Below are 115,343 nucleotides of genomic sequence, written 5' to 3'. Positions count from 1 at the left end.
CGCATGGGGCCCATATAACTGCCGCGATATGAGCGCCGGGCCCGCCCGGCGGCCTTTCCACACGGCGCTCCCGGCCCCTTTCCTGCGCGCTCGCGACCGTCCGGTGTCCCCGAAAACAGGTCGCGATTAACTAAATGGTACCTGCGGGAAAACCGGTTCCATGGGAAAATCCCGATTCCCTTTTTCGCCGTCCTCTGTCCGTTTCGTTCATTCGTTCCGACCCCATGTCAACCGATTCCGCCACACCGCCGCGCAGCGGGTTCGCGGTCACGCTGCAAATCGTGTCCGTCGTCTGCTTCACGTTCATCTGCTACCTGACTATCGGCCTACCGCTCGCGGTGCTGCCGGGCTTCGTCCATGACGACCTCGGCTTTTCCGCGATCGTCGCGGGTGGCGCGATCAGCGTCCAGTATTTCGCGACGCTCGCGTCGCGGCCGCTTGCCGGGCGTCTGGCCGATACGCTCGGCCCGAAGCAGACGGTGTTGCGCGGGCTGGTCGGTTGCGGCGTGTCGGGCGTGCTGCTGCTCGTCGCGCTGCTGCTCGCGCACTGGCCGGTCGCGAGCCTCGTGCTACTGGTCGCGAGCCGGCTCGTACTCGGCGTCGGCGAGAGCCTGTGCGGCACCGGCGCGATCCTGTGGGGCATCGGCCGGGTCGGCGTCACGCACAACGCGAAGGTGATCTCGTGGAACGGCATCGCGACCTACGGCGCGCTCGCGCTCGGCGCGCCGGTCGGCGTCGCAATCGCGAATACGCTGAATCCGGCGCTGATCGGCGTGATCGTGATCACGCTGGCCGCAATCGGCTTCTACCTGGCGCGCCTGATCGCTTCGGTGCCGCTCGTGCACGGCGAACGGATGTCGTATGCGAGCGTGTTTACGCGGGTGCTGCCGCACGGCCTGGGCCTCGCGCTCGGCTCGGCCGGCTTCGGCTCGATCGCGACCTTCGTCACGCTGTACTACGCGGCGCGCCACTGGCCGAACGCCGCCCTGTCGCTGACCGTGTTCGGCACGTTGTTCATCGGCGCGCGCCTGCTGTTCGCGAACACGATCAAGACATATGGCGGCTTCCGCGTCGCGATCGTGTCGTTCGCATTCGAATGTTCGGGCCTGTTGCTGCTGTGGCTCGCGCCGGTGCCGCACATCGCGCTCGTCGGCGCCGCGCTGACCGGCTTCGGCTTCGCGCTGATCTTCCCGGCGCTCGGCGTCGAGGCCGTCGCGCTCGTGCCGCCCGCGAGCCGCGGCGCCGCGCTGTCCGCGTACTCGGTGTTCCTCGATCTGTCGCTCGGCATCACGGGCCCGCTCGCCGGCTATGTCGCGGGCGCGTTCGGCTATCCGCAAGTGTTCCTGTTCGCGGCGGTGGCGGCGGCGGCCGGCGTCGCGCTGTCGATGGTGCTGTACCAGCGGCAGGCGCGGGTCGAGGGAAGCGGCGCGGCGGCATAAGGACAGAGTAATGATCGGCGAACGCTGTGCGGAACGCGTTCGCGAACCATCGCCCGCGAGTCAATGACGCCCGCTCTTTGCGGGCGTCATCGGCCTCACTGGATCGCCCGGCTTCGGGGCGTTACACGAGGGTCGTCACAAAGCTTTTGACATCCACCCCGGCACAGGGGAACCAGTTCGATATCAATCTGATACAAGTCTAGCGTTCCGTCGCTCTTTCGCACCATCTCATCGGTGAATGTCTTCTTTTCGACGACGATGTTTTCACTCTTGATTCCCAGTTGTTTTAGATATGCGCCAATCCCCATGGCGCGCTCGTCTTTAAGCCGTTCACCGCTCCGTTCTTTCGTATAAGCGCCGGATATTATGACGGCTTGAATTTCGACGCCTGGCCAATTTTTTGCTTCGATTACTGCGTCGGCGATTCTTAGCCTGTCGGCATTGGAAATGGCAATGCCGTTTAGCGGCAACGGGATTCGGACCGACTCGCCTATGGTGCATGCGTGTGCAGGCGTGATGCCAAGATACGCGAATAATGCGAGCATTGCTGATACGCTCCGGATGGTATCTTTGATGTGGGTCTTCATTTCATGACCGTCCTGTCGAAGGTAGCAATGTATCCCGTAATGCTATCCGCGTTTCGGATCGCGCTATCAGGATTGCTCATTGCAAAAATTCTCAATCCGGATTCCGTATCGGAATACGCAATGTCATCTGAATCGAAAGTGTCGATATAGTGCGTGCATTCGTGAATGAGTGTCTTGACCTTCGCCGCCGTCCACAAATCGCCGTTTGAAATCGTACAGAACTTCGAATAGATGGCAATAATTCGTTTTTCGGAGTCTGGCTTGCATACTCCAGCCGCGTTGCTGCCACTGTCGGGTATCACACCGCAGGTGAGTTGCTTGTTCATGGCGTCATCCCATCGAACAATTTTCTCCGGAACAAGCTCTAGCATCGCGTTGAGCAGCTTCGGAAGCCCGATCGCCAGGGTTGTTCGGATGTCATCGTCGGCACGGCCGAAGTAGAGGCGGGCACGCGCCTGTTCCGCTACATTCCACGTAGTCACACCCGCGATACGCTGTTGTATCAACGAAATCGCCGCATCGCGGGCCTTCATGACTAATTCCCTGAACGCCTTGTTGGTCATGTTCGCGCATATGGGTGTCGTGTTGATGGACACATAGACCATCGACCCCGGATTGGTATTGGTGACGGCCCCCGAATGGACGAGGATCCATTCTTCGTTTTCCTGAACTTCAAAGTCGTATCTATTTCCCGAAAAGCCGCTCATTGCGTCAAGGCCCCTTTGTATAGATTTTCAGAGATGCTGCGGCGTCGGTGGCAATTCGATCTGTTTGCCCGGCCGCGTCCGTGATGCCTGCGAAGATCTGCCCGGTGTCGGTGATGATTCGATAGCGAACGTTGGCGAGCGGGCGGTGTGCATCATCGAGCAAGGTAAATTGCTCGTCATGTACGGCATCCGATAAGGCAAACGGCAGATGGGCTGCACCAGGTTTGCGCCCATCCAGCGTCGAAATTTCGCCCGCAGTAAAAGTCATCCGCATGCCGCGCTCAGCGTAGAAGATCGGCGGTGGGTTGCATCCGCAGACATTGATATCCCCGCTCAATGCCCACTGTTTGCCGTTCGGGCCGGTGCCTGGCCAACGCGGCCCTTGCGGTGCGATGTATCCTTCGCGCTTGCAGGCCGAGCAGTAGGTCTTCATATCGAGTGTGGCGATATGAACCGTCGGCGGCGGATTGGAACAGGTCACGCGGTCGAGGCCTTCAACAATGACCGCTTCCCCGGCGCGGTCGCCTTTGGCAAGAAAGTAGCGGATCATGAGCGCTACCTCAGCGGGGCATGGCCGAGCGGGTGACGATGCCAAAAACAGCGGACGACGCCACGCCTTGTCGCTCGGGACTATCGGTGATCGTGTCGCCGTTATCGAGTTCGCTGCCAACGAAGGCGAGCGGCGCGAAGTCGGCCCGGTCGGCCAAACCCAGACCGGTCGTCACGCGCGCGGTTGAGCCGTCGGGATAGCGGATCAGGTCGCCCACCGTGGCAGCTTTGCCCAAGTGCTGCGCTACTTCCCATGTGCCGGACGGCTCGCGTAATGCACCGCCGCGCGCTGTTGTCGCGCCACGTACCGCCAGTCTATAGGCAGGCGGTGCGGGTGGCGGCACATAGGTGGGATCGAACAGGCCCGCAACGCTTTGCCCCTCCCGCAGGTGAATGCCCCACGAAGTGCGCAGCGTTTCGGTAATGCGGTCGCCGTTGCTCAACCGGCTGCCCACTAACGCGAATGGCTTGCCTCCGCTATGGTTGTCTCCCGCGCCGTCGATAATCGCGGCCTCGCTACCGTCGTCGTAGGTCACTACATCGCCGACGCAGGCGACTTCCAATCCGGCCAATGTCAGGCCGCTGGTTGCGGTGGTGACACGTCCACCGCGTTCCGTGAGTGCGCCAACGGTGGCGAAAAGATGGGTCGGTCCTTTGGGTTCGTTTTTCATCCGGCTTCCCTGTCTCAGTAAATGGAATGGCTGCCTAGAGACGCTATTCCAGATAAGAAACGTCGATCAATCGGACGAATATGATTCGGCACCCATGACAGATGTGAATTGTTCTGTTTTACCGTTTGAATCGACCTAGCGCGGGAATACGCCGGTGGATCGGTGCGATAGCCTAATTTCTTCGGGGTTGCTTTCCATCCGGCAGCCAACTTGTTCATCCCGCCCGGGTGCGCTTGCCGGTGATTCGGTCTCAAGTCGAAAACCAGTCATTCGCACATGAGGGAACACCTCCCCATCGGAGGGTCGTCCTCCGGATAGAACGTCGGATAACCGCGCTCTTGCGCGTCGCGATACCCGGCACGCCGATCACGCCGCCCGCAAAAACAACCGCCGCGTCAGGTCGAACGCGACCAGGTTGCCGGCCACCACCAGCAGCAGCCCGACCACCGCGAGCGGCGACCACTGGTAGCCCTCAAATACCGTCGACACGGCCAGCGCGACGATCGGGAACAGCACCGTGCAGTACGCGGCGCGCTCCGGCCCGATCCGGCCGACGAGGGTCAGATAAGCGGTAAAGCCGATCACCGAACCGGGCACGGCCAGGTAGACGAGCGCGCCGAGATAACGCGGGCTCGTGTCGAGCGTGAACGGCATCCCGGCCACCATGCTGCCGACGGTCAGGATCGCCGCGCCGATCAGCATCGCCCAGCCGTTGGTCGCGAGCGGGTGCAGCCCCATCGACTGCATCCGGCTCGACAGCAGGTTGCCGATCGAGAAACACATCGTGCCCGCGAACGCGATGGCGAGCCCCATCCAGGTCGCGTGGTCGTCGAGATGGCCGGCCATCTGCTGCCAGAACAGGCACGCGATGCCCGCCAGCCCGAGCAGCGCACCGGCGATCGCCGATGGCCGCAGCGGACGGCCCATGAACAGCCGGCCGTTGATCGAGTTCAGCAGCGGCGCGGTCGAGAAGATCACCGCGACGAGGCCGCTCGGCACGACCTGCTCCGCATAGTAGAAGCACAGGAAATTCAGGCAGAACAGTGCAAAGCCCTGCGCGAGGAGAAAGCGCCACGCTTCGCGCGGCGGGCGCACCGGCCGGCGCATCACGCGCAACAACGCGAACAGCACGGCGGCCGCGAGCCAGAAGCGCCAGGCGATCGACACGGGCGGCGGCACGGCGCCGAGCTGCCATTTGATCGCGATCCAGGTGGTGCCCCAGATCAGCACGGTGACGAAATAAAGCGACAGGTTCATGGCGACAACGATCCAGAAAGCAGGTGAAACGGATCCCGACTATGCCGCCGCCCGGCGCGCGCCGATTGTCCGGAATTGCGGTCTTTTTCGGGCCGCCGCACGCGGCGCCGCGCGCCCGCTTATACTCGGGCCATCATGAGCCTCTCCCTTTCCGCGCCCCCCGTCGACCACCCCACCGCCCTGGCTGGCGGCGATCTGCCGTTCGGCCTGCAGTCGGTCTGCCGCACGCTCGCGGACGCGAACGCGACGCTCGAGCGCTTCGCGTGGCTCGGCGATCACCTGGCGATCGCCGAATGGACGCGGATCACCGACGAAAGCGAGACGGTCTACGAGCAGCCGGGCCACCACACGCTGTCGTGCTACCTCGACGGCGGTTACCGGACCGAACGCCAGCGCGTGCCGCGCTACGGCGCGCCGAGCCTGCTGTGCGCGCTGCCGGGCGACCATGAATCGCGCTGGTGGGTGCGCGGCGAGATGCACTTCATCCACCTGTATTTCCTGCCCGAGCACTTCACGCAGCGCGCGATCCGCGAACTCGACCGCGAGCCTCGCGAGCTGAAGCTCGCCGACCGCACTTATTTCGAGGATGCGCGCGTCGCCGCGCTGCTGCGCTCGCTCGCGCTGGACGGCTGGGACGATGCCGACGAACGGCTGCGCGTGAACGAGACCGCGCACGAGGTGCTGAGCCTGCTGCTGCGCGGGCAGAGCACGACCCGCACCGACACGTCGTTCCGCGGCGGGCTCGCACCGGCCGTGCGCCGCCGCGTGCGCGACTACATCGACACGTACCTGACGCAACCGCTGACGCTCGGCGAACTCGCCGATGTCGCCGCACTGTCCGAGTACCACTTCTCGCGGATGTTCCGGCTGTCGTTCGGCCGCGCGCCGCACGCGTGGGTGGCCGAACAACGGCTCGCGCGGGCACGCGAGCTGCTGCGCACGACGGCGCTGCCGCTCGCGCAGATCGCGGCCGACTGCGGCTATGCGAACGCCGGCCACTTCAGCCATCGCTTTCGCGACGCACACGGCACGACGCCGAATACGTACCGGCGCGCGATGCAGGGCCGCTGAGCGCGGGCCCCTTTTTCCCGTTTCCCCGCCTACGCGCCGCGCCGCGACAGTTCCTGTTCGAGCGCCGCGACACCGGCCGGCAGGTCGACCGGCACCTTCAGGTCGACCATCGTGCGGCCGAACGCATGCAGCGTGCGGAACAGGTTGTGTTCGCGGCACTGCTCGCCCATCTGCCCGATCCGTACGATCGGCAAGCCGAACGAGCCCGAGATCTCGACCTGGTACTGCTTCGAGATATGGCCGCAGACCATTCCGGGCGTGAGCCCTTCCGGCGTCTCGATCCCGACCACTGAATTGAGCCGGCAGTCCTTCGGCGCGTAGAGCTTGAGCCCCATCGACTCGACGCCCGCCTGCAGCGCGAGCGAGCAGCGCAGGTGGCGCGCGAAGCGGCTTTCGAGCGTCTCCGCGCAGACGAGCCGCAGCGCCTCGTGCAGCGCGAGCACGCCGGACACGGGCGCCGTGTAGTGATAGCCGGCGTTGTGCCAGAAGTTCTCCGCGAGCGCCATGTCGAGACACCAGTGCGCGTTCGGCTCGGGGCGAGTCTTCATCCGCTCCCATGCGGCGTCGGAGAACGCGATCAGCGACACGCCCGGGATCGACGACAACCCCTTCTGGCCGCCGGTGATCACCGCGTCGATGCCCCACGCGTCCATCTCGAGCGGCATCGTCGACAGCGTGCACACCGCGTCGACCACGACCAGCGCGCCGGCCGCCTTCGCGAGCGCCGCGATGTCGCGCAGGTCGCGGTTCCATACGGTATTCGACGTCTCGCCCTGCACGATCGTGACGATCTCGGGCCGCTCGCGCGCGATTGCGTCCGCGATCTCGTCGAGGCTGGCGACCGCGCGGTCGGCCACTTCGAGCGTCGCGACGTCGGCGCCGACGCGCGTGGCCATCTCGGCCATCCGCGCGCTGAAGAAGCCGTTGCGGATCGACAGCACGCGCGTGCCGCGCCACGCGAGGTTCGAGATCGCCATTTCCATCGCGGCCGAACCGGGGCCCGCGACGCCGAGCACCCACTTCGTGCGGGTCTGGAACACGTAGCGCGCCATTTCCTTCACCTGCTCGATGATCTTCGCCATCGTCGCGCCGAGGTGGTTGATCACGACCGTGTTCGCCTTCGCGACGGCGGCCGGAATCGGGACCGGGCCGGCCCCCATCATCAGCAGCGGTTCTTCGGGCAGGATCGCGTCGAGCGGCACGACGACGGGACAGGGAATCGGCGAGTAATCGATGGACATGGCTGGTAAAAGGTGAGGAAAGGAAGTGCACGGACGCCCGCCGCGCTGCGGGGCGAACTGATCGATCATTCCGCGTTCCGCCGCCTCGCGCAAGAGGCACGCGCGGCCGGACAGCGCGATGGTGGCCCGGTCGCCGAACCGGGCCAGCCGGCCGTGCGCGGGTCGCATGCCAGTCATCCGGATTGAAAAAGGATTGCCGGCAACGGTGTGAAACGGTTCCACGCGTGCATCAAGCGCACGATTTTCTTCGCCAATAACACCGTGCCCCGTCGATTTCTCCGCTTCAGTGCGACTTCCGTATCGATTGAAATAGACCCGATCCGTGATGAAAATCATCGCGCGGAATCCGATACGCAAAACCCTCGCACCATCGAAAACATCCACTAGTGCAGCATGAATTGGGGCGCGCCTCCCATCAACACCTGAACAAACTCACAAAAATATCTCTCAACTCGTTGAATTAAATAGACAATATTCACACCCAACATGCGTGCCCAATATCGCACCACCTTTGAACGGCAGGCATACCAGACAGCACGACGTTTAACGCGTTACTCCCGATTTCGATTTTCCGCAACCCGCCGCTTTTCTCAGGTTGACGGATATCGCGCGGTATTGAACAATCGTCTGCGGAATCGAAGAAAACGATTTTTCGATACGATGGAAAACCGAGGGCCGCGCGAGGCGCTTTCGAGGTCGCGCAGCGCAAAACCACAACCATAATCAATCAACCGGGCCAAAAATACGCAAGCCATGAACCAGATTCAGACCATGCGTGTATTCGTCTGCGTCGCCGAGCAACAGAGCTTCCGGCGCGCGGCGCACCATCTCGGCGTGTCCAATGCACTCGTCACGCGTTCGATCGCGATGCTCGAGGGCCACCTGAACACCCGGCTGATCCACCGCACAACGCGGAACCTGTCGCTCACCGAGGCCGGCGTACGCTACCTCGACGGCTGCCGGGCGCTGCTCGAGGAATTCGATCACCTCGAGTCGTCCGTCGCGCATGCCGTGCGCGAACCGGCCGGCACGCTGCGCGTCGTCGCGTCGGGCCTGCTGTCGCCGCTTGCGCTGACGCCGCTCGTCAGCAGCTTCCGGCGCCGCTACCCCGAGTTGCGCGTGCAGCTGACCGTCGCAGAGGGGCCGCTCGACGTGCTCGATTCCGGGTACGACGTCGGCATCGTCACGGGCAACCGGCTCGACGGCAACCCGACGCTGATCGGCCACGCCCTCTCACCGAATCCGTTCGTTGCGGTCGCGGCGCCGGCCTATCTCGAGCGACGCGGCGAGCCGCGGCTGCCCGACGACCTGCCGGGCCACGACTGGGTCACGCTCGCGCCGCACCAGCATGCGCCCGCGTGGCAACTGTTCGGCCACGACGGCGTCGCGCATTCCGTCACGGTGCGTCCGGCCTGCACGGTCAACCAGCTCGCGCTCGTCCACGCGGCCGCCGTGGCCGGCGCGGGCATCGCGGTGCTGCCCGAGCCGTGCGTCGCCAGCGCGCTCGCCAGCGGCGCGCTCGTGCGGCTCATGGCCGGCTACCGGATCGACGATCCCGACACGCAGTTGTCGCTCGTCTACCCGAACCGCCAGTACGTGCCGGCCCGCACGCGCAGCTTCGTCGAGCACGCGCTCGATCACTTCAGCGCGCAGCCGGCCCGCGAACACACCGATTACGGCTTCCTGCGGCCGTCGCGCGGGCCCGACCGCTCCGACATCCTCACAGGGCTGCAGTAAACTGCGCGCGTCAGCCTTCGGAGGTGCAGCGTGCGCGTGATCCTGTTCAGCAGCCGGCAGTACGACGACGATTCGTTTGCTGCCGCCAACCGGCAGTTCGGCTATCGGCTGCACTTCCAGCCGTCGCACCTCGACGCGGAAACCGCGATCCTTGCGCATGGCTACGACGTCGTCTGCCCGTTCGTCAACGACACCGTCGACGCTGCCGTCCTCGAACGGCTGGCGGACGGCGGCACGCGCCTGATCGCGCTGCGCTCGGCGGGCTTCAACCATGTCGACCTGGCGGCCGCCGAGCGGCTCGGCATCACGGTCGTGCGCGTGCCTGCCTATTCACCGCACGCGGTTGCCGAGCACGCGGTCGCGCTGATCCTCGCCCTCAACCGCCGCCTGCCGCGCGCCGTCGCGCGCACCCGCGAGGGCGACTTCTCGCTGAACGGCCTGCTCGGCTTCGACCTGCACGGCAAGACCGTCGGCGTGATCGGCACCGGCATCATCGGCAGCGTGTTCGCGAAGATCATGATGGGCTTCGGGATGCATGTGCTCGCGCATTCGGTGCCGCCGTACAACGACGAGCTGATCGCGTTCGGCGCGCGCTATGTCGCGCTCGACGAATTGCTGCACCACGCCGACATCGTCAGCCTGCACTGCCCGTTGCTGCCGTCGACGCACCATCTGATCAACGAACGGACGCTCGCGCGGATGAAGCACGGCGCGATGCTGATCAACACCGGGCGCGGCGGCCTCGTCGACGCGCAGGCACTGGTCGACGCACTCAAGAGCGGCCAGCTCGGCCATCTCGGGCTCGACGTGTACGAAGAGGAAAGCGGGCTCTTCTTCGAGGATCACTCCGACCTGCCGCTGCAGGACGACGTGCTCGCGCGGCTGCTGACGTTCCCGAACGTGATTGTCACGTCCCACCAGGCATTCTTCACGCGCGAGGCGCTCGCCGAGATCGCGCACACCACGCTGTTGAACATCGAGGCATGGCATGCCGGCACGCCGCAGAACGTCGTGACCGCGAATCGCTGAGAAATCGACGAATCCGGCTCATTTCATGGCGGCAAGCGATACCGCAATCGTTTGCTTTTGATCGCCGCTGAAAACACGACCTTTTGCGTCAACAATTTCGTGTTTTGTTTCAAATGATGTAACGCGGCGCGTGCGCCGTCTGCTATCGTTGCGCCGACGTTATCCCGCCTCCTCCCGTCCATGCGTTTCGACGACTCCGACATCGCCGCCGTCTACCGCGCCATTTTCGAACGGCGCGACATGCGCCATTTCACGCCGGCACCCGTCGATCCCGCCGTGCTCGCGCGCCTGCTGCGCGCGGCGCATCACGCACCGAGCGTCGGCTTCATGCAGCCGTGGCGCTTCATCCGCATCACCGATCCGGCGCTGCGCACCGCGATCCACGCACTGGTCGAGGCCGAGCGCTGCGCAACCGCCGACGCACTCGGCGAGCGCCAGGACGAATTCATGCGGCTCAAGGTCGAAGGCGTACGCGAATGCGGCGAGCTGCTGGTCGTCGCGCTCGCCGACGGTCGCGAGCGCCACGTGTTCGGCCGTCGCACGCTGCCGGAGATGGATCTCGCGTCCGCGGCTTGCGCGATCCAGAACATGTGGCTCGCGGCCCGCGCCGAAGGGCTCGGGATGGGCTGGGTATCGCTGTTCGACGTCGATGCGCTGCGCACGCTGCTGCGCATGCCCGACGGCGCGAAGCCGATCGCCGTGCTGTGCGTCGGGCACGTCGACGCGTTCTATGCGAAGCCGATGCTCGAGCAGGAGCGTTGGGCCGCGCGGATGCCGATCGAAGCGTGCCTGTTCGAGAACGGCTGGGACGATCCGGCCGCGATCGCTGCCGCAGGGTCGCCTTCGTCGCCCGCCGACGTAGCGGACGCGGCAACGGAAACTGGGGCCGGCTCCGCAAGCGCTTCGACCACGAGCGTCGGCGGATTCCCCGAACGCCTCGCCTGACGAGTCCGCCGCGGCCATCGTTCCGTCCCCGCAATTTCACCGCCGCCAACCCCGCCGAATCCCACACTGTGAGCGCCACGCGGGCAATCCCGTCGCACGCCGGCAACAACCGTTTTGGCCCCAAGCATAGGGGTTTTCACTGAAGTAGAATCGCGGCTGTCGTTCGCCTTACCGTCCGCCCGCCCCGCGCATCCTGCGCCCGCCCGAGCGGCGGCTTTTCCCGAGCCCACCGCGATGCCCTTACCTCTTTTCGCCCTCGCCGTAGCCGCATTTGGAATCGGTACCACCGAGTTCGTGATCATGGGGCTGCTGCCCAATGTCGCGCGCGATCTCGGCGTGTCGATCCCGGCCGCCGGCATGCTCGTGTCGGGCTATGCGCTCGGCGTGACGATCGGTGCGCCGATCCTCGCGATCGTCACCGCGAAGATGCCACGCAAGCGCGCGCTGATGGGCCTGATCGGGCTGTTCATCGCGGGCAACCTGTTCTGCGCGATCGCCCCGGGCTATGCGGTGCTGATGGCCGCGCGCGTCGTCACGGCGTTCTGCCACGGCGCGTTCTTCGGGATCGGCTCGGTGGTCGCGAGCAACCTCGTCGCGCCGAACCGTCGCGCGCAGGCGATCGCGCTGATGTTCACCGGCCTGACGCTCGCGAACGTGCTCGGCGTGCCGCTCGGCACCGCGCTCGGCCAGGCATACGGCTGGCGCGCGACGTTCTGGGCCGTCACCGGCATCGGCATCGCCGCGGCCGCCGCGCTGGCTGTCTGCCTGCCGAAGAACCTTGCGATGCCCGACACCAGCATCACGCGCGAATTCAGCGTGCTGAAGCATCCACAGGTGCTGATGGTGCTCGGCATCAGCGTGCTCGCGTCGGCCAGCCTCTTCAGCGTGTTCACGTACATCACGCCGATCCTCGAGGATGTGACGGGCTTCTCGCCGCGCCAGGTCACCTACGTGCTGCTGTTGTTCGGCCTCGGGCTGACGGTGGGCGGCACGCTCGGCGGCAAGCTCGCCGACTGGCGCCGGATGCCGTCGCTGATCGCGACGCTCGCGCTGATCGGCGTGGTCCTCGCGCTGTTCGCGGGCACGATGCACCTGCCGTTCGCGGCGCTCGCGACGATCTTCCTGTGGGGCATCCTCGCGTTCGCGATCGTGCCGCCGCTGCAGATCCTGATCGTCGACCGCGCCAGCGACGCGCCGAACCTCGCGTCGACGCTGAACCAGGGTGCGTTCAACCTCGGCAACGCGACCGGCGCATGGCTCGGCGGGATGGCGATCGGCTCCGGCGTGTCGCTCGTGAACCTGCCGTGGGTCGGCGTCGCGATGGCCGTCGCGGCGCTCGCGCTCACGCTGTGGTCGGCGTCGCTCGAACGTCGGCCGGTGGCCGTGCCGACCGAGTACGTGTGACGCAACCCTGCTGAAATCGTTGCGGGCACAACTCCACTCAAAGCTGATGGCCTTCATGGACCTTTCAAGATCCGCGGTGTAGCATCCCCGCCGATGAAAGCCATTCTTAATCGCGATTTCCTCGCACTCATCCTGAGCGTCGCGGTCGTCGGTCTCGGCACCGGCGCCACGCTGCCGCTCACCGCGCTCGCGCTGACCGAAGCCGGACACGGCACCAACGTCGTCGGCATGTTGACGGCCGCGCAGGCGCTCGGCGGCCTCGCGATCGTCCCGTTCGTCACCGCGCTTGCACGGCACATCGGCTCGCGCCGCGCGATCGTCGTGTCGGTCGTGTTGCTCGCGGCGGCCACCGCGCTGATGCAGTTCACGTCGAACCTGATCCTGTGGGGCGCGCTGCGCGTGCTGTGCGGCGCCGCGCTGATGCTGCTGTTCACGATCGGCGAGGCGTGGGTCAACCAGCTCGCCGACGATTCGACGCGCGGCCGCGTCGTCGCGATCTACGCGACCAATTTCACGCTGTTCCAGATGGCGGGCCCCGTGCTCGTAAGCCAGATCGCCGGTGCGACGAGCATCCGCTTCGCGCTGTGCGGCGCGCTGTTCCTGCTCGCGCTGCCGACGCTCGCGACGATCCGGCGCGCGCCGCTCGCCGGCGACGACGCGCATCACGAAGCGCACGGCCGCTGGCTCGACATCCTGCCGCGCATGCCAGCGTTGATCATCGGCACCGGCTTCTTCGCGCTGTTCGATACGCTCGCGCTGTCGCTGCTGCCGCTCTACGCGATGGATCACGGCGTCGCGAGCGCCACCGCCGTGCTGCTCGCGTCGATCATGCTGTTCGGCGATACCGCGATGCAGTTCCCGATCGGCTGGCTCGCGGACAAGCTCGGCCGCGAACGCGTGCACCTCGGCGCAGGCTGGATCGTGCTCGCCGGCCTGCCGCTGCTGCCGTTCGTGATCGCCAATCCGTGGCTGTGCTGGCCGTTGCTGTTCGTGCTCGGCGCGGCGGCCGGCAGCATCTACACGCTGTCGCTCGTCGCGTGCGGCGAACGCTTCCGCGGTGCGGCGCTCGTCACCGCGAGCTCGCTGGTGTCGGCGTCGTGGAGCGCCGCGAGCTTCGGCGGCCCGTTGGTCGCCGGCGCGCTGATGGAACAACTGGGCAGCCACGCGCTGGTCGGCGTGCTGGTCGTCTGCGTCGCGGCGTTCGTCGCGGCCGCGCTGTGGGAGCGCCGCGTCGCGCTGCAGCGCGCGGTCTGATGCAGATTGGCGTTGGCGTTGGCGTTGGCGTTGGCGTTGGCGCGCAGCATCATGCACCGATACGCGTCAGCCCGCTCGCGTCCCTCCCGCGGTAAACGAAAACGGCCCGCGCAATGCGGGCCGCCCTGTCCTTCCGGACTACGCGCGATCCACACGTGACCTACGCATAACGTTTCGCGCTGCGATCCGTCACGCGCTGCGCGCCGGCAAAATCTTCCCCGCACACGTGCCGAAGCCGACCCGATAACCGTCGCCCTGGCACCAGCCGGCGAGCGTCAGCTCGTCGCCGTCCTCGATGAACGTGCGGCTGCCGCCACCGTTCAGCGCGACCGGCTCCTTGCCGTTCCACGTCAGTTCGAGCAGGCTGCCGAACGAATCCTTCGTCGGCCCGCTGATCGTGCCCGAACCCATCAGGTCACCCACGCGCGTGTTGCAGCCCGCGACCGTGTGATGCGCGAGCTGCTGCGCCATCGTCCAGTACATGTGCTTGAAGTTCGTGCGACAGATCGACGTGGCTTCGGCCGCCCCTTCCGCGCGCAGCGTCACTTCCAGCGCGATGTCGAACCCATGCTTGCCCGCGTGCCGCAGATACGCGAGCGGCTGCGGCGACTGCTCCGGCTGCGCGACACGGAATGGTTCGAGCGCGTCGAGCGTGACGATCCATGGCGAGATCGTCGTCGCGAAGCCCTTCGAATTGAACGGCCCGAGCGGCACGTATTCCCACTGCTGGATGTCGCGCGCGCTCCAGTCGTTCAGCAGCACCATCCCGAAGATATGCGCTTCCGCGTCCTCGCACGCGATCGGCTCGCCGAGCGCATTGCCCTTCCCGACGATGAAACCCGTCTCCAGTTCGATGTCGAGCTTGCGGCACGCACCGAATACCGGGCGCTCCTGGTCGGGCAACTTCAGTTGCCCGTTCGGGCGCCGCACCGGCGTGCCGCTCACGACCACCGACGACGCTCGGCCGTTGTAGCCGATCGGCATCTCCGACCAGTTCGGCAGCAGCGCATTCTTCGGATCACGGAACATCGAACCGACGTTGGTCGCGTGCTCCTTCGACGAATAGAAATCGGTATAGCCGGGAATGTCGACCGGCAGATGCAGCGTCGCGTCGCGCTGCGCGACGAGCACCTGTGCGCGCAGCGCCGTATCGTCGCGCAACCGCGCGTTGTCGCGCGAAAACAGATCGGACAGCTGCACGCGCACGCTACGCCATGCGTCACGGCCGAGCGCGATGAATGCATTGAGCGTCGGTGCCGCGAACACATCGGCACCGGCCGGCAGCGTCACGAGGCCCGCGCGCGCGAGCGCAGCGAGATCGACGATCTGGTCGCCGAGCGCCACGCCTGCACGGCGCGACGCTTGCTTCGCATCGCTGAAGATCCCGAACGGCAGGTTCTGGATCGGGAAATCGCAGGCGGCGTCGTTCGCCGTCTCGACCCAGCTCTTGCGGGCCGGGTCGAGCGTCGCGCGCCAGTCTTGGGTATCGCTCATCGTTGCTCCGGGTTGAAGTGTTTCTTGATGCCTTGCCAGCATTCGAAGTAGTCGGCCTGCAGCTGCGCGGTGTCGAGCGCGTAGCGCGTCGGCCGGATCAGCGTGCGGGTTTCGAACATGAACGCCATCGTCGCGTCGACCTTGTGCGGCTTCGTCGTGTCGCTCGCCGATGCCTTCTCGAACGTGTCCGCGTCGGGCCCGTGGCCCGACATGCAGTTGTGCAGGCTCGCGCCGCCCGGCACGAAGCCTTCGGCCTTCGCGTCATAAGCGCCGTGTACGAGCCCCATGAATTCGCTCGCGACGTTGCGGTGGAACCAGGGCGGGCGGAACGTATCCTCGGCCGCGAGCCAGCGCGGCGGGAAGATCACGAAGTCGATCGTGTCGACGCCCGGCGTGTCGCTCTGCGACTGCAGCACCAGGAAGATCGACGGATCGGGATGGTCGTAGCTGATCGAGCCGATCGTGTTGAACAGGCGCAGGTCGTACTTGTAGGGCGCGTAGTTGCCGTGCCACGCGACGACGTCGAGCGGCGAATGGCCGATGTCCGCGCGCCACAGCCGGCCGTTCAGCTTCGCGATCAGCTCGAACGCGCCCTCGCGGTCTTCATACGCGGCTTGCGGCGTCAGGAAGTCGCGCGGGTTCGCGAGACCGTTCGAGCCGATCGGGCCGAGATCCGGCAGGCGCAGTTGCGCGCCGAAGTTCTCGCAGATGTAGCCGCGCGCATCGCCGTCCGGCAGCGTGACGGCAAAACGCACGCCGCGCGGGATCACCGCGATCTCGAACGGCTCGACGTCGACGCGGCCGAATTCGGTCGCGATGAACAGGCGCCCCTGCTGCGGCACGATCAGCAGTTCGCCGTCCGCGCTGTAGAAGAAGCGGTCCTGCATCGAGCGGTTCGCCGCGTACAGGTGGATCGCGCAGCCGTTCATCGCGGCGGCCGAACCGTTGCCGGCCATCGTCACGAGGCCGTCGACGAAATCGGTCGGCTCGGCCGGCATCGGCAGCGGATCCCAGCGCAGCTGGTTCGGCGGTGTCGGCGGCACGTCGGCCGAATCGCCGAACTCCGACACGAGCCGCTGCGGCCCCGCGTACGGCTCGAACGGCCGGTGCACGGCCGCCGGGCGGATGCGGTACAGCCACGAGCGGCGGTTGTGGCCGCGCGGCGCGGTGAACGCCGTGCCCGACAGCTGCTCCGCGTACAACCCGTACGGCGCGCGCTGCGGCGAGTTGCGGCCGTGCGGCAACGCGCCGGGCAATGCCTCGGTCGCGAATTCGTTCGCGAAACCGCTCTGGTAGCCGGCGGTTGCCGGTTTCGACAGGTCAAGCGTCATCGTTTCCTTTCTCCCTCAATTCATCGCGGCGTTCGGCGCCTGCGCACCGCTTCGCCGCGTCACACCGGCAAGCCCCAGGACGAACAGCGCCGAGCACAGCACGGGCACCGCGGCCGCATGGAACAGCGCACCGTTCGACCAGTTGAGCGCAATCAGTTGTCCGCCGACGAGCGGCCCGAGCACCGAGCCGATCCGGCCGATGCCGAGGCTCCAGCCGATGCCCGTCGAGCGCAGCGACGTCGGGTAATACTGGCCCGCGAGCGCGTTCACGGCCGGCTGCCCGCCGACCACGCAGAACCCGCCCGCGAACACCACCACCAGCAGCCACGGCAGCGCATGCGCGACCGAGCCGATCAGTCCCACCGACACGGCCGCGCACGCGAAGCAGGCGAACAGCACGCGCACGAAGCCGTAGCGTTCGATGAACCAGCCGAGCGACAGCGTGCCGATCACGCCGCCCGTCTGCAGCACCGTACCGACGATCACCGCCGTGCCCGGCGAATAGCCCGCATCGCGCATCACGGTCGGCAGCCAGTTCGACAGGAAGTACAGATCGATCAGGTTCATGAAGCTGATCGCCCACAGCAGCAGCGTGACCGGCAGGCGGCCGTGGCTGAACAGTTCGGCGACCGGCGCACCGGTCGCGGCGCGCTCGCGCACGACGAGCCGCGTGTTCGCATCGATGCCGGCCTGCGGCGCGAAATGCGCGAGCCACTCGCGTGCCTGCGCGACGCGCCCTTTCAGCACCAGGAACTGCAGCGACTCCGGCAGCCGCGCGACCATCGCGATCGTCAGCACGAGCGGCACCGCGCCGCCGACGAAGAATACCGACCGCCAGCCGAGCGCCGGAATCAACGCGGCGCTGATGAAGCCGCCGATCGCCGCGCCGAGCGTGAAGCCGCACGACACGATCATCATCCGCTTCACGCGATGCGGGGCCGGGCTGAACTCGCCGACCAGCGCCATCGCGTTCGGCATGATGCAGCCGAGGCCGAGGCCCGTGACGAAGCGCAGCGCCATCAGCACCGGGATCGAACCTGCGAATGGCGTCGCGAGCATCGTCACCGCGAAGAACAGCGTCGAGCCGATCAGCACCGGGCGCCGCCCGATCCGGTCGGCCAGCACCGACAGCCCGAGCGCGCCGAGCAGCATCCCGAACAGGCTCGCGCTGAACACGGGCCCCAGCGCCTGCTTCGGCACGCCCCATTCGGCGATCACGCTCGGTGCGACGTAGCCCATCGCCTGCGCATCGAAACCGTCGATCACTAGGCACAGCCCGCACAACACGAGCAGCATCCAGTGGAAGCCCGGGCGATGGGTGTCGTCGATCACGCGCTCGACTTCGAGCACGCGCGCGTCGGCCGGCGCCGCGCTCATCGCGCCACCTCGGCGGCCGGATGCGCGGGCGGCGTCACGCCCTGGCGCGCGAGCGCCATTGCTTCGCGCAGCACGTCGGCGTCGCCGATCTGGTTCGCGAGCAGCAGGATCAGCTTCGCGTTGACGAGCTGGCTGTCGGCGTCGGACAGGTCGCGATGCATGTCGATCAGCGCTTCGTAGAACGCGTCCGGATCGGCCAGGCGCGGGCGGGTGTCGAGTGGGGGCATGACGGAGTCTCCGGTGTCTTTATCGTTTTCAGCGTGCGCAGGTCGCGCGCGCCAGTGCGTCGGCCAGCGCCTGACGGTCGAGCGTGCGCGACCGCGCGCACACGTGCTGGTCGGGACGCAGCAGGTAGAACGTGCCGGGCGTCGCGTCGTAGCGTTGCGCGGCGAGGCCGTCGGCGTCCTCCACGACGACGACACCCGCGACCGGCTGCGCGTGCCCGGCCGGCACGACGAGCACGGGCCGCACCGGCAGCGCGAGGCCGTCGAGCGCCTGCGCGAGCGCAGGCGCATCGCCCGGCAACCCGAACAGCACACCGGTGAAGCCGCCGCCCAGATGCTGCAGCAGCCAGCCCGCCGCGCCCTGCGTACGCACCGGCGCATCGGCCGCCGCCGCGCCCGGCCGCATTGCGCCCGTGAAGGCGTCGCCGTTGCGGTCCGGCGTGTTCAGCGGCGAATCGGCGAGCACCGCCGGCACCGACAGGCGGCCGCTGTTCACGAGCTTGCGCGCGAATTCGCAGTCGCGTGCAAGCTTCAGCGTCGCATCGCGGAACACGCGCGACACTGGGCTCTTCGGCGTGATGAAGTCGGTCGAGCGCGTCGAGTTACGGATGTTCTCGTCGGCCGCGAATTCACGCTCGCTCGCATACGTATCGAGCAGGCTGTCGGCCGAGCGGCCATCGAGCACGAGCTTCAGCTTCCACGCGAGGTTGTCGGCATCCTGCACGCCGCTGTTCGCGCCGCGCGCGCCGAACGGCGACACGCCGTGCGCGGAATCGCCCGCGAACAGCACGCGGCCGTGCCGGAACGATTCCATCCGCTGGCAGCGGAACGTATAGACGCTCACCCATTCGAGCTCGAACTCGACGTCCGGCCCGAGCAGCGCGCGCACGCGCGGGATCACGCGCTCCGGCTGCTTCTCGGCGACGGGGTCGGCATCCCAGCCGAGCTGGAAGTCGATGCGCCACACGTTGTCGGGCTGTCGATGCAGCAGCACCGACTGATTCGGGTGAAACGGCGGGTCGAACCAGAACCAGCGCTCGGTCGGAAACTCCGCCTTCATCTTCACGTCGGCGATCAGGAAACGGTCCTTGAACGTGCGGCCGTGGCTTTCGAGGCCCATCATCGTGCGCATCGGGCTGCGCGAGCCGTCGGCCGCGATCACGTACTGCGCGCGCAGCGTCGCGACGCCTTCCGGCGTTTCGATCGTCAGCACCGCGTGTTCGGCCGACTGGTCGATGCCCGTGACCTTGTGCTTCCAGCGGATGTCGATGTTCGGCAGCTCGAACGCACGGTCGGCCAGGTAGCCTTCGACGTAGTACTGCTGCAGGTTGATGAACGCGGGGCGCGCATGCCCTTCCTCGGGCAGCAGGTCGAATGCGTAAAGCTGCTCGTCCTGCAGGAACACCTTGCCGACGTGCCAGCTCACGCCCTTGTCGACGAAGCGCTCGCCGCAGCCGAGCCGGTCGAAGATCTCGAGCGTGCGCTTCGCGAAGCAGATCGCGCGCGAGCCGGTCGACAGCGTGTCGTCGTCGTCGAGCAGCACGACGCTCACGCCCTGCTGCGCGAGGTCGATCGCGGCCGCAAGGCCCACCGGGCCCGCGCCGACGACGATCACCGGGTGCACGGTCGTGTCCTGCGCACGCGGGCGGTATTCGAACTTCAGCGTCTGGTAATCGATGCTCATGGTCGCCATCCGCTCCTCAACCCTGCCGGGCGCGGGCCGGCACGCCCGTCATCCCGCCCGTCGCCTGCCGGCGCGCCGCGCCGCTCTCCCGCGTGCCATTCCTGTCAACCGCCACGTCTCGCTCCTTGCTTCCTGTTGATTCGTGAACGGCGCCGTTTCGCGGCGCCCGCCTGCCGCATTTCTTGATCGGCGACAAATCCTCGATTTACGAATAGTAAAACCAATTACGAATAGTGAAATCAACGTAAACCCTAGGCGAAGCGTCGAGGACGGGATAACCATATGAGCGAAACGCCAAGCCGAGCTTGGCCGGCACTGCTAATATCAAGCTACGAGGCGGCCCGTTCGGCCGCCGTTTTTCCTTCTTACGCCGATGATTCCGCCCACCATTCCCGAGCTGGTCGCCCGTGCCGGGCAACTGCCGTATCTGCGGGATCACCTCGCGCTCGCCGATGGCGGCACCGCAAGCGCGAACCTGCCGGAGCGCACGCTCGGCAGCGCCTACGAACCGATCTACGACGTGACGATGCCCGGTGCACCGCAATCGACGTCGTTCGCCGACGCGATCGAGCGCTACGGCGACGAGCTCGGCTTCCAGGCCGTGACGGTCGTCACGGGTGCGCCGCACGATCCGGTCGACTCGGCCGTCGACGACCAGACGCTCGTCGCGATCGACCGCCTGTCGCGCGCGCTGCATGCCATCAATTTCTTTGGCGCACAGCGCCACGGGCTGCTGTTCCTGCGCGTGCACGAACGGCTGCTGAAAAGCGTGAAGTACGACCACGGCAAGCATTTCTCGTCGGTGCTGCAGCGCTTCGGGCTGCCGAACGAGCGGATCGTGATCGAGCTGCCGGCGGTCGCGGTCGCGCACAAGACCTTCCTCGGCTACCTGACGCGCAGCTATCAGCATCACGGCTTCAAGGTCGCGGACAAGCTGCCGGACCCGGGCCGCATCCTCGCGGTCGAATCGGAGATGGCGCGCCCGGACTACATCAAGATGGATGCGGGCATCGCGTTGCGCGACGGGATGGTCAAGGCGCTCGTCGCGTATGCGCAGCGCGTGCGGATTCCGCTGATCTTCGACGGCGTCGTCGACGAAACGCAGTGCGAGCTGCTGCGCCAGTACGACGTGCGGTTCATGCAGGGGCCCGTGTTCGCGAAGGTCGTGACGGCCTGAGCCACGGTGGATGAGGGGTTCGCCCACGCGGGGCGTCGCGTGCCGACAGTTGAATGCAGGTGATGTAACGGGGGAGTCGGGCCGTCTGGCTTGCCCCGTCGTCCGAGATCCGGCGGGCGGTTGCCGGCCTCGTGGAAAGACCGGCTTCGCGGGAACGCGCGCTTCGTTTCCGGCAAAACCGATGTCGGCGCTGACCTACCGCTTACGCCCTTCCACCGTCATCGTACTTGGGCAGATCGTCGTCGATCTCGATGCCCGGAAAGCGATCCCCATACCAGACATGCCAGGCCGGACGCAGCCGCGACGGCTCGTCGAGCGTCGCGTAATTGATCTCGACCGTCCTGGGTGCATCACTGAGCCGGTATTCGAGCTGCGCGCCGCAACGGCCGCAGAAGCGCCGCTCGCCCCACGCGCTCGACGCATACACCGTCGGCTCGCCTTGCAGGTATTCGAACGCGTCGATCGGCACCGATGCCGACGCGACGACCGCCGCGCCGGTCGTGCGCTGACAGAGCCGGCAGTGGCAAAAACCGGCGTCGGCCGGGACATGGGTGATCCGGTACCGGATCGCGCCACACGCGCATCCGCCTTCCATCGATTCTGCGTGAGACATGGCAAGCCTCTTCGTCGGTGAGCTGGCGAACGATCATGCGCGCGGTTCGTTCGTGGCACAACCGGCGGCGGTGTCGTGCTCGTACGCTGCCGACCGTACCAGCGCCCCTCCCTGTGGCTTGCGCCCCTCGCTCAGGCCGTCTGCCCAAGTCGCTGCGCGAGCGCCTTCAGCTTCGGCCCGACCTGCGTACGGAACACGTCCTCGTCCATCGACGATGCGGGGCCGCTGCAGCTCAGGATCAGCCAGCGCCCTTCGCGCGGCTCGCGAAACGGCACGGCCGCCGCGTTGACGTCCATGTGCCACGCCCGGAACGAATAGCAGCAGCCCCCCGCCGAGAACTCGGCCACCGCCTGCTGCGCGGCAGCGACGAGCGCATCGGCGTCGGCCGCGCCGCCGGCCGCACGATGCAGCTCCACATAAAGCGCGCGGCGCACGTCTTCCGGCTGCACGGCCAGGTACGCGCGCCCCATCGAGCTCGTCAGCATCGACAGCCGCGAACCGGGCGCAAGCCCGAGCGTCAGTGCGGTCTCGCTGCGGATCGTCTCCAGATAGATCATGTCGAGCCCATCGCGGCAGCCGAGCGACACGGCCGCGCCGATGTCGCGCGCGAGCGCCTGCATGTGCGGCCGTGCGAGGTCGATCGTGCCCGAGCCCGACAGCAGCGCGTAGCCGAGCGACAGCACGCCGGCGTCGAGCGCATACTTTCCGAGCGTCTCGTCGTAACGCAGGTAGCCGAGTACGGTCAGCGTGTAGGCGAGCCGGTTCACCGTCGCCTTCGGCAGCCCGGTGCGCTCCGCGAAGTCGCGGTTGCCGAGCATCGTCTCCCCGGGCCGGAATGCACGCAGCAAGTCGAGCCCGCGCGCAAGCGCGACGACGAACTTGCGTTCGTCGATCGTGGTTTCGTCGATGGTTGAAAGTGTCATCTGGTGCTACACTGGGGTCGATTTGCAAAACATTGTTCCGCACAGCGGAACTTCCGTCAAGCAAACTCTCAGGCAATAAACCCGGCTGAATCAGGGACCGACCGTAAAGCGTGGGACCCGGGGAAGCGCTGGAGTGCTAACTCGGGTCGACCGCGAAGCATGGGACCCGAGTAAGCGCTAAAGCGCTAACTCGGGTCGACAGGAGATGAGACGATGAGTGCTGCAACTTTTCATTGGGACGATCCGCTGCTGCTCGACCAGCAACTGACCGAAGAAGAGCGGATGGTGCGTGATGCCGCGCAAGCGTACGCGCAGGACAAGCTCGCACCGCGCGTCACCGAAGCGTTCCGCCACGAACGCACCGACGCCGAAATCTTCCGCGAAATGGGCGAAGTCGGCCTGCTCGGCCCGACGATTCCCGAGGAATACGGCGGCCCCGGCCTCAACTACGTGAGCTACGGCCTGATCGCCCGCGAAGTCGAGCGCGTCGATTCAGGCTACCGGTCGATGATGTCCGTGCAGTCGTCGCTCGTGATGGTCCCGATCCACGAATTCGGCTCCGACGCGCAGAAGCAGAAATACCTGCCGAAACTCGCCACCGGCGAATGGATCGGCTGCTTCGGGCTGACCGAGCCGAACCACGGGTCCGATCCGGGCAGCATGGTCACCCGCGCGAAGAAAGTGCCCGGCGGCTACTCGCTGTCCGGCGCGAAGATGTGGATCACGAACTCGCCGATCGCCGACGTGTTCGTCGTGTGGGCGAAGCTCGAAGAGAACGGCAAGGACGCGATCCGCGGCTTCATCCTCGAGAAAGGCTGGAAAGGCCTGTCGGCGCCCGCGATCCACGGCAAGGTCGGGCTGCGCGCGTCGATCACCGGCGAGATCGTCCTCGACGAGGTGTTCGTGCCGGAAGAGAACCTGATGCCGAACGTGAGCGGCCTGCGCGGCCCGTTCACGTGCCTGAACTCGGCGCGCTACGGGATCGCATGGGGCGCGCTCGGCGCCGCCGAGTCCTGCTGGCACACCGCCCGCCAGTACGTGCTCGACCGCCAGCAGTTCGGCCGGCCGCTCGCCGCGAACCAGCTGATCCAGAAGAAGCTCGCCGACATGCAGACCGAAATCACCCTCGGCCTGCAAGGCGTGCTGCGCCTCGGCCGGATGAAGGACGAAGGCACGGCGGCCGTCGAGATCACGTCGATCATGAAGCGCAACTCGTGCGGCAAGGCGCTCGACATCGCACGGCTCGCGCGCGACATGCTCGGCGGCAACGGTATCTCCGACGAATTCGGCGTCGCGCGCCACCTCGTGAACCTCGAAGTGGTCAACACCTACGAAGGCACGCACGACATCCACGCACTGATCCTCGGCCGCGCGCAGACGGGCATCCAGGCATTCTTCTGATCGTCCGGATGCGGCGCGCGGCAACCGCGCCGCGCCGCGCTCGCGCAAAAGACACGGCCCGCCCGGCAATCATGCCGGGCGGGCCGTTTTTCATCGGATCCGCGCACCGGGCCGCCGGCCCGGTATCGCGTTCCTCTGCAGCCGATGCTTACTTGTTCGGCTGGGGCGTGAGGCGCAGATACGGACGCACCGCGTTGAAGCCCTTCGGGAAGCGCTTCTTCAGCTCTTCCGGATCCTGCAGCGACGGAACGATCACGACGTCGTCGCCATCCTTCCAGTTGCCGGGCGTCGCGACCTTGTAGTTGTCGGTCAGCTGCAGCGAGTCGATCACGCGCAGCACTTCGTCGAAGTTGCGCCCCGTGCTGGCCGGGTACGTGATGGTGAGCCGCACCTTCTTGTTCGGGTCGATCACGAACAGCGAACGCACCGTCAGCGTTTCGTTCGCGTTCGGGTGGATCATGTCGTACAGCTGCGAAACCTTGCGGTCCGCATCGGCGATGATCGGGAAGCCGACGACCGTCGACTGCGTGTCGTTGATGTCGTTGATCCAGCCCTTGTGCGACTCGACACCGTCGACCGACAGCGCGATCACTTTTACATTGCGTTTCTCGAATTCGCCCTTCAGCTTCGAGGTCAGCCCGAGTTCGGTCGTGCACACCGGCGTGTAGTCGGCCGGATGGGAGAACAGGACGCCCCAGCTGTTGCCGAGCCATTCGTGAAACTTGATCGGGCCCAGGCTCGATTCCTGCTCGAAATCCGGTGCGATGTCGCCAAGACGCAGACTCATGATGTTCCCTCCTCGAACGATGCTGGTTGAAACCGCGCCCGGATCGGCGCGGGAAAGTCTGTCAGCTTACGGGAAGCAATGGGGCGTGCGAACGATTATTCCGTTTGATATTCATACTTTTTTGTCATTTTTGCCTGATGCCGGTGCCGGACAGGCGGCCGCTGGGAAACTTTTCACCCCGTTTGCCGCTCTGTTCATGATTACAAGTCGTTTACCATGCGGTCTTGCACTGCCGTTGTGTGTGTTCCCGGCTCGCCAGCAGGCAGGCGTTTCGCTACGATGTGAACCTGCAGCATGACAGCACGAAGGGAGTTGCAATGTCGGAAATCAACAAGGAGAAACTGATGTCGGATATCAAAACCGTTCTCTCGGACGCCGAAGACCTGCTCAAGCAAGCTGCGAGCAGCACGGGCGACCGTGCGGCCGAGCTGCGCGAGAAAGCCATGTCGCGCCTCAAGCAGGCCAAGGAAAAGGCAGCCGACGTCCAGGTCGTGGTGGTCGAGAAAGGCAAGAAGGCCGCACGCGCGACCGACGATTACGTGCACGAGCATCCGTGGACGTCGATCGGCGTCGCCGCCGGCGTGGGCGTGCTGATCGGCCTGCTGATCAACCGCAAGTAACGCGCTCTGCGCCGTTTCGTCCCGTTGGCCGCGTCACGCGGCCTGCGGGCGTCGAAGCCAGCCGGCGGTTTCCGCCGGCCGGCTTTGTCCTAGCTGCACACTGCACGCGCACGCACCTTACCCATGACGACAGACACCCCCTCGCCGCCGTCCGGCCAAGGACCGCTGCGCCGCCTCGTCGGCTCCGCGATCGGCCTTCTGCAAACGCGCCTCGAACTGGTGGGCATCGAGCTTGCCGAGGAGAAGGAGCGCCTGATGGGCGTGCTGTTCCTCGGGCTCGCCGCGATGATGCTTGCGACGATGGCACTCATCAGCCTGACCGTGCTCATCGCGATCGCGTTCTGGGATACCTACCGCTGGCAGTCGCTCGCGGCGATCACCGCGCTGTATGCCGTAGGCGGGATCGCCTGCGCACTGAAGGCCCGCTCGGGCCTGCGCGATGCGCCGACCGTATTCGAGGCGACGCTCGCCGAACTCGAGAAAGACCGCGAACTGTTCCGCGGCAAGCCGTGAACGCAGTCGCGCTCACCCCTCCCACCTACTTCGCCGACGCGCCATGAGCCAGAACATCACGGGCAATTCACCCCGCTCCCATTCGTCGCGATCGAACTGGAGCGCGTCGCAGCATCGCGCGCTCCGCAAGGAACTGCTGATCCTGCGATCCGAAGTCGAGCGGCTCGAACTCGCGGAAGCCGCCGGCGAAATGCGCCATGCGGTCACGCGCTTCAGCTGGCTCAAGGTGTTCATCCCCGGCATGTCCAGCAACAAGTTCAGCCAGTCCGCCAAGAACCTGAACGCGAGCCTCGGCCAGCTCGTCAACCAGTATCCGATGCTGAGCTCGCTCGCGTCGCTCGTGCTCGCCAAACCCGTTCGCTCGCTGCTGCGCGCGAGCGCGGGCCCCGCGCTGAAGTGGGGTACCCTCGGTTTCGCTGCATGGGAGGTCTACCGGATCTGGAAGCAGTCCCGCGACGAGCGTGGTCTCGACACGCACGACGACTGACCATCGTCGCCCTCCTGCGCGCACGGCCAAGCGCCGTGGCGCGCCTTTCCTCCGCGTTCAACGCACACCCCAGCACGCGGCGACCTGTCCGTCGGCGCCATCACTGCGTACATTGCCTTTCGTCCCGTCCGAACGCAGCGTGAATGCACCGCACGCATCGTCGTGCATCGGGCCCGCGTCGAGTGGGATGGCCTTGAGGTCATAACTCACCGGCGAATCGTCGCGGTCCAACCCCTGAGCGCCAGTCGATAGACCGCGCGCCCGTCTGGCGGCGCCTGTGTGAGTGCCATCGGCAATGCCGCAGGTGGCACACCGTCCAGTGTTTCGAGATATTGGGCCGCCCGGTACAACGCGGCGACCGCCGACGCGCGATGAACGCGCACGACATGTTCGCGATACGACGGGATCCCCCATCCGGCCAGCACCGCGACGATCGCAAGCACGATCATCAGTTCGATCAGCGTGAATCCCGCCGAGCGGTACACGAACGTGCGGCCGTTCATCGATGCACCGTCGCGACGCGACGCCAGTGCAGGGTGATGATGTGTCCATCACGGATCGCGACCTGATGCTGCAGCCAGACTGCGCTCGATGCATGCGTACCGACGCCACGCGCGGTGACGACGTAAGCGCGACCGCCGACCGGCCCCGCCCCGCGCCACGCTTCGATCAGGCATCGTGGCAGTTGAACGGCCATCGGCCATCCGGCGAACGGCGCGAACGCTTCGGCGACCGCCAGCGTCGGCATGCGCCGCCACGCGTCGGGCTCCGCGCGCGAGTCGCCTTCGCTCACGTACGCCGCCGCGCCCCGGCGCAATCGCGCAGTGCACGCTGCCAGCGCGGCATCGGCTGCGTGGAATGCAACCAGCCGATCGGATAATGCGCGCGTGCGGCGCGATTCCGTCAGTGCGGCTTCGAACCACGTGCCGGTCAGCGCCGCCACCGCTGCGCCAACCGCGATCACGGCAGGCAATGCGAGGCCCGCGTCGCGACGCCAATCGCGGCTGGCTGACCGCAAGCGCATGTGCGGCGCTTGCTGGCTCGCTGTTTGGACTTTCGCACCTGCAGCCTGCCGCGGACCGTCACGGCGTGTTTCGATTCGCTCATGCAGGTGGCGTGCCGCGACGCACCGCGACCTCTCCCGTGCATACTGCCCCGCTCCGTTCATCGCGGCACCTCGAGTTCGTCCGTGCCACCACGCGACATATCGTCGAAGGTGCGTGCGGCATTGCGCAACGCGACGATGCGATCGAGCGTCAAACGCGCGCGGCCGTCTTGCGCGACGACGGTGCGGCCGTCGCAGTCGACGTGCCGCACCGGCTCGCCCGCCGGTTCGCCGCGCGCCCGCACGCAGACATGCACGGCCACGACATCGCGCCAGTCGTCGCCGCGCAATGCACCAGCCTCGACGAACTGCGTGCCGCCGCGGCGAAGATAACGCACCTGCAACTGATCGATTCCCGACACGACCGGCTGCGGCGTGCCCGGACGGCCGCTTCCTTCGCAATACAGTTCGGGCTCGCCCGTCGACGGACTGGTGTGCACATCGAAGCGGTTCTCCACCAGCGCACGTTCGCCGGACACGCCGACACCCTGCCCGAGGCAATCCGATACCTGGCCGCTGACGGTGAGCCACGTCGACACGGCATCGCCGACGTAGCGGATCAGCAACGCGTCCGACGCACCGCGTACCGACTCGCACCTTAACTGCGCGCCCCCTCCCCGCACGCGCGCCATCGAACAGCCGAACACCGGTGGCAACGAGGCCACGCCCTCCCCATCCATATCGAGCGGCCGAAATCCGGCCATCTGGATCTGCTGGCCGATCAGCATCAGTGCGGTGCCGGCCGCATCGCGCATCCGGAACCCGTCATCCGCTCGCCGCAGTGCGACACGCTGCGCGTGGTACAGCGCACCGGCCGCCGCAAGCACGAGCAGACCGACGGTCATCGCAATCAACACTTCAAGCAACGTATGCGCACGCATGCGGCGATCAGCGTTCATCGGCGTCAGTCTCCCGATACGGAATCCGGACGCACGACGGCGGCTGCGCCGAGCTTCCCGCCGCTTCGCATCGCGGCCCGGTGGCCGCATGGCCGCCGCGCCAGCCGACCACCGTGTAGCGGACGCCATCCGGCCCGTCACCACGCGCCATCGTGCCGCCGGGCAGCGACACCGCGGCCCGCGCCGCAAGGCCATCGTCGGCCTCCGCAGCGACGTGCAAACGCTCGATACGCGCATCGGCCAGCCACAGCGCGCGTTCACGCCAGATCGTCGCGCGCCGTGCACGCGCCATCGCAAGCTGGCTGCCCGCTACCGCCAGCATCACGGTCGCGAGCAGCGCGATGGCCAGCATCGCTTCGATCAGCAACGTGCCGCGCAAGGCGTTGCGCATGACGCTCACGCCGCGTCGCAGCGGCCGGCGACCATTCGCGCCCGGCCGACTGCCGCGATTCGCACGCAACGCGACGCATGCGCGTCGTCCGCCCCCGGCACGTCGCGTCGCGGACGCAATTCGAAGCGCCGGATACCACCGATTGCCTGACCGACCGGTGGTGCGAATGCGAGATCGTGTGCGGCGCCCGCGACGGCCACCGCGGCATCGTGCGGATAGCGCCGCAGCACGCGTGACTGCCCGTCGACCTGCCCGCTGACGATCCAGTCACACGACCATTCAACCGGATCGCACCGTTCCCCCGCACGCAGACAGGTGCTACCGCTACCGGCCCGACACAGCGTGACGCGCACACCGAGACGCGTCGCCTCGGTACGCGCAAACGACAGCGCACCGAGCAACGCGCGCGAGCGTGCATCCACGCGTTCGCGCATGCGCCACTGGTCGAACGCGGGCGCAGCATAAAGCGCGAGCCCGGCCGCCAGCGAGATGGCGACCATCAGTTCGACGAGCGTGAATCCGCCCGCGCGTCGCACTACATTTTTCAGGGGTTGAGCGTGCAGTCCCATCGCAGTCGTCCTTCGCCAAGGTGATGCGACGACTGTAGCGACACGTGCGAACACGCACCATTTGCCGAATGGCCGACTGGCGGCATGCGATCGCGACCGACACAATCGGCGCGAACTGATCCAACGGAGAAGACGATGAACGGACGCAGCGCGTCAGCGCTTACGCGGAGTCTTGGCGGGAGAGGCGCGACGGAACTCTTCGATCACGTCGGCAAATTCGGAAACGTCCTCGAACTGGCGATACACCGAGGCGAAGCGGACATAAGCGATCGTATCGAGGCCGCGCAACTCGTTCATCACGAGCTCGCCGAGTTTCTCGCTACGCACTTCGCGCTCGCCTGTCGCGAGCAATTGATATTCGATGCGGGCGACCGCCGCGTCGATCGCGTCGGCAGCAACCGGCCGCTTGCGCAGCGCGAGTTGCATGCTGGCGACGATCTTGCGACGGTCGAATTCCGTGCGGCTGCCGTCCTTCTTCACGACGAACGGCAGCGACAGCTCGACCCGCTCGTACGTCGTGAAGCGCTTGTCGCAAGCCGAGCAGCGACGGCGCCGCCGGATCGCGGCGCCATCTTCGGACACGCGGGAATCCACGACCTGCGTGTCGTCATGCCGGCAGAACGGGCAGCGCATCGTCGATCAGCGATAGACCGGGAAACGCTTGGTCAGCTCGGCGACCTGCGCGCGCACGCGCTCGATCGTCGCTGCATCTTCCGGATTGTCCAGCACGTCCGCGATCAGGTTGCCCACCTGCTCCGCTTCCGCCGGACCGAAGCCGCGCGTCGTCATCGCCGGCGAGCCCAGGCGCACGCCGCTCGTCACGAACGGCTTTTCCGGGTCGTTCGGGATCGCGTTCTTGTTCACCGTGATGTGCGCCGCGCCCAGTGCCGCTTCCGCTGCCTTGCCCGTGATGTTCTTCGCACGCAGGTCCACCAGCATCACGTGGCTTTCCGTACGGCCCGACACGATCCGCAGGCCACGCTTCACCAGCGTTTCGGCCAGCACGCGTGCGTTCTCGACCACCCTCTCCTGGTACGCCTTGAACTCCGGCGACAGCGCTTCCTTGAACGCCACCGCCTTGCCCGCGATCACGTGCATCAGCGGGCCGCCCTGGATCCCCGGGAAGATCGCCGAGTTGATCGGCTTCTCGTATTCCGCCTTCATCAGGATCACGCCGCCGCGCGGGCCGCGCAGGCTCTTGTGCGTCGTCGTCGTCACGAAGTCCGCGTGCGGCACCGGGTTCGGGTACACGCCCGCTGCGATCAGGCCGGCGTAGTGGGCCATGTCGACCATCAGGTACGCACCGACCGACTTCGCGATCTTCGCCAGGCGTTCGAAATCGATCTTCAGCGAGAACGCCGACGCGCCCGCGACGATCAGCTTCGGCTTGTGTTCCTGCGCGAGCTTCTCGGCCGCTTCGTAGTCGATGTCTTCGTTTTCGTTCAGGCCGTAGCTCACCACGTTGAACCACTTGCCCGACATGTTCACCGGCGAGCCGTGCGTCAGGTGGCCGCCGTGCGCGAGGCTCATGCCCATGATCGTGTCGCCCGGCTTGAGCATCGCGAAGAACACGCCCTGGTTCGCCTGCGAGCCCGAGTTCGGCTGCACGTTCGCGGCTTCCGCGCCGAACAGTTGCTTCACGCGGTCGATCGCCAGCTGCTCGACCACATCGACGTATTCGCAGCCGCCGTAGTAGCGCTTGCCCGGATACCCTTCGGCGTACTTGTTCGTGAGTTGCGAACCCTGTGCGGCCATCACCGCCGGGCTCGTGTAGTTTTCCGACGCGATCAGCTCGATGTGATCTTCTTGGCGGCGGTTTTCCTGTTCGATCGCGGCAAAGATTTCGGGATCGACGTTCGCAATGGTGCTTTGGGCTCTGTCAAACATACGGTTTCCGTTAAGTGTGTACAGGTTGACCGGAGCGGCCGAGTACGGTGCGCTGCTGGCGGGACCAGCTCGACGTGGCGGAGGAATCCGTATGACGCGAGGCAGGACAGCCACCGGCGATGCACGCGACGGCGCACAACGGCTGCCCAGGCGAACGGCAAAAACGGCGCCCCGCGCTTCACGGTGGGATGCTCCACCTTGAACCCGAAGGGTTCTATCGCCAGTCACGCAGGGGTGATGAGCGCGTTAGTGTATTGGATGCGTCATGAATAGGCAACCGCACGGCGGTGCGCCGGAAGCAATTGGGGCCAGACTCTACGCGCCCGTGCGGGAACGCTGTGCCGCCTTGCCGCGGTGCGGCAATCTCAGTAGGCTTGCGGGATACCACTCGCTATTTTGTCATCCACCAGGAGCAGCAATGATCGTGTTCGTCACAGGCGCGTCCGCCGGCTTCGGCGCCGCCATCGCCCGTGCCTTCGTCAAGGGAGGCCACCGCGTCGTCGCGACCGCGCGCCGCAAGGATCGTCTCGATGCGCTCGCCGCCGAACTCGGCGATTCCCTTCTGCCGCTCGAGCTCGACGTACGCGATCGTGCGGCCGTCGAGGCCGTGCCAGCCGCCCTTCCCGCCGAATTCGCGGCGCTCGACGTGCTCGTCAACAACGCCGGCCTCGCGCTCGGCGTCGAGCCGGCCCAAAAGGCCAGTCTCGACGAATGGCACACGATGATCGAAACGAACTGCACGGGCCTCGTCACGGTTACGCACGCGCTGCTGCCCGGCATGATCGACCGCGGCCGCGGCCACATCTTCAATATCGGCTCGGTCGCGGGTTCGTACCCTTATGCGGGCGGCAACGTCTACGGCGCGACCAAGGCTTTCGTCAGACAATTCAGCCTGAACCTGCGCGCCGACCTGCTCGGCACGCCGCTGCGCGTCACCGACATCGAGCCCGGCCTGTGCGGCGGCACCGAATTCTCGAACGTCCGCTATCGCGGCGACGACGCGAAAGCGGCGAACGTCTACAACAATGTCCAGCCGCTGATGCCCGACGACATCGCCGACACGATCTACTGGATCGCGACGCGCCCGGCGCATGTCAACGTCAACACGATCGAGCTGATGCCGGTCGCGCAAGCCCCCGGCGGCCCGACCGTCCACCGCGGCTGAAGCCACGCGGGCCCGGCCCTTCCGGGCCGGCCCGCGGTGTGCTACGACATACTACATTCCGTTACGAATCGGTTACGAATCAGGCCCTTGCCTTCCGGTAGAATGCGCGCCATGACCCAGCCTACCCGCTCCCCGGAAGCGCCCTCCGGCTTCATCTGGCCGGTGCGCGTGTACTACGAGGATACCGACGCAGGCGGCATCGTCTTCTATGCCAACTACCTGAAGTTCTTCGAACGCGCCCGCACCGAGTGGCTGCGCGCATGCGGCATCGACCAGCGCCAGCTCGCCGACGATACCGACGCGATCTTCGTCGTCCGCAGCACGTCGCTCGACTACCGCGCCCCGGCGCGACTCGACGACACGCTGGCGATCACGAGCCGGCCCGGACGCATCGGCCGCGCGTCGGTGGAATTCGCGCAGGAAGCCTGGTGCGGAGACACGCTGCTCGTGGCCGGGCACATCCGTCTCGGCTGCGTCGACCGTACCGGCATCCGGCCCGCGGCCATCCCGCCGGCCGTGCTCGACGCGCTGCAGCGCGGGCCCGTCATCGACGACGGGCAGACTGCACTGTCAACGAAGCTCGCATGAGCGCCGTTTAGACAAAGCCTATGAACTTGCCTTTCTGATTCGATACTAAGCAAGGTTCGGCGCCTGGCATGGCCGGCGCGCCGCGCCGCACGCATACCGGCGCCCCGAAGGGACGTTACTCAAACCTCTATGAACACTTCTCAAGACCTGTCGATCATTTCCCTCGTCCTCAATGCGAGCGTGCTGGCCCAGGCCGTGATGGGGCTGCTGCTGCTGCTGTCGCTGATGTCGTGGACCTTCATCTTCCGCAAGTGGTTTGCGATCCGCCGCGCACGCGCGCAGACCGAACGCTTCGAGAAGGATTTCTGGTCGGGCGGCGACCTGCAGGCGCTGTACCAGAGCGCAGCCAACAACCGCCACACGATCGGCGCGCTCGAGCGGATCTTCGAATCGGGCATGCGCGAGTTCCTGAAGGCGAAGGAAAAGCGCATCAGCGATCCGGGCCTCGTGCTCGACGGTGCGCGCCGCGCGATGCGCGCGTCGTTCCAGCGTGAAATGGACGTGCTCGAAGCGAACCTCGCGTTCCTCGCCTCGGTCGGCTCGGTCAGCCCGTACATCGGTCTGTTCGGCACGGTCTGGGGGATCATGAACTCGTTCCGCGGCCTCGCGAACGTGCAGCAGGCCACGCTCGCCAACGTCGCACCGGGCATCGCCGAGGCGCTCGTCGCCACCGCGATCGGCCTGTTCGCCGCGATTCCGGCGGTGGTCGCGTACAACCGCTACGCGCACGACATCGACCGCCTCGCGATCCGCTTCGAGACCTTCATCGAAGAGTTCTCGAACATCCTGCAGCGTCAGGCCCAGTAAGGAGCGCGCCATGGCAGGAAGTCCCATCCGATCCAGCATGCGCGGCGGCCGCTCGCGCCGCGCAATGGCCGACATCAACGTCGTGCCGTACATCGACGTGATGCTGGTGCTGCTCGTGATCTTCATGGTCACCGCACCGCTCGTCGCCCCGTCGATCATCAACCTGCCGACCGTCGGCAACGCCGCGCCGCAGGAGCAGACGCCGCCCGTCGTCGTCAACATCAAGGCCGATCGCACGATGAGCGTCAAGTACAAGGGTGACTCGGGCGCGACCCAGGAAGACACGATGACGAAGGCCGAGCTCGACAGCTTCATCGTGGCCCGGCAGGCTGACCATCCCGACCAGCCGGTCGTGATCGCGGCCGACAAGACGGTGCAGTACGATGCCGTCATGACCGTGATGTCCGATCTGAAGGCGCGCGGCGTCAAGCGCGTCGGCCTCCTCGTCAAATCGCAATGAACCGGCAGCAATCCACGCGCAGCTCCGCCTACCCGCCTCAGCCTCCCCGCGAGCGCGGCACCTGGCGCGCATTCGCGCTCGCCGCGCTGATGCACGTACTGCTCGCGCTGTTTCTGTATCACGGCGTGCAGTGGCAGAACAGCACGCCGGCCGGCGCCGAAGCCGAGCTGTGGACCGAGGTGCCCGATGTCCCGGCGCCGCGGCCCGTTGTCACACCCGCACCGCCCGTGAAGGTCGCGCCGCCCCCTCCCCCGGTGCGCGACGAACAGGCCGACATCGCGCTGCAGCAGAAGAAGCGGCAGCAGGAAGCGGCCGCGCGTGAAGCATTGCTCGAGCAGCAGCGCCGCGCGCAGCAACTGAAGGCCCAGCGGGAAGAGGAAGCCCGGCGCGCGCAGCTCGCGGCGCAGCAGGCGGCCGCACTCGCCGCGCAGAAGGCCGCGGAACGCGACAAGCAGAAGCAGGCCGACAAGCTCAAGCAACAGCAGCTCGCCGAGCAGCAGAAGCTCGAACAGCAGAAACTCCAGCAACAGAAGCAGGCGCAGCTCGAAGCGCAGCAGGCGGCGAAGGCGAAGGCCGACGCGGCCGCGAAGGCAAAGGCGGAAGCCCAGGCCAAGGCGAAGGCCGAAGCCACGGCGCGCGCGAAGGCCGAAGCGGCAGCGAACGCGAAGCTCGACCGCGAGCGCAGCGCACGCCTGGCACAGATGCAGGGCCTGTCCGGCGCCGGTGAAGGCGGCGGCGAAGGCCTCGCGAAAAGCGGCACGGGCACGGGCTCAGGCGGCAATGCCGCGACGCCCGGCTATGCCGACAAGGTGCGCCGCCGCGTCAAACCGAACATCGTTTGGGGCGGTGAGCGAGCAGGCCTGACCACCGTCGTCAAGATTCGGTGCACGCCGTCCGGTGACGTATTGAGCGCATCGGTTTCCCGCTCCAGCGGGAATTCGGGGTGGGATCAAGCCGTGGTGAGTGCAATCCACGCTTCGGTCCCGTTGCCGCCCGATTCTAACGGTCGTACCCCGTCGGACATTACGATTACCTTCAAGGCGGCGGAGTGAAAAGAAATGCGCTTACACTCCGGGCGTCGCTGTCGGACGGGAACGAATCGGGTATTTTTACTGTCTCTGCCGTTGCGCAGCGATCCAAGCCATACGGGAAGCAAGAAGCATGAGTTTGATGACAAAGCTAGGTTTCAGGGCACTCGTGGCCTCGTGTCTGATTACGGCGGGCAGCGCCGCTAACGCCCAGGTCAACGTGCTGATCACCGGTGTCGGGTCGACCCAGTTCCCCATCGCCACGGCGAATTTCGCGAATGAGGCGAACCTGCCGCAGCAGGTCACGTCGATCGTCCGCGCCGACCTCGCCCGCAGCGGCAAATTCACCAACATCGACGCCGGCAGCACGCCCGTGCCGGAGAGCGCGTCGGTCGATCTCGGCGCATGGAAGGCCAAGGGCGCGAATGCGTTCGTCGCCGGCAGCGTGAACCGCGAGGCGAACGGCCAGTACAAGGTCAACTTCATCCTGTACGACACCGTGAAGCAGCAAAGCCTCGGCGGCCTGTCCCTGACGGCCACCGACACCACGCTGCGCACGGCCGGCCACAAGATCGCCGACTACATCTACCAGAAGCTGCTCGGCGTGCGCGGCGTGTTCGCCACGCGCCTGTCGTACGTGATCAAGACCGGTAACCGCTACCAGTTGCAGATCTCGGATTCGGACGGCCAGAACGCGCGCATCGCGCTGTCGAGCACCGAACCGATCATCTCGCCGTCCTGGTCGCCGAGCGGCACGAAGGTCGCGTATGTCTCGTTCGAGCGCAAGAAGCCGATCGTCTACATCCACGACCTGCCGACCGGCCATCGCTACATCGTCTCCGACCAGAAGGGCAACAACAGCGCACCGGCCTGGTCGCCGGACAGCAACACGCTGGCCGTCGCGCTGTCGCTGACGGGCAACACGCAAATCTATACGGTCAACTCCACGGGCGGCGGCCTGCGCCGCCTCACGCAGAGCAGCTCGATCGACACCGAGCCGTTCTACTCGCCGGACGGCCGCTGGATCTACTTCACGAGCGATCGCGGCGGCGCGCCGCAGATCTACCGGATGCCGGCACAGGGCGAAAGCGCCGGGGCCGCGCAGCGCGTGACTTTCACCGGCAGCTACAACACGAGTCCGCGTATCAGCCCGGACGGCAAGCTGCTCGCTTACATCTCCCGCACCGGCGGGGGCTTCAAGCTGTACGTTCAGGATCTGCAGTCCGGCGCGGCGAACGCCATCACGAATACGAATCGCGACGAATCGCCGAGCTTCGCGGCAAACGGCCAGTACCTTCTGTACGCTACCCAGTCGGGTGGTCGCAATGTTCTGGCAGCAGTGCCCTCGGACGGCAGCGCGCCGCCGCAAATCCTGTCCGTCCAGGGCGGCTCCGTACGTGAGCCGTCGTGGGGGCCCTTCATGCAATGACCACAAGGAGAGTAAACATGATGTCGAATAAAGCTCGTCTGGCCCTGGCCGTGATGATGATCAGCGCGCTCGCAGCGTGCAAGTCGGGCGTGAAGCTCGACGACAAGGCGAATGCCGGCGGTGCGGTCAGCACGCAGCCGAGCGCCGACAACGTCGCGCAAGTGAACGTCGATCCGCTGAACGACCCGAACAGCCCGCTCGCGAAGCGCAGCATCTACTTCGACTTCGACAGCTATTCGGTGAAGGACGAGTATCAGCCGCTGATGCAGCAGCACGCTCAGTACCTGAAGAGCCATCCGCAGCGCCACGTGCTGATCCAGGGCAACACCGACGAACGCGGCACGAGCGAGTACAACCTCGCGCTGGGCCAGAAGCGTGCGGAAGCCGTCCGTCGCGCGATGGCACTGCTCGGCGTGAACGATTCGCAAATGGAAGCCGTGAGCCTCGGCAAGGAAAAGCCGCAGGCAACGGGTCACGACGAAGCATCGTGGGCGCAGAACCGTCGCGCCGACCTCGTCTACCAACAGTAAGTAACGGAAGAATCGCCGTATGACGCACCGTGTATCCCTGCTGCGCGTTGCCGCAGCATTCTGCGTCGCGGGCGCGGCGTGGTCGGCCGCGCCGGCGCACGCCGGCGTGTTCGACGACAACGAAGCGCGCCGCGCCGTGCTCGATCTGCGCAGCAAAACCGACAACCTGGCGAGCCAGTTGTCCGCCGCCCAGCGTACGATCCTCGATCAATCCGGCCGCCTCGACCAGCTGAACCAGCAGGTCGCGACGCTGCGCGGCGAGAACGAGGACCTGACGAACCGGCTGACGACGCTCGAGCGGCAGCAGAAGGAGTACTACCAGGATCTCGACACGCGGCTCAAGAAGTTCGAGCCGCAGCAGGCGACGATCGATGGTGTCGAAGGCACCGTGCAGCCGGGTGAAACGGATGCGCTCAGTGCGGCGCAGCAGCAGTTCCGCAACGGCAACTTCAAGGCGGCCGCGGCTTCGTTCCGCGCGTTCATCGCGAAGTATCCGCAGAGCCCCTACCAGCCGACCGCGCAGTACTGGTACGGCAATGCGCAATACGCGCTGCGCGACTACCGCGGTTCGACTGCAACGTGGCAAGGGATCGTCAGCAAGTTCCCGCAGCATCCGCGCGCAGCCGACGCCCTCGTGGCAATCGGCACGAACCAGCTCGAGCAAGGCCAGAAGGCGGCCGCGAAGAAGACGTTCGAGCAGGTCGTGTCGCAGTACGCCGGATCGAACGCAGCGCAGACCGCTCAGGGCAAGCTCGAGACGATCAAATAATTATCGCGGCGGGTTGTTGACAGCCTGACAACCCATCGCTATAATTTTTTGCTCTTCAGGTCGTTGCCCAAGTTGTTGAAGCAACGAACGAACAGGTTTCAAGAACGTGGGGTGGTAACTCAGTTGGTTAGAGTATCTGACTTTTAATCAGAGAGTCGAGGGTTCGAGTCCCTCCCACCCTACCAACTATCTTTGATAGTGCAAATTAAAGCCTCCCAAGTGGAGGCTTTTTTGCGCCTGTCGCCGAGCGGCCTATGCCGCTCATTTTCACTTCACGGCCAAACGCCCATCGCGATCCCCCGCCTTTATCGCATCCCGCACATGCGCCCCCAAAGCGGGCTGAGCAACTATTGCGACGACTGTTCAGCAATTGCCTCTATCAGTGCCAAAATCACCTCGCGTTTGCGCGCGTCGAGCGCTCGAAATCCAGAGACGATCCGCCGCTCGTCTGGGTTTTCAAGCCGGGCGCTTTCTTCGCCCGTAAGCACGTACCAGACATCGACGCCAGCAAGTGCAATCGCGCTCAAGTAGTCGGAGTTCGGGCGCCTCATGCCCTTTTCGTACTGAAATTGTGCGTGTTTCTGGACCCCTCCCAGCACCGCCAGTTCAGTCTGATTCAACCCCAAACGCAATCGCTCCCTTTTTAGCCGCACTTCAAAGTCATTCATTTGATATTTTTTTCTCCTTGACAATATATCAAACGGCTCTAAACTGAAATCCAGAAGTATCCGATTGCTAGTCCCCCGTAGCGGGACGTTTGCGCGGGCCGACGCTGGCCGGGATTCCTCGATGCGGAGATTGCATGTCCCTCACCTATGAAATGTGCGGCTCGCTGTCTGTACGCGACAATTTTCGGCACTACCATGCGCAGCAATTCACTCGGACCATTGCCGAGCCCGCAGACATCTACTTCGCGACCGATGCCGTCACACGATCCCTCGTAATTCGCATTCGTGGCGCACTGACAGACGACGAAACGAAATCGGTCGACGGCGCATTGGAACAATTCTCCCAGAAATGGGCGCAGACCGGCGCAATCTTCAGGCGAGTGCGCTATGGCGAGGTGTCGTTCGTGCCTGTTGGATTCGCTTTGCACGCTGAACTGCTTAAGAAGCTCATCGATGAGCAGACTCGACTGGAAGCGCTTCTACAGCGTCAGACACGGATTCTCGAAAAGTTTCGGCCTACTGCGAGCTAGCGTACGGGCTCACCAACATTCGAGCGCCAACTGCAACGCTATGGAGTCAAACCAACGGAGGTTCAGCATGAAAGAGGTAGCGCCTTATGTCCTGACCGGAGCTCTGGCCGTGCAGGACGATTTGGAAGACGAGCAACTCGATCGAGTCTCCCGCCATCTAGGGGGTATCGCCACGGTGTATGCGAAGCACGACAAGATTGCCCACACTGTCGCATTGCGCATCTCCGGCACGCTAGTACGTGACGACGTGCGCTATATCGAGCAGCGTGTGGAGCGGTTCGCGGAGGAAAACGCCCGCGTCGCCGCGATTCTCATCAGCGAGTGGAATGGTGTGACGAGCGAGCTCGTTGTCGGTATGAACTGGGACGCACAGTGTCTGCTCAGGCTCGGCGCCGCACAGGAACAGCTCGGGAAGCTCACGGAACAGTACTTTGACTTTCTGCTGCGTATCGAACCCCCAAGCTCCCCTGTCAACGGTAGTCCGCTCGTGCGTGTCGCGATCGAAACACAAAACGATCGATTTTCGACGGATAGGTTCGCCCCCTAACTCAGTCTCCAGGTATCGCCCCCCCTTTCAACGGACTGGTCAAAAAGGCAATCTCTCATTGAACTGTTACATGTAACGCCGTATCCTTCGTTACATGTAACAGGAGGTCACAATGGCAGCTACCACTTCCGAGCGGGTTCGAATTCACCGCGAGAATCTTCGTGCGGCCGGGCTACGTCCAATTCAGATATGGGTACCGGACGTCCGCCAGCCGGGTTTCGCCGATGAATGCGCTCGACAATCGCGCATGGTCCATCAGAGCATCGACGAGAACGATCTGCTCGATTTCATTGAACAGGCTACGGACCTCGGACACTCACAATGAATCGAGGGAGCATTGTCACAGTCGCGCTCCAAGGTGATTTCGGCAAGGCTCGGCCGGCGCTCGTGGTGCAGTCGGACCTGTTTGCCGAACACCCCAGTGTAACGTTGCTGCTAATGTCGAGCTCAATGGTCGATGCGCCCTTGATACGCATTACTGTTGTCCCATCCGAGCAGAACGGCTTGCGCATGCCGTCCCAGATTGCCGTAGACAAAATGTTCACTGTGCGCCGCGAGAAAATCGGTCGGCCCATCGGCCACCTCGAAGACGAACTGATGGTGGCCGTCAATCGTTCGCTACTCGTTTTTCTAGGACTAGCGTAACCGAGCCGAAAAAAACAGCGGGGTGGAGTTCAATACAAGACCCAAGGCCCCGCTCAGACCACTGCATCAGTGAAAGTCGGCGCTTACCGCCCTTGATCGCGACCTTTTTTGTTTGCCAGGGCAACTGCGCACTATGGTCACCGTGTGTACGCCTGTCAACGCCAAACCTACCCAGTTGCCACGCTGGTACTCCCTCCGTAGATTCGAACCAATGCAGCGCTCCATCTGCGTGCCTTGCAAGGTCGGGTAAGCGACGTGCTTGCAATGCGTCGTTACCGTCGTCGCTATCCGCGTACCACACCGCTTTCAACATGCGCCAAACATGAGCAAGCAAGCCCGAGCCAGACTGAGCGTTGAACTCGGCCCGCTAAAGCAGGAGTGGGACGCATATTGTGCACAGCGTGGCCTGACACCCAGCGAGGGTTTGCGGCAGTTCGTTGCGAAGGTCATTGCAAACGCTACAAATCAACCGCAGCCACATCAGCCCCTACTGACCTGCCCTGGAATTTTCGGACCGGCTGAAACTTGAGAGAATGGCTTCCAACGGAGAGAAGGAAGTCATGAAGAAGAGCCGGTTCACGGAAGAGCAGATGGTCACGATCCTGCGCGAGGCGGACAAGATTCCGGTCGCGGAGGTGGCGAAGAAGCACGGAATCAGCGAACAGACGATCTACAACTGGCGGCAGCATTTCGGTGGACTGGAAGCGTCCGACGTAAAACGGCTGAAGCAACTCGAGCAGGAGAATGCACGGCTCAAGAAGATGCTGGCCGAGCGTGATCTCGAACTGGACGTCATGAAGGAGATCAACGCAAAAAAATGGTGAGCGCGCCCGCGCGGCGCAAGCAGGTTGCCTACGCGCAAGCGCGGGGCCTGTCGGTGCGACGTGCGTGCGCGCTGATGTCGGTGGCGAGATCGGCGCTGCACTATGAATCGAAGCTTGCATTGCGGGACGCTCCGGTGCTTGCGGCGATGAGCATCCTGTCGGCGCAGTATCCCCGTTATGGCTACCGCCGCATCCAGATTTTTCTGGAGCGGCAGGGCCATTCGATGAGCTCAGACCGGGCATGGCGGTTGTGGCGACTGGCGGGCTTGCAGGTGCCGCGCAAGCGTCCGCGCCGGCGCGTGTCGGTGCATCGTCCCCGGCCGCAACCGGCAACAGCAGCACGGCACGTCTGGGCCTACGACTTCGTGTTCGATGCGTGCGCCAATGGCCAGCAGTTGAAGTGCCTGACGGTGATCGACGAATACACGCGCGAGTGCCTGGCCATCGACGTTGCAGGATCGATCCGGTCTGGACGAGTCGTTGAGGTGCTGTCGCAACTGGTCAGCCTGCACGGTGCACCGCGTTACCTACGCTCGGACAACGGGCCGGAATTCGTGTCACGGGCGATTCTGAAGTGGGCAGCAGACAACGGCATGGACATGGCGTTGAGCGATCCCGGCAAGCCCTGGCAGAACGGCGCGGACGAGAGCTTCAACGGCAAGTTCCGAGACGAATGCCTGAGCCTGGAATGGTTCAGGACCCGGCCAGAGGCGAAGGTCGTGATCGAGCAGTGGCGGCGTCACTACAATACGATCCGGCCACATTCGAGCCTGGATTACCTGACGCCCAACGAGTTCAAGCAGCGGTATTGTTCAACTGAAGCAATCGAGGCCGTTCTCCAAGATTAAAACGGTCCGAAGAACTCAGGCAGGTCACTACCGCCACGACAAGGCCCATGCAAACAAATTGGGATCGCGTTGACCCACGCCGAGCTCGCACGCGTAAGAAGTGCGGCCTATCTTGACGGCTTCACGGCAAATCGATGGATTGTGGCACTGATCCGCGCATACCTGACGGACGAACCGCAGCTGGGTAACCGAGAATTGACGCTTCTCGCCGAATCAAACCAACAGCTCGCGGTAATTCGGAGGCAGCTGGGCGAGCTTGCAAGACACGTCAACGCCACCGGGTGTATAGACGGGCTCGATGGAGAGCAAATCCGTGCAACGATCGACGCCCATCTACGTACCGTGGCGAAGCTGCTGCGCAGAAACCTCGATCGCTGGAGCCGGTGATATGTCTTTTCCGAGAGTCTACGTCGACGAACTTTTGCTCAACTGGGGAGATCGCCTGTTTCACGATCCCCTGCGGCATGTTCGGCCACCGCGTCTTTCGGAATGGGCGTTCCACCGAGATGCAGTGCATCTGCGCGAGAAGCTGATGATGACACTTCGAGGTGCCCCCGAAGTGATGGTCAAGATCAGCAACAAGGCATCCGGTCCGCAGGGAATGGGCGTAGTTCGTCGTCACTTGCGGTACATTTCGCGCGACGGTTGTGTCGAACTGGAAGACCAGGACGAATGCCGGATTGTCGGAAAGCAAGCATTGGATGCTCTGCTCGAACAATGGCATGTAGGCGGATGGGGCATCCCGCAAGAAAGCAAACGCCGAGAGACGCTCAACGTGTTGCTGTCGATGCCTCCAGGTACCGACCGCCAGGCTGTATGGGACGCAGCAAGGGCATTTGCACACGATGCATTTGGCGACGGACGACCGTATGTCTTCGCGAAACACGATGACGAGGCACATCCCCACGTACATATGAGCGTTCATACGCGCGGTCCCGACGGCCGGCGGCTCAATCCACGCAAACGAGATTTGCATCAATGGCGAGAAGCCTTCGCCCAACAACTCCGCGCACACGGCGTCGACGCGAATGCGACTCCCAGAATGGTGCGCGGCCAAACTCGGCGTCTTCCAAAGCAGGCAGCTATTTGGAGGGTGCCACACGAAATTCCGGTCCACTCGCCCGTAACCGACGAGCTGGCACGCCATACCTTGTGGGAGGCACACATCGAGACTTTGAGCGCTTGGCATCAAATTGCACGCACGTTGGCTAACTCCAATGTCCCAGAAGATCGGGCAATGGCGATAGGCATCGTAGAGTTTGTACGGCAAATGCCCATTTGTTCGTTGGGGCCAACGAACATGCTGCAAGTCCCCGGCTCGCTACCGTGGCCCACCGGGTCGACCGAGCGAGAACGCTCGCCTGCTGTACCGAATCTGCAAACGGACAGAAGTCTCCCGCCATCGTTAGATGTTGAGCACTGGTGACTGACCGCCATACGTGCATAATCCGGATGCCGTATCGTGCGCCCGCCGTATGCCGCCCGTCCCGCTCCTGGAATCCAACGTAATTCCCGGTGATACGCGACCGATACTTGGACGCCCCCCCGAAAATTGGAACTCCGGCTAGCCTCACAACATGCGCTGCCCTATTGCGAACAAGCCGGTGACACGCACGGCATCAGAGAGGGAGGCCACTGGTGAAGCGCGAAGCAGCTATCCATAGCGATCGGTCAGTTTGTTGACACCGACGTCGCCGCCGCAACCAGCTCCTGCACCACGACCGCGTTCGACGCACGCAACCGAACGCCGACTTCGACGAGCAGATCACCGCTCGGCGCGCCGGCGGTCCCCGCTGGACGATTCAGCGCACGTGCCCCCCCCGACCGGTCGCTGCGTGAACCGAGTTGCCCGGCAATCACCGCGACGGATGTGTCGCTGTGGCGGGTGACGTACACACGCTTGCCGTCCGGTATGACTGCGATACCGAATGGCCCGTTACGGACAACGATGACAGCCAGCGCATCGGTCGCCGCGGACACGGTCGGAACGAGCACATTCTGCGCGCACGCGTCAGCCGCCAGCATCGCAATCCGCGGAAAACACGGCCCGATGCAGCACGCGCAACTTGAAATAGACTGTCACTCCTTGGCTCCTGGAAGAGAGGCATACAGCGTCGAACGGAGCGTCAGCGCACGCTCACGTCCCGCAGCACCGCGCCATATCCCGCATACAGATTGCCCTCGGGCAGCAACCGCCGCTCGGCAAGCTGCCGGTGCACGACCGGCAGGTGATGGAACGGCATCCGCGCGAACAGGTGATGTTCGATATGAAAATGAATCGCGTGCGGGCCGAACAGGAACGTCTGCCACGAACGCCGGACGATCGTGCGCGCGTTGCGGCTCTGGTCGGCACCGGCCGGCAGCCCCGCGTGCTCGAAGATCGCGCGCACCTGCCCGGCGAGCGGCAGCAGCGTGACGGACGGCACGATCCACAACGTGACGTACAGCAGCGGATGTCCAGCCCTTGCGAGCGCGCCGAACAGCACACCGTTGCCGGCCAGCATCGACGCGACTTCCCACGCGACATACGCGCGCGACTTCCCGACCTTCGGCAACGCATGCGCAAACTCCCCGCGGGCGAGCTTCACGACACTCGTCACGTAGCCGATCCCGCATGCGTACGCGAGCAGGCGGCCGATCAGCCGACCGCGCGTCACCGGATAGTCGTGCACGCCGAACAGTAGCGCGACGGGATCGTCCGCCTCCATCGGTGCGCGATGGTGCTTCAGATGGCCGGCACGATACGTGCGCAGCGACAGCCACAGCGGGCCGGCCGCGAACAGCTGGCCCAGCGCGTCGTTGACGCGCCGGTTCCGCGCCAGCAAACCGTGTGCGCCTTCGTGCATCATGACCGCGAGCGCAAGCTGGCTGCGCGCGATCACGATCGCGGCCAACGCGTACACGAGCGGATGCGCAAACGCGATCGCCACCGCGAATGCGACGGCAATCATCAGCCAGTCGCCTGCCAACGCCGCACCCACACGCAACGGGCTCACGCGAAACAGCGCGGGATCGGGCACGAACCGCGCAAGCTCGGCATTCGGCCCGGCATGATGAACAGGGACGTCCGTCACGCGAGCCTCCCGCGCAGCGAACGCCGCTCGACCCACAGCGCACTGACCATCGCGAGCGCCACGCCGCCCAGCACATCGACGACCGTATGCTGCTTGAGCGTCAGCGTCGACGCGCAGATCAGCAGGCCGATCGCCACGGTCACGAGCCGTCGCCGGTCCGTCAGCATCCGGCAGGCAACGCACGTCACCGCGACGTGCAGGCTCGGAAAACCATTGGCCGCGAGATCGAGCTGCCACATGCGTGCGAGACGGTGACGCACGAACGTATTGCCGATCTCCGCGACGTCGGGCCGCGGCACAGCTTCGGGAAACAGCAGGAAACACACGACACCGAGCACGAACGCGATCAGCACGGCCTCCTTGAACGCGGCGAACGCAGGCGGCCGCGCATACGCAGCAAGCGCGATCACGAACGGAAAGAAGCCGACATAGACGAACCACGACCATGCGATGAACGGAATCCGCACATCGATCGACGTGGCAAACACGAAGCGCGGCGTGACGCTGCGCTCCAGCAGAAAGAAGATCGCGAGGCCGGCTACCATGCCGAATGTCGCGGCCAGCATCTGCCGGATATCGGGACGGCGATCGTCACGAAACGACAGCGAATTCATCGTGGTGCGGGCGCCTCGCATCGCGTCTCCACATCGGCCACCTTCGCATGCGGCAGCAACGCGAGGAGGCGCGACGTCCATGCGTCGACACGCGCACGTGCATGCTCGCGGCCGGAGATCGTTCCTGCCCGCGTACCGGGGTGGCGCATCAGCTCGGCTGCAGCCTGCCCGACTTCCCGCCGGAACGCGGCCGCGTCGCCGCGCCACGTGACGACGCGATGCACGAGTTGCAGTTGCGCGGCGCGCGCGGCGTTGCTCGCCTGCTCGGGCTGGTCGGACTGCACGAGCAGGATCGGGCGGCGATACACGCGTGCGATCGACAGCGCGGCCATGCCGGGCGCCGACACGATCAGCGGCGCATGGGCGGCGCGCGTCACCCAGTCGGCGTCGACGCCGGTCCAGCCGTCGTGCCCGGCATAGCCCTCGCCCACGCGATGGGTGGCGAGCCCCGCGTCGCGCAGGCCGGCCGACAATGCATCGGCGAGCGCGATATCGCGAAAGTGCGGGTTCAGATAAATGGCGGCTGCAGCCGGTTCCGAAGCCGGCCGCTCGGCGACGATCGGCACCGGCGTCGGCAGACGGTAATACGCGCACGATCGCCGGACGTCATCGGCGGCATCGAACGCAAAGTCGTGTTCGATGCAGCACCGCGCCGAATCGATCTGCCAGTCGACGATCCGTGCAAATGCACGCGCCAGTGCGCGCGGCAGCCGCGCATCGAAATTCGCGGTCAACGCGCGGCGCAGGCTGCCGCCATACACGTGGACGATGCGGCGCCGCCAGCCCGGCATCGCGCCCATGAACAGCAGCGCCGGATGAAACGAGTCGTTGATCACGAGATCGGCATCGCGGACGATCGCACGCAGCCGCACGATGTCTCGCAGCATGCGCGTCGGCCTGAACACGTAGTGCGCGACATTGCGATCGGTTGCGTCGCGCAGCATGTTCTGCCGTTCGTCGAACTGCACCGCGTAGTGACGGGACAGCACGGCCGCGTCGATGTCGAACGCAGCCAGGAACGCCTGCCCCGCATCGGACGTCGTCAGCACGTCGACCTGCGCGCCGGCCGCACGCAACGCATGCACGAGCAGTTGCGCGCGCATCAGGTGGCCGCGTGCGTCGGCCGTCGCGAGATAGACGATGCGCGGCATCATGCACGCGGACGAAGCGACTGGAACCAGCCGGCCGCGACCATCGCCAGCGCACCCGTCACGCCGAAACCGGCCTCGATCGCGCGGATCTCGTTCAGCAACGCGGCGAGATGCGCCGCCTCGGACGGTGCAACCAGACGGCGCAGCGTGTCCGAACAGAGCCGGACATGCCGCATCTCGTCGGCGAGCACGCGCGAGAGCAGCGGGTACAACGGATGGGCATCGCCGATCGTCGCGCAGTGACGCGCGAGCACGCGCATCGCCATCTGTTCCGCGCACAGGCCCGTCGCATAGGCCGGCACGAGCACGCCTTGCGAGAAATGCGGTGCATGGCGCCGCGCAAGCCGGCGCCATCGCATGATCTTGCGCCGGCTCAACCAGTCGGGCTCATGCGGCGCAGCCGACGGCGCGACGCCACGCTCGCGCAGCGCATCGGCGAACGCCGCGGCGTGACGACGCTCGTCCGCGAGGTGCTGCTCGATCCGCGGTGCAAGCCAGTCCGGCGGCTGTCCGGTCCAGTCTTCGTGCAATGCGCACTCGGTCGCTTCCTCGCCGATCAGGTACATGCGCAGCACCCAGCGCTCGCCATGCACGCTGCGATGCAACCGCCGGATCGCCGCCCGCTTGAGGCGATCGACGAGGTACGCGCGCACCCACGCCGCGCCGCGCGGCACCGGCGCCTCGAGACAATCGAAGCGTGCATCGTGCGCTGCCTGCGGCGACGCCGGCAGTTCGCCTGCCGCGCTCATGCCGGCTCGCTTCGTGCAGACGCGGATTTCGTCGCAGCCGCCGCAGCGCCCGGATCGCGACGCCATCCGAGGATCAGGCCGATGAAACTTTCCTGCATGAACGCGTGCGCGGATGCGGCTGCACCCGCAAATGCTTCCTCGCGACCGTTGACGCGCAGATAGCCATTACCGTCACGTGCACCGAATTCGATCCGGTCGTTCTTCCTGAAGCCGCGCGTGAGCATGTCCTTCACCAGCGCACTGCCGTCCAGGCCGAACAGGAACAGCTCGCGCCGGGCGACCCACACCGGAATGTGATTGCTCAGCGCATCGAAGCGAATCGTCCACGTGCCGGAGGCGAGCGCGCGATCGACGTCGGCATCGTGCGGCGCGTTCGATGCAAAGCTCGCGCGCGCGACCGACTTCGTCAGGCCGCCGACGCCGAGCCCAATCGTGATGTCGTCCGCGAACGGTTGCTTCGGATCGGTCGCGCTCACCTTCACGAGATGCCGCGCGAGACGCGATGCAAGCGACGGATGCGCGAACAGCGCCAGCGTTTCGTCCGGCGTGAGCACGTCACGCTCGCCCTCGCCTTCCTTCACACGCACGCGATACGGATCGATCCGAACCTCGGTGAACGTGCCGTGCACGGGCGCATGGACGTACACGTCGCGGTCCCATTTCGCGCCGTCGCGACGCAGCAGAACGTGCACGCTCAACGGCACGCGCCGGCCTTCGCCGTCGACGCCCGTGCCCTGCAGCAGCACGTCGCCAAGCACGTCCTTCGTGCGGCGCGTCGCATCGCTCGAGAAGACGATCGCGTGCGCATCGGTATCGATGCTCGCGTGAACGTCCGGCGCATCGAGCGCGACGCGATTGCAGTCCGCGGCGGCCGCGTTCGTGAACGGGCAGCCGCTTTGCGATGCGAAGTGGTAGATCCCGCGCCCCGCGTGATCGACCGGCGCGGCATGGGCGCCAGCGCTGGCGACAAACAGGGCGAGGCAGGCAACACGGGTGGCGAGCGTGGACATGGTCGTGGTCAGGATGGATGCCGGATGTCGGCGTGTCGTGGCCGCGCGTGATGCGCGGCGCCGGTTCAATGACGGTGATAGGACAGCGCTTCAAGGTCGCGCCGGGCCGATGCGCGCCCGGCGAGACCGAAACCGCGTGCGAGCGCGCCGAGCGTGTCGACGGCGGACGCCGCAATCGTGACGCCGACGGCCGCGAGATAGCGGACGACGCCAAGCCGCGGCAACTGCTGATGATTCAGCGCGCGCAGGCTGTAGCCGAGCCGCATCGCCATCACGCAGAACGGGCCGAGCGGGCCGCTGCGGCCGAGCCACTGCCAGCCGCGCGGCAGGTACGCTTTCACGAGGTACGGTGTCAGGCCGACGCTGTCCTCGCCGCGCATCCAGCGCAGCTTCAGCGATTCGCGTTGCGTGTCCGGCAGCCGATGTTCGGTGTACGCGGCTGGTGCGAACTCGGCGGCCACGCCGGCTGCCTGCATCCGCAGTCCCATCACCTGGCAATGCGCGCGATAGACGCCGTCGAGCGGCTCGTAGCGGAATTGCGCGAACACGTCGCGCCGGAACGCGACGTTGTTCGCGTAGAAATTGCGCGTCGCGCCGTCACGCAGCGGGCTCGGGAAATACATGAAATCGATCGACGTCAGCGCGATGCCGAGCACGTTCGGCGCATAGCTGGTGCGCCCCGCCACGGCTGCGGGCACGTCACCGGCTTCGCGCGCGAACGGTGCGAGCAGGTGCTCGAGCCAGTCGTCGGCCGGCCGGCAATCGGCATCGCCGAACACGACGATGTCGCAACGGGCCGCGTCGACGCGGTCGAACCCGTCGTTCTTCGCGTCGTAGTAGCCGGTGCTCGCGCCGATCTCGACGAAGTCGATCGGGCGGCCGGCCAGCGCGGCGATCTCGTGGCACGCATCGGCCGGCAGCCCGTCGTGCGTGATGATCCATTGCGCGAGCGCTGCGGGCGGCACGGTCTGCTTCGACAGCGCCGAGACGAGGCGCTTCAGGCTGTCGACGGCCTGCACGAGCCCCGCGCCGCCGCGCAGGTTGTTCGTCTCCAGCACGAACGCTGCCCGCGCCGCCACGCCACGCGCAGCCGCGCGGGTATGCCGCGTGGTTTCTGTGAAGTCTGGCATCCGGAATATCTCCATCGTCATGCGCACCGGCATGGATGAAACGAATGGGCGGGGAGCCCGCGGCGCGTCGGCGAATGCGGGTCGCCCGCGACCGTCGTCGCAAAGCGGGCGGCCTGGACGGCGCCCGCTTCGCGTGCCGTCACTCCTGGACGGACGGCGCCGGTTCGGCGTCGGTATAGCGCGGCTTCGCGTTCTGCAGGTCACGCGTGTTCTTCTGCACGGCGACCGAGCCGAACAGCGCGAGCACGAACGACATCGCGTAGAAGCCCTTCTCGCTCAACTGCAGCGTCGCGTTGAAGAGGCCGACGACCAGCAGCGCGATCGACAGCAGCAGCGCGATCCAGCTGAGGCCGTAGTAGATGCCGGTGACGGGAATGCCTTCCGCGCGGTCGCGGACGCTCTTCTGCAGCGAGATGGCCGCATAGAGACCGAACACCAGCACGGTGAAGTAGTAGCCCTTCTCGTTGAGCTGCATGCCGGCGTTCCAGAGACCGATCAGGAATGCCGCGAAACCGGCGAGCAGCGCGGCCCACGACGCGGCCACGAACGCGAACGACGGCTGCTGGATGGTGGTCTGGTTCATTGCTTTGCCCTCTCTTTCTTTTTGTTCGAAATCGTTTTTGTTGAACTGCGTTTCGCGCATGGTAGCAGCTTTGGCGCGTGCCACGACAGCGTCGCTTGCAGTCTTACATGCCGCGCTGCGCCCGCCGCCAGCGCCCGGGCGTCGTGCCGAGCACGGCGCGAAACGCCTTGCCGAAGGCCGCCTCGGACTGGTAGCCGACCGCCTGGCCGATTTCCGCCTGCCCGCGCTGCGTATCCTGCAGCAGCGCGCACGCGTGCATCATCCGGATCTGCGCGACGAATGCGCCGACGCTCATCCCGGCCCGCTCGCGGAAATGCCGTGCGTACGTCGCGCGCGACATCGCGGAAGCGTCGCCGAGCGACTCGACCGTCCACGGTTTTTCCGGCGCCTGCAGCACGGCCTGGATCGACGGGCCGAGCCGTGCGTCGGCCGCCAGCGCCAGCCAGCCGGACGGTACGCGCGCCCCCCGCCCGTATGCACGCAACGCGTACGCGAGCAGCGCCTGGCCCAGCGCATTCACGATCGCGCCGGCGCCCGGCTGCCCGTTCGACGCCTCGGTGCGCAGCACGCTCGTCAGCAGTTGCAGCGGCGCGAACCCCGACGCCTCGCGCAACCCGACATGCAGCACGTGCGGCAGCGTGCGCATCAGCAATTCGCCCGCGCCGCGCGCATAGACGAACCGCCCGCACAACAGGTCCACGCTCGCGCCGCCCGGTTCGGCCGGATCGAGATTCGACTTGACCGGCAACACCGCGCCGCCGCCGGCGCCCTGTTCGCGCAGCGCCGCAGCTGGCCGCGACCGGCCGGCCCCGGCGTCGAGCAGGTCGTGCGCGCCGCCCGCGGGCAGCAGCACGAAATCGCCGTCGGCGAGCTGCAGCGTGCGCCCGTCCGCGGTACGCAGCCGGCAGGTTCCGGCCAGCACCAGGTGAAACGCCGCCTCGCCGGACGGCAGCGGGTCGTGCGGCATCGCGAACGGCCCGTCGAGCAGGCAGCGCACGTCGAGCTCGACATGGCTGCGGCCCAGCGACAGGAGTTGACTCAACGCATCCATGAGACGATCGCGCTAAAAAATGACACTCTAGCGTATCGAAACCCTCAGCGCGAGCGATCAGAATAGCCCTGCATCGCCCGAGATCGCGGCACCCGCCGCCCTCCTCACCCCTACTCGAAAGGACGCATCATGCTGAACTGGAACGAATACCGGAAGGAACTCTCGACGCGCATCGGCGAGATCGCCAAGCTGTCGCCCGATACGCTGGCCGGCTACAAGGCGCTGTCAGGCGCCGGCGCCAAGACGGGCCATCTCGACGCGAAGACGCGCGAACTGATCGCGCTCGCGGTCGCCGTCACGACGCGCTGCGACGGCTGTATCGCCGTGCACACCGCGGAAGCGGCCAAGCATGGCGCGACCAAGGAGGAAGTGGCGGAAGCGCTCGGCGTCGCGATTGCGTTGAACGCGGGTGCGGCGCTCGTCTATTCGGCGCGTGTGATGGACGCGCTCGGCGAGTGAACCTGACGGCCGCGGCGCCGCCGTCAGGGGGGCGCCCGGCCGCATTGGCTGCATGGCCGCGGGGTTGCGTATCGCGTATCCGTGCAGGCAACCGATGTATGAAGATTGGCCAGCCTACCTGCCCGAATGACTGGCCGCGTGCGCCCGGGCACGGATGCGCCGCGAAGTCGGCTACCATGCTGCGAACGATCCATCGTGAAGGAGCGCTCCATGTGCCGCTGGCTCGCCTATACGGGTAATCCGATTCATCTCGAGACCGTCCTGTTCCGCGCGAAGCATTCGCTGATCGACCAGAGCCTGCATTCGGAGCTGGGGGCGACGACCACCAACGGCGACGGCTTCGGCATCGGTTGGTACGGGCGCCCCGACGAACTCCCGTTCCGCTACCGCTCCGTGCATCCCGCATGGAACGACCGCAACCTGCGCGAAGCCGCGCGCGCGATCCGCTCGCGGATGTTCATCGCGCACATCCGTGCGGCCACCGACACCCCCGTGCAGGAAACCAACTGCCACCCGTTCCGCCACGGCCGCTGGCTGTTCGCGCACAACGGGCTGATCCGCGATTTCCACAAGCTGCGCCGCGACCTGACGATGAAGGTCGATCCCGCGCTGTTCCCGACGCTCGAAGGCTCGACCGACTCCGAACTGATGTTCCGCCTCGCGCTGACCTACGGCCTCGAGCAGGCGCCGCTGCCGGCGCTCGAGCGGATGGTCGGCGTGGTCGAGGAGAGCGCCGCGCGGCATCGCGTGGCCGACCCGCTCAACATGACGATCTGCGCGACCGACGGCGAACGGATCATTGCAGTGCGCTATTCGAGCGAACGGCAATCGCGCTCGCTGTTCCACAGCACGTCGTTCAAACACCTGCACGAACTGTATCCGCACAACCCGCGCATCGCCGAAGCCGGCGACGACGCGTTCATGATCGTGTCCGAGCCGCTCGTCGACTTGCGGGGCGCGTGGGAGGAAGTACCGGAGAGCACGGCGATCGTCGCGCAGGGGGCCGATGTGCAGCAGCGGCCGTTCGGGCCGCGGCACAAGTAGCGCATTGACACCGTTGACCGCATCGAGACGGCGGTATCAGACACACGAGCACGAAGCAATTCGTTAAAAAAGGAAGGGATTACAAACTTTCCGTCGCGTTACAATCCGCCCCAGGAGTAAACCGAACCCAAGAATGCAACTGCACGGTCGCCCGCACCTCACATTGGAAATGCCCCAGGATTTCAAGAATTTGTCACCCGCCACGCCGACGAACGGTCATTCCGCCAGTTCTGACGTGAAACAGGATCGAGCCTTCGTGGTGTGGCTGACCGGTATCTCCGGCGCAGGCAAATCGACGCTGGCAACTCTGCTGCAGGAACAACTCAATGCCCGCGGATCGCGCACCTATCTGCTGGATGCTGACCGCCTGCGCGAGGGGTTGAACCGGGATCTCGGATTCAGCGATGCCGATCGCCATGAAAATATCCGACGTACAGCCGAGGTGGCGAAGCTGCTGGTGGATGCCGGATTCGTCGTCATCGCTGCGCTGATCTCACCATTCCAGGAGGCGCGCACCAAAGCGCGGGCGCGCTTTGCGGCCGGTACGTTCATCGAGGTCTTTGTCGATACTTCACTCGAAGTCGCAGAAGCCCGCGACCCGAAGGGACTCTACGCGTTGGCAAGGCAAGGCGCGATTCGCCAATTTACCGGCATCGATTCCGTCTATGAGCCGCCGCAGTCCCCTGATGTTCACGTGAAGACGGCCGAGACGAGCCCCGCGGAATGTGTAGACGCGATCATCCGGAAACTGCCGCTGGGCGGCTGACGCCGTCGCGATCGAGCGTCATCCCGCGCGCGTCGGTGTGCTATTCGCGCGAATGGCAACCACGCTCGCAAAAGATGCCAACGTACACACCGCCGGCCGTTCAGTCCGCGGCACAAGTAGCACGGCGGGCTGTCACTCGCGCCGTCAGGCGCTGCGCGACAACCGCATCCGGATCGAATCGAGTTCGGCGGGCAGCCGACGCGACCGTGCACGCGGCCGCGGCAGTGCGGTGAACCCGAGCCGTTCATATAGCGCGCGGGCCCGCACGTTGCGGGTCAGCACGTCGAGCACGACGTCGCGGCTGCCGTCGGCGGGCAATGCGCCGGTGTCCAGCGCATCGCGAAACAGTGCGCTGAAGATCCCCGTGCCGCGCTGACGCTCATCGGTCGCGCAATGCGCGACGAGGATCTGCGAACGCTTCGGTGCCGGAATTTCCGTTTCGAGGATCAGCCCGCGCAACAACTGGCCGATCGTGCGGCGCACGCCGAAGAAGCGCGCCAGTGCCCACACGACATGCACGTCGTCGAACATCGTCCGCTGTCCGTCATGGATCGCCATCACGGCGAGCACGGTGCCGTCGTCGGCGACTGCGACGCGATGCCGGCGCCACGAGAATCGCCCGTAACGCGACCGAAACGCCTGCTGCAGAAACGCGATGCAACGTGCATCGCTTTCACCGAGAAAGAACCCGAATTCGGCCACGCCGGACGCAAATACGAGCGGCGCGCATGCCGCCGCGTCGCCCGCATTCGCCGCACGAAACCGCACGCGCTCACCAGCGCGCGGCACCGCTTGCGCGAACGCGCCGGCCAGCGTCACGCGCTGCGCCCCGCGAGACGCGACAACACGGCGACCGTCCGGCTGATCTGCTCCGGCTCGTGCGTCGAGCAGATGAAGAAGCGCAGGCGCGCGGCCTTTTCCTCGACGGCCGGATAAAAGATCGGCTGCACGTTGATCCCTTCGTCAAACATCGCATTGGCCCATTGCGCGGCCTTCAGCGAGCTCCCCGTGATCACCGGCACGACCGCGAACCCGGCGCTCGTGCCCGTATTGAGTCCAGCGGCGCGCGCCTCGGTCAGGAACTGCCGCCCGCGCGCCTGCAGTTGCGCGACACGCTCCGGCTCGGCCTGCAGGCGCTCGAGCGCGGCCAGTGACGCTTCGGCGAGCGTCGGCGCGAGCCCGACGCTGTACAGGAAACCCGGCGCCAAATGGCGCAGCATGTCGACCAGCGGCTGGCAGCCGGCAATGAAGCCGCCGCAGCCGGCCAGCGTCTTGCTCATCGTGCCCATCCACATGTCGACCTGGTCGGGCGCGACGCCGCAGTGCTCGCGGATGCCCTTGCCGGTCGCACCGAGCACGCCGAGCGAATGCGCCTCGTCGACCAGCAGGAATGCACCGTGGCGCGTCTTCACGTCGACGAAACGCTGCAGGTCGGGAAAATCGCCGTCCATGCTGTACAGCCCTTCGATCGCGATCAGCACGTGCCGGTATTCGCGGCGTACGCGCGACAGCAGTTCGTCGAGCGCCTGCCAGTCGTTGTGCGCGAAACTCAGCCGCTTCGCACCGCTCAGCTGCGCGCCCTGCACGATGCTGTTGTGCGCGAGCGAATCGTGGACGACCAGATCGCCGGGACCGAACAGCGCACCGATCACGGTCACGTTCGTTGCATGGCCGCTTACGAACGCGACACAGTCGTCGGTCTCGTAGAACGCGGCCAGCGCGCGCTCGAGATCGCGCTGCACCGGACGCTCGCCCGCGACCATCCGGCTCGCGGAGGCCGACGTGCCGTAACGGTCGATCGCGGCTTTCGCGCGCGACGACACGGCCGGATCGCCAGCCAGGCCGAGGTAGTTGTAGTTCGCGAAGTTCAGGTACTCGCGGCCGCCGATCTGCGTCGTCGCACCGGCCACGCCTTCATGCACGCGGAAAAACGGCGAGTCGACGCGCAGCTTCTCGCCCATCTCGCGCATGATCCGGACCTGCTGATACTGCGGCATCGATTCGAAGCGACTGCGCGCCGATGCGGTCTGCGCGGCCAGCGTGCCGGGCACACCCGGTGCCGCGGCCGCATCCGTTGCGCGCTCCAGTTGCCGTTTCAGCGCTTTCGCCGCCAGTTGCTGGCGAAGATGCTCTCCCAGTGCCATTGCTTCCTTCGCTGTATCTCGAAAAGGCGCTATGTTACGCCGCGCATCATGAAAAAGCGTGGTGTCACGCGTCGGGAAACTCGGCCCACTGCCATGCGTCGGGTTGAGCCAGCAACGCATCGACCAGCCGGAAATTCATCTCGTGGCTCGGCCGCAATGCGCTCACGCGCGCCAGCAGCGGCGCGCCGGCCAGCGCGAGATCGCCGACCAGGTCGAGCACGCGATGCCGGACGAACTCCTCCGGCAGCCGCATCCCGCCCAGCACGCGATTGCCGACGATGGACGCCGTGCACGACGGCCGCGCGCCGCGCAGGATCGGCACGCCGCGCAAATAACCGGCGACGATCGCGGGCACGGCCCACTTCACGCGGCCATACGAGCGCGACGGTGCGATTTCGGTCGCGAATGCGGCCGGCGTCAGCGCCCCATCCCAATGCATGTCGCCGAAGCCGCGCAGGTCGTTGCGCACGCTCAGTTCGTAACGCGGCGCCGGTTCGATCCGCATTTCGCGCCGCTGGTCGCCGTCGCCATCCGTGACGACGACGGGCCGCAGCACGCGGATGAAGCGCTTCGGCGCATCGAGCGCGACACGGCCGCACGCGCGGATGGCGTCCACCCACGGCGCGGCGCTGCCATCGAGAATCGGCACTTCTTCCGCATCGATCTCGACGATCGCGTGATCGATCTCGCATGCAAGCAGCGACGCGAGCAGATGCTCGATCGTGCGAACGCCGACGCCGTCGGCATTGCGCAGCATCGTGCACAGCGGCTGCGCGCGGCGCAGCGCGGGATCGACCGGCAGCGTCGCAAGCGTGCGCCCCTGCGCGACGCGACGGAACGCGATGCCCGTCACGCCCTCTTCCGGACGTCCGGGCAGGATCCGCACGCCCACCCGGCGCCCCGTGTGCAGCCCGTGACCGTCGATCGCCAGCGGACGTGCCAGCGTGCCCTGCCGCGTCGCCCACCCGGACGGCGCGCTCATCGCGCGACCTCCAGCGTCGGCGACGCCTGCGTATCGAGCATCGCGCGCGCTTCGCCGTCGATCGCATGCTTCGCCGCGAGCGCCGCGACGGCCTCCTGCGCGGCATCCGTCGCGGAACCGGCATCCGCATCGGTCGACGCGCCGATCGAATCGACGATACGTCCGGCCAACGTCGTCACCGACGCGCCCTCGGCAATCGCCATCACCGACAGCTTGACCTCGAACGCTTCCTCGACCGCGAGGCCGAGTTCCATCCCCATCAGCGAATCCATGCCCATGTCGAGCACCGACTTGTCGAGCGCGATGCGGTCCGGCGTCATGTGCAAAATCCGCGCGATCTGCGCCTGCAGCGTCCGCGCCACCAGCGCGATCGCTTCGTCGCGCGGCAACGCGAGCACCTCTTCGCGCAGCTGCGTGCCGCCGTCGCGCGCATCGCCGCCGCTCGCGTGCGATTGCAGCAGCGAATACCGGCGCGCCTTCGCGGCGGGCATCCCGCGCGCTACCGCGTGCCAGTCGAGCCGGACCACGGCCTCGCCTGCCGCGCCTGCGACCAGCGTGCGTTCGAGCGCGACCATCGCCTCGTCGGACGTGATCGACGCACCGCCGATCCGCGATTGCAGCGCCTCGCGCGTATCCGCGTGGCGCGCGAGGAAGCCGACGTCCTCGAGCGGCCCCCAGGCCATGAACGTGCCCGGCAACCCGGCCGCGCGACGATGTTCGACAAGCGCCTCGAGGAAGGTGTTGGCTGCGACGTAGTTCGACTGCCCCGGATTGCCGAGATAGGTCGTCGCCGACGAATAGACAACGAACAGGTCGAGCGGCAACGCGCGCGTCGCGCGATGCAGGTTCCACGCGCCGGCCACCTTCGGTGCGAGCACCGCGGCCATGCGCGCATCGTCGAGATTGCGCACGAGGCCGTCATCGATCGACATCGCGGAATGCAGCACGCCCTTGAGCGGGCTGCCGCGCCGGACGATCGCATCGATCATCGCGTCGACCGCCGCGGCGTCGGTCACGTCGCACGACACGACATCGACCGTGACGCCGAGCGTCGTGCGCCAGCGCTCGACTTCCTCGCGTGCGGCGGCAGCGAGCTCGCCGGAACGGCTCGCCAGCGTCAGCCGGCGCGCGCCGCGCTCGACCATCCAGCGCGCGCTCGCGAAACCGAGCCCGCCCGTGCCGCCGACCACCAGATACGTGCCATGCGGATCGAGCGCGAGCGAACCCGCGCGCGTGACGCCGCGCGTCGGGGCCGGCGTGCCGGACGGATAGGTCACGAGCACCTTGCCGATCTGGCGCGCCTGCTGCATGTAGCGGAACGCATCTTCCGCCCGTTCGGCCGGAAACGCGCGATACGGCAGCGGATGCAACACGCCCGCCTCGAACAGCGCCATCACTTCGCCGAACAGGCGCGCGGTCAGCTCCGGCAACGCCCCCATCAACTGGTCGGCGTCGATGCCGAAATAGCTGATGTTGTTGCGGAACGGCCGCAGCCCGATATGGCTGTTTTCGTAGAAGTCGCGCTTGCCGAGCTCGAGGAAACGACCGAACGGCCGCAGCGTATCGATGCTGCGCACCATCGCTTCGCCGGCGAGCGAATTCAGCACGATGTCGATGCCCTGCCCGCCCGTCAGCGCGCGAATCTCGTCCGCGAAAGCGAGGCCGCGCGAATCGAGCACGTGGTCCGCGCCGAGCAGGCGCACGAACTCGCGCTTCTCGTCGCTGCCGGCCGTCGCGAATACTTCCGCGCCGAAGTGGCGCGCGAGCTGGATCGCGGCGATCCCGACCCCACCCGCGCCTCCGTGCACGAGCACGCGCTCGCCGCGACGCAGACGCGCGAGTTCGACGAGTGCGTAGTACGCGGTGAAGAACGTGGTCGGCACGGTCGCCGCTTCCTCGAACGACAGCCGTTCGGGTTTCAGTGCGATCGCTTGCGCGCGCGTCCTGACGCGCGTCGCGAACGAAGCCGGCGCGAAGCCGAGCATCGCGTCGCCCGGTGCAAATCCCGTCACGGCGTTGCCCACGCGGACGATGCGACCGGACAGTTCCATCCCGATCGTCGCGCCCGCGAAGCCGGTCTCGACCGCCTCATCGGACAAGAGCCCCATCGCATACATCACGTCGCGGAAATTGAGGCCGGTGGCAACGGGCTCGATTTCCACCTCGTCGTCGCCCAGCGGGCTTTCCGGCAACGCGAACCATTCGAGATTGCGCAACGAGCCCGGCGCATCGAACGCGAGCACGGCCGCACGCGCGATCGCGCCATCGTTGCGGGCCGCGGCCTGCGCGGCCGTCAGCATGCGCGGCACCTGCCGCCCGTGTGCGCCCAGGACGACCTCTTCCTCGACCGCTGCGCCGGTCAGCTCGCGAATCAGCACGTCGGGGATCCGGTCCGCCGCCCGATCGACGTCGATCAGGCGGCACGCGAGTTCGGGATGCTCGTTCGCCAGCACGCGACCGAGACCCCACAGCGTGGCCTGTTCCGGATGCGCATTCGCGGTCCCGGCGAACGGCGCGCCGCCGCGCGTGACGACGGTCAGCCGCGTAGCCGCGTTCGGCTGCGCACCGAGCGCGCGAACGAGTTCCGCCAGAGCGATCACGCCGTTACGCTGCGCGGCCATGAGGCCATCGCCTGTCGCCGATTCGGCGAGCGGCGTTTCCGGCGCGCAGAAGACGACATGCGCCGGCCGTCCGGCCGGCAACGACGCGATCGCATCGGCCGCATGCGTGACGTCGACGATATCGGCCGGATAGCCCGCGCGCGCCAGTGCGTCGGCCAGCCGCCCGCCGAAACTGCCGGCGGCATCCGGTGCGTGCACGACGAGCCATTGCTCGCTGCGTGCAAGCGTATCGAGATCGCTCTGATCCTCGCCGCGTTGCGCGACCACGGCACTCGCGGGGTTGCGCGCGATGACGAACGTCGGCGTGCCGTCCAGATCGAGCGATTGCTCGACGTGCCGCACGACGTCGACGAAGCCCGCGCGTTCGAGCGCCGCGTCGAGATCCGCCGGCGCCAGCGGCGCGGGCGCATCGGCTTCCGTCGACGAAGCCTGCGCGCCGAATACGATGTCGGAGAAACGGCCGCGACGCGACTCGGCCAGCAGCAGCAATCCGCCCGGCGCCAGCCACGACCGCATTGCATTCAGCGCGTCGGCCACATCGTGCCGGCCGCTCAACGCGCGGTTCGCGACGATCAGGTCGTAAGGGCCGGCTTCGTCGGCCGCCAGCGACAACCGCTCGCCCGACTGCAACGCAACCGTGCGCACCGCCGCTTCCGCATCGGCGTCGAACCCGGCCAGTTGGCCGGCAGTCGCGGCGATCGTGTGATCGCAACGTGCGGCCGCGAGATGCATGCCGAGCGTCTGCAGCACGTCGCCGTCCGTCGCGCCCAGCTCGAGCACGCGCAACCGGCGTGCCGGCTGCCATGCGTCCACGGCCTGCTCGACGCTCGCGGCCAGCAACGCATGCACGTGCTGCCACGTCGGCGATGCGGCCAGGAGTTGTTCGACCAGGCTGTGCCCGGTCGGCGACAGCAGGCGGGCGCCGTCCTTCGCGCCATTCAGCACGTCCGGCAACGCCGCGCCGCAATGCGCGAGCAGCGTCAGCTCGGCCACGTGCCCCGGCGATTCGGCCAGCAGCCCGCGCCACAGCTCGTCGAGCGGCGGCAACGCCGCGCACGCCGCGTCGTCGCGCACGAGCAGCGCGCCGTCGCGATGAGCGAGGCCGTCCTCGACCAGCATGTCGGCAAAACGTTCGGCCAGTGCCTCACGCCCGGCCGCCGGCTGCCAGGTGCCGGCGAATGCGCCGAGCGCATCGAACGCGCGAAGCGCGTAGAGGCTCGCCAGCACGTCGAGCAGCGGCAGGATTTCGGTCAGATGCTGCGTCCGGCGGCCGTCGTGCCCGGCCGCATCGAGCCGCGCGGCTGCATGCGCGAGCAACACGTCGGGGGCCGGCAAACCGGCTGCATCGACGTCACCCGGCAGCGGCACTTCTTCCAGGCGGTAGACGAAGCGCGCGGGCAGGTTCTGCCGGCGGCCGACGAGGTCGACGCGCCGGAACCGGCATGCGCCGAGCCGCGCGACGATCGCGCCGCGCGCGTCGAGGAATTCGAAATGCGCGACGATCGAATGCGGGCTGTGCCGGTCGATCCGCACGAGCACCCGCTCGACCGTGTCGCCGCGCAGATAATCGACCCGGCCGATCTGCACCGGCACGTAAGCCGGATGCTCGCCTTCGCGCGCGTGCGCCGCCAGCAGTGCGAACAGCGGATGAAACCCGCTGTCCATCAGCGCCGGATGCAGCAGATAGGCGGACAACGCCCGCGCATCGCCGCATGCGGCCGGCACGGCGACGTCGGCCAGCGCCGCGCCATCGTCCGCGGCGACCCGCACGGTGCGGACCCAGCGGAATGCCGGCCCGTAGCTGAGGCCGATGGCCGCCGTGTTTGCATACAGCGTGTCGCCGTCGGCGGCGGGCAACGCGAGCAGGCGATCGAGCGCGTCGGACGGCACGACGCTCGCCTCGCCGAGCGTGTTGCCGCTTTCCAGCATCCGCCCCGTCACGTTCAGCGTCCATGCCCCGTCGGACATCCGGTCGCGCGTCTCGATCGTGAAGGTCGCGGTACGCGGCTCGATCACGAGCCTGAACAGCTTTGCTTGCTGCGGCTGGAATACCACCGGCGTGCGGATCTCGACGTTTTCGAGCGCCGCATCCGGCGTATCGAAGAAGGTACGTGCCGCGGCGAGCGCCATTTCCACGTAGCCCGCCCCAGGGAACGCCACGCCGCCGTCGACGACGTGATCGGCCAGCATCGGCAGCTTCGCCGGATCGAGCTGGTTTTCCCACGCGAATGCGTGCTCGTGGAGACGATAGCCGAGCAGCGGATGCTCGCGACGACGATTGACGAGGCCGTAGCCTTCGACGGTCGGCGTCAGCCAGAAATGGTCGCGCTGCCACGGATAGGACGGCAATGCAGCACGCGATTCGCCCGGCGCGAAGCGGTCGGGATCGACGCTCGCACCGTGCGCGATCGCCGCGAGAATCGCTTGTCGCAGCGTCGCCGCGCTGCCGTGATCGCGCTTGAGCGTCGGCAGCGCCACGCCGGTCGCGCCGGCGGCCGAGAATGCCTGCTTCACGTACGTGCGCAGGATCGAATGCGGCGAGACCTCGACGAACAGCCGGACGCCCTGCTCGATCAGATGCGCGATGCCGTCGCCGAAGCGCACCGGCTCGCGAATGTTGCGCCACCAGTAGCGGGCATCGAGCTCGGTGCCGGCCAGCGCGCCGCCGGTCACGGTCGATACGAACGTGCCGTTGCCCGGCTGCGGCCGCAGGCTCGCCAGTTCGGCCAGCACGACCGGCTCGATGCGGTCCATGTGGCTGCTGTGGAACGCGTAGTCGAGATCCAGCATCTGGAAGAACTTGCCGCTGCCGCGCAGCGCGGCCTCCAGCGCCTGCAAGCCCTGCAGCTCGCCCGCGAGCGTCACCGCGTCGGGGCTGTTGATGCCTGCGATCTCGACGCGCCGCGCCAGTCCGTGGCGCGCGATCAGTTCGCGCGCCGCCGCGTCGCCGATGCCGACGGCCGCCATCCGGCCGCTGCCGCGTGTTATCGCCTGTGCGCGGCTGCGGATCTTGATTACGCGAACCGCGTCGGCGAGCGACAGCGCGCCCGTCACCCACGCCGCGGCAATCTCGCCGACGCTATGGCCGATTGCCGCGTCGTAACGCATCCCGCGCGCGTCGATCACACGAATCATGCCGACCTGGATCGCGAACAGCAGCGGCTGCGCGTTCTCCGTCGCGGCGAGCCATTCGGCGCCCGCGCCGGCCAGCCATTCCGCGCTCGGGCCGCCGCGCATCACGTCGACGAGCGACGGGCTGCCATCGGCGCACCACAGCGCGTCGACTTCGTCGAGCGCCGCGCGGAACACGGCGTTCTCCGCATAGAGTTCGTTGCCCATCCCGACCCACTGGCAGCCGTTGCCCGAGAAGACGAGCGCGGTGCGCACCGCTTCGGCCGGGGCCTGGCCGGTTGCCACGCAGGCCGGCAGCCCTTCCGCTGCCGGCTGGGCCAGTGCCGCAAGCGCGGCGCGGCCTTCGGCTTGGTTGGCCGGGGCGACGATTGCGCGATGCTCCAGCCACTGGCGCCGACGTGCGGCTGCAGCGGCCAGCGCCTGCCAGTCGCCGCCGTTGTCGAGCATCGCCAGATAGCGGCCCGCGAGCGCGCCGAGCGCACTCGCGCTGCGCGCGGTCAGCACGAGCGGAGACAGTTGCGCCTGCGTCGGCTCGGGCGCGGCCGTCGATGCCTTGTTTGCAGCCGGCGCCTCCGTCAGCACGACGTGTGCGTTCGTTCCGCCGAAGCCGAACGAGTTGACGCCGATCGTCAGCGGCGCGTCGCCCGCGTCGAGCGGCATGTAGCGATCGACGACGCGCAGACGCCCGCCGTTGAAATCGATCCCGGGATTAGGCGTGACGAAGTGCAGCGAGCGCGGCACCGCGCGATGCTTGAGGCACAGCACGGCCTTCAGCAAGCCGGCCATGCCGGATGCGGTTTCGAGATGGCCGATGTTGGTCTTGACCGAACCGATGAGCAGCGGACGATCCGCCGGGCGCTCGCCCGACACGACGTCGATCAGCGCACGCGCCTCGATCGGATCGCCGACCGCCGTGCCGGTGCCGTGCGCTTCGAGATACGCCAGCGATTGCGGATCGATGTCCGCGCGCGCGTAGACGCTGCGCAGCAGCGACGCCTGTGCGGCCGCGCCCGGCACGCTGATGCCGCCCGGCGTGTGGCCGACCGAGTTCACGCCGGAGCCGGCGATCACCGCGTGGATCGTGTCGCCGTCGGCGAGCGCGCGATCGAGCGGCTTGAGCAGCACGAACGCGCCGCCTTCCGAGCGGACATAGCCGTCGCCGGTTGCATCGAACGTGCGGCAACGGCCGCGCGGCGACAGCATCGACGCCTTGGAGAAGCTGACGAAACCGAACGGGTGCAGCAGCAGGTTGACGCCGCCCGCGAGCGCCACGTCGGCTTCGCCGGACTGCAGCGCCTTGACGGCCTGGTGGAGTGCGACGAGCGACGACGAGCAGGCCGTGTCGACGGACATGCTCGGGCCGCGCAGGTCGAACAGGTAGGACACGCGGTTCGACGCGATGCTCAGGGTGTTGCCGGTCGCCGAATACGGATCGATCACGTTCAGATCGTCCATGTTGCGGTTGCCGTAATCCATGCTGGCGGCACCGACGAAGACGCCGCAGTTGCTGCCGCGCATGTCGGCCGGGCGCACGCCCGCGTCCTCGAACGCTTCCCATGCGAGTTCGAGCAGCAGGCGCTGCTGGGGGTCCATCTGGGCCGCTTCGCGCGGGGAAATGCCGAAGAACGCGGCATCGAAGCCGGCGACGTTGTCGAGCACGCCGGCCGAGAACGTGTAGCTCTTGCCCGGTTCGCGCTTGGACGGGTGCTGGTAGAAATCGGTGCCGAAGCGGTCGGCGGGGATTTCGGTGACGGCGTCGCGTTCGTCGCGCAGCAGTTGCCAGAAGTCGCCGAGATTGTTCGCGCTTCCGGGAAACCGACAAGCCACCCCAATTATTGCAATCTTGCTGTTCATCTTTTATGTCGCTTTCTCGGATGCGCACGGCTGTTCCGTACGATTTCCGTCATCTTGTACCACATGCAGCAGCGCCGCCCCAAGCTCTTCGGCTGCCAAATTCCGGCATTCTGGAGCATCTGTGCCGTAATTTCGCCAAATGAAGTAGTCGCTGGTTTGTGGGGAAACGCCCAGCTTTTCGAATACGTGCGGCAGAGCGGGAACGTGATCGCCGTAGAAACAAACGACCGTTTCACGATTGCTCGTGCGCAGATAATCGATCAGACGCCCGATCATTGCATCGGCATTTTCGATGTGCCTCAAATATGCGGTCAAATCGCGCCAAGATGCGTCCTCGCCAAGAGTATGCCGTGAAGACGATTCTCCAGGCAAAACCTCCTCCAGATGCAGCGGGCCGTGGTTTTCCATGGTCATCGCGAAGATAAATCGCGGGCGAACGTCATCTGTCGCCTCGAGTTCCGCGATGATCGACTCCGACACGGAGGCGTCCGCCACGTACGGGCCGGCACGGGACGCCGACGCAAAATGGCGGATATCGAGAAAGCGCGTGAAACCGAGTAACGGAAATACCCGGTGGCGTCCGAAAAAATCGGCGTAGTAGGGATGAATCGCGACTGTGTCGTAACCGCAACGGTCGAACCAGGATGCAAGTGAAGCGATCTTATTTCTTACAAATGCGTAAGGATAGAAACGCGCATACCTGAGCGAAAAGGATTCCGTACCGGTCAGCACCGCGAACTCCGTTCGCATGGTGTTTGCCCCCCACGCAGGCACCGTCATCTCGCCATGCCAGACGGCCTCGCGACGCGCCTCGTCGAAGCGCCTGAACAGACTCGGCTCGATCGCCTCTCCGAGCCGGCGCGCATCGAAGAACGATTCGCTCTGGATCATGATCACGTCAGGGCGTCTCGTCGGCTTGCCTGTTGCGAACGGCCCAGCCGCCACGACCTCGCGGAACCGCCGGAACGTCGCGGGACGCAAGCCGTTGAGCAGATAGCCAACGAACACGGCAAAGAAGCCGTGTCGACGCTGGTCGGCATCGGGATCGAGTGTCAGCGGCACACGGGCGGCCACGAGGACGGCCAGCATGAACGGCAGCCCGGCCGTGAGCCATACCAACATGCCGGCGCCTGCCGGCACGGGGCGCTCGACGAGAAAGCCTGCGATCACGAGCACGATACCGACACCGATTGCGACAACCTTGCCGGCGCTCAAGAACGGCAGGTAAAGACGGGGATGCGAGAACAACTGACTGAAAAGGCTCAGATCGGTAAATACGAACGGCTCGCGCAGCGACTCGTACTTCGCATTACTGACTGCGGCGACAAGGCCGACGAGGGCCAGCGCCGAGCAGGCCGCAAAAAACGGCCGCGACGTGACGGCGAACACAAAGTCGAGCACGAAGACTACAGAAAGAATGTGAAGCACTGACGACAACAGCGGCCGCCGCAGTGGCGCGCGCGGGACGGCGATCGAGTCGACCGCGAACGACATTACGACGGCGGCCGTCAGCGTCACGGCGAGACGCGCGCTCAATTGGCCCGATCCTTCGACGGCAGATAGGACAGGCGGTCGAGGATCGCGTCGGCGAGTGCGGCGGGCAAGATTGACAGCATGCGCATGCCGAATGCTAGCAGCCCGGGGAATGCGATCTCCCCGTGCCCCGCGTCCAACCGGCGCCGAATGTACGCAGCCGCGCGTTCGGCGCTCTGCAGAAACGGCTTGTCGCCGGGGAACACGTCGCTCATCGCCGTCTTTACAAAGCCGGGCAGGATCATCGTGACGCCGACGCCGCTTCGCGCAAGTAGTGGCCGCACCGAGTCGCCATACGCTTTGATGGCGGACTTGCTTGCACAATAGGCCGGCGAAATCGCCATGCCACGCAGTGCAGCGATCGAGCTGACCATCGCAACCCGGCCACGCCTGCGTGCGCGCATACGGTCAATGACGGGCAGGACCGTATTCAGCGTACCGTAAAGATTGGTGTCGATGACGCGCGCCGTACGCTCGAGCCCCTCCCAGTCTGAGGCCGATGCAATCGTGCTAGCGACGCCGGCATTCGCGATTAGTAGGTCAATCGGATGCAGGGAATCAAAATCATCGAGCCAAGCGGCGATAGCCGCAGCGTCGCACACGTCAATGGCCGCCGTCTCGACCGCAGCTCCTCGCGAGCGACAGGCTACCGCAGTCTCGGCGATCCGCTCGCAATCGCGACCGACGAGACCTAACACGTTGCCCGGTTGCGCATAGGTGAGCGCCAGGGCCCGCCCGAGGCCTGCGCTCGCGCCTGTAATGACGATGTGAACTGGCCCGCGACTACGCATCCACGCAATCCAAACGGTCGACAGCGCCCTTCACCGCCATAGCAATGCCGGTGCGCGTATAAAAATCACCGTTGATCTGCGTGTGATGCATCACGTAGTCGAGAAAGGCACGATAGAGGACCATATTAGGCGGTTCGCTGTGGCTCCAGAAGTCGTCCAGCCCTCCCTGCCAAGTCAGGCCGCGCATATTATATATGGCAGTACCGAGCGCCATTAAAGGGCGCTCGTGGTGCAAGGCAGACAAGCCAACCGTGCTGTTGACCACTACCACCCCACGCGAGAACTCCAGCAGCGTAGGCAGATGGCCGGAATCAATAAAGCGCAAGCGCCCGTCAATACCGACTGCACGTGCAAGCGACATCGCGAAACGCCGATACTCGATCAACCCCGTGTCAAACGGATGGTTCTTGACGACTAATGTCGCGTCTTGCGGTGCGTGCTTCGCGAACGACCGGATCACCTGGTCGATGGCCTCGCGCATGCCGTCAAAAGGCGAATGCACGATGATCTGCGCATCGGAGTTCAGTTGCAGCGGAAACAGATAGTACGGTCGCCCACTTTCAAGCAACTCTCGTGTAACCGCCTCGGCTTGACGGTGATGCCTGCCCCGTAACAATGTTCGCACCGCCAACCCTGTGTATTCGACTAGCCCGTTACGCGGACGATGGCTACGGTAACGCGGGAACCGCCAAGCCAACAGTGCGTTCGCGATACGGTACGCGATGTCATGAAAGACTCGCTCAAAAAGGTTATACCCCGTTGCCTCGCCAGGTTGCGCTGGTGGAACATGCCCTTGAAACTGAAGGATATTCTTGGGATCGGTCGGCATCGTCGATCTGCCGTTGACGCCGTGACGCTCAAGCGTAATCCAGTGCGGGCGAATATAACCTTCCTCGAAGACGTGCAATCGGATGCCATGCCGCTCGGATACCAAATGCATGTGCTGGTGGATCTCTCGGCAATCACCGAACATCAAGACGTCCGTAATCCCCCTCTGACGAACCAGAGCCGCATACCATTCCGGAAGATCGGAAGCCTTCCCGCGATAGTTGATGACCTCCCGCGTCCGACCGTACAACCAGTCGCCGCCGCAGAAATTGACACGACAAACCGCGTGGCCGCGGGCGGAGAGCGCCTCGGACAACCGACTAAAGAACAGGGAAGCCGTGCCTTGCAGCACTAGAAAGGAGCGAGGCATCGAAATATCAACCAACCGGGCGTCCCGAGGGAGTTGCCCTCATTCATCGAATCGGGCTCTGAAATTGGCATTCATCGCGCCGGGATTGCTCGCGATTCGCAAGGCCGCCGAATATAGCATTCCAAACTGAGCGCCCACAAGGCAGCGAGCGAAATATGTGGCGTATTACAACGTCCCGGTCGAGATGCCCTTACTCGCGCCGACCAATGCGCCGCACGCATGCCCCGCTCACGCGCCCAAGCACACGAGCCCCCTCCGCTCCCGGGTCACCACAAGCCCTCACTCGACCTGAATCCGACTCTGCTTGCCCTTTATTTTTCAAATCAGACTATTGGCCAGAACAATTTTGCGTACTGTCAATTTCCGATAGCATCAACATGCATTGCGACCGGCAGCAGAGCGGATTACACCCGACGAGTACACCACGCAGATATAGGCACAATCTTTCTGTTCTGTTATGTGCAACCACATCATGGCGAATTCGCCTCTGCCGAACGCCACCGCACCATAGAACACAAAAGTGTCGGCTACGAGTGATATCGTACACTCAAGGCAGCTATAATTTTGCGCGCAGCCGCCTCGCGGAATCCGGCGCGGCATGGACAGCAAGATCGCGACTCCGCTCCGGCCTACAGTACGAAGAGCCAGGAACGGTACATGATTGCACGTCCCGGGATGCACACCAGGCAGTCGGCGCAAAGCCTGAACAGCACCCCGGATTTCTGATTCGCCCTCTGCCAGACGAGATGATGCTGGCAACGAAGTGAGGGCACCACATCCCTGCGGAAACGAGTTGGAACAGATCTCTAGCAACACTGCAACGAACAATCAGTCGACGCCAGTCGAACGCAGCCTGATCGGTAGATTTAAGCACATGAATCGGCTGTTTGTAATCACTGTCATCGTCCCGACCATCATCGCAGTCGTCTACTACGGCCTGATCGCATCCGATGTGTACGTCTCGGAGTCGCGCTTTATTGTAAGAAGCGCATCTCGCCAGAGCTCCAGCAGTGTCATGGGCGCCCTGCTGCAAGGGGCTGCCTTTTCCCGTACGCCGGACGATGCCTACTCCGTCATCGACTATATCCAGTCGCGTGATGCACTTCACGAACTCAATACCAACAGCGGCATTGCGACCGCCTACTCTACGCAGGGCGACATCTTCAGCAGGTTCCACGCAAGCCTCGACGGTAGCTTCGAATCGCTATGGAGATACTACGGCAAGCACATTGTGTCAGTGAATCTGGATTCCGCATCCGGCATCGCGACCCTGCAGGTGCGCGCCTATACCGCCAATGAAGCCGCCGGAATCAATGAGAAGCTGCTGGAGATAAGCGAACGCCTGATCAACGAGATGAACAAGCGTGCCGCGGACGACACGGTGCGATTTGCCCAACGCCAGGTCGACGAAGCCGCAGAACGAGCCAAGGCAGCCGCAGTCAATCTAGCCGCATATCGAAACGGAAACGCAGTTTTCGACCCTGAAAAGCAGTCAGCCCTGCAACTTCAGCAAATCACGAAGCTGCAAACGGAACTGTTCAGCGCTCAAACCCAACTTGTGCAACTGCAGTCCATCGCGCCGAAGAACCCTCAGATTCCGGTACTGACGCAGAATATCGCCATGCTGCAGAAGCAGATCCACGACTCCACCGGAGATGTCACCGGCAGCAAGGGCTCGTTGTCGGCAAAAAATGTCGCCTATACGAAGTTGCAACTGGATTCGGAAGTTGCCAACAAGCAACTTGCCTCGACCATCTCAGCACTGGAAAATGCTCGCAGCGAGGCAGAGCGAAAGCAACTTTACTTGGCCCGACTGGTTCAACCGAACACCCCTGACGTCGCAACTGAGCCCAAGCGACTCAGATTGATATTTGAGGCAATCGCACTCGGAATGATTGCATGGGGAATTTTGAGCCTGTTGCTCGCGGGAATTCGCGAACATCACGATTGATCTGTTGCGACACCATATTCTCGGCGAGCTGCTAATATATCGGACCATTTAAACACGATGACGCAGGCAATTCGGAGCCTGCGTCATCCCACGAGAAGAGCGGCGGAGAGGCATCTCTTGGCTTGCGGAAGCGGTAGTACGCGAGCTTTATCTGCAGGGTGGTCGGTTGCGAATTTCCGGCAATCAATCTTTCGGCACCGATAATTCGAAGGCGCCTTCCTCGCGAGATGGGAATGCAGTACGTACGCTCCCGCCGAGCCTACTCGATGACTTGCCCACACGGCCGAGAACATATTTCCGCAATCGAACACCGATCATCGCGCGATATTTCCTCGAATCGCGACGATCGGATTTTCGCTCTGACGGCTTCATCGACACGGCAGATGGCGAGCAGAAAGTTCACGATTTTTAATTCGGCAATTACCTCCAAGAAGGTTCAAAACCATGCAGCCCACTGAAATCGCTCACTTCAAGAACCGAATCCGACAGGTAGTTGCGAAGCAAGCCAACCGAATCCTGCATTCCAAACTCGAGAAGGCGGTCGATCCGACACAGGTGCATACTGGCGGCCCGGATTCGATCGCACCCGATATCGAGCGCATCAAGCAGATCGCCATCGAGTTGCGCGGCGCCGTTCATGCGTCAGGCGGCACACACCATCATGCCACGCTCGAACCGCATCCGCTGCCGCCGTTACCCAGTGTATCGATACCCGCCCGGTTCGATCTGGCCTACCCTGCACTGCCCATCTATCCGAGTTTCGTCGACTTCTTCGACGAAAAACACGAACGCTTCCTTCACCGGTTGTTCACCCATCTCCTGCACCGGGAGCCCGATGAAGCTGGCCTTGAGCATCTACTCGAACAACTCCAGTCGGGCGACTCCCAGCTCGAAGTCCTTCTTCACATTTGGGCATCGCAGGAACGGAAACTGCTAGGCACCCAACTCGCGGGAATACGACGTGCGAAACGACTTTTGTTTCTCTCGAATCTTCCGTTAATCGGCCGCCGATTTAAAAGCAAGCTCGGGCCATCGACCTCGGGCAAAAAGTCAATCCAGTTTTCCGCGACGACGCTCCAGCAGTATGAAGACGAGGGATTCGTCCGTTCAGCCTATCGCGTCATCTTGAGGCGCGAACCGGACACCCAAGGCCTCCGTCATTACCTGAATCAAATCCGGTCTGGCATCTCGAAGGTCAAGATCATTCGGAATTTGCGCGCAAGTCTCGAAGGACAGGAAGCCGCAACCGTTCTCCACGATATCACCTATGCGAGCATGGTGGAAACGCTGGAGGCAATCCCCGTGATTCGCTGGATCGCTTTCCCGTTCATCGTTCACTATCGTACATATCGCGTCGCGAAATTGGCTAAGCTAGCCAATAGCACCCTCATCGCCAATACCAATGCTCGCGCCGCAGCCGCTGATTCCGCATTCCAACGGATCCTGATTGCCATCGGAGAACGCGATCAAATCTCGAATATCCAGGCCTGTATTACGCGTGACGCGATCACATCCCTGCAGGGGAGCATCGATGCCACATCTAAAATGATTGCCGAATCGGCCAAGCGTTCTCCGTGGATCGCCTACGACGAACGAATCCGGAAACTCGAGAAGAAAACGCAGTCGGATCACGATCATCTCACGCGACTCGTCAAACTCGAGGACGGCGCAACGCGCTCGGACGACATCTATCGCGTCGTCTTCAGCGCCATCGAGGACAGCAGGAAAACAAGTCAAGCCTTCGCCCTCGAGTTGAAGAACGAAGTCGACCTTCTCCGCCAAGACATATTGGATACCGCTCGCGTCGTTTCCGCCGTGCCCGACACCCCCCAGCCGAGCGCTCACGGCACTTCCGGCACGGCCTCGCGCGTGCAATCTACACGCACGGAAAAGCCCAGCTTGTCTGAGGGCGACGTCGGCAGCGCATCGTCGACACACGACCGGTCACTTGCAACCTTGCTGCACTTCATCGTCGAAAACAACGGAGTTCGCGACTCAGAGATTGAAATGCTGCAACAGACGGTCGACGTACTCCGGTCGAACGTCGATCACATCGTCAAGGAGCGCAAACGCTCCGCGGAACAACCCCAGTGGATCATGTACGACGAACGCCTCCGTGCGCTCGAAAACAGGATCAGTCGCATCGAGCAAGGCGTACATCGAACGAACAACTTCCGCGAATCCAGCGGTACCGCCGATCAGGCCCAACTGCTTGCCATCGCAAAACAATTGGATTCGTTCAAGCAGGCACTCGACGACACGTTGACAAAAATCTCTACGACGGTCGGCCAGGCGAATGAGGGGGTGACTTGGCAGGCGCCTCGCGATAGGGCACGTGATGTAAACGCAGGCCCCCAAGACTACGTAGTCGTCGATAAAAAAGCGCAAAAAAAGGCATAAACGATCATGAATATTCTGATTTGCAATGAACGGCTTCTGTTTCGCTTTGGCGTCGATCGACTACTGCTGATTCTCGCTGAGAATCTTCGCAAGCAGGGACATCACGTCACTGTGATTGCGAATAATTTCAATGAATCCGTGGTAAAAAATGCCGCCGATCAAATTTATCGAATTCCGGATGGTGCCGAGGCCTACATCCAGCTCGACACTTTTACGTCAAAGTGGATCGACAGGGCATGGGACGAGCTGTTCTGGAAATCGAAACCTGACGTCGCAATCATCGGTGGCTGGCCATTTTTCTCTACGATTCCGGTTCTCGAAAAGCACAACTGCCGGACCTTGTTCATCGACTGCGGCTCCGTCCCGCTCGATGGATTCGAGGGACACGCTCGTGAGATCCAGCTTTACCTTAAGGAACTGCGTAAGAAGCACTTGCCCAGTCTGACCAAGATTTCGCCGATCAGCCAGTTCATCGCGACATCGCAATCCGTGATCGACGCCCCCTCGGTGTCATCCGAAACGATCCTGCTCGGCGGGGATCACATGGCAGACGCGATCTGGGACGATGCAGCCCAGAATTCCGAATCGCTCGCGTCGCCGATCCTCGGCGCCTCGAAAGGGAAAAAACTGAACATCATCAACTTGGGCCGCTGGGAACCCGGCTGCTACAAGAATTCCGAATGTGTATTCGACATCTCGACCGAGCTGTCGCAGCGGAACATCGACCACAACATCTTCGTGCTGGCCGATCCCCTGCAGTTTGAATGCCCCGCGTCCGCACGAGATCACGTGCACCCGGTCGGGTTCCCGAGCGATCTGCAACTGCAGGATCTGATGCAAGCCTGCGACGTCGGCATTTCCGTGTCGACCTGGGAAGGATTCAATCTTCCGCTCGCAGAGATGCAATGGCTGAACAAGCCCACGTTGGTTTTCAATGTCGCCGCACACCCTGAGGTCGTTGTTCACCCGTGGTACCTGTGTGCGAATACAATCGAGATGGTGGACAAACTCGCCTATCTACGCGATTCCGCCGACGCAGTTGCCGCCGATCACTGGGCGGAACGGACGGTGTTTCATCGGGATTTCCGCTGGCAGCGAGTCATCGGGCAATATGTCGACCTCATCCGTGACCTCGGTCACGCCCGCAGGAAGGTTTTGATCGACGTGAGCAACGCCGCAATTGACCCGGCCAATTCCGGCGTCATTCGCGTCACCCGACGACTCAGTCGCGAGCTACAACATTTTGTGGATCCCGTCTTCGTTATGTGGGATCCAAGCATCAAACAGTATGTGTTCCCGACGGAACATGAGTACAAGCAGTTGTCGCAATACAACGGCCCGGTCGCCGGGAATGCCTTGCCGCGCTCTCCGGCGGGCAGACGCAAGCTGCTGAGCGACCATTCGGATCTGTATCGCGGCAACAATACGTGGCTTCTTCTTACTGAAACCATATTCGAGAAGAACGGCGTCAACATTCGAAAGTTCTGCAAGCAAAACGGCATCCGGACGGCGGCCATCTTCTATGACGCGATTCCCGTGCTCCGTCCCGACTACGTTAAGGATTCCGCAATTCGCGAGAACCACGCCGACTACATGCGAGGCATCTCGCATTGTGACGTGGTCGTTCCTATTTCCCAATTCTCGGGCGACTGCCTCGATACATTCTGGAAAGCGAACGATCTCGCCGGGCCGCGGGTCCGTGTCAACGCTCTGCCCGGCGAGTTTGGTGGCACGTCCCGAGTTGTCGCGTCGATCAACTCGTCGTCCGAAGGGCCGACCCGCATTCTGTGCGTATCGACGCTGGAGCCCAGAAAGGGGCACAGGAAAATACTTTCGGCTCTGCGAATGCTGGCGAAGGACCATCCTGACTTTGACTGGGAAATCACGTTTATAGGGAACCGATATGCAGGGGCCCAGGATATTGCCGACGAGATGACGGCATTCTGCCAATCGGAGCCCCGTGCGAAATGGCTCGGTATCGTCGACGACGACACGTTGCGTAAGGCCTACTCAGATTCGACACTGACGATCTACGCCTCCGAAATCGAAGGTTTCGGCATGCCCATCATGGAAAGCCTGTGGCACGGCAAGCCCTGCATTTGCCACTCGGATGGCGTGATGCGTGAGCTCGCGAGCGACGGCGGCTGCTTGACGGCAGATATGACAACACCTGGCCGCATCGCGGATGCCTTGTTCAAGGCAGGCAGTGACCGGGCACTGATGCAACGCCTGACTGAACAGGCCGGTAAGCGCGCCATCAAGAACTGGCAGGAATACACGTCCGGCTTTCTCGAGATACTCGACGAATCGACGGATACTGAGCATGAAGATGCCGACGAAGACGGCGTGCAGGCGGCCATTGGTGAATCGCTGTCGCTCATCCGTGACTACGGCATCAGCACCGCATCGCGCATCTTCCTGAACGCCCTTTTCAAACGGATCTCGCTCGGTAGCACGCTCATTGTCACCGACAAGCAAGTAGACGCGTTGATACAGGTGCCCGATGGGCGCGCAGTATTCGCGTTCAACCCGGACGACAAATCGCACGACGTTTGCCCTGGTGATGACCACGTCACCCGTATCAGTGGACCGATCGACATTTCGCTTCCGCTCGTGCTTGAAGAACTCGATGTTCGGGGTCCCTATCCGGATTCGATACTGGTCGTGTCCGATGATGAGCACCTTGTCGCACAAGCCCTCGACATCGCCCATGCATACGCGACGAAACAACCGCTCGCCGTTTATCTCGAGACGAACTTGCCGGACATGATCACGCTGCAACGGCACGCGGTCTTTCAAAACAATCGCATGTCCGTCGTTTCCAGCGACCACCGAAATCCAGAACCGACAGGAGATATCGTGTCGTTCGGTGATGGCGACTCAAGAAGACAGGTCGTTTTCTCGATCATGGACACCCTGCAAGCCGATCACTGAATTGCGATGAAGATACTTATCTGCTCAAACGTCTATCCGCCGAAATTCATCGGCGGCGCCGAACTGATCGCGCACCAACAAGCGGTCATGTTGAAACGCGCCGGACATGAAGTCGAAGTGTTTTGCGGGGACATTCGTGAAGGCTACCCCCGACATAGCTTGCGCACCGACGAACTGGATGGAATCACGGTCCACCGCAACCGGCTGACCGGCGAAGATTTCCAGATCAACCTGCTCAGCTTCAACCATCCGGAAGTTGAGGACAATTTTCGCGCCGTCATCGATCGATTCAAGCCCGATGTGGTGCATGGACATAATCTGATCGGATTGTCGACGCGCATTCTCCGGATCGCCAAGGATGCTGGTGCGTTTTGCGTCGTCACGCTCCATGATCATTGGGGATATTGCCTCAAGAATACGGCAATGCTTGAAGATGGGCAGCTTTGTGATGACTTCACGGCCTGCACGCGATGCCACGGCCCGCTAGACGACGGACGTGGCAGAAACATACCGATCCGACTTCGCCAAGGGCATTTCCGGATCTTGTTCGACAGCGTCGACGCCTTCATCTCGCCTTCGGCCCATTTGGCGAATTCCTACTTGAAGGCTGGCTTCCCGGCGGAGAAGATGCACGTCAACTGGAATGGCGTCGACTTCCAACGCTTTTCCAATATCGACAGACGTGCAGCACCTGCCGTGCGCTTCACCTTTGTTGGATACTTCGGCAAGCACAAGGGCGCCGCCACCCTGCTAAATGCGCTTGCGATCGTCAAGAACCATGTCAACGTTCACGTCAACCTGATCGGCGAAGGAGAGCAGCGTGAGGAATACGAACACTTGGTTACCAACAACGGCTGCAAGGATCTCGTGACGTTCTGGGGGAAAATCCCGAATGAACAGATGACGTCCGTTTATGAAAATACCGACGTGCTGGTTCTTCCGTCAATCTGGCCGGAAAATCAGCCGGTCTCGATCACAGAAGCCATGTGCTCCGGAATACCGGTCATTGCATCGCGAATCGGCGGCATGCCGGAACTGGTCAAGCATGGCGTCACCGGTTTGACCTTCGAACCCGGCAACTCAAGCGACCTCGCCCATTGTATGGAAGAAATGGCGCGTTCTCCGGAACTGCGTACCCTGCTCGGCGTCAATGCGCAGGAAGCGATGCGGTTCAATGCCTTCGAGATGCAGGTTTCGCGTCTCGTTCATATCTACAGGCTTTCGATCGATCACTCCCGAACGCCCAGCCCGGCAGCGCGGATTCTGTGCATCGGAGACAGGTTCGACCAGTCGTTTGCCACGATTGTCGAAGCCACCCATGAATGTCTCGCCGCGGAAATTCGCCCCGTCTTTACACACCATGAATGGATTACGCCGGCGCAGCTTCGGGAGTTCTCGTTGATCTGGATTACCGAGAGCAATGGCGATCTGAGCAGCGTAATACGCCAGAATCTAGACATCAGGGTGCCAGTAGTCCTGCCCCAGGCAAAACTCAGGGGACTTCCCGCGGAACACGGGCTCCCGGTGTGGTTTGCTTACGAAGACGCCGCCGAAGCACTGGCATGTATTATCGAATTTTCACGAGATCATGCCAGTCGCCATATGTCGAGCACCGATTCGATCAGTTGAGCACCACTGCACTTCGGCCGGTCGAGAGCGCCTCCGGATCGGCTTGCCGCTCGTGTGCCGAAAAACTTGGCGTGACGGGCGGATACATGGCTCATCAATCGCGACATCGAGATGGAGTCCATCTCGATGTCGCCCAACTTTGACTGGATATGGCGTACCTCGCACAAGGTTGTCTTCCCACTATCGCGAATTCATGAAAATTGCCTTCTGCGTCGACGCCATTACCCCACCTCTCACTGGCATCGGTCGTTATACGTACGAGTTGGCCAATCACTACCTGGCAGACTCATCGAATTTCACAGAGTTGAAATTCTTTCTCCAGAATCGTTGGATCGAAGACCCCGATGCACTGTTAAGCAATTTTGTTCAGGCTCGACACGGAAAGGGGCTGCTTGCTCAGACCACACGAAAGTTCCGGCGCTGGCAACTTAACCGTCAGGCCGGACAGTTCCTGTTTCACTCGCCCAATTACTTTCTTCCAGATCTGGCCGACTCCGGAATCTCGACCATTCACGATTTGTCGGTATTCAGGTATCCCGAGGCACACCCTCGCGAACGGCTCGCCGATTTCGAAAACCGGTTTGAATCAACGCTCAACAGAGCACAACACCTGGTCACCGACTCCGAAGCCACGCGAAAGGAAGTCATCGATTACTTCGGCTGGCCGGACCATCGCATTACATCGATTCCGCTCGGCGTGGCGACCGATTTCCACCCTCGTGACAACAGCGATCTGCAAAACTTCCTGAGTTCGACTGGACTTGGATTCGGATCATATTCGCTGTGTGTATCGACGCTGGAACCGCGCAAGCGAATTGACTACCTGCTCGATGCCTACTCCAGCCTCCCCGACGATGTACGACGGCACTATCCGCTGGTGTTGGCGGGCAGCAAAGGCTGGTTGAGTGACGCGCTACATTCTCGCATCGAGACCTACCAGCGCGACGGATGGCTCCACTATCTCGGGTTTGTGCCCGAATCAGCACTTCCGCTCCTTTACTCCGGTGCACGCGCCTTCCTGTACCCGTCGATTTACGAAGGATTCGGACTCCCTGTCCTCGAGGCGCTCGCCAGCGGCATCCCGACCTTGACGTCGAATCGCTCATCCCTCCCTGAGGTCGCCGGTGGCGCAGCGTGGCTTGTGGACCCCGACGATGCCGAGGCGTTGAAGCAAGGCATCGCAAAGATCCTCCTTGACGACGACTGGCGGCGAACCGCAGTGTCCGCGGGCTTGGCGGTGGCCAGCCGTTTCACCTGGAAGCGCTGCGCAGATCGGACGATCGAGCTCTATCGGCAAATCTCTCAGGCGTAGTCGCCGACGCCGGCACAATGAAATCATCTGATCGCGGTATCCAGCGAGAGATCATGACGACACCACGTCAATGCGCAGCCCACTTCGCCCCGTCACACACCGCCAGCACAGTCGTTGTCCCGCTGCCGGTTAGCGGCTTCGCATATTGTGGCGTCGCTGCGTCGGTCACCAAGTAAGTCGATCCGACCGATGACTTGCCGCATGCGGGTAGAGTTGCGACCGTTGCCTGTGGCATCGCCTCGGGTCGTGCGCCGGCTCCGGCCACCTGGATCCAGCGCACTCCATCATGAACAAGCACGAGCACCGCGTTGCTGTTCGCCTGAAATTTACCGCCGTTGTCCACAAACAGGGAATCACGGCCGTCGCCCGAATAGACCGCTAACGCATCGCGAAATATCAACGTGATCGTCCGTCCTGGCCAACCTCCACCGAGATACCGCAACCCGACGGCCCCCTTCACCGCAAATACTTCACCATTTGACGGGAGACTTAGAAACTCACTCGATATCAGTTCGGGTATCTTGAGCCCCCCGGACGAGAGCCCCCCATCCTGTTTGTCCGTCAAATTGAGGTTATCCGGTCCGATATTGATATTGGACGTCGAAACAAGCGTAGAAATACCGACATCGTTATTCGCCAACGTATTCCTATCGAACATCACGATTGATTCCGGGCGCCGAATCACCAACATCTTCTTGGAATTGAAAAATTCAGCCCCATACGCCTTCACATTACCACTTTCAACATAAATATGCGTGACATTATGATTAAATCGCATGCCAGATAAGTCAACAATTTGACTCGGATTTAGATTAACCCGCACCCCAACAGCCTGACTCCAGGCGACATTTCCCACTCCCGAAAATCCATTCAGATTTCCATCAAATCGCCATCCTTCAGAATCAGAAGATTGCTCAACGTTATCCGAAAAATTGTTGACAGCACTAACCGTACTGACATTCGCAAAGCGGAACGATATTTTATAGCCATATGCAAAATTATTGACGAGAACCGGCCCATCAACAGTATCGTGCAAATTATACGCAATGCCGGACCGCCGATTACGTGAGACACCTCCCGACGATGCAATTGTTGCGAAAGGCCACATATGGCAATTGGCAATCCGAGCAACATCGTAAACATGCGTAAGCTCGATGCCATTGTTATTATCACCGTACAACGAATCGATCAATGGTCTCTGATAACCCGCATCGTACACTGCTCGTTCAAATCCGAGAATCGTGACGCGGTCCACCGCAGCGTCATCACCGCCGATCGTAATTGCCGTTCCTGCGTACGACTTGCTATCGGGCGCAGGAAACGTCATCCCCGCGCGAAAGATCTGCATTGCCCGAATACTCGCACCGGACGACAGGACGATGGTCGCCGCCGGGCTTACATTCATCACACCGCAACGCGAATTGGCATATTCGGCGATCGAGTTGCTGCCGTTGGTTCCCGGCGTTGTGCACTCACCCTCGAGTGAAACACCGGGCGGGACAACCAACTGTCGCTCAATCAGATATTTGCCGGTTACCTTGACACGGCCTCCACCGATCAGGCCGCGCATCTTTTTCTCTAGACAGGCAGTCGAGTCCTCTTCTCTTGTCGGATCACAGATGGCATCTTCGCGGCTGCCGTGCTTTCGATCCGTACCCATAACCATCTCTCGACCGGGCACATCAACCACCTGTGCAACCACATTCTTTGTCGCGAAAGCGGACAGGCCAACCAGCACGGCCACAACCGATCCAAAATGTCTCATAGGCAATCCAACACGCAAGTCGGAGAATCCAGCAAATATCGGCATCGGTCTCGGTACGTGCCTGGCATGGTTCCTACGAGTACGCTCGCCGAACACAGCCGTAGACTGCTGACGAGACGCTTCGTTCGCCAGTCGTGTCACCCGTAGAAGCGGCCACTGACAATCGACATAGCTGCGTGCTGGGGTGCGCCAGCGTCTCGTCAAGCGTGTGATTCGCCATTTGAGTTCGAGCGGATCACGCGACCGGCACACTGCGACGACCGTACCTCGACGCCTGCTCTAACAGAACCGCTCAAAAGCGAGAGCCGGAAATCAGGTCCTGGATGACTTTCCGTGCGAAGCGGATCGAGGAATCGACGAGAAGTTCGTCACGCTCCAGCGAACGATAGATCTCGTATGCATTTCTCGCAAAGCGTTGGATATCCATGTATCTCTCCGCCTCGCTATTGGCCGCTCGCTTGTAAGTGCGAAAATGGTCTGCGCCGTGCACTCCAAGATAACGCCCAATTTCGGGGTATACCGGGCAGCCATGCTGATCGTCGAAGATATCGTCGATCTCTCCCTCGACCGGCGAACCAGGTTCAAGGCCTGCCGTTTTGGCGGCATGCAATGCAAACTCTCCGAGAATAGCGACGCTTGGATGATTCGGTGTATGCATGAATGCGCCGCGCGCAATCCAGTCGTCCCAACGGGAGCGCGCAAACTCTTCGAGCTGATAAGGACGCAACAGCTCAAAAAATACTTCCTTGGCTGCATTGAAGTGATGAAAATAACCGAGGCGATCAAATATCAATGAATTGACAATATTTGCCGCCTGCGTATCGGGCAAACCGAGAGTATAGGCCGCCGCAATGATTCTTGAGTGATAAACCTCGATCGGAGAATTCAGTGGCGTTCCGCGATGCGGAATGATGATCATATCGGGATGAAATCCGCTGAACACCAGCGGCGGGATGATCACAACATTTCTCGTGATTTCCCACAGTGCATCTTTCGAAAACTCCTCCATACCATGTTCAGGCAGGATTTGCGAAATAATTAAATCCGAGTTTCTCAGATGACCGATTATTTCATTTCTATTTGATGTCGGCTGCACATGATAACTAGATACTTCTACTTCGGGAAATTGCCTTCGCAAATAAGCGGCCATCCCCACAACTTGACAGATGCCTACAAGAGAGATTTTCATGATTCGCCTGTCGTTTCGGAGCTTAGCTGCCAAAATCCTGATCAAGGACTTCTTCGTCACAAATAATTTTTTGAAGCTGTTTCATGTGCTCCGCGGTCGATGTCCCGCCCGCCGCGAATGCCGTATCTGCGGGCCGCTCGGAAGATGCCACGGCATCGGTAACCGTTGTGTCGGCACCGCCGAGGTAGTGACGCTTGAACAAGCGCATCACGTGCGCCACTCCCTCGGGCCGTACTTCCCGGAGATCGTCCTCGAAATATGACGAACGAGCATATGCCCCAGTAATGATCTCATACGAGGGAAAATAGGCCACATTTGAATGGCAGCGCGACGCGTCCTCGGCAACAACACGCAACGCCGACTTGCTGTAGCAGGTCGAAACCAGCACATGGCGCGCCTCATAGGTTGCCACCAAGGCAACCGGCGAAACGGTCAAGATGATCTTGATGGTTGGATTGACGCCCCGCAGCAACGAGATGAACTTGCTCAAATCCTCTTCCATCTCACGAACCGTAAAATTCCGGAATGAAATCGAATCCCCCGCAGCAGGATTGGCAACTACGCCGGGAGCGATCGGGAAGACAGCGCCGTCGACGTCCGAGACCCATCCCTCCGTCAACCCCAACGTAAACACAAAAACGTTTGCGCGCTCGAACATTTCGCGCACGGCCTTGAAATGTTCAATACGATCGGACTCGACCTCTTCCCGGCTGGCAAATCCGGACTCCTGTACTCGCGGGCGAAACGGATCGACCGCGCGGCCATCTGCCCGCCACCATACGGTATCGATCGGATGGAACAAACCGTAAGCCCGGAGGAATAACTGCAGAAGTTGACGCACGGTATAGATATTGCCGAAGCGAGCCGGGAATACACCATATCCGTCGTCAACCGCGGCGGCGGAGCGCGGAGCACTCTCCGTCACCAGATAGTCATAACCTTCTGAGGTCAACGTTCTCGATATGTGCTGGGCGAAACAGCTCCCTGCCGTCGCGATCTTGTCCCCGAGATTGATCGGGAATGGTGCCGACACTACCGGATCCACCTCACCGATGTTCAGGCTGGACACCGACCGTTTCCAGAAAGCGTAGTCCGGTTTGCCGGAATAAGGATTCTTCATGTTTCCCCTTCACATGTTCTGACTAATACAACCCATCTTTCCCCCGGAGGGCCCATCTTTGGCGTGAGTCACCCAAATGTGAGCTTCGCGGAGCTGAATCGCTACGTGTCCGAACCGGCCGACGGCCCGCCCGGTGGAACCACACAGGAACGTCCGCCACGGGCCACTCACTCTCGGCAAATTCGACTTCCTTCTAGGCTAGCCTGTGACGAGAGCGCAATCGGGCACACCTCACAAATTTTCATTTGTCTGAGCACATGCCTGCACCCGAACGAACGAATCGAGCAATTTTGACGATTTTACGTCGTAATAGACGAAGAATATCAGCAAAATATCGCAATAATTGTGTCGGTGCGACGACGACGCCAAAATCGTTAAATTTCGGCGAAAGATTGTTGAAGTTGCTTCGATTGCCATCAGGCGATACGTCACATCGTGGTCAGGCGCCTGCGCTCACGAAGCAATCTCGTGTCGCCATGCTGCCCTTCGTCACCCAATCGTTGGCACTCCGGCGAAGGCTGCCGACGAGGCTTAGTCACTCGAGATTTCGTGATTGCCATGACGACACATCACGCCGGGCGCCTGCGGAAAAGCGACACGCAATTGATTCGCGACGGCAGATAGTTCCGGCCAACCCTTCCACAAGCCGGGGCAAGGTCTAGCCAGTCAGGCCAGCTCGTTCAGATGCCTGATCAGCCAATTCGTGCTCTCCCGCCAGTTGAGCAACCTCGTTCGGTCGGTTGCTGGCGCTCTTTTCGATTCGGAGTCGTTTATCCATTCGAGTATTCGATCCGCGAGCTCAATCGGATTGTCGCCGTAAAAATACGATGCCGACTCTCCGGCGATTTCTCTGAACACCGGCAGATCTCGCGCCAAAATTGGCATCCCGTGATGCATCGCCTCGACGAGGGGCAGGCCAAATCCCTCCGCCATCGACGCCATCACCAGTCCCCCCAGATTCTTGTAGAGCCATCCCAGCTGGCTGTCGCTGACATCCTCCAACCAGATAATCCGCTTGCCGTTCTCGGGATGCGCACGCAAACGTGAGGCAAACGATTCGACGTTCCAGCCCTGCCGCCCCGCCACGACCAGTACGACATCGAATCCTCGTTGCCACAACTCCTCCACGGCGCCCAGCACTTGGTCATGTCCCTTTCTCGGCTCGACGGTACCGACCATCAACAAGGATCTCGCGAGCGCGACTTCACTTCCACCTACTCGCATGACCACCGGCTGAATCGGCTCGACTACTTCCTCTCCGAATGACGCACCAAGATAGAACCAGCGAAAATTAATTTCACCGTCGCAAATATCAAATCTCGATGAAATCCAATGACGGGCATCATCGGCCACCGCATTCGAAATACAGCAAAGCATATCGGCGTGAATCGAGATTGACCTCAACCACTTTTGATAATTCCTTCTCCCATTTTTCGTAAACCACTGCGGATACAGGGCCGGAATCAGATCATAGACGACAAATGCGCATTTCACTCCGATCTGTCGCCAAGACAATAGTTCACGCAATCTCGCCGGGACGATCCTGCTGCAAAAGTCCAGGCCAAGAAAAATGTCGCCGCATTGGACATTTACTGGAAGATCAAGCGTCTGCAATTGCAAGCGATCGTCTTCTCCAACCGGGCACTGAAGCTCGACGTGGCGATAGCCCTGTTTGCGCGTGGCTCTAACCAGCTTGACTTCAAAACCATCCGGGGGGGCCCGCAACAATTCGATAGCGACCGAACGGACAACGCGCTGAATGCCTGTTCCCGCGTCATGCATGGCGAAGATCGAGACATCGACAAGCAACCACCTGCCCCTACGCTGCGGTTTCGGTAAAACACGCAACGACGCAATGCCTTGGCGGGCGTATTTGACCCAGGCCTCCTGGTAATGAACGGCAAGCAACTGGAGAAGATGCAACCGCACCGTATTCCACATCACAAAGATATTAAATCTGAAGATTCACGACTAAATTAATTTGAACTAGCCTGGTAAAATTCGTAGGCTTCGTCGACATGATCGAATTGATGCAACTTTCCTTGAACGAGGACCGCAGCACGATCACAGTGCTGCCGAATATATCCGGCATCGTGACTAACGATAATCAGCGCCCGATCACTCCGTTTCTCAAAGAGCTCGGCATGACATTTCGCGTGAAATCTGCTGTCGCCAACAGCAATAATTTCATCAATCAGGAAGCAGTCGAATTCGATAGCCATCGATAACGCAAACGCCAGACGAGCTCGCATACCTGCCGAGTACGTCTTGACGGGTTCCCTTAAGTAATAACCCAGTTCGGAAAACTCCTGAACAAACGGTTCGGCCGCCTTCGAATCGGCACCATATACCCGGCAGATGAAGCGCAGATTATCCAGACCGGTCAGACTGCCCTGGAATGCGCCTGCGAATGCCAGCGGCCACGATACGCTCATGCCACGTCGAACCATTCCGCTCGTCGGCGGTTCCGCCCCACTAACTAGCCTGATCATGGTCGACTTGCCGGCGCCATTGCGTCCGAGAATACCGATCTTCTCTCCGCGCTCAACGGTCAAGTTGATACGATCGAGGACCGCGCGCGAACCCTGGCGGGTCCGATAGACCTTGGTGACGTTTTCTAGTGCAATCATTCAGGTTCGACTCGCTTGCCTGTTTCGGCCACCAAAAACAGGCCGACGAGCATTAAAATAGCATCGAATATCACAACGTAGGACACGCTGTAATGCGGTTTGACGAGATCTCCGAAATAACCAGCCCGCATCATTTCCACGCCGTGCACCATGGGCAAAAACAATACGTACTGCTGCATTTTCTTCGGCAACCAGTCGACCATGAACAGCGCACCTGAAAGTGCAAACAGCAGATAAGAAACCGTATGCCAGATCCGTTCCGACATCTCACTGCGCTCACTCAACGCTCCAATCGCAAATCCAAGTCCGATTGCAAAGAATGCAAGCAGAAACCAACCCATGAGAATCAAACTGATGTCGCTTGGCATCGGCATGATGCCGAGGGTAACGAATAATATCGTCAACGTGAATATCGATATTGTCGCGCCCGCAATCTCCAGTATTGCCCGGGAAATGAACAAATCAATCACGCGCACATTCCGGTGAAACAGAAGACTGTGATTCGGGAGGATGGCAAGACAGCATCGGTTAACGCAATTCCGCCACAACAGGACTGACGAATAACCGGACAGTGCGAAGGCGGCAATCGGCAGGCCCGAGCCGTGCACAGTTTTAGTAGCCGTCCACAATCCGATGACACCCAACGTAAACATCATCGGCTCCCCAAACAACCAGACGAATCCGACGTTGTGCCTTCCATAGCGCGTAATGATTTCGCGCATCAAGAGCGCACCAATCACTCTGATCTGAATTTCGATAGATCGTCTAAGTGGAGTATCGTGCTTCATTCCGTATAACCCATCTCTACCTAGCCGCACTCGTTGAAAAACCACGACGGCATGCATCGGATACAGAGATAAAAATTCCTCCGGCTGCCAACCTCCACTCGCACGCCACCAGATGCTCCGGCGGCTTGCGAGGTGGGATGATACGCCGTCGACTCATTGCTTGACATTCGTTCCCGCGAGCATCCACTCAAGCGTTTTATTCAGATCGAAATCTGGCTCCCAACCGGTAGCCAAACGCAATTTTTCGTTCGAACCGATCAGCTTGTGCACCTCGTTGGCGCGAACAAATTGCGGATTTACACGAATCTCGAGATGGTGCCCGGCAATTTGTTCCGCCATGGCCAACACTTTGCGTAGCGCGTAGCCATGACCAGAACAGACATTGAATGTTTGCCCCGCAAAACTGCCGTCAATCAACCGTGCATAAGCGGCGACCACCGACCTGACATCGGAGAAATCCCTAATCACGTCAACATTGCCAAGCTCGATTACCGGTCGTCGATCACGGAAGTGTTCAACGATTTTGGGCAGCAGAAAACTGGTCGATTGCCCAACGCCGGTATAGTTGAACGGCCGGACGATGGTAATGGGCAGTTTGTCCATCCATAGTCTTGCCATGAACTCCATCGCGACCTTGCTTACGGCATAGTCGTTCGCCGGACTCACCGACGTCTCTTCGTCCAAAACTTCCCGATCCGAGTTGCCATAAACGTTCGCGCTGCTCGCCAGTAGCACTGATCGGGGACTGCATCCGGATGCACATATGGCCTCCAGCAGATTCCGGGTACCGACTACGTTGGTGTCGTAAATTGCGCGCGCATCTCCATGTGCTACAAACGCAATGGCTGCCAGATGCACAACGACATCGGGCCTGATTTCCCCAAGGGCCTGTTCGACCTGGGAGCGATGTAGCAGGTCGACGACACGAGTCATAGGCGAATCCGCATCCTGCCGATGACCAAAGCCAAATACATCATGGCCTGCCGCTACGAGAAAATCCGACAGAAAGCGGCCGGTGAAGCCGCGTATCCCGGTGATCAGGACTTTCGCCATGAGTGTCAGAACGAAAAGCCGGCGTGATTGCGACGGATATCGGCTTCAACCATCATCTGGCAAAGTGTCTCGAGGGACGTTTGCGGCTTCCACCCCAATTCGGCGTGAGCCTTCTCCGGATTGCCAATCAACAATTCAACCTCGGCGGGACGATAAAACTTCGGATTAATCTTCACGATCACCTTGCCCGTCTTCTCGCACATGCCGATTTCGTCGGCACCGCTGCCACTCCATGCGAGATTGATGTCGGTTGCCTTGGCCGCCATCGTCACGAAATCGCGGACGGTTTCCGTCCGGTTCGTCGCCAAGACGTACGTATCCGGCTTGTCCGCCTGAAGCATCCGCCACATGCCCTCGACATACTCCTTGGCAAACCCCCAGTCGCGCTTCGCGTCGAGATTGCCAAGCTCCAGCACATCAAGCTTGCCGAGATGGATCTTCGCGATGCTGTCGGTGATCTTGCGCGTGACAAATTCACGCCCGCGCAGCGGAGATTCATGATTGAAGAGAATGCCGCTGCAACCAAAGATATCGTAGCTTTCCCGATAATTTACGGTAATCCAGTGGGCATACAGCTTTGCGACACCGTACGGGCTACGCGGATAGAACGGCGTCGATTCGACTTGCGGAATCGCCTGCACCTTGCCGAACATTTCGGAGGTGCTGGCCTGGTAGAAGCGAATATCAGTGTTGACGATACGGATCGCTTCGAGCAGGTTCAGCGGTCCAAGTCCGGTAATCGCGGCTGTCGTGGACGGCTGATCGAAGGACACGCCAACGAAGCTTTGCGCAGCAAGATTGTAAACCTCGGTGGCGCCGGTCGTCTTGAGCAAGTTGATGCTCGCACCCAGATCTGTCAGATCGTATTCGACGAGTCGCAGATTGGGATGCGAGTCAATACCGAGTTCCTCGATTCGCCAGAAATTTACCGAACTCGTTCGACGATAGGTACCGTAAACCAAATAATTCTTCTCTAGCAGCAATTGCGCCAGATACGCCCCGTCCTGCCCAGTGATACCAGTAATGATTGCCGTTTTCATGTTTATCTCTGCAATTCAAAAAAGCACTTCATATCGCCAATCAGTCAGCATATACGATCAAGCGAATAAGTAATCAAGTATTTCCATATATTGAATTGGGCGACGTCGCCGACACGACACGCAACGATCAAATGCCTCAATCCTCAAATTACTTGAACGACTGCACCCCCGTCACGACCGGATACGCAACGGTAAACACCAGATTCAACATTTTCTGGAGCTCCGTGACGGGCGCATTTGAAACGTAAATTAGGTCCTTGTTGTCCACCATGAAATTCTGAGCAACGAAAAATGAACCCGGATCACGCAAGTTCACCCGATAAATCACCGGAACCTTATTATCCGCTGTGGTGCGCACCGGTTTGGACTTCCAATCGAGCGCACCAGCATCCTCGAAACGGAAGACAAACACACCTTGTGCATCTGCACGCGAGTCCTCCAAGCCACCGGCTCGCGCGAGAGCCTGTGCCAATGTAATACCCTGCGCTTCGAAGTTGATTTCCTGATTCTTGCCCGTCGCGCCCAGGGAAGTAAAGCTGTAAGGTTGGAACAACGCGGTAACCACGTCTCCCGCACGTAACGGTACGTTTTGACGCGGATCGCGAATCACGGTCGCGAGCGGGAGTGACGCCACGACATTGCCCCGCGTCACCTGGATCGTAATCTTGTCGATCGGCTGTCGGACACCCCCGGCGGAAGCCAAGGCATCGAGCACGCGCTCGCCGCGTGCGCTGAGCTGCATCCTGTTGCTGCTGGCCACATCCCCCACAATCGTGACATATGACGTCTCATTGCGATCGAGTTTTACCAGCACCTGGGGATCATGCGCGATGCCCTTAAGCCGAGTCGTGATGTATTGCTCAAGCTGGGCCGGCGTCCGTCCGGCCGCTTTTACTGCACCAATGAATGGAATACGAATATTCCCCTCACCATCGACGGTTTGGGTCGGCAGCGCCGTCATGCGCGATCCGCTTGTCGCACCGGACTTGGCGTCCATTTCACCTGCTGAAAACAGTGTCGCTGGTGGTGCCTCCCAGACCAACACGGAAAGACTGTCGCCGACCCCGAGCCGCTGACTGAATTGCGCCCCGTCTCCCAGGACATCGACGAAATCGCCGAGCTTGCGCTCGGCAAAAAGTTTGCGCGCCACTTCGTCGGTGAGATCGACGATCTGAATTCCTGCCGGATTGCTTTCGGAGGCCGCGCTATTGACCTGGGACCGGCTGGGGCCGGAAGTCGGAATGGCCGAGCAGGCACTCAGGCCGACGACACCGCATGCGGCCCAGGCCAGATATGTACGACGATAGAAACTTGCCATGTTTTGATGCGTTCCGCTCATCATCTAGAATCGGCTTGGATTGTCTCACGATGTAGAATATATTTGCGCGCGATTGGCAGAATTCCTCGATCCATCCGTTGCTGCTCGCACACGCCCATCCGTCAAGACAAAATATTTCATCCGTGTTAAACGTATTTCTGGACGTATCTCGCCTCCTGTCGCGCCTGGCCAAAGGGCAATTACCGACAGGCGTGGATCGCGTTGGGCTAGCCTACGTGGAGCGCTACCACGACAATGCGCGTGCAGTACTCAGCGATTTCGGGTTTTCCAAAATTCTGTCCGAACGCGATTCGCGCAGGATATTCAGCCTGCTACTGCAATCGACCACACCCTCCAGGGCACGAATACGCGTTCAATCTACTTTCAGTCTGTTGACGCCCGTAAGTGGCACTTTCGACAGGGCCGTACTCCTGCATACCAGCCACAACGGCATGGAGCAGCCACGCTACTACCAAGCCATGAAACGTCGCGGTATTCGGTCAGTTTTCATGATTCACGACCTGATACCGATCACGCATGCCGAATACTGTCGCCCGGGAGTCGGCCCGGTTCATCGCGCGCGCATCCACACCGCACTGCGCCATGCCGACGGCCTCATTATGAATTCGCAGGACACACTCGATGCACTGACTGCGGAAGCGTATCGCGCCAACCTGTCGCTGCCGCCCACGGTCGTGGCCCGTCTGGCGCCGGGAATCGCAGCACGAGACAGTGTATCCAGCCCACTCGATCACCCCTACTTCGTCATGCTCGGCACAATCGAGCCCCGAAAGAACCACTGGTTCATGCTGCATATCTGGCGGGAACTTGTCGCACGACTCGGCAAGCAAGCGCCCAAGCTCGTCATTATCGGTCGCCGCGGATGGGAATGCGAAAACGTCATTGACATGCTCGAACGCTGCGAAAGCATCCAGGGTGCCGTGATAGAACATTCCAACTGTAGCGACGCACAATTGCGCGCCTGGCTGCAGCATGCACGGGCACTATTATTCCCGTCCTTCGTGGAAGGCTACGGCATGCCGCTCGTCGAGGCGCTGACGCTCGGAGTCCCAGTCCTGGCAAGCGATCTTGGGGTGTTTCATGAAATTGCCGGAGATATTCCAGACTATCTCGACCCATTCGATGGCCCAGGCTGGTCCGAACGCATTCTCACGTATGCACAAAGCGGCAGCCCCGAGCGCAACGCACAGCTCAATCGCATTACTGACTTCGAGATCCCAACCTGGCAAATGCATTTCCGTCAGGTCGACACATTTATTGACATGCTGTCTTCGTGAAGACGACCATCTACAGGCCCATCAGTGCCCCTGGCGTATGGACAAATGGCATCCTGCCACGCAAACGCGGACCGTTGCTATCGTGGTTTTGTGCGCCACTTGCCATTCGCACCGCGGAAACATGGATCCGCTGCATCGATGACGAACTGGCGAAACACGCGACCAATAGCGAAACGGTCGACTTGACGCAGTTGATGGAGCGATTTCGCACAGCCTGTGTCTTCGATCCTGCGGCTTCACCATCGCGCCCCCATCCCGATCTCGCCGCGTCGACCAGACCGCGCGTTCTGCTGATCGACGAACCGGTCTCGGACGCCTTCGGCACACCCCGTCCGGTGCGTCGTCAGGCATTCAAAAAGATGATCTCAGTTGCGCGCAACACGCATCCCGATGCGGAATTGTGGCTCGCGCGCAGCGGTGCGAACGAGCGCAAGGAAATGTTGTCCGCCCGTCATCCCGAGATAAGCGCAATTTCGCGATCAATTGACCCTCTCGGCTCGCTGTGTGCATCGCTCCCCCATTTCCAGCATGTTTATACTGTGTCTGCTCCCGAAGGAATGCACGCACTATTATGCGGCGTACCGGTTTACGTATTTGGCCGCCCCTACTACGCGGGATGGGGCCTCACGCACGATGATGCCGCTCAGCCAGCGCGTCAGACCAGCGTAACAATCGACGCCCTGTTTGAAGCAATGTTCGTACGCCTATCCCGGCACATTGATCCGGAGACCGGAGCAATCGGCGAACTGGACACGTTGCTTGCCGCAATCGCGACACACCGTGCTACGGCTCGGCGTTTCGCCGATGTGGGTAGGGTTGCGGGAGTTCGCTTCCAGTGGTGGAAACGGCCGTTCGCCAAACCCTATCTCACTGCTGCGGGAACACGACTGCGCTGGATAGATCGGCTCGACGAACTACGCGTCGGTGAATATGCCGCGCTCTGGGGCGCCCGCTCGTCGGCAGGCCTTCCACCCGAGACGCCCGTGATCCGTATCGAGGACGGCTTCCTGCACTCGGCTGGCCTGGGTTCGGATCACGTCGCCCCCTGCAGTCAGGTTATCGACCGGCTAGGTATTTATTTCGATCCTAGCCGGCCGAGTGATCTCTCAGTGATCCTAAACAGGGCAGAGTTTGCCGGCGCGGAACTTTCTCGCGCAAGAATATTGCGCGAAACAATCTCAAACGCCGGGTTGACGAAATACAATCTGGGTCGCCGCCGTCCGACCTGGCACGCCCCGCCCGGGAAAACGGTCATCCTCGTCCCCGGTCAAGTCGCCGACGATGCATCCATTCGTCTCGGCACGAAAAACATCTCGACGATCGAAGATCTGGTAAAGCAAGTCCGCATGCATCGTCCTGACGCATTTATTGTGTACAAACCGCATCCAGATGTGTTATCCGGAAACCGGCAGGGTGTTGTCGAGGCTAACGGCAATGCGGATATTGTCGACACCGAATCCGATCTCGTGTCTCTGATCGAAGTTTCCGACGAAGTTCACACTCTATCCTCCCTGTCCGGCTTCGAAGCCCTCATCCGCGGCAAGCAAGTCCATACTTACGGACTACCGTTCTACGCCGGCTGGGGTCTCACGCACGACAGGCTTCCACAACCATGGCGCGAACGCAGACTGACGCTGGACATGCTCACCGCGGGCGTGCTGATTCGCTACCCGGTTTATTGGGATTGGACCTGGGGGATATTTACCACCCCGGAATCAGTTGTCGGCAAAATGAGTGCATCCGCATCGCGGCCGCTCGAAAGAATCGAAGGCAACCGAATGCGACCGTGGTTGAAAGCCTGGCGCTGGAGTCGGAATGGCATTCTGCACCTTCTTTCGCGCGATTGATAGTATTGTGCTCGGTTGCAAATGAACGGGCACTCGTTCACTTAAAAGCAACACGTGTCTGCAAAATTTCGAGAAAATGGCACACTGATTTCAAGGCAGGCAAACTCTTTCATCAGCATCTCAGCAAGGTCTAGTGATTCATGAACATTTATCCGGTGATTCTCTGTGGTGGCAGTGGTACACGACTTTGGCCAATGTCGCGGGGTGGCTACCCGAAGCAATATCTCAAACTGGCCGGCAAGCACTCGCTAGCGCAGCAGACTGCGCTGCGTCTTGCCGGCATCCCGGATGCAGCAGCGCCAATTGTCGTTTCGAATACCGAGCAACGGTTCATCATTTCCGAACAGCTACGCGCCGTCGGCATTACGCCATCCTCGGTCATACTTGAACCGGTGGGCCGCAATACGGCCCCCGCAATCGCTATCGCGGCACTGGTTGCGCTGCGAAGCGCCCCGGATGCACTACTAATGGTGCTCCCGTCGGACCATATTATTCTCAACGAGCAGGCCTTCATAAAAGCGGCCAGCACAGCCGCGAAAATCGCCGCAGATAGTCATCTAGTCACGTTCGGTATAAAGCCGGATTCACCAAATACCGGATACGGATATATCCGCCGCGGCTCGACCATCTCCGAGGAATGCGCCGCATACGCGGTACGGGCTTTCGTCGAGAAACCCGACCATGCGACAGCCGAAGCCTTCCTCGATGACGGCGGCTATTACTGGAACAGCGGCATGTTCATGCTGAAAGCCTCGACATACATGGAGGAATTGCAACGTTTCGAACCTGAGGTCGCCCGACAGGCAGAAGCTGCACTCCTCGCAGCCACCAGCGACGCCGACTTTATCCGACTCGATGAAGCTCAATTCTCCGCCGTACCGAATATTTCGATTGACTACGCTGTAATGGAGCGGACCGATCGTGCCGTCGTGATCGCCTCGTCCGACCTCGGCTGGAATGATATCGGATCGTGGGCGTCACTCTCGGAGATCGCAGACAAGGACGAAAACGGTAACGCGCAGTTTGGAGATGTATTCACCTACGATACGCGCGATGCTTACGTTCGCGCCGAACACCGCATGGTCGCCACGATCGGTGTCGACAATTTGGTGATTGTCGAGACCGCCGACGCCGTTCTCGTCGCTCATCGCGACAAAACCCAAGACGTCAAAAAAATCGTCGAGTGGCTCAACGCCTCCGGACGTCACGAATCCATCACACACCGCCGAGTCGTGCGTCCGTGGGGCTCTTACGAGGGCATCGACCAAGGCGAACGCTTCCAGGTCAAACGAATCGTCGTGAACCCCGGCGCACAGCTGAGCCTACAGATGCACCACCATCGCGCCGAACACTGGATCGTCGTGAAGGGTACGGCACTGGTCACGAACGGCGATAAGGAAATCGTCCTGACGGAAAACCAGTCCACCTACATCCCGCTCGGCGCAACGCACCGGCTGAAGAACCCCGGCAAGATTCCACTCGAGTTGATCGAAGTGCAATCGGGTGCGTATCTCGGAGAGGATGATATTGTGCGGTTCGAGGACACGTACGGTCGAGCCGCAGCGGCAAAGTAAGCGGTACCGCAATCCCCACCCGAAAGCGAAAGGGCCGACGGCATAAGTCGACGGACCCTCTCTCGGCGGCCGCGCGGCGGTGTTGTCGAGGACAACGTTATAACAGGGAGAATGAGTTGAGGAGCAAATGCGCATAGCTGTTATTAGTTCACCCAGAAGTGGAAATAGTTGGGTAAGGTCAGTTCTCGCCAGCAGCCTCGATCTGCTGGAGATTGCAGTACACAACTATCTCGACGCCCCGCAGGACCTGCCGCCGCGATGCGCATTTCAGCTTCACTGGTATCGGGAACCCAACTTTCAGCAATATCTCATCGAGAACCAATTCAAGACGCTGGTGATTGCTCGGCATCCGTTGGACATCTTGCTGTCGGTTTTGCAATTTATTCGCCATGATCCAACACCCAGTCAATGGCTAATGGGAAATGCAGAGATCCCGCGCGAGTTAGCCGGTCTGTCGCCGACTTCGGACGCGTTTATCGATTACGCATTGAGTTGGGGCGCGGAGAATCTGCTGTCCGTAACTTATCAATGGTGGCACGACAAAAAGTCTATTCGGGTAAAATACGAAGATCTGGTCGAATCGCCGAATCAAAATTTTGGCGACCTAATTTACACACTTTCCGGCGAAGCGGTTGGATCCAAGGCTGACGAAGCGCTGGAACGCTTCAGCTTAAAGTATTTCCGTTCGTTGCCGAATCGACATGGATGGCAAGGGCGACCAGGATTATGGCGCGATCTCATTCCTGCAAGAGAGGCGCACGCTATCTATAAGCGACATCGTCGTTTCTTTGACATCCTTGGCTACGAGGTGCCTTGGACCTGGACATCTCGTCAGGAAGCAGCGCTTAACTGGGAATCGTTAAGCTGATCCAAGCGCGGCGGCCCGCTCCGAATTGAAACGCTGCCGTGCGCTCGTTGTCTGCGATGACTGGCGCTTCGAGCACACTGCGGCCGCCGCGCTCATCTGTTTCAGGCTTGGCTGCCTCATTTTGCTTCTCAGCCTATAGGTCTGTACCGCCGAACGGCATGGGCATGTCGCTCGGCGCAACGTACGCGCCCTCTCCGCCAAGCATAGCGAAACGGTGGATCATCACGAAATATGGTGGGAGATTCCGACACTGAAAGCCTTTAGCACGAATATCCGTCTCGAAGTCACAGCTGTCTCCCGGTTGTCCACCCACATGTCCAGGTTCAAGAAGCGCGCAGCGCATACCCCGGGGAACGCATGCCATATGTCACAACCGCCCACTAATTCCCGACGACCCGTGGCTTCGGTTTCGGTCGCTACCGTACGCGGTCTGCCAACTTTCCTTGAATTTGGTCGATATGCTTGGGATCATCGCGTCAATTTTGTGAACCGGTTTTTTCGGAAAAATTCGTAAACCTCTATTTTTCACAATATTTAGACAAACGACCAATCGTGCCGCAATCCATCAAAAATTTCAAGGCTGACGAGTCTCCGCGAGAGAAATTCACCGTTTCCCGCGCTTTATTTTGAAAACTTCGCTGAGTCTTATTTCCAGAAAATTGCCAACTATCATGTGGGGTTAATTGTTGATCTGGCATAATCGCGCCTGCCACGGATGCACGGAGGCCGGTTCCCTAGCATCTGGTTGCCGCAGCACGGCCGGCGCATCCGCACGCGCCGGCACCCCAAGACTAGCAGCCATTCTGCGACATCGCGATCCAGCAGCGATAAGTTGTCGCTACCGAATGGCGGCAAAATTGTGCGCCCGGTACGACAAGCGTCACCTGCCCCGAGACACCGCGAGCTGCGTGATCGCCAGTGGCTGCGGGGATGTCTCCTTCGCCATGTCGAACCAGAACCTGAGCACTTGCGAATACTCGCGCACGAAGTACAAGACCAAGCCACCGGCCGTCGCTGCGATCAATGGATCGTTCGACGTGCCGTCAGCAGTGCCGGGCAAGATGACCACCACACTCGCAATCGTCGCGGCTCTCTCATTGCGCTACGCAAAACACGGCAGGTTGCCCGCCCCTCCCACCTCAGGTTATAAAAGCGCCACCCATCCGGTGCATGCGCCGCCCTTTTACCCCTGACTTCGGAGAACGCATGATCGATCTCGCCACAGCCCAGCAATTCCTGATGACCCGCGGTCTCGACTTCGGCCTCAACCTCCTCGCCGCGATCGTGTTGTGGTTCATCGGCCGCTGGGCGATCCGCATCGGCACGCGCCTGCTCGGCAAGGTCGTGCGCCGCAGCGGCAAGGTCGACCCGACACTGACCGACTACCTGACCTCCGTCGTCGGCGTACTGCTGACGATCCTGCTGATCCTCGCGATCCTGCAGATCTTCGGCGTGCAGACGACCTCGTTCGCCGCCCTGCTCGCCGGCCTCGGCCTTGCGATCGGTACCGCCTGGGGCGGCCTGCTCGCGCACTTTGCCGCCGGCGTGTTCATGCAGGTGCTGCGCCCGTTCAAGATCGGCGACGTGATCAGCGCAGGCGGCGTCACGGGTACGGTGAAGGAGCTCGGCCTGTTCGGCACGACGATCGTCACCGCCGACAACATCGTGACGATCGTCGGCAACAACAAGATCTTCTCGGACAACATCGCGAACTACAGTGCCACGCCGCACCGCCGCGTCGATCTGACCGCGAAGATCGCGAACAGCGTCGATGCGGTCGACGCAATCAACCGCCTGAAGACGTCGATCCAGCAGATCCCGAACGTGCTGACCACCCCGGCGCCGGACGTCGGTGTGCTGCAGTTCACGCCGGAAGGCCCGCTGCTGTTCGTGCGCCCGTCCACGGCACCCGAGAACTACTGGCAGGTGTATTGCGACACCAACCGCGTGATCCTCGAGACGTTCCGCGACGCGCAATACCCGACGCCCGAAACCCCGATCTCGCATCGCAACGCGTAACGGCGGCACCGGACGAAAAAAAAGCGTGGCACCCGCCACGCTTCTCTCGTTTCACCGAAACCTACGAACGCGCGCTCAACGCCCACCCGCCTTCGGCACATTATCCGACTGCTTCCCGCGCACCAGCTTCCACACCGCACCAAGCGCAACCGGCACGACCGCCGCCCCGATCCCGACCAGCACGATCACGTTCAGGTACTGGCGGATGAACGGGATGTTGCCGAAGAAATAGCCGAGCAGCACGAGCAGCAGCACCCACACCAGCGCACCGATCACGTTGAAGAGCTGGAAACGCGCGGCGCTCATCGACGATGCCCCCGCCACGAAAGGCGCGAACGTCCGCACGACCGGAATGAAGCGTGCGAGCACGATCGTCTTGCCGCCGTGCTTGTCGTAGAACGAATGGGTCTTCTGCAGCGCGGCGCGATCGAGGAAGCGCTCGAGCACCGGGATATGCGTATTGAACACCTTCGGGCCGATCCAGCGGCCGATCATGTAATTGACCGTGTTGCCGCTGATCGCCGCGACGAGCAGCAGCACGATCAGCAAGCCGACATTCATCTCGCCCGTCGCCGCGAACGCGCCGCCGATGAACAGCAGCGAATCGCCGGGCAGGAACGGGAACACGACGAGCCCCGTCTCGCAGAACACGATCAGGAACAGCACGAGGTAGACCCACGCGCCGTACTGCCGGATGAAATCGCCGAGGAAAGCGTCGATATGCAGGACAAGGTTGACGAAATGAAGCAGCGTATCCAAATGCGATTCCTCGAAGGCGATAGGGCCGGAACGGCCGAAAAAGGCTGAAGCGCCCGCCGGTCAAGGCCGGAGGGTGTTACGGACCCATGATACCGAAACTACCTTAAGGCTCCGTGAAAAAACGTAACCGCCAGTCGCCCCGGCACGCAATCGCCGCCTCGCTATAATTCGGCCATGTCCGATATCACCGAAACGGCCGCGGGCGCCGCGCCCGCCCCTGCTCCGCGCCCGCTGCGCGCGATCCAGCCCCTGCCCGACCAGCTGATCAGCCAGATCGCCGCCGGCGAGGTCGTCGAACGCCCGGCGTCGGTCGTCAAGGAACTGCTCGAGAACGCGATGGACGCCGGCGCCAGCACGCTGCGCATCGTGCTGGAAGAAGGCGGCGTCAAGCGCATCTCGATCACCGACGACGGCTGCGGGATTCCGCCGGACGAGCTGGCGCTCGCGCTGATGCGCCATGCGACCAGCAAGATCCGCTCGCTCGAGGAGCTCGAAGCGGTCGCGACGCTCGGGTTCCGCGGCGAAGCGCTCGCGTCGATCGCGTCGGTCGCCGAGATGTCGATCACGAGCCGGACGGCCGATGCCGCGCACGCGATGAAGATCGACGCGCAGACGGGCGTGCTGTCGCCGGCCGCCGGCGCGACCGGCACGACGATCGAGGTGCGCGAGCTGTACTTCAACACGCCCGCGCGCCGCAAGTTCCTGAAGAGCGAGCAGACGGAGTTCGGCCACTGCCTGGAAATGATTCGCCGCGCGGCGCTCGCGCGGCCGGACGTCGCGATCTCGGTGCTGCACAACGGCAAGGCGGTCGAACACTGGAACGCGACCGAGCCGGCGCAGCGCGTCGCGAAGATCCTCGGCGACAGCTTCGCGACCGCGCACCTGCCGCTCGACGAGCAGGCCGGCCCGCTCGCGGTCTACGGCTGCGCCGGCCTGCCGACCGCAAGCCGCGGTCGCGCCGACCAGCAATATTTCTTCGTCAACGGCCGCTTCGTGCGCGACAAACTGCTGACGCACGCGGTGCGCGCGGCCTACGAGGACGTGCTGCACGGCGACCGCTACCCGTCGTACGTGCTGTTTCTGGACCTTCCGCCCGAAGCCGTCGACGTGAACGTGCACCCGTCGAAGATCGAGGTGCGCTTCCGCGATTCGCGCTCGATCCACCAATATGTCTTCCATGCGGTCCAGCGCGCGCTGGCGCGCCATGCAGGCGCGTCGCCGGAAACCACGGCGGGCGGCCATGCCGCACATATTGAACCGACGCCACGCGGGCCTTCTTCGTTCCTGGATACGCCACTCGGCCAGAGCCAGCAAGGCAATGCGTTAGGCGGTAGCGGCTTCTCGTCGTCCTCGTCGTCGGGCAACACGTGGATGCGTCAGGCGCGGATGACCCAGGGCACGCTGCCCGTCGCGCAGCCGCTCGCGCTCTATGACGCGCTGTTCGGCCGCAAGGACACCGGCGCGGGCACGCCGGACGGCACGACGATCATCGCACGCGATTCGGCCGACGCGCCGATCGCACCGCTGTCGGGCTTCACCGCGTCGCCGATCGCCGCGACCACGCACGACGAGCAGCCACTCGGCTTCGCGCTAGGCCAGATCCACGGCATCTACGTGCTCGCGCAGAACGCACACGGCCTCGTGATCGTCGACATGCACGCGGCGCACGAGCGGATCCTGTACGAGCAGTTCAAGAACGCGCTTGCCGACCGCTCGGTCGCCGTGCAGGCGCTGCTGCTGCCGATCTCGATGACGGCCACGCCGGTCGAGATCGGCACGGTCGAGGAAGAGCGCGACACGCTCGAATCGCTCGGCTTCGACCTGGCGGTGCTGTCGCCGACGACGCTCGCGATCCGCGCGGTGCCGGCGCTGCTGAAGGATGCCGACCTGCAGTCGCTCGCGCGCGCGGTGCTCGCCGACCTGCACGCGTTCGGCGGCTCGCGGGTGCTCACCGAGCGCCAGCACGAACTGCTCGGTACGCTCGCGTGCCACCACGCGGTGCGCGCGAACCGGCGCCTGACGCTCGACGAGATGAACGCGCTGCTGCGGCAGATGGAAGCGACCGAACGCGCGGATCAGTGCAATCACGGCCGGCCGACGTGGTATCAGCTCACGCTGAACGATCTCGACCGCCTCTTCATGCGCGGGCAATGAGCGCAGCACCGCACACCAACCCGAGCCCGACGACGATCGCCTGCCTGCTCGGCCCTACCGCATCGGGCAAGACGGCCGCGGCGCTGGCGCTCGCCGCGCGTCGGCCGATCGAGATCGTCAGCGTCGATTCGGCGCTCGTCTACCGCGACATGGATATCGGCACCGCGAAGCCGTCGCGCGACGAGCGCGCGAGCGTGCCGCATCATCTGATCGACATCATCGATCCGGCCGACGCGTATTCGGCCGCGAGCTTCCGCGCGGACACGCTGCGCCTGATCGGCGAGATCGCCGCGCGCGGCCGCACGCCGCTGCTCGCGGGCGGCACGATGCTGTACTACAAGGCGCTGACGCAGGGGCTCAACGACCTGCCGGGCGCCGATCCGGACGTACGCGCGACACTCGATGCCGAAGCCGAGCGCGATGGCTGGCCCGCGCTGCACGCGCGGCTCGCGCAGGTCGACCCCGACACGGCCGCGCGACTCGCACCGAACGATTCGCAGCGGATCCAGCGTGCGCTCGAAGTGTTCATGCTGAGCGGGCAGCCGATGTCGGTGCTGCTTGCCGCGCCGCGCCGCACCGACGATGCGGCCGCCGCTTACCGCTTCGTGCCGGTCGCGCTCGAACCGTCGGATCGCGCGGTACTGCACAAACGGATCGCGCAGCGCTTCGACGCAATGCTGGACGCGGGCTTCATCGACGAAGTCGAGCGGCTGCGCCGTCGCGAGGATCTCCATCCCGACCTGCCGTCGATGCGCTGCGTCGGCTACCGGCAGGCGTGGGAATTTCTCGACGGCGATACCGACTACCGGACGATGCGCGACAAGGGCATCTTCGCGACGCGCCAGCTCTGCAAGCGCCAGATCACCTGGCTGCGCGCGATGCCGGAGCGGATCGTCGTCGACTGCATCGCGCCGGACTCGACGGCCCGCGCACTCGACGCGCTCGAACGCGTGCTCAACGGCCGCACGCCGGGCTGACCGCGTCAGCCGCGCGCGCGCGCTGCCAGATGCGCGCGGGCGCCGTCGACGATCAACGCGACGCCGCGCTCGAACGCCTCGTCGCCGCTGCGCGCGCGCAACGCGGCCCAGCCCTTCGCGAGCAGCGGATACTCGGCCGCGTCCGGCAGCAGCGCATCGGCGTCGCCGTCCGCTTCCGCCTGCTCTTCCAGCACCCATCCGACCACGAAGCGGCCCAGCGCATACATCACGTCGACCGCCTCGTCCGGCGCGAAACCCGCATCGCCGAGCAGCGCGACCTTGCGTTCGATCGAGCCGAAATGCAGCGCGCGCGGCCGCGTACCGGCATGCAGGCGCGCGCCGTCGCGATAGGCTAGCAGCGCGCGACGGAAACTGCGCGCGTTGTCCAAAAGCCACGCATCCCACGCTTCGCCCGGCCGCGGCAGCGACGCATCGTGACGCTCGAGCATGATCGCCTCGGCCATCGCATCGAGCAGTTCGCCCTTGTTCTTGAAATGCCAATAAAGCGTCGGCGACTGCACGCCGAGCCGCTCGGCGAGCTTCCGCGTCGACAGCCCGTCGATGCCGACTTCGTCGAGCAGGTCGAGCGCCGCGCGCAATACCGTGTCGCGCGTCAGCCGCGCCCCTGTGTCCTTCATCTCTATCACCGATAGGGAAAGCTGTGGAATAATCGCCACTCTATCACTGATAGAGTCACGCTCTTGAATCCGTCCCTGATTGCCATCCTGGCCACGGTCCTGCTCGACGCGATCGGCGTCGGGATCGTGATGCCGATCCTGCCCGGGCTGCTGCGCTCGCTCGCCGACGCAGGCAGCACCGATACCCACTACGGGATCCTGCTCGCGCTGTACGCGTTCGCGCAGTTCCTGTGCGCCCCACTGCTCGGCGCGCTGAGCGACCGCTTCGGCCGCCGGCCCGTGCTGCTCGTGTCGCTCGCGGGCGCCGCGCTCGACTACCTGCTGATGGCGCTCGCGCCGACCCTCGCTTGGCTTTACGTGGGGCGGCTGATCGCGGGCATCACCGGCGCGAACGTCGCGGTCGCGACTGCCTACGTCACCGACGTCACCGCCGAACCCGATCGCGCACGACGCTTCGGCCAGCTCGGCGCGATGATGGGCATCGGCTTCATCGCGGGCCCGCTGATCGGCGGCCTGCTCGGCGCGCTACACCTGCGCGCACCGTTCGTCGCGGCCGCCGTGCTCAATGCGCTCAATCTCGTACTGGTCTGGCGTGCGCTGCCGGAATCACGGCCGCCTTCGGCCCGCGAAGGCCACGCGGTTGGCGCACTCAATCCGTTCGAGAGCCTGCGCCGGCTGACCGGCGCGCCCGCGCTCGCCCCGCTGATCGGCATTTACGTGATCGTGGCGCTGGTGTCGCAGGCGCCCGCAACACTGTGGATCCTGTACGGCCAGGAGCATTTCGGCTGGTCGACGCCGATCGCGGGGCTGTCGCTGGCAGGCTACGGCGCGTGTCACGCACTCGCGCAAGCCTTCGCGATCGGGCCGCTGATCGCGCGGCTCGGCGAGCGCCGCGCGCTTGCACTGGGCCTCGCGGGCGACGCGCTCGGGCTCGTGGCGATCGCGTTCGCGACCGCCGCATGGGTGCCGTTCGCGCTGCTGCCGCTGTTCGCAGCAGGCGGCATGACGCTGCCGGCCCTGCAGGCGATGCTGGCGCGGCAGGTCGACGATGGGCGCCAGGGTGAACTACAAGGCGCGCTCGCGAGCGTGGCGAGCCTGATCGGCGTCGCGGGGCCGCTGGTCGTTACCGCGACCTATGCGGCGACACGTGCGACGTGGCCGGGGCTCGTCTGGGCCGCGGCCGCACTGCTTTATCTGCTCGTCCCGCCGTTGCTGGCCGGTGCGCGGCCGGCGGGCGCGGCACGGCCGTCCGCATGAGCGTCGGCGCGCCCCGTCGCGCTCACTGCGCGAGCGTCACCAGATTCGCGTCGCGCACGAGCTGCCAGCGGCCGTCGGCCTTGCGGAAGATCGTCAGCGTATGGCCCGACCGGCGGATCGTCTCGCCGCCCGGCGGGGTCGCCTCGATCTCGATGAAATTGCGCATGTACGCCCAGTCGCCCAGCATGCGCAGCTCGTCGATCCGGTAACGGCCGTCGATCTTCGGCGCGTTGCCGCCCCCGGCGTTCGCGTCGCGCGACGCGGCCGCAAACGCCGCCTTGTCGAACGGCGGCTTGCCGGCCACCATGAAGATCGCGTCGTCGGCGATCAGGTCGAGTACCGTCGCCAGGTCGCCACGCCGGCTCGACACGAACCAGTTGTCCACGAGTTCGCGGATCGCGTGTTCGTCTTCGGTCATCGTCGTCCCTCCTTCACCGGCGCGCGCCCGAACGCGACGCCACGCCCGAAAAAAAAGCCGCCCGGATCGACTCCGGGCGGCTTTCCTTGCTGCATCTGCTGCAGGCGGTGCGTCAGACCACGACCGTCTGCGCCTCGCCTTCGCGGGTCGCACGCACGGTGCCGATCTTCCACACCTGTTCGCCGGCGGCGGTCAGGTCGGCGATCGCTGCGTCCGCATCGGCCGCCGACACGATCACGGCCATGCCGATGCCGCAGTTGAACACGCGGTGCATTTCCGCATCGGCGACACCGCCGTGCTCCTGCAGCCACTTGAACAGCGGCGGCAGCGGCCATGCGTTCTGGTCGAGCTCGGCGGTAAGGCCTTCGCGCAGCACGCGCGGAATGTTCTCGACGAGACCGCCGCCCGTGATGTGCGCCATGCCCTTCACCGACAGCTTCTGCATCAGCGCGAGCAGCGGCTTCACGTAGATGCGCGTGGGCGCCATCAGCGCGTCGGCCAGCGAGCGGCCGTGGAAATCGGCCGACAGGTCGGGGTTCGCGCGCTCGATGATCTTGCGCACGAGCGAAAAGCCGTTCGAGTGGATGCCGCTCGATGCGAGGCCCAGCACCACGTCGCCTTCGGCGATCGTGCTGCCGTCGATGATCTTGCTCTTCTCGACCGCGCCGACCGCGAAGCCGGCCAGGTCGTATTCGCCGTCCGGGTACATGCCCGGCATTTCGGCCGTTTCACCGCCGATCAGCGCGCAGCCCGACAGTTCGCAACCCTGCGCGATGCCCTTGACGACCGTTGCCGCGGTGTCGACGTCGAGCTTGCCGCACGCGAAGTAGTCGAGGAAGAACAGCGGCTCGGCGCCCTGCACGAGGATGTCGTTCACGCTCATCGCGACGAGATCCTGGCCGACGGTGTCGTGTTTGTTCAGATGAAACGCCAGCTTGAGCTTGGTGCCCACGCCGTCGGTGCCCGACACCAGCACGGGCTCCTTGTACTTCTTCGGCACTTCGAACAGCGCGCCGAACCCGCCGATGCCGCCGAGCACGCCGTCGCGCAGGGTTTTCTTCGCAAAAGGCTTGATCTTGTCGATGAGTGCGTCGCCCGCGTCGATGTCGACACCTGCGTCGCGATAGGACAGACCCTGAGCGTCGGGAGCGGATTTCGGAGGATTCATGGGGGAATGCGAGAAGGTCGGTAAAATGCGATTTTACCCGAAGCCGGCCCGTTGGCCGGAATTCCCAGCACCGAATCGTCAGGGATTGCATCTTGGTCAACACGTCCCCGTTTTCATCGCCGAGCGAACCGCGCCGAAACCGGCGTGGCGCCGTGCGTGCGGCCGCGCGTGAAGCCCGTGAAGACGCAAGCCCCGGCGCGTGCCCGGCGTACGGCGCGCGTATTTTCAACCGACCCGCATTGTGACTGTTGTGTCTCGTCAATTGACGCTCGATCTCGGCACGCCGCCGCCCGCCACGTTCGACAACTTCATCATGAACGAGGAGAACGACGAGCTCATCTCGCGCCTGCAGAAGCTCGACCTCGCGCTCGCGGCGGGCCCCGTGCCGGACCGGTCGTTCTACATCTGGGGCGAGCCCGGCTGCGGCCGCACCCATCTGCTGCAGGCGCTCGTGAGCGACGCATCGTACGGCTATGCGCGCTACCTGACGCCGCAGAGCCCGCTCGGCGCGTTCACGTTCGACCCGCGCATCGGCATCTACGCGATCGACGACTGCGACCGGATGAGCGACACGCAGCAGGTCGCGCTGTTCAACCTGTTCAACGAAGTGCGCGCGCACCCGTCGAGCGCGTTCGTCGCGGCGGGCCCCGCGGCGCCGCTCGCGCTCGACGTGCGCGAGGATCTCCGTACGCGCCTCGGCTGGGGGCTCGTGTTCCACCTGTCGCCGCCGTCCGATGCCGGCAAGATCGCCGTGCTCAAGCTCGCGGCGAAGGAGCGCGGGATCGCGCTCACCGACGACATCGCCGCCTACCTGCTGACCCATTTCCGCCGCGACATGCCGAGCCTGATGGCCCTGCTCGACGCGCTCGACCGCTTTTCGCTCGAGCAGAAACGCGCCGTCACGCTGCCGTTGCTGCGCCGCATGCTGGCGCGTCCCGGCGACGACATCACCCCACCGGGCACGGGCCCGAACCGCTTCGAGTAAAATGCGCTTCCATGACTAATCTGGCACTCTTTGACCTCGATCACACGTTGATCCCGACCGATAGCGACCACGAATGGGGCCGCTTCATGGTGAAGCTCGGCATCGTCGACGCGGAAAGCTTCTCGCGTCAGAACGATCAGTTCTTCGCCGACTACAAGGCCGGCAAGCTCGACATCCACGCGTACCTCACGGCGATGATCACGCCGCTAGCGAAGTATTCGCGCGCGCAGCTGGCCGAATGGCACGATCAGTACATGCACGAGGTGATCCGGCCCGCCATGACGCCCGCCGCGCTCGAGCTCGTGCGCAAGCACCTCGATGCGGGCGACCTGTGCTGCGTCGTGACGGCGACCAACGAATTCATCACGCGCCCGATCGCGTCCGCGTTCGGTGTCGACACGCTGATCGCCTGCGAGGTCGAAACGACCGACGGGCATCCCGATTCGCCGTACACGGGCCGGCCGACCGGCACGCCGAGCTATCGCGAAGGCAAGATCGTGCGGACCGAAGCGTGGCTCGCGTCGCTCGGCAAGCAATGGAGCGACTTCCCGCACACCTATTTCTACAGCGACTCGCACAACGACATCCCGTTGCTCGAGAAAGTCACCGACCCGATCGCGACCAACCCTGACGACACGCTGCGTGCGCATGCAAGCAACCGCGGCTGGCGCATCCTCGATCTCTTCTGAACGTCGTGATCAAAAAATTCATCCGCAAGCTGCTCGGCCAGGACGAAACCGAGCAAACCTCTCCCGCAACGGCCCCGGCCGACGAAGCGGCCCCTGCTACCCCGCGCGCCCCGAAGGGCGCCCGCGGCGGCGGCGCGAAGAAACCGCGCAGCAACCATGAACCGACCGTCGTGCCGGCCAGCGTGCACGGCATCAACCCGGCGCTGATCTCGAAGAACGCCGTGCGCGTGACCGACACGCTGCAGCAGGCGGGCTTCCGTGCGTTCATCGTCGGCGGTGCGGTACGCGACTTGCTGCTCGGCATTGCGCCGAAGGACTTCGACGTCGCGACCGATGCCACCCCGACCGAAGTGCAGCGCCTGTTCCGCCGCGCACGCCTGATCGGCCGCCGCTTCCAGATCGTCCACGTGCAGTTCGGCCAGGAGCTGATCGAGGTGTCGACGTTCCGCGCGCTGGTCGACGCGCCGCCCGAGGCGGCCGCTGCCGAGCCGCCGAAGCGCCTGAAGCGCGACGAACTCGATCGCCGCACGCACGCGGTGGACGCGAGCGGCCGCGTGCTGCGCGACAACGTGTGGGGCGAGCAGCACGAAGACGCCGCGCGCCGCGACTTCACGATCAACGCGATGTACTACGACCCGTCGACGCAGACGGTGCTCGACTACCACGACGGGATGGCCGACGTGCGCGCCCGCCTGTTGCGGATGATCGGCGATCCGGCCACGCGCTTCCGCGAGGATCCGGTGCGGATGCTGCGCGTCGTGCGCTTCGCGGCCAAGCTCGGTTTCGAGATCGAGCCGCATACGCGCGAACCGATCAACGCGCTCGCCGACCTGATCAACAACGTGCCGGCCGCGCGCCTGTTCGACGAAATGCTGAAGCTGCTGCTGTCGGGCCACGCGCTCGCGTGCCTGCAGCGGCTGCGCAAGGAAGGCCTGCACCACGGGCTGCTGCCGCTGCTCGACGTCGTGCTCGAACAGCCGCAGGGCGAGAAGTTCATCACGCTCGCGCTGAACAACACCGATGCGCGCGTGCGCGCCGGCAAGACGGTATCACCTGGCTTCCTGTTCGCGACGCTGCTGTGGCACGACATGCGCCAGCGCTTCGAGCAATACACGGCGGAAGGCGAAATCCCGGTGCCGGCGCTCCATCGCGCGATGGACGACGTGCTCGACATGCAGACCGAGAAACTCGCGATCCACAAGCGCTACTCGGCCGACATGCGCGAGATCTGGGGCCTGCAGCTGCGCCTCGAGAAACGCTCGGGCCGCAGCGCGATGCGGCTGCTGGAACACCAAAGGTTTAGAGCGGGGTATGATTTCCTCCTGTTACGCTGCGAATCCGGCGAGCTCGATGCGGAAGTCGGACAGTGGTGGACGGATTTCATCGAAGGCGACGCGGCCGCTCGCGAGGCATTGCTCACGCAGGGCGGCACGAAGGAAAAATCGCCCCGCAAGCGGCGCCGCCGCGGCGGCGTGCGAAACCGCAAGCCGGGTGAAGGGGCCGCCGAGCCGGCACCGGACGCCTCGGGCGGTTCCGACGACTGACGCGCTCGCCGGCGAACGACGTAGGAAGTGATGCCATGACGGTTGCATATATCGGACTGGGGGCGAATCTCGGCGATGCGCGCCAGACCCTGAAGGACGCGGTGGTGTGCCTTGCGCAGCAGCGCACCATCTCGATCCTCGGCAAATCGAGCCTGTATCGCACGGCGCCCTTCGAAGCGGGCGGCGACGACTACTACAACTGCGTCGTCAAGCTCGACACGACGCTGTCGGCCCGCGAGCTGCTCGCGCTGTGCCAGAAGATCGAACATCACTTCGGCCGCGAGCGCCCGTATCGCAATGCGCCGCGCACGCTCGATCTCGACATCCTGCTGTTCGGCGACGATTCGATCGACGAGCCCGACCTGATCGTCCCGCACCCGCGCCTCACCGACCGTGCGTTCGCACTCGTGCCGCTCGTCGAGATCGAGCCGGCACTCGACATCCCCGCGCGCGGCCGGGCCGACGCGTTCCTCGCCGCCGTCGCGGACCAGCGCGTCGAGAAGGTGCAGACCTGCCAGTGCCTGATGCAGAAGGCGCTCGCTGCCAGCGCAGACGCCGACAAGAACCGCTGCCGATGACCCCGACTCCCCTCACCGTCACCGCGCCCGACCTGCGCGCCCCGCATCGCTATCTCGTGATCGAAGGCCCGATCGGCGTCGGCAAGACGACGCTCGCGCGCCTGCTCGGCGAACGCTGGTCGATGCAGACGCTGCTCGAGCGCCCGCAGGACAACCCGTTCCTCGAACGCTTCTATCGCGACACCGCACGCTACGCGCTGCCCGTGCAGCTGTCGTTCGCGCTGCAGCGCGCGCAGCAGGCACGCGAGCTGATCGGCGCGCTCGACACGGGCCGCCCGGTCATCGCCGATTTCATGCCGCAGAAGAACGACATCTTCGCGCGGCTGAACCTGCCGGAAGACGAGTGGCAGCTCTACCGCTCGGTCGCGACGCACGTGGACGTGCCGCAGGCGCCGTCGCCCGACCTCGTCGTCTACCTGCAGGCGAGCCCCGAAGTGCTGTTCTCGCGCATCCAGAAGCGCGGGCTGCCGATGGAGCTGCAGATCAGCGATGCGTACCTGCGCTCGCTCGTCGACGCGTACAACGAATTCTTCTACCACTACGACCGCACGCCGGTGCTGACGGTCGCAGCCGAACACCTGAACCCGCTGGATTCCCCCGAAGATCTCGCCCTGCTGGTCGAGCGCATCGAGACGATGCGCGGCCGCAAGGAATTCTTCGTCAAGGGCGAGACGACGCGCTGACGCGTCCTCGCCTGTCGTTCCACCCCCATTCGAACCGGATTTCCCATGACCTATCTCCAGGAATCGAGCCGGCCTGCCGTCACGGTGCCCAAGCTGCAGGCAATGCGCGACGCCGGCGAGAAGATCGCGATGCTCACCTGCTACGACGCGAGCTTTGCCGCACTGCTCGACCGTTCGGGCGTCGACGTGCTGCTGATCGGCGATTCGCTCGGCAACGTGCTGCAGGGCCACACGACCACGCTGCCCGTGTCGCTCGACGACATCGCGTATCACACCGCCTGCGTCGCCCGGGCGCAGCCGCGCGCGCTGATCATGGCCGACCTGCCGTTCGGCACGTACGGCACCCCGGCCGAGGCATTCGCCAGCAGCGTGAAGCTGATGCGCGCCGGTGCGCAGATGGTCAAGCTCGAAGGCGGCGAATGGCTCGCCGAGACGATCCGCTTCCTCGTCGAGCGCGCGGTGCCCGTGTGTGCGCACGTGGGCCTCACGCCGCAGTCGGTGCACGCGTTCGGCGGCTTCAAGGTGCAGGGCAAGACCGAAGCCGGCGCCGCGCAACTGCTGCGCGACGCACGCGCGGCCGAAGCGGCCGGGGCGCAGGTCGTCCTGCTCGAAGCCGTGCCGACGCTGATCGGATCCGAAGTCACGCAGATGCTGCGCGTACCGACGATCGGCATCGGTGCAGGCGCCGACTGCTCGGGCCAGGTGCTCGTGCTGCACGACATGCTCGGTGTGTTCCCCGGCAAGCGGCCGCGCTTCGTGAAGGATTTCATGCAGGGCGAGCCGAACATCCAGGCAGCCGTCGAAGCGTACGTGCGCGCGGTGAAGGACGGTTCGTTCCCCGGCCTCGAGCATTCGTTCTGACGTCCGGCGCGGTGCCGGCGATGCATTCGTCGGCACCCGATGAAAAAACGCGGCGCCCTTTGCGGGGCGCCGCGTTTTTTCTTTCTTACGCTGCCAGTAGCGGGCGATGATCCGCCGGTTACTTCAGCACCGCGTCGAGCGCGCCACGCAGCGCGTTGGTCAGCAATAGCGCCTCCGCACGCGCGAGATCGTCACGGGTCACGATCCGCTCGGTCGCGCCGAACGCACGATCGTCGAGCAGCACGCCGCGCATCACGCCCGGCAGCACGCCGGACTCGAGCGGCGGCGTCACCCACTGGCCGTCGAGCTTCACGAACAGGTTCGAGCGCCCGCCTTCCGTCACCTCGCCGCGCTCGTTGACGAACAGCATGTCGAAACCGCCGAGCGCCTCCGCCGCCTGCCACGCGCGATCGTATTCGGCGCGGCGCGTGGTCTTGTGCAGCAACAGCGCATCGCCCGCACGGGTCGGTGCGAAACCGTGCGCGGACGCCAGCAGCACGCCGACCGGCCCCGCCGGCAGCGGCTTGAGCGGTGCCGCGATGATCTCGATCGTGCCGTCCTTCGCGAGCGCGAGCTTCATCCGGTACGCGCCGTCGCCGTCGAGCGCCGCGCAGCGCGCGTCGATCTCGCGACGTAACGCACCGGCGTCGACGCGGAAGCCGAATGCATCCGCACTACGCTGCAGCCGCGCGAGATGGCGATCGAGATGCCGGATGCCGTCCGCACGCGTGGCGGCCGTCGTTTCGAACAGCTGGAAGCCGGGATCGGCGTCCGTCAGGAATCGCGCTTTCAATTCGCACTCCGCATATTCGTCGGCCGCGACGCTGTCGAGCACGATGCCCGCGCCGACGCCCATCGTGCCGCGGCGCCGGGCGGCGATCACCGTTGTCGGATGGCGTGCTTCGGCGTCGGCCACACCGGCGCTGTGATCACCTTCGCTGTCGTTACCATCGCTGGCAGCATCGAGCGTCAGCGTCCGGATCGCGACCGACAGGCAGAAATCGCCGCAACCGGCCAGGCGATCGCCCGGCGCATCGGAATCGGCGCGTTGCTTCGCAGCGTCAAGCCAGCCGATCGCGCCCGTATAGAGCCCGCGCGGCGTCGACTCGATCGCGTCGATCAGTTCCATCGTCTTGTGCTTCGGCGCGCCCGTGATCGATCCGCACGGAAACAGCGCGCGCAGCATCTGCGCGAACGTCGTCCCGTCGCGCCAGCCGGCCTCGACCGTCGACGTCATCTGCCACACCGACGCATACGGCTCGACGGAGAACAGCGCCGGCACGCGGACCGTGCCGGTGCGCGCGATCCGCGACACGTCGTTGCGCAGCAGGTCGACGATCATCACGTTTTCCGCGCGGTTCTTCGGGTCGTTCGCGAGGAACGAGGCCGCCGCCGCATCGTCGCGAGGATCGGCCGAACGCGGTGCCGTGCCCTTCATCGGCCGGGCGCGCAGCACGTCGCCGTGCTTCTCGACGAACAGCTCGGGCGAGCACGACACGACCCACGGACCGTCGGGCAACGCGATCAGCGCGCCGTAGCGCACCGGCTGGCGCGCACGCAGCCGCCGGTACAGCGCGAGCGGCGTGCCGAACACGTCGAAGTTCAGCCGGTACGTGTAGTTGACCTGATACGAATCGCCCGCACGCAGCGCGTCGTGCACCGCGGCGATCGCCGCGTCGAACGCATCGCGCGACACGCTCTTTTCGACATGCGCGACGCCCGCGATCGGCGGCGTGCCGCCGCCGTCCTGCTGCGCGAGCCACGCGTCGACTTCGTCGCGCGACAGGTGCTCGCAGCGCGCATACAGCAAAAAGCGCAGCGGGGCGTGGCCCGGCTGCGCTCGTTGCAGGTTGCGTCCGAATTCGTAGTCGCCGACGACGACCGCATGCAGCCCGTCGCGCAGATCCTGCGCCACCGCCGCATCGACCTCGTCGAGCCGAGCCGGATCCGTGCACACGCGTTCGCGCACGAACCCCGAATACAAACGACTCGACCGCGCGAGCGCGGTCGAGTCGCAATCGTCCAAGAGCGCGAACGACGCGCTCTCGTTGCCTTCAGTCATGCTGTTACTCGAGTTACTCGAAGAAGCTCTTCACACGGTCGAACCAGCTCTTGCTCTGCGGGCTATGACGCGCGCCGCCCTCGGCCAGCGATTTCTCGAACTGCTTGAGCAGGTCGCGCTGGTTGTCGGTCAGCTTCACCGGCGTCTCGACCTGCACGTGGACGTACAGATCGCCCGCGATGCTCGAACGCAGCCCCTTGATGCCCTTGCCGCGCAGGCGGAAGGTCTTGCCCGACTGCGTGCCTTCCGGCACCGGGAACGACGCACGGCCGGCCAGCGTCGGCACCTCGATCTCGCCGCCGAGCGCGGCGGTCGTGAACGGGATCGGCATCTGGCAATGGAGATCGTCGCCGTCGCGCTCGAACACCGAATGCGGCTTGATGTGGATCTCGACGTACAGGTCGCCCGGCGGCCCGCCGTTGATGCCCGGTTCGCCGTTGCCGGCCGAGCGGATCCGCATCCCGTCGTCGATCCCGGCCGGGATCTTCACTTCGAGCGTCTTGGTTTCCTTCACCTTGCCCGACCCGTGGCAATGCACGCACGGCTCGGGGATGTAGGTGCCCGTGCCGTGGCACTTCGGGCAGGTCTGCTGGATGCTGAAGAAGCCCTGCGACATGCGCACCGTGCCCTGACCGTGACAGGTCGGGCAGGTTTCCGGCTTCGTGCCGGGCTTCGCGCCCGACCCGTGGCAGACCTCGCACGACACCCAGCTCGGCACGCGGATCTGCGTGTCGTAGCCGTGTGCGGCCTGCTCGAGCGTGATTTCCATGCTGTAGCGCAGGTCGGCGCCGCGATACACCTGCGGGCCGCCACGGCCGCCGCGCGCGGCGCCGCCCGCTGCCTGACCGAAGATGTCGCCGAAGATGTCGCCGAACGCGTCCGCGAAGCCGCCGAAGCCCTGTGCGCCCGCACCGCCCATGTTCGGATCGACGCCCGCGTGGCCGTACTGGTCGTACGCTGCCCGCTTCTGGCCGTCCGACAGCATTTCATAGGCTTCCTTCACCTCCTTGAAATGCTCTTCCGCATCCTTGCTGTCCGGATTGCGGTCAGGGTGATACTTCATCGCAAGCTTGCGATACGCCTTCTTGATTTCGTCGTCGCTCGCATTCTTCGCGACGCCCAGAACCTCGTAGTAATCCCGTTTCGCCATATCGATTCACTGTGCCGCCACGCATCGCGCACACGGCGGCTCCTTTCGCCTGCAGTAAAGTCTCTCGACTCGTCTGGCGCTGCGCCCGCCGCGGACGGCGCGTGCAGCACCCGCCAAAAAACAAATGTGCCCGGAGGGCCGCGAAGCCCGCCAGGCGTGGAGTCGATCCGGCCATCCGGAAGGAAAGACAGACCGCTTGTCAGCCAACCCGTCAGCCGCGCCGCGCGCGGGTTGCGCGCGGCGTGCGGCACCGGGGCAACCCGGCTTAGTCCTTCTTCACTTCCTTGAACTCGGCGTCGACGACATCGTCGGCAGCCTGCTGTGCCCCGCCCGCGTGGGCCGCGCCTTCCGCTGCACCCGCTGCGCCGGCCGCCCCTGCTTGCTGGGCCTGCATGTCGGCGTACATCTTTTCGCCGAGCTTCTGCGACACCTTGCCGAGCTCCTCGACCTTCGCGTCGATCGCAGCCTTGTCGGCCGACGTGTCCTTCAGCACTTCCTCTAGCGACTTCAGCGACGCTTCGATGGCTTCCTTCTCGCCCGCGTCCAGCTTGTCGCCGTACTCGGTCAGCGCCTTCTTCGTGCTGTGGACCAGCGCGTCGCCCTGGTTGCGCGAATCAGCCAGCTCGCGCAGCTTGTGATCTTCCGCTGCGTTCGCTTCCGCGTCCTTGATCATCTGGTCGATTTCAGCCTCGGACAGACCCGAGTTCGCCTTGATCGTGATCTTGTTTTCCTTGCCGGTCGCCTTGTCCTTCGCGCCGACGTGCAGGATGCCGTTCGCGTCGATGTCGAAGGTCACTTCGATCTGCGGCACGCCGCGCGGTGCCGGCGGGATGCCTTCGAGGTTGAACTCGCCGAGCAGCTTGTTGCCGGCTGCCATTTCGCGTTCGCCCTGGAACACCTTGATCGTCACGGCGCCCTGGTTGTCGTCCGCCGTCGAGTACACCTGAGCGTGCTTCGTCGGGATCGTCGTGTTCTTGCTGATCATCTTCGTCATCACGCCGCCGAGCGTCTCGATGCCGAGCGACAGCGGGGTCACGTCGAGCAGCAGCACGTCCTTGCGGTCGCCCGACAGGACCTGGCCCTGGATCGCCGCGCCGACTGCGACGGCTTCGTCCGGGTTCACGTCACGGCGCGGATCCTTGCCGAAGAATTCCTTCACCTTCTCGAGCACCTTCGGCATGCGCGTCTGGCCGCCGACCAGGATCACGTCGTCGATGTCCGACACCTTGACGCCTGCGTCCTTGATCGCGATACGGCACGGTTCGATCGTGCGCTCGACGAGGTCTTCCACCAGCGCTTCCAGCTTCGCGCGGGTGATCTTCAGGTTCAAGTGCTTCGGGCCCGATGCGTCAGCCGTGATGTACGGCAGGTTGATTTCGGTCTGCTGGCTCGACGACAGCTCGATCTTCGCCTTTTCAGCGGCTTCCTTCAGGCGCTGCAGCGCGAGCACGTCCTTCGACAGGTCGACGCCCTGCTCCTTCTTGAACTCGCCGATGATGTAATCGATGATGCGCTGGTCGAAGTCTTCGCCGCCGAGGAACGTGTCGCCGTTGGTCGACAGCACTTCGAACTGCATTTCGCCGTCGACGTCCGCGATTTCGATGATCGACACGTCGAACGTACCGCCGCCGAGGTCATACACGGCGATCTTGCGGTCGCCCTTCTCGGCCTTGTCGAGGCCGAACGCGAGCGCAGCCGCGGTCGGCTCGTTGATGATCCGCTTGACTTCGAGGCCCGCGATGCGCCCGGCATCCTTGGTTGCCTGGCGCTGGCTGTCGTTGAAGTACGCCGGCACCGTGATCACGGCTTCCGTGACCGGCTCGCCGAGGTAGTCTTCGGCCGTCTTCTTCATCTTGCGCAGCACTTCCGCCGACACTTGCGGCGGCGCGAGCTTCTCGCCGTGTGCCTCGACCCATGCATCGCCGTTGTCGGCCTTGATGATGGCGTACGGCATCAGGCCGATGTCCTTCTGGACTTCCTTCTCTTCGAAGCGGCGGCCGATCAGGCGCTTCACGGCGAACAGCGTGTTCTTCGGGTTGGTCACCGACTGGCGCTTGGCCGGTGCGCCGACCAGCACTTCGTTGTCGTCCATGTAGGCGATGATCGACGGCGTGGTGCGCGTGCCTTCCGAGTTCTCGATGACCTTGACCTGGTTGCCTTCCATGATGGCGACGCACGAGTTCGTGGTGCCGAGGTCAATACCGATGATCTTTCCCATTTTTCCTAATCTCCAGAAATGCTTGTTTGCTGCGCAAAAACCTGCGTTTTGGGGCGGTTTTGCGCGCCAGAATTCAACTCTGTTCCCGAAATGCGTCCGTCCGGTTCGTTTTCAAGACCCGACGTGCGATGCGGATATTAAATTTTTTCAATCGCCGCCGGCTAGCGGATCGCCGCCCCGCGGATTGCCACCTGCTGCCGCGACTTTCGCGCGCGCCGCCGACACCGCTGCCTGGAACTGCGCGAGGCCATGCCAGCCGGTCGCGCGGCCGAGCCGCCTGCCGCGGTGGAAGAAGAACCACGTCGGCACGCCGTGCAGCCCGAAGCGGCGCCCCAGCTGAGGGTGTTCGTACACGTTGCAATGGAACCAC

Annotated in this window: 105 protein-coding genes, 1 tRNA gene, 1 pseudogene and 1 riboswitch (1 of these 108 only partly in view); of the genes and pseudogenes, 52 read left to right on the top strand and 55 right to left on the bottom strand. The window is 63.6% G+C overall.

Annotated elements, in window-relative coordinates; all coding sequences use genetic code 11:
* Window positions 1-224 precede the first annotated feature (224 nt).
* Window positions 225-1,439, top strand: coding sequence for an MFS transporter (locus tag CFB41_RS03970; protein ID WP_089455679.1), 1,215 nt, complete (start codon window positions 225-227; stop codon window positions 1,437-1,439).
* A gap of 95 nt (window positions 1,440-1,534) precedes the next feature.
* Here CFB41_RS03970 and CFB41_RS37175 read toward each other — a convergent pair whose 3' ends face one another.
* The 5 genes from CFB41_RS37175 to CFB41_RS03950 form a co-directional block, all read right to left on the bottom strand.
* On the bottom strand, window positions 1,535-2,026 hold the full coding sequence (locus CFB41_RS37175) for a hypothetical protein (protein ID WP_105771355.1): 492 nt from the start codon (window positions 2,024-2,026) through the stop codon (window positions 1,535-1,537).
* A complete protein-coding gene (locus CFB41_RS03965) occupies window positions 2,023-2,733 on the bottom strand; it encodes a M35 family metallo-endopeptidase (RefSeq protein ID WP_089455678.1) in 711 nt (236 codons plus the stop codon). The genes CFB41_RS37175 and CFB41_RS03965 overlap by 4 nt, the downstream gene beginning before the upstream one ends.
* Window positions 2,734-2,737: 4 nt before the next feature.
* On the bottom strand, window positions 2,738-3,283 hold the full coding sequence (locus tag CFB41_RS03960; protein WP_089455348.1) for a hypothetical protein: 546 nt from the start codon (window positions 3,281-3,283) through the stop codon (window positions 2,738-2,740).
* 10 nt (window positions 3,284-3,293) lie between these two features.
* A complete protein-coding gene (locus CFB41_RS03955; RefSeq protein WP_089455677.1) occupies window positions 3,294-3,953 on the bottom strand; it encodes a PAAR domain-containing protein in 660 nt (219 codons plus the stop codon).
* A gap of 366 nt (window positions 3,954-4,319) precedes the next feature.
* The gene (locus CFB41_RS03950) at window positions 4,320-5,210 is read right to left on the bottom strand and encodes a DMT family transporter (protein WP_089455676.1); all 891 of its coding nucleotides are present in this window, start codon (window positions 5,208-5,210) and stop codon (window positions 4,320-4,322) included.
* Window positions 5,211-5,345: 135 nt separating this feature from the next.
* Between CFB41_RS03950 and CFB41_RS03945 the strand changes: the two genes are divergently transcribed.
* A complete protein-coding gene (locus CFB41_RS03945; RefSeq protein ID WP_089439334.1) occupies window positions 5,346-6,281 on the top strand; it encodes a helix-turn-helix domain-containing protein in 936 nt (311 codons plus the stop codon).
* A gap of 29 nt (window positions 6,282-6,310) precedes the next feature.
* On the opposite strand, the gene CFB41_RS03940 is transcribed toward CFB41_RS03945, so the two are convergent.
* Window positions 6,311-7,522 (bottom strand): alanine--glyoxylate aminotransferase family protein, encoded by a 1,212-nt coding sequence (locus CFB41_RS03940; protein ID WP_039361540.1) that lies wholly within the window; start codon window positions 7,520-7,522, stop codon window positions 6,311-6,313.
* Between the two features lie 753 nt (window positions 7,523-8,275).
* Here CFB41_RS03940 and CFB41_RS03935 point away from each other — a divergent pair.
* From CFB41_RS03935 to CFB41_RS03915, 5 genes are all read left to right on the top strand, one after another.
* Entirely contained in the window at window positions 8,276-9,259 is a 984-nt protein-coding gene (locus CFB41_RS03935; RefSeq protein ID WP_089455675.1) for a LysR family transcriptional regulator, read from the top strand.
* A gap of 30 nt (window positions 9,260-9,289) precedes the next feature.
* The gene (locus CFB41_RS03930; protein ID WP_011351100.1) at window positions 9,290-10,288 is read left to right on the top strand and encodes a 2-hydroxyacid dehydrogenase; all 999 of its coding nucleotides are present in this window, start codon (window positions 9,290-9,292) and stop codon (window positions 10,286-10,288) included.
* A gap of 180 nt (window positions 10,289-10,468) precedes the next feature.
* On the top strand, window positions 10,469-11,233 hold the full coding sequence (gene bluB / locus CFB41_RS03925) for a 5,6-dimethylbenzimidazole synthase (RefSeq protein ID WP_089455674.1): 765 nt from the start codon (window positions 10,469-10,471) through the stop codon (window positions 11,231-11,233).
* A 234-nt stretch (window positions 11,234-11,467) separates the two neighbouring features.
* Window positions 11,468-12,637, top strand: a complete 1,170-nt coding sequence (locus CFB41_RS03920; protein ID WP_089455673.1) for an MFS transporter — start codon at window positions 11,468-11,470, stop codon at window positions 12,635-12,637.
* Between the two features lie 93 nt (window positions 12,638-12,730).
* Window positions 12,731-13,891 carry an MFS transporter gene (locus CFB41_RS03915; protein WP_089455672.1) on the top strand — a complete coding sequence of 387 codons (1,161 nt, stop codon included), beginning with the start codon at window positions 12,731-12,733 and terminating at the stop codon, window positions 13,889-13,891.
* Between the two features lie 189 nt (window positions 13,892-14,080).
* On the opposite strand, the gene fahA is transcribed toward CFB41_RS03915, so the two are convergent.
* From fahA to CFB41_RS03890, 5 genes are read right to left on the bottom strand one after another with little or no spacing between them, the layout of a single operon-like run.
* Window positions 14,081-15,385 (bottom strand): fumarylacetoacetase, encoded by a 1,305-nt coding sequence (gene fahA / locus CFB41_RS03910; protein ID WP_089455671.1) that lies wholly within the window; start codon window positions 15,383-15,385, stop codon window positions 14,081-14,083.
* Window positions 15,382-16,716: a homogentisate 1,2-dioxygenase gene (gene hmgA / locus CFB41_RS03905; protein WP_089439328.1), complete on the bottom strand. Its 1,335-nt coding sequence runs from the start codon at window positions 16,714-16,716 to the stop codon at window positions 15,382-15,384. The genes fahA and hmgA overlap by 4 nt, the downstream gene beginning before the upstream one ends.
* Before the next feature lie 15 nt (window positions 16,717-16,731).
* A complete protein-coding gene (locus CFB41_RS03900) occupies window positions 16,732-18,093 on the bottom strand; it encodes an MFS transporter (RefSeq protein ID WP_089455670.1) in 1,362 nt (453 codons plus the stop codon).
* Window positions 18,090-18,320, bottom strand: coding sequence for a DUF2783 domain-containing protein (locus tag CFB41_RS03895; protein ID WP_089455669.1), 231 nt, complete (start codon window positions 18,318-18,320; stop codon window positions 18,090-18,092). Before CFB41_RS03895 ends, CFB41_RS03900 begins: the two co-directional genes overlap by 4 nt.
* A gap of 28 nt (window positions 18,321-18,348) precedes the next feature.
* The gene (locus CFB41_RS03890; RefSeq protein ID WP_089455668.1) at window positions 18,349-20,010 is read right to left on the bottom strand and encodes an FAD-dependent oxidoreductase; all 1,662 of its coding nucleotides are present in this window, start codon (window positions 20,008-20,010) and stop codon (window positions 18,349-18,351) included.
* 364 nt (window positions 20,011-20,374) lie between these two features.
* Here CFB41_RS03890 and CFB41_RS03880 point away from each other — a divergent pair, with 364 nt between their 5' ends.
* Complete coding sequence (locus CFB41_RS03880; RefSeq protein ID WP_089455667.1) at window positions 20,375-21,178, top strand: EAL domain-containing protein; 804 nt, start codon at window positions 20,375-20,377, stop codon at window positions 21,176-21,178.
* Between the two features lie 202 nt (window positions 21,179-21,380).
* On the opposite strand, the gene CFB41_RS03875 is transcribed toward CFB41_RS03880, so the two are convergent.
* On the bottom strand, window positions 21,381-21,791 hold the full coding sequence (locus CFB41_RS03875) for a GFA family protein (protein ID WP_089430670.1): 411 nt from the start codon (window positions 21,789-21,791) through the stop codon (window positions 21,381-21,383).
* Window positions 21,792-21,922: 131 nt separating this feature from the next.
* On the bottom strand, window positions 21,923-22,714 hold the full coding sequence (locus CFB41_RS03870; protein WP_089455666.1) for an IclR family transcriptional regulator: 792 nt from the start codon (window positions 22,712-22,714) through the stop codon (window positions 21,923-21,925).
* 213 nt (window positions 22,715-22,927) lie between these two features.
* On the opposite strand from CFB41_RS03870, the gene CFB41_RS03865 reads away from it, so the two are divergent.
* The gene (locus CFB41_RS03865) at window positions 22,928-24,115 is read left to right on the top strand and encodes an acyl-CoA dehydrogenase (protein WP_046545018.1); all 1,188 of its coding nucleotides are present in this window, start codon (window positions 22,928-22,930) and stop codon (window positions 24,113-24,115) included.
* Between the two features lie 148 nt (window positions 24,116-24,263).
* Here the strand turns inward: CFB41_RS03865 and CFB41_RS03860 are convergent, their stop codons facing one another.
* A complete protein-coding gene (locus tag CFB41_RS03860; protein ID WP_069247250.1) occupies window positions 24,264-24,902 on the bottom strand; it encodes a peroxiredoxin in 639 nt (212 codons plus the stop codon).
* Between CFB41_RS03860 and CFB41_RS37170 the strand changes: the two genes are divergently transcribed.
* The 4 genes from CFB41_RS37170 (at window position 24,901) to CFB41_RS03845 (ending at window position 26,522) form a co-directional block, all read left to right on the top strand.
* Window positions 24,901-25,200 carry a hypothetical protein gene (locus tag CFB41_RS37170; protein ID WP_143330793.1) on the top strand — a complete coding sequence of 100 codons (300 nt, stop codon included), beginning with the start codon at window positions 24,901-24,903 and terminating at the stop codon, window positions 25,198-25,200. The genes CFB41_RS03860 and CFB41_RS37170 overlap by 2 nt on opposite strands.
* 19 nt (window positions 25,201-25,219) lie before the next feature.
* On the top strand, window positions 25,220-25,522 hold the full coding sequence (locus tag CFB41_RS03855) for a YqjD family protein (RefSeq protein WP_006494044.1): 303 nt from the start codon (window positions 25,220-25,222) through the stop codon (window positions 25,520-25,522).
* A 123-nt stretch (window positions 25,523-25,645) separates the two neighbouring features.
* Window positions 25,646-26,035, top strand: a complete 390-nt coding sequence (locus CFB41_RS03850; RefSeq protein ID WP_089455665.1) for a phage holin family protein — start codon at window positions 25,646-25,648, stop codon at window positions 26,033-26,035.
* 43 nt (window positions 26,036-26,078) lie between these two features.
* Window positions 26,079-26,522 carry a DUF3318 domain-containing protein gene (locus tag CFB41_RS03845; protein ID WP_089455664.1) on the top strand — a complete coding sequence of 148 codons (444 nt, stop codon included), beginning with the start codon at window positions 26,079-26,081 and terminating at the stop codon, window positions 26,520-26,522.
* A gap of 57 nt (window positions 26,523-26,579) precedes the next feature.
* On the opposite strand, the pseudogene CFB41_RS38870 reads toward CFB41_RS03845, so the two are convergent.
* The 7 genes and pseudogenes from CFB41_RS38870 to glyA form a co-directional block, all read right to left on the bottom strand.
* Window positions 26,580-27,025: pseudogene (locus CFB41_RS38870) on the bottom strand (type IV pilin protein).
* Window positions 27,022-27,546, bottom strand: a complete 525-nt coding sequence (locus CFB41_RS03835) for a hypothetical protein (RefSeq protein ID WP_179249956.1) — start codon at window positions 27,544-27,546, stop codon at window positions 27,022-27,024. Before CFB41_RS03835 ends, CFB41_RS38870 begins: the two are co-directional and overlap by 4 nt.
* 140 nt (window positions 27,547-27,686) lie before the next feature.
* Window positions 27,687-28,526, bottom strand: coding sequence for a PilW family protein (locus CFB41_RS03830; protein WP_089455663.1), 840 nt, complete (start codon window positions 28,524-28,526; stop codon window positions 27,687-27,689).
* Window positions 28,516-28,917: a hypothetical protein gene (locus tag CFB41_RS03825; RefSeq protein ID WP_089455662.1), complete on the bottom strand. Its 402-nt coding sequence runs from the start codon at window positions 28,915-28,917 to the stop codon at window positions 28,516-28,518. The genes CFB41_RS03830 and CFB41_RS03825 overlap by 11 nt, the downstream gene beginning before the upstream one ends.
* A gap of 5 nt (window positions 28,918-28,922) precedes the next feature.
* Window positions 28,923-29,486 (bottom strand): GspH/FimT family pseudopilin, encoded by a 564-nt coding sequence (locus CFB41_RS03820; RefSeq protein WP_089455661.1) that lies wholly within the window; start codon window positions 29,484-29,486, stop codon window positions 28,923-28,925.
* 153 nt (window positions 29,487-29,639) lie between these two features.
* Entirely contained in the window at window positions 29,640-30,119 is a 480-nt protein-coding gene (nrdR, locus tag CFB41_RS03815) for a transcriptional regulator NrdR (RefSeq protein ID WP_050011738.1), read from the bottom strand.
* Window positions 30,120-30,125: 6 nt separating this feature from the next.
* Entirely contained in the window at window positions 30,126-31,373 is a 1,248-nt protein-coding gene (gene glyA / locus CFB41_RS03810; RefSeq protein WP_089455660.1) for a serine hydroxymethyltransferase, read from the bottom strand.
* Between the two features lie 137 nt (window positions 31,374-31,510).
* Window positions 31,511-31,611, bottom strand: a riboswitch (ZMP/ZTP riboswitch).
* A 180-nt stretch (window positions 31,612-31,791) separates the two neighbouring features.
* Between glyA and CFB41_RS03800 the strand changes: the two genes are divergently transcribed.
* The 9 genes from CFB41_RS03800 (at window position 31,792) to CFB41_RS03760 (ending at window position 38,334) form a co-directional block, all read left to right on the top strand.
* The gene (locus tag CFB41_RS03800; protein ID WP_089455659.1) at window positions 31,792-32,538 is read left to right on the top strand and encodes an SDR family NAD(P)-dependent oxidoreductase; all 747 of its coding nucleotides are present in this window, start codon (window positions 31,792-31,794) and stop codon (window positions 32,536-32,538) included.
* A 102-nt stretch (window positions 32,539-32,640) separates the two neighbouring features.
* Window positions 32,641-33,126, top strand: a complete 486-nt coding sequence (gene ybgC, locus CFB41_RS03795; RefSeq protein WP_089439317.1) for a tol-pal system-associated acyl-CoA thioesterase — start codon at window positions 32,641-32,643, stop codon at window positions 33,124-33,126.
* Between the two features lie 129 nt (window positions 33,127-33,255).
* Window positions 33,256-33,933, top strand: coding sequence for a protein TolQ (tolQ, locus tag CFB41_RS03790; RefSeq protein ID WP_021157170.1), 678 nt, complete (start codon window positions 33,256-33,258; stop codon window positions 33,931-33,933).
* A gap of 10 nt (window positions 33,934-33,943) precedes the next feature.
* Window positions 33,944-34,393, top strand: a complete 450-nt coding sequence (gene tolR / locus CFB41_RS03785) for a protein TolR (RefSeq protein ID WP_011351075.1) — start codon at window positions 33,944-33,946, stop codon at window positions 34,391-34,393.
* Window positions 34,390-35,445, top strand: coding sequence for a cell envelope integrity protein TolA (tolA, locus tag CFB41_RS03780; RefSeq protein WP_089439316.1), 1,056 nt, complete (start codon window positions 34,390-34,392; stop codon window positions 35,443-35,445). The genes tolR and tolA overlap by 4 nt, the downstream gene beginning before the upstream one ends.
* Before the next feature lie 109 nt (window positions 35,446-35,554).
* Window positions 35,555-36,850, top strand: a complete 1,296-nt coding sequence (tolB, locus tag CFB41_RS03775) for a Tol-Pal system beta propeller repeat protein TolB (protein WP_089439315.1) — start codon at window positions 35,555-35,557, stop codon at window positions 36,848-36,850.
* 17 nt (window positions 36,851-36,867) lie between these two features.
* On the top strand, window positions 36,868-37,380 hold the full coding sequence (pal, locus tag CFB41_RS03770) for a peptidoglycan-associated lipoprotein Pal (RefSeq protein ID WP_089439314.1): 513 nt from the start codon (window positions 36,868-36,870) through the stop codon (window positions 37,378-37,380).
* A 19-nt stretch (window positions 37,381-37,399) separates the two neighbouring features.
* Entirely contained in the window at window positions 37,400-38,149 is a 750-nt protein-coding gene (gene ybgF, locus CFB41_RS03765; protein WP_011351071.1) for a tol-pal system protein YbgF, read from the top strand.
* Window positions 38,150-38,257: 108 nt separating this feature from the next.
* Window positions 38,258-38,334, top strand: a tRNA-Lys gene (locus CFB41_RS03760).
* A 162-nt stretch (window positions 38,335-38,496) separates the two neighbouring features.
* On the opposite strand, the gene CFB41_RS03755 is transcribed toward CFB41_RS03760, so the two are convergent.
* Window positions 38,497-38,817 carry a helix-turn-helix domain-containing protein gene (locus CFB41_RS03755; protein ID WP_071333988.1) on the bottom strand — a complete coding sequence of 107 codons (321 nt, stop codon included), beginning with the start codon at window positions 38,815-38,817 and terminating at the stop codon, window positions 38,497-38,499.
* A gap of 134 nt (window positions 38,818-38,951) precedes the next feature.
* On the opposite strand from CFB41_RS03755, the gene CFB41_RS03750 reads away from it, so the two are divergent.
* The 7 genes from CFB41_RS03750 to CFB41_RS03715 all read left to right on the top strand — a co-directional run bounded on the left by CFB41_RS03750 (window position 38,952) and on the right by CFB41_RS03715 (window position 43,637).
* Entirely contained in the window at window positions 38,952-39,347 is a 396-nt protein-coding gene (locus tag CFB41_RS03750) for a hypothetical protein (RefSeq protein WP_071333987.1), read from the top strand.
* Window positions 39,348-39,414: 67 nt separating this feature from the next.
* Entirely contained in the window at window positions 39,415-39,894 is a 480-nt protein-coding gene (locus CFB41_RS03745) for a hypothetical protein (RefSeq protein ID WP_089456555.1), read from the top strand.
* A gap of 112 nt (window positions 39,895-40,006) precedes the next feature.
* On the top strand, window positions 40,007-40,219 hold the full coding sequence (locus CFB41_RS03740) for an antitoxin MazE family protein (protein ID WP_012327974.1): 213 nt from the start codon (window positions 40,007-40,009) through the stop codon (window positions 40,217-40,219).
* Window positions 40,216-40,539 carry a type II toxin-antitoxin system PemK/MazF family toxin gene (locus CFB41_RS03735; RefSeq protein WP_011544674.1) on the top strand — a complete coding sequence of 108 codons (324 nt, stop codon included), beginning with the start codon at window positions 40,216-40,218 and terminating at the stop codon, window positions 40,537-40,539. Before CFB41_RS03740 ends, CFB41_RS03735 begins: the two co-directional genes overlap by 4 nt.
* A 560-nt stretch (window positions 40,540-41,099) precedes the next feature.
* Window positions 41,100-42,211 (top strand): IS3 family transposase gene (locus CFB41_RS03725; protein ID WP_089455657.1). Its coding sequence is split into 2 segments (ribosomal slippage): window positions 41,100-41,358 and window positions 41,358-42,211, totalling 1,113 coding nucleotides; the frame shifts between segments, so codons are not numbered across the junction.
* Between the two features lie 69 nt (window positions 42,212-42,280).
* Entirely contained in the window at window positions 42,281-42,598 is a 318-nt protein-coding gene (locus CFB41_RS03720; protein ID WP_226292284.1) for a hypothetical protein, read from the top strand.
* A 1-nt stretch (window position 42,599) separates the two neighbouring features.
* Entirely contained in the window at window positions 42,600-43,637 is a 1,038-nt protein-coding gene (locus CFB41_RS03715; protein WP_089455656.1) for a relaxase/mobilization nuclease domain-containing protein, read from the top strand.
* A 245-nt stretch (window positions 43,638-43,882) separates the two neighbouring features.
* Here the strand turns inward: CFB41_RS03715 and CFB41_RS03710 are convergent, their stop codons facing one another.
* The 9 genes from CFB41_RS03710 to CFB41_RS03670 form a co-directional block, all read right to left on the bottom strand.
* Window positions 43,883-44,236, bottom strand: coding sequence for a hypothetical protein (locus CFB41_RS03710; protein WP_089455655.1), 354 nt, complete (start codon window positions 44,234-44,236; stop codon window positions 43,883-43,885).
* A 101-nt stretch (window positions 44,237-44,337) separates the two neighbouring features.
* Window positions 44,338-45,285 (bottom strand): fatty acid desaturase family protein, encoded by a 948-nt coding sequence (locus CFB41_RS03705; protein WP_089455654.1) that lies wholly within the window; start codon window positions 45,283-45,285, stop codon window positions 44,338-44,340.
* The gene (locus CFB41_RS03700; RefSeq protein ID WP_256940838.1) at window positions 45,282-45,920 is read right to left on the bottom strand and encodes a phosphatase PAP2 family protein; all 639 of its coding nucleotides are present in this window, start codon (window positions 45,918-45,920) and stop codon (window positions 45,282-45,284) included. The genes CFB41_RS03705 and CFB41_RS03700 overlap by 4 nt, the downstream gene beginning before the upstream one ends.
* Window positions 45,896-47,053: a hypothetical protein gene (locus CFB41_RS03695; protein WP_089455652.1), complete on the bottom strand. Its 1,158-nt coding sequence runs from the start codon at window positions 47,051-47,053 to the stop codon at window positions 45,896-45,898. Before CFB41_RS03695 ends, CFB41_RS03700 begins: the two co-directional genes overlap by 25 nt.
* A complete protein-coding gene (locus tag CFB41_RS03690) occupies window positions 47,050-47,799 on the bottom strand; it encodes a hypothetical protein (RefSeq protein WP_089456554.1) in 750 nt (249 codons plus the stop codon). The genes CFB41_RS03695 and CFB41_RS03690 overlap by 4 nt, the downstream gene beginning before the upstream one ends.
* Window positions 47,796-48,809, bottom strand: coding sequence for a hypothetical protein (locus CFB41_RS03685; protein WP_089455651.1), 1,014 nt, complete (start codon window positions 48,807-48,809; stop codon window positions 47,796-47,798). Before CFB41_RS03685 ends, CFB41_RS03690 begins: the two co-directional genes overlap by 4 nt.
* Before the next feature lie 65 nt (window positions 48,810-48,874).
* Complete coding sequence (locus CFB41_RS03680) at window positions 48,875-49,939, bottom strand: glycosyltransferase family 2 protein (protein WP_089456553.1); 1,065 nt, start codon at window positions 49,937-49,939, stop codon at window positions 48,875-48,877.
* A gap of 139 nt (window positions 49,940-50,078) precedes the next feature.
* Window positions 50,079-50,522, bottom strand: a complete 444-nt coding sequence (gene yiaA / locus CFB41_RS03675; RefSeq protein ID WP_089455650.1) for an inner membrane protein YiaA — start codon at window positions 50,520-50,522, stop codon at window positions 50,079-50,081.
* Between the two features lie 103 nt (window positions 50,523-50,625).
* Window positions 50,626-51,573, bottom strand: a complete 948-nt coding sequence (locus tag CFB41_RS03670) for an AraC family transcriptional regulator (protein WP_089455649.1) — start codon at window positions 51,571-51,573, stop codon at window positions 50,626-50,628.
* A 129-nt stretch (window positions 51,574-51,702) separates the two neighbouring features.
* Here CFB41_RS03670 and CFB41_RS03665 point away from each other — a divergent pair, with 129 nt between their 5' ends.
* The 3 genes from CFB41_RS03665 to cysC all read left to right on the top strand — a co-directional run bounded on the left by CFB41_RS03665 (window position 51,703) and on the right by cysC (window position 53,842).
* Window positions 51,703-52,032, top strand: a complete 330-nt coding sequence (locus CFB41_RS03665; protein ID WP_011351062.1) for a carboxymuconolactone decarboxylase family protein — start codon at window positions 51,703-51,705, stop codon at window positions 52,030-52,032.
* Window positions 52,033-52,242: 210 nt separating this feature from the next.
* Window positions 52,243-53,076, top strand: coding sequence for a class II glutamine amidotransferase (locus CFB41_RS03660; protein ID WP_089455648.1), 834 nt, complete (start codon window positions 52,243-52,245; stop codon window positions 53,074-53,076).
* A 169-nt stretch (window positions 53,077-53,245) separates the two neighbouring features.
* On the top strand, window positions 53,246-53,842 hold the full coding sequence (gene cysC / locus CFB41_RS03655) for an adenylyl-sulfate kinase (RefSeq protein ID WP_089456552.1): 597 nt from the start codon (window positions 53,246-53,248) through the stop codon (window positions 53,840-53,842).
* 144 nt (window positions 53,843-53,986) lie between these two features.
* On the opposite strand, the gene CFB41_RS03650 is transcribed toward cysC, so the two are convergent.
* From CFB41_RS03650 to CFB41_RS03620, 7 genes are all read right to left on the bottom strand, one after another.
* Window positions 53,987-54,661, bottom strand: a complete 675-nt coding sequence (locus tag CFB41_RS03650) for an N-acetyltransferase (protein WP_089455647.1) — start codon at window positions 54,659-54,661, stop codon at window positions 53,987-53,989.
* Window positions 54,658-55,986 carry an aminotransferase class I/II-fold pyridoxal phosphate-dependent enzyme gene (locus CFB41_RS03645; RefSeq protein ID WP_039361294.1) on the bottom strand — a complete coding sequence of 443 codons (1,329 nt, stop codon included), beginning with the start codon at window positions 55,984-55,986 and terminating at the stop codon, window positions 54,658-54,660. The genes CFB41_RS03650 and CFB41_RS03645 overlap by 4 nt, the downstream gene beginning before the upstream one ends.
* A 64-nt stretch (window positions 55,987-56,050) precedes the next feature.
* On the bottom strand, window positions 56,051-56,968 hold the full coding sequence (locus CFB41_RS03640; RefSeq protein WP_089424588.1) for a UDP-3-O-acyl N-acetylglycosamine deacetylase: 918 nt from the start codon (window positions 56,966-56,968) through the stop codon (window positions 56,051-56,053).
* Entirely contained in the window at window positions 56,965-64,575 is a 7,611-nt protein-coding gene (locus CFB41_RS03635) for a type I polyketide synthase (protein WP_089455646.1), read from the bottom strand. The genes CFB41_RS03640 and CFB41_RS03635 overlap by 4 nt, the downstream gene beginning before the upstream one ends.
* Window positions 64,576-64,578: 3 nt before the next feature.
* On the bottom strand, window positions 64,579-66,111 hold the full coding sequence (locus CFB41_RS03630) for an LTA synthase family protein (protein WP_373558613.1): 1,533 nt from the start codon (window positions 66,109-66,111) through the stop codon (window positions 64,579-64,581).
* Window positions 66,108-66,899 carry an SDR family oxidoreductase gene (locus tag CFB41_RS03625; RefSeq protein WP_089455645.1) on the bottom strand — a complete coding sequence of 264 codons (792 nt, stop codon included), beginning with the start codon at window positions 66,897-66,899 and terminating at the stop codon, window positions 66,108-66,110. The genes CFB41_RS03630 and CFB41_RS03625 overlap by 4 nt, the downstream gene beginning before the upstream one ends.
* Window positions 66,892-68,097 (bottom strand): capsule biosynthesis protein, encoded by a 1,206-nt coding sequence (locus CFB41_RS03620; protein WP_089456550.1) that lies wholly within the window; start codon window positions 68,095-68,097, stop codon window positions 66,892-66,894. The genes CFB41_RS03625 and CFB41_RS03620 overlap by 8 nt, the downstream gene beginning before the upstream one ends.
* Window positions 68,098-68,890: 793 nt before the next feature.
* Here CFB41_RS03620 and CFB41_RS03615 point away from each other — a divergent pair.
* The 5 genes from CFB41_RS03615 to CFB41_RS03595 all read left to right on the top strand — a co-directional run bounded on the left by CFB41_RS03615 (window position 68,891) and on the right by CFB41_RS03595 (window position 78,323).
* Window positions 68,891-70,048, top strand: a complete 1,158-nt coding sequence (locus tag CFB41_RS03615) for a hypothetical protein (protein ID WP_373558612.1) — start codon at window positions 68,891-68,893, stop codon at window positions 70,046-70,048.
* A 444-nt stretch (window positions 70,049-70,492) separates the two neighbouring features.
* Complete coding sequence (locus CFB41_RS03610; RefSeq protein ID WP_089455644.1) at window positions 70,493-72,448, top strand: DUF4214 domain-containing protein; 1,956 nt, start codon at window positions 70,493-70,495, stop codon at window positions 72,446-72,448.
* Between the two features lie 6 nt (window positions 72,449-72,454).
* Entirely contained in the window at window positions 72,455-75,382 is a 2,928-nt protein-coding gene (locus CFB41_RS03605; protein WP_089455643.1) for a glycosyltransferase, read from the top strand.
* Window positions 75,383-75,388: 6 nt separating this feature from the next.
* Window positions 75,389-77,011 (top strand): glycosyltransferase family 4 protein, encoded by a 1,623-nt coding sequence (locus CFB41_RS03600; RefSeq protein WP_089455642.1) that lies wholly within the window; start codon window positions 75,389-75,391, stop codon window positions 77,009-77,011.
* A gap of 193 nt (window positions 77,012-77,204) precedes the next feature.
* A complete protein-coding gene (locus CFB41_RS03595; protein WP_089455641.1) occupies window positions 77,205-78,323 on the top strand; it encodes a glycosyltransferase family 1 protein in 1,119 nt (372 codons plus the stop codon).
* Window positions 78,324-78,390: 67 nt separating this feature from the next.
* On the opposite strand, the gene CFB41_RS37165 is transcribed toward CFB41_RS03595, so the two are convergent.
* The 9 genes from CFB41_RS37165 to CFB41_RS03550 all read right to left on the bottom strand — a co-directional run bounded on the left by CFB41_RS37165 (window position 78,391) and on the right by CFB41_RS03550 (window position 89,226).
* Window positions 78,391-80,088: a hypothetical protein gene (locus CFB41_RS37165; RefSeq protein WP_144029899.1), complete on the bottom strand. Its 1,698-nt coding sequence runs from the start codon at window positions 80,086-80,088 to the stop codon at window positions 78,391-78,393.
* 292 nt (window positions 80,089-80,380) lie between these two features.
* Window positions 80,381-81,277, bottom strand: coding sequence for a WcbI family polysaccharide biosynthesis putative acetyltransferase (locus CFB41_RS37160; RefSeq protein ID WP_144029898.1), 897 nt, complete (start codon window positions 81,275-81,277; stop codon window positions 80,381-80,383).
* Window positions 81,278-81,299: 22 nt separating this feature from the next.
* Window positions 81,300-82,397, bottom strand: coding sequence for a GSCFA domain-containing protein (locus CFB41_RS03580; RefSeq protein ID WP_089455638.1), 1,098 nt, complete (start codon window positions 82,395-82,397; stop codon window positions 81,300-81,302).
* 666 nt (window positions 82,398-83,063) lie between these two features.
* Window positions 83,064-84,338 carry a glycosyltransferase family 1 protein gene (locus CFB41_RS03575; protein ID WP_089455637.1) on the bottom strand — a complete coding sequence of 425 codons (1,275 nt, stop codon included), beginning with the start codon at window positions 84,336-84,338 and terminating at the stop codon, window positions 83,064-83,066.
* Window positions 84,339-84,373: 35 nt separating this feature from the next.
* Complete coding sequence (locus CFB41_RS03570) at window positions 84,374-85,027, bottom strand: ABC transporter ATP-binding protein (protein WP_089455636.1); 654 nt, start codon at window positions 85,025-85,027, stop codon at window positions 84,374-84,376.
* On the bottom strand, window positions 85,024-85,815 hold the full coding sequence (locus CFB41_RS03565) for an ABC transporter permease (protein WP_089455635.1): 792 nt from the start codon (window positions 85,813-85,815) through the stop codon (window positions 85,024-85,026). Before CFB41_RS03565 ends, CFB41_RS03570 begins: the two co-directional genes overlap by 4 nt.
* 153 nt (window positions 85,816-85,968) lie before the next feature.
* Window positions 85,969-86,868, bottom strand: a complete 900-nt coding sequence (locus CFB41_RS03560) for a GDP-mannose 4,6-dehydratase (protein ID WP_089455634.1) — start codon at window positions 86,866-86,868, stop codon at window positions 85,969-85,971.
* A gap of 5 nt (window positions 86,869-86,873) precedes the next feature.
* Window positions 86,874-87,908 (bottom strand): GDP-mannose 4,6-dehydratase, encoded by a 1,035-nt coding sequence (gene gmd, locus CFB41_RS03555; RefSeq protein ID WP_089455633.1) that lies wholly within the window; start codon window positions 87,906-87,908, stop codon window positions 86,874-86,876.
* A 148-nt stretch (window positions 87,909-88,056) separates the two neighbouring features.
* Window positions 88,057-89,226 (bottom strand): polysaccharide biosynthesis/export family protein, encoded by a 1,170-nt coding sequence (locus CFB41_RS03550; RefSeq protein WP_089456548.1) that lies wholly within the window; start codon window positions 89,224-89,226, stop codon window positions 88,057-88,059.
* A gap of 143 nt (window positions 89,227-89,369) precedes the next feature.
* Here CFB41_RS03550 and CFB41_RS03545 point away from each other — a divergent pair, with 143 nt between their 5' ends.
* From CFB41_RS03545 to CFB41_RS03525, 6 genes are all read left to right on the top strand, one after another.
* The gene (locus CFB41_RS03545; RefSeq protein WP_089455632.1) at window positions 89,370-90,524 is read left to right on the top strand and encodes a glycosyltransferase family 1 protein; all 1,155 of its coding nucleotides are present in this window, start codon (window positions 89,370-89,372) and stop codon (window positions 90,522-90,524) included.
* The gene (locus tag CFB41_RS03540) at window positions 90,521-92,371 is read left to right on the top strand and encodes a capsular biosynthesis protein (protein WP_256940836.1); all 1,851 of its coding nucleotides are present in this window, start codon (window positions 90,521-90,523) and stop codon (window positions 92,369-92,371) included. Before CFB41_RS03545 ends, CFB41_RS03540 begins: the two co-directional genes overlap by 4 nt.
* Before the next feature lie 140 nt (window positions 92,372-92,511).
* Window positions 92,512-93,945 carry a mannose-1-phosphate guanylyltransferase/mannose-6-phosphate isomerase gene (locus CFB41_RS03535; protein ID WP_089455631.1) on the top strand — a complete coding sequence of 478 codons (1,434 nt, stop codon included), beginning with the start codon at window positions 92,512-92,514 and terminating at the stop codon, window positions 93,943-93,945.
* A 127-nt stretch (window positions 93,946-94,072) separates the two neighbouring features.
* Window positions 94,073-94,813 (top strand): hypothetical protein, encoded by a 741-nt coding sequence (locus CFB41_RS37155; protein ID WP_144029897.1) that lies wholly within the window; start codon window positions 94,073-94,075, stop codon window positions 94,811-94,813.
* Window positions 94,814-95,658: 845 nt separating this feature from the next.
* Entirely contained in the window at window positions 95,659-96,006 is a 348-nt protein-coding gene (locus CFB41_RS37150; RefSeq protein WP_144029896.1) for a hypothetical protein, read from the top strand.
* Window positions 96,007-96,019: 13 nt separating this feature from the next.
* The gene (locus CFB41_RS03525; RefSeq protein ID WP_089455629.1) at window positions 96,020-96,832 is read left to right on the top strand and encodes a mechanosensitive ion channel family protein; all 813 of its coding nucleotides are present in this window, start codon (window positions 96,020-96,022) and stop codon (window positions 96,830-96,832) included.
* 75 nt (window positions 96,833-96,907) lie between these two features.
* Here CFB41_RS03525 and CFB41_RS03520 read toward each other — a convergent pair whose 3' ends face one another.
* On the bottom strand, window positions 96,908-97,591 hold the full coding sequence (locus CFB41_RS03520) for a DedA family protein (protein WP_006484968.1): 684 nt from the start codon (window positions 97,589-97,591) through the stop codon (window positions 96,908-96,910).
* 174 nt (window positions 97,592-97,765) lie between these two features.
* On the opposite strand from CFB41_RS03520, the gene mutL reads away from it, so the two are divergent.
* Both mutL and miaA read left to right on the top strand, forming a co-directional pair.
* A complete protein-coding gene (gene mutL / locus CFB41_RS03515) occupies window positions 97,766-99,745 on the top strand; it encodes a DNA mismatch repair endonuclease MutL (RefSeq protein ID WP_089455628.1) in 1,980 nt (659 codons plus the stop codon).
* Window positions 99,742-100,722 carry a tRNA (adenosine(37)-N6)-dimethylallyltransferase MiaA gene (miaA, locus tag CFB41_RS03510; RefSeq protein ID WP_089455627.1) on the top strand — a complete coding sequence of 327 codons (981 nt, stop codon included), beginning with the start codon at window positions 99,742-99,744 and terminating at the stop codon, window positions 100,720-100,722. Before mutL ends, miaA begins: the two co-directional genes overlap by 4 nt.
* Before the next feature lie 5 nt (window positions 100,723-100,727).
* Here miaA and tetR read toward each other — a convergent pair whose 3' ends face one another.
* Window positions 100,728-101,360 (bottom strand): tetracycline resistance transcriptional repressor TetR, encoded by a 633-nt coding sequence (gene tetR, locus CFB41_RS03505; RefSeq protein WP_089455626.1) that lies wholly within the window; start codon window positions 101,358-101,360, stop codon window positions 100,728-100,730.
* Window positions 101,361-101,423: 63 nt separating this feature from the next.
* Here tetR and tet point away from each other — a divergent pair, with 63 nt between their 5' ends.
* Window positions 101,424-102,617, top strand: a complete 1,194-nt coding sequence (gene tet / locus CFB41_RS03500) for a Tet(A)/Tet(B)/Tet(C) family tetracycline efflux MFS transporter (RefSeq protein WP_089455625.1) — start codon at window positions 101,424-101,426, stop codon at window positions 102,615-102,617.
* 22 nt (window positions 102,618-102,639) lie between these two features.
* On the opposite strand, the gene CFB41_RS03495 is transcribed toward tet, so the two are convergent.
* A complete protein-coding gene (locus tag CFB41_RS03495; RefSeq protein ID WP_089455624.1) occupies window positions 102,640-103,035 on the bottom strand; it encodes an SgcJ/EcaC family oxidoreductase in 396 nt (131 codons plus the stop codon).
* A gap of 112 nt (window positions 103,036-103,147) precedes the next feature.
* The gene (purM, locus tag CFB41_RS03490) at window positions 103,148-104,203 is read right to left on the bottom strand and encodes a phosphoribosylformylglycinamidine cyclo-ligase (protein WP_006484927.1); all 1,056 of its coding nucleotides are present in this window, start codon (window positions 104,201-104,203) and stop codon (window positions 103,148-103,150) included.
* Window positions 104,204-104,453: 250 nt separating this feature from the next.
* Here purM and hda point away from each other — a divergent pair, with 250 nt between their 5' ends.
* The 6 genes from hda to panB are packed head-to-tail and all read left to right on the top strand — an operon-like array spanning window position 104,454 to window position 109,543.
* The gene (hda, locus tag CFB41_RS03485) at window positions 104,454-105,188 is read left to right on the top strand and encodes a DnaA regulatory inactivator Hda (RefSeq protein WP_006484992.1); all 735 of its coding nucleotides are present in this window, start codon (window positions 104,454-104,456) and stop codon (window positions 105,186-105,188) included.
* A gap of 11 nt (window positions 105,189-105,199) precedes the next feature.
* Window positions 105,200-105,877 carry an HAD family phosphatase gene (locus tag CFB41_RS03480; RefSeq protein WP_089424564.1) on the top strand — a complete coding sequence of 226 codons (678 nt, stop codon included), beginning with the start codon at window positions 105,200-105,202 and terminating at the stop codon, window positions 105,875-105,877.
* A 5-nt stretch (window positions 105,878-105,882) separates the two neighbouring features.
* Window positions 105,883-107,421 (top strand): polynucleotide adenylyltransferase PcnB, encoded by a 1,539-nt coding sequence (pcnB, locus tag CFB41_RS03475; protein ID WP_089455623.1) that lies wholly within the window; start codon window positions 105,883-105,885, stop codon window positions 107,419-107,421.
* A 35-nt stretch (window positions 107,422-107,456) separates the two neighbouring features.
* Window positions 107,457-107,999, top strand: a complete 543-nt coding sequence (gene folK / locus CFB41_RS03470; protein WP_089439282.1) for a 2-amino-4-hydroxy-6-hydroxymethyldihydropteridine diphosphokinase — start codon at window positions 107,457-107,459, stop codon at window positions 107,997-107,999.
* Complete coding sequence (locus CFB41_RS03465; protein WP_089424561.1) at window positions 107,996-108,682, top strand: deoxynucleoside kinase; 687 nt, start codon at window positions 107,996-107,998, stop codon at window positions 108,680-108,682. The genes folK and CFB41_RS03465 overlap by 4 nt, the downstream gene beginning before the upstream one ends.
* A gap of 45 nt (window positions 108,683-108,727) precedes the next feature.
* Complete coding sequence (gene panB, locus CFB41_RS03460; RefSeq protein WP_089455622.1) at window positions 108,728-109,543, top strand: 3-methyl-2-oxobutanoate hydroxymethyltransferase; 816 nt, start codon at window positions 108,728-108,730, stop codon at window positions 109,541-109,543.
* Between the two features lie 118 nt (window positions 109,544-109,661).
* Here panB and CFB41_RS03455 read toward each other — a convergent pair whose 3' ends face one another.
* The 4 genes from CFB41_RS03455 to CFB41_RS03440 all read right to left on the bottom strand — a co-directional run.
* The gene (locus CFB41_RS03455) at window positions 109,662-111,605 is read right to left on the bottom strand and encodes a chorismate-binding protein (protein ID WP_089455621.1); all 1,944 of its coding nucleotides are present in this window, start codon (window positions 111,603-111,605) and stop codon (window positions 109,662-109,664) included.
* A 13-nt stretch (window positions 111,606-111,618) separates the two neighbouring features.
* On the bottom strand, window positions 111,619-112,755 hold the full coding sequence (gene dnaJ / locus CFB41_RS03450) for a molecular chaperone DnaJ (protein WP_089430628.1): 1,137 nt from the start codon (window positions 112,753-112,755) through the stop codon (window positions 111,619-111,621).
* 265 nt (window positions 112,756-113,020) lie between these two features.
* The gene (gene dnaK, locus CFB41_RS03445) at window positions 113,021-114,973 is read right to left on the bottom strand and encodes a molecular chaperone DnaK (protein WP_089439279.1); all 1,953 of its coding nucleotides are present in this window, start codon (window positions 114,971-114,973) and stop codon (window positions 113,021-113,023) included.
* 147 nt (window positions 114,974-115,120) lie between these two features.
* Window positions 115,121-115,343, bottom strand: partial view of a thioredoxin family protein gene (locus CFB41_RS03440; RefSeq protein ID WP_089455620.1) — the 3' portion only. Its footprint extends 203 nt past the window's final position; 223 of the gene's 426 nt are visible here — the last part of the coding sequence; its start codon lies off the right edge, out of view — the gene reads right to left on this strand; its stop codon occupies window positions 115,121-115,123.

It is taken from the genome of Burkholderia sp. AU33803, from assembly GCF_002223095.1.
GTDB lineage: Bacteria > Pseudomonadota > Gammaproteobacteria > Burkholderiales > Burkholderiaceae > Burkholderia.
Note: the sequence above shows the minus strand (reverse complement) of the source record. Positions and strands in the feature narration are given on the sequence as shown.

Bases quoted from the DNA above. Each gene is read 5' to 3' on its own strand.
- CFB41_RS03970 (WP_089455679.1), top strand. From the start codon at position 225: ATGTCAACCGATTCCGCCACACCGCCGCGCAGCGGGTTCGCGGTCACG.
- CFB41_RS37175 (WP_105771355.1), bottom strand. From the start codon at position 2,026: ATGAAGACCCACATCAAAGATACCATCCGGAGCGTATCAGCAATGCTC.
- CFB41_RS03965 (WP_089455678.1), bottom strand. From the start codon at position 2,733: ATGAGCGGCTTTTCGGGAAATAGATACGACTTTGAAGTTCAGGAAAAC.
- CFB41_RS03960 (WP_089455348.1), bottom strand. From the start codon at position 3,283: ATGATCCGCTACTTTCTTGCCAAAGGCGACCGCGCCGGGGAAGCGGTC.
- CFB41_RS03955 (WP_089455677.1), bottom strand. From the start codon at position 3,953: ATGAAAAACGAACCCAAAGGACCGACCCATCTTTTCGCCACCGTTGGC.
- CFB41_RS03950 (WP_089455676.1), bottom strand. From the start codon at position 5,210: ATGAACCTGTCGCTTTATTTCGTCACCGTGCTGATCTGGGGCACCACC.
- CFB41_RS03945 (WP_089439334.1), top strand. From the start codon at position 5,346: ATGAGCCTCTCCCTTTCCGCGCCCCCCGTCGACCACCCCACCGCCCTG.
- CFB41_RS03940 (WP_039361540.1), bottom strand. From the start codon at position 7,522: ATGTCCATCGATTACTCGCCGATTCCCTGTCCCGTCGTCGTGCCGCTC.
- CFB41_RS03935 (WP_089455675.1), top strand. From the start codon at position 8,276: ATGAACCAGATTCAGACCATGCGTGTATTCGTCTGCGTCGCCGAGCAA.
- bluB (WP_089455674.1), top strand. From the start codon at position 10,469: ATGCGTTTCGACGACTCCGACATCGCCGCCGTCTACCGCGCCATTTTC.
- CFB41_RS03920 (WP_089455673.1), top strand. From the start codon at position 11,468: ATGCCCTTACCTCTTTTCGCCCTCGCCGTAGCCGCATTTGGAATCGGT.
- CFB41_RS03915 (WP_089455672.1), top strand. From the start codon at position 12,731: ATGAAAGCCATTCTTAATCGCGATTTCCTCGCACTCATCCTGAGCGTC.
- fahA (WP_089455671.1), bottom strand. From the start codon at position 15,385: ATGAGCGATACCCAAGACTGGCGCGCGACGCTCGACCCGGCCCGCAAG.
- hmgA (WP_089439328.1), bottom strand. From the start codon at position 16,716: ATGACGCTTGACCTGTCGAAACCGGCAACCGCCGGCTACCAGAGCGGT.
- CFB41_RS03900 (WP_089455670.1), bottom strand. From the start codon at position 18,093: ATGAGCGCGGCGCCGGCCGACGCGCGCGTGCTCGAAGTCGAGCGCGTG.
- CFB41_RS03895 (WP_089455669.1), bottom strand. From the start codon at position 18,320: ATGCCCCCACTCGACACCCGCCCGCGCCTGGCCGATCCGGACGCGTTC.
- CFB41_RS03890 (WP_089455668.1), bottom strand. From the start codon at position 20,010: ATGGCGACCATGAGCATCGATTACCAGACGCTGAAGTTCGAATACCGC.
- CFB41_RS03880 (WP_089455667.1), top strand. From the start codon at position 20,375: ATGATTCCGCCCACCATTCCCGAGCTGGTCGCCCGTGCCGGGCAACTG.
- CFB41_RS03875 (WP_089430670.1), bottom strand. From the start codon at position 21,791: ATGTCTCACGCAGAATCGATGGAAGGCGGATGCGCGTGTGGCGCGATC.
- CFB41_RS03870 (WP_089455666.1), bottom strand. From the start codon at position 22,714: ATGACACTTTCAACCATCGACGAAACCACGATCGACGAACGCAAGTTC.
- CFB41_RS03865 (WP_046545018.1), top strand. From the start codon at position 22,928: ATGAGTGCTGCAACTTTTCATTGGGACGATCCGCTGCTGCTCGACCAG.
- CFB41_RS37170 (WP_143330793.1), top strand. From the start codon at position 24,901: ATGATGTTCCCTCCTCGAACGATGCTGGTTGAAACCGCGCCCGGATCG.
- CFB41_RS03860 (WP_069247250.1), bottom strand. From the start codon at position 24,902: ATGAGTCTGCGTCTTGGCGACATCGCACCGGATTTCGAGCAGGAATCG.
- CFB41_RS03855 (WP_006494044.1), top strand. From the start codon at position 25,220: ATGTCGGAAATCAACAAGGAGAAACTGATGTCGGATATCAAAACCGTT.
- CFB41_RS03850 (WP_089455665.1), top strand. From the start codon at position 25,646: ATGACGACAGACACCCCCTCGCCGCCGTCCGGCCAAGGACCGCTGCGC.
- CFB41_RS03845 (WP_089455664.1), top strand. From the start codon at position 26,079: ATGAGCCAGAACATCACGGGCAATTCACCCCGCTCCCATTCGTCGCGA.
- CFB41_RS03835 (WP_179249956.1), bottom strand. From the start codon at position 27,546: ATGCGCTTGCGGTCAGCCAGCCGCGATTGGCGTCGCGACGCGGGCCTC.
- CFB41_RS03830 (WP_089455663.1), bottom strand. From the start codon at position 28,526: ATGAACGCTGATCGCCGCATGCGTGCGCATACGTTGCTTGAAGTGTTG.
- CFB41_RS03825 (WP_089455662.1), bottom strand. From the start codon at position 28,917: ATGCGCAACGCCTTGCGCGGCACGTTGCTGATCGAAGCGATGCTGGCC.
- CFB41_RS03820 (WP_089455661.1), bottom strand. From the start codon at position 29,486: ATGGGACTGCACGCTCAACCCCTGAAAAATGTAGTGCGACGCGCGGGC.
- nrdR (WP_050011738.1), bottom strand. From the start codon at position 30,119: ATGCGCTGCCCGTTCTGCCGGCATGACGACACGCAGGTCGTGGATTCC.
- glyA (WP_089455660.1), bottom strand. From the start codon at position 31,373: ATGTTTGACAGAGCCCAAAGCACCATTGCGAACGTCGATCCCGAAATC.
- CFB41_RS03800 (WP_089455659.1), top strand. From the start codon at position 31,792: ATGATCGTGTTCGTCACAGGCGCGTCCGCCGGCTTCGGCGCCGCCATC.
- ybgC (WP_089439317.1), top strand. From the start codon at position 32,641: ATGCGCGCCATGACCCAGCCTACCCGCTCCCCGGAAGCGCCCTCCGGC.
- tolQ (WP_021157170.1), top strand. From the start codon at position 33,256: ATGAACACTTCTCAAGACCTGTCGATCATTTCCCTCGTCCTCAATGCG.
- tolR (WP_011351075.1), top strand. From the start codon at position 33,944: ATGGCAGGAAGTCCCATCCGATCCAGCATGCGCGGCGGCCGCTCGCGC.
- tolA (WP_089439316.1), top strand. From the start codon at position 34,390: ATGAACCGGCAGCAATCCACGCGCAGCTCCGCCTACCCGCCTCAGCCT.
- tolB (WP_089439315.1), top strand. From the start codon at position 35,555: ATGAGTTTGATGACAAAGCTAGGTTTCAGGGCACTCGTGGCCTCGTGT.
- pal (WP_089439314.1), top strand. From the start codon at position 36,868: ATGATGTCGAATAAAGCTCGTCTGGCCCTGGCCGTGATGATGATCAGC.
- ybgF (WP_011351071.1), top strand. From the start codon at position 37,400: ATGACGCACCGTGTATCCCTGCTGCGCGTTGCCGCAGCATTCTGCGTC.
- CFB41_RS03755 (WP_071333988.1), bottom strand. From the start codon at position 38,817: ATGAATGACTTTGAAGTGCGGCTAAAAAGGGAGCGATTGCGTTTGGGG.
- CFB41_RS03750 (WP_071333987.1), top strand. From the start codon at position 38,952: ATGTCCCTCACCTATGAAATGTGCGGCTCGCTGTCTGTACGCGACAAT.
- CFB41_RS03745 (WP_089456555.1), top strand. From the start codon at position 39,415: ATGAAAGAGGTAGCGCCTTATGTCCTGACCGGAGCTCTGGCCGTGCAG.
- CFB41_RS03740 (WP_012327974.1), top strand. From the start codon at position 40,007: ATGGCAGCTACCACTTCCGAGCGGGTTCGAATTCACCGCGAGAATCTT.
- CFB41_RS03735 (WP_011544674.1), top strand. From the start codon at position 40,216: ATGAATCGAGGGAGCATTGTCACAGTCGCGCTCCAAGGTGATTTCGGC.
- CFB41_RS03715 (WP_089455656.1), top strand. From the start codon at position 42,600: ATGTCTTTTCCGAGAGTCTACGTCGACGAACTTTTGCTCAACTGGGGA.
- CFB41_RS03710 (WP_089455655.1), bottom strand. From the start codon at position 44,236: ATGCTGGCGGCTGACGCGTGCGCGCAGAATGTGCTCGTTCCGACCGTG.
- CFB41_RS03700 (WP_256940838.1), bottom strand. From the start codon at position 45,920: ATGCGAGGCGCCCGCACCACGATGAATTCGCTGTCGTTTCGTGACGAT.
- CFB41_RS03695 (WP_089455652.1), bottom strand. From the start codon at position 47,053: ATGATGCCGCGCATCGTCTATCTCGCGACGGCCGACGCACGCGGCCAC.
- CFB41_RS03690 (WP_089456554.1), bottom strand. From the start codon at position 47,799: ATGAGCGCGGCAGGCGAACTGCCGGCGTCGCCGCAGGCAGCGCACGAT.
- CFB41_RS03685 (WP_089455651.1), bottom strand. From the start codon at position 48,809: ATGTCCACGCTCGCCACCCGTGTTGCCTGCCTCGCCCTGTTTGTCGCC.
- CFB41_RS03680 (WP_089456553.1), bottom strand. From the start codon at position 49,939: ATGCCAGACTTCACAGAAACCACGCGGCATACCCGCGCGGCTGCGCGT.
- yiaA (WP_089455650.1), bottom strand. From the start codon at position 50,522: ATGAACCAGACCACCATCCAGCAGCCGTCGTTCGCGTTCGTGGCCGCG.
- CFB41_RS03670 (WP_089455649.1), bottom strand. From the start codon at position 51,573: ATGGATGCGTTGAGTCAACTCCTGTCGCTGGGCCGCAGCCATGTCGAG.
- CFB41_RS03665 (WP_011351062.1), top strand. From the start codon at position 51,703: ATGCTGAACTGGAACGAATACCGGAAGGAACTCTCGACGCGCATCGGC.
- CFB41_RS03660 (WP_089455648.1), top strand. From the start codon at position 52,243: ATGTGCCGCTGGCTCGCCTATACGGGTAATCCGATTCATCTCGAGACC.
- cysC (WP_089456552.1), top strand. From the start codon at position 53,246: ATGCCCCAGGATTTCAAGAATTTGTCACCCGCCACGCCGACGAACGGT.
- CFB41_RS03645 (WP_039361294.1), bottom strand. From the start codon at position 55,986: ATGGCACTGGGAGAGCATCTTCGCCAGCAACTGGCGGCGAAAGCGCTG.
- CFB41_RS03640 (WP_089424588.1), bottom strand. From the start codon at position 56,968: ATGAGCGCGCCGTCCGGGTGGGCGACGCGGCAGGGCACGCTGGCACGT.
- CFB41_RS03635 (WP_089455646.1), bottom strand. From the start codon at position 64,575: ATGAACAGCAAGATTGCAATAATTGGGGTGGCTTGTCGGTTTCCCGGA.
- CFB41_RS03625 (WP_089455645.1), bottom strand. From the start codon at position 66,899: ATGCGTAGTCGCGGGCCAGTTCACATCGTCATTACAGGCGCGAGCGCA.
- CFB41_RS03620 (WP_089456550.1), bottom strand. From the start codon at position 68,097: ATGCCTCGCTCCTTTCTAGTGCTGCAAGGCACGGCTTCCCTGTTCTTT.
- CFB41_RS03610 (WP_089455644.1), top strand. From the start codon at position 70,493: ATGCAGCCCACTGAAATCGCTCACTTCAAGAACCGAATCCGACAGGTA.
- CFB41_RS03605 (WP_089455643.1), top strand. From the start codon at position 72,455: ATGAATATTCTGATTTGCAATGAACGGCTTCTGTTTCGCTTTGGCGTC.
- CFB41_RS03600 (WP_089455642.1), top strand. From the start codon at position 75,389: ATGAAGATACTTATCTGCTCAAACGTCTATCCGCCGAAATTCATCGGC.
- CFB41_RS03595 (WP_089455641.1), top strand. From the start codon at position 77,205: ATGAAAATTGCCTTCTGCGTCGACGCCATTACCCCACCTCTCACTGGC.
- CFB41_RS37165 (WP_144029899.1), bottom strand. From the start codon at position 80,088: ATGAGACATTTTGGATCGGTTGTGGCCGTGCTGGTTGGCCTGTCCGCT.
- CFB41_RS37160 (WP_144029898.1), bottom strand. From the start codon at position 81,277: ATGAAAATCTCTCTTGTAGGCATCTGTCAAGTTGTGGGGATGGCCGCT.
- CFB41_RS03580 (WP_089455638.1), bottom strand. From the start codon at position 82,397: ATGAAGAATCCTTATTCCGGCAAACCGGACTACGCTTTCTGGAAACGG.
- CFB41_RS03575 (WP_089455637.1), bottom strand. From the start codon at position 84,338: ATGTGGAATACGGTGCGGTTGCATCTTCTCCAGTTGCTTGCCGTTCAT.
- CFB41_RS03570 (WP_089455636.1), bottom strand. From the start codon at position 85,027: ATGATTGCACTAGAAAACGTCACCAAGGTCTATCGGACCCGCCAGGGT.
- CFB41_RS03565 (WP_089455635.1), bottom strand. From the start codon at position 85,815: ATGAAGCACGATACTCCACTTAGACGATCTATCGAAATTCAGATCAGA.
- CFB41_RS03560 (WP_089455634.1), bottom strand. From the start codon at position 86,868: ATGGCGAAAGTCCTGATCACCGGGATACGCGGCTTCACCGGCCGCTTT.
- gmd (WP_089455633.1), bottom strand. From the start codon at position 87,908: ATGAAAACGGCAATCATTACTGGTATCACTGGGCAGGACGGGGCGTAT.
- CFB41_RS03550 (WP_089456548.1), bottom strand. From the start codon at position 89,226: ATGGCAAGTTTCTATCGTCGTACATATCTGGCCTGGGCCGCATGCGGT.
- CFB41_RS03535 (WP_089455631.1), top strand. From the start codon at position 92,512: ATGAACATTTATCCGGTGATTCTCTGTGGTGGCAGTGGTACACGACTT.
- CFB41_RS37155 (WP_144029897.1), top strand. From the start codon at position 94,073: ATGCGCATAGCTGTTATTAGTTCACCCAGAAGTGGAAATAGTTGGGTA.
- CFB41_RS37150 (WP_144029896.1), top strand. From the start codon at position 95,659: ATGGCGGCAAAATTGTGCGCCCGGTACGACAAGCGTCACCTGCCCCGA.
- CFB41_RS03525 (WP_089455629.1), top strand. From the start codon at position 96,020: ATGATCGATCTCGCCACAGCCCAGCAATTCCTGATGACCCGCGGTCTC.
- mutL (WP_089455628.1), top strand. From the start codon at position 97,766: ATGTCCGATATCACCGAAACGGCCGCGGGCGCCGCGCCCGCCCCTGCT.
- miaA (WP_089455627.1), top strand. From the start codon at position 99,742: ATGAGCGCAGCACCGCACACCAACCCGAGCCCGACGACGATCGCCTGC.
- tetR (WP_089455626.1), bottom strand. From the start codon at position 101,360: ATGAAGGACACAGGGGCGCGGCTGACGCGCGACACGGTATTGCGCGCG.
- CFB41_RS03495 (WP_089455624.1), bottom strand. From the start codon at position 103,035: ATGACCGAAGACGAACACGCGATCCGCGAACTCGTGGACAACTGGTTC.
- purM (WP_006484927.1), bottom strand. From the start codon at position 104,203: ATGAATCCTCCGAAATCCGCTCCCGACGCTCAGGGTCTGTCCTATCGC.
- CFB41_RS03480 (WP_089424564.1), top strand. From the start codon at position 105,200: ATGACTAATCTGGCACTCTTTGACCTCGATCACACGTTGATCCCGACC.
- folK (WP_089439282.1), top strand. From the start codon at position 107,457: ATGACGGTTGCATATATCGGACTGGGGGCGAATCTCGGCGATGCGCGC.
- CFB41_RS03465 (WP_089424561.1), top strand. From the start codon at position 107,996: ATGACCCCGACTCCCCTCACCGTCACCGCGCCCGACCTGCGCGCCCCG.
- panB (WP_089455622.1), top strand. From the start codon at position 108,728: ATGACCTATCTCCAGGAATCGAGCCGGCCTGCCGTCACGGTGCCCAAG.
- CFB41_RS03455 (WP_089455621.1), bottom strand. From the start codon at position 111,605: ATGACTGAAGGCAACGAGAGCGCGTCGTTCGCGCTCTTGGACGATTGC.
- dnaJ (WP_089430628.1), bottom strand. From the start codon at position 112,755: ATGGCGAAACGGGATTACTACGAGGTTCTGGGCGTCGCGAAGAATGCG.
- dnaK (WP_089439279.1), bottom strand. From the start codon at position 114,973: ATGGGAAAGATCATCGGTATTGACCTCGGCACCACGAACTCGTGCGTC.